Raw genomic sequence first — 113444 nt, 5'->3', positions numbered from 1 at the left:
GCGGCGTAGCGCGCGCGGAACGGGTCGAGCGCGGCGCGCGCGGCTTCCACCGCGGCTTCCTTCCCCGCTTCCTTGCCCTCGTCGCCGTCGCCATCGCCTTCGCGCCACAGCGGCATCAGCGCCTGGGCCAGGCAGTGCAGGTTCCAGAACGCCACCTGCGGCTGCTGGCTGTAGGCGTAGCGGCCCTGCGAGTCGGTGTGGTTGCAGATGTGGTTGGCGTCGAACGCATCGAGAAAGCCGAACGGGCCGTAGTCGATGGTCAGGCCAAGGATCGACATGTTGTCGGTGTTCATCACGCCGTGGCAGAAGCCCACCGCCTGCCATTGCGCCATCAGGTCGGCGGTGCGCAGCGAGACCTCGCGCAGCAGCGCCTGGTAGGGCTGGGCGTCGTCGCGGCAGGCCGGCATGAAGCGGTCGATGACGAAGTCCGCCAGCTGCCGCAGCGCGCCGGTGTCCTCGCGCGCGGCGAAATGCTCGAAATGGCCGAAGCGGATGAAGGTCGGCGCCAGGCGCGCGACCACGGCGGCGGTCTCGACGGTCTCGCGCCGGATCGGGGCGTCCGAGCCGACGATGCTCATGGCGCGCGTGGTCGGGATGCCCAGCGCCGCCATCGCCTCGGAGCACAGGTATTCGCGGATGGACGAGCGCAGCACCGCGCGGCCGTCGGCCATGCGCGAATAGGGCGTCATGCCGGCGCCCTTGAGCTGGATCTCCAGCGGGCCGCCGGCGGTCTGCGCCTCGGCCAGGCGGATCGCGCGGCCGTCGCCGAGCTGGCCGGCCCAGACCCCGAACTGATGGCCCGAGTAGACGCTGGCGAGCGGATCGGCCCACGCCGGCACCTGGTTGCCCGCGAAGGTCTCGATGAAGCTGCGCTGCGTTGCCGCCTGCGCGTCCCAGCCGAGCAGGGCGGCGGCGGACGCCGACACGCCGACCAGGTAGGGCGAAGGCAGCGGCGTGGGCGCCAGCCGCGTGAAGAAGCGCGGGTCCAGCGCGGCGAAGCCGGGCGCCGTGGCGAACGGCGCGGCTGCGGCGCCGCTCGCGGGTGGCGAGTCTGGCGGGGAGGGAACGGCGGTCGGCTCGGGAGAATTCACTGGGGGGCGTCGTTGTGAAGTGGCTGGGCGGCGCAGCGCCGGCTCGCCGGATTTCCCGCAAGTGCGCTTGCAGGCTAGGGAAAACGACATGTTGAGGTGCAACATGGCAGGCGTTATTGTACTTCCACGCCGCCATTTCCATCTGTGACCGCCGTGGCCGCCGCACGGTTTCCGCAAGTCCTTCTCCAGCCCCTGTAGCGCACGCACCAGCGCAGGGCGCGGACCGGGTTTTTCCCGTCCGTGGGGAGCGGGGCCGCGCGCGAGCCGAAACACCGGCCGATACGGCAGCGCACAACGGATTCCCATTGACGTTTCACCGAAGGATGGGAACAATCGGCCAAAAAATAGAACGGTTGTTCGCTTTTTTGGCGAATTCCTAAAACTACAGGAGACTATTTCATGGCATTGATGGGTCAAATGATGAGCGAACCCCTGCTCATTTCCTCCATCATCAAGCACGCCGCCCGTCACTACGGCAGCACGGAAATCGTCTCGCGACGGACCGAAGGCGACCTGCACCGCTACACCTACCGCGACTGCGAGCTGCGCGCCCGCAAGCTCGCCCAGGCCATCGCCGCGCTCGGCGTGCGCCGGGGCGAGCGGGTCGGCACGCTGGCCTGGAACGGCTATCGCCACCTGGAGATCTACTACGCCGTGTCCGGCTCGGGCGCGGTGTGCCACACCGTCAACCCGCGCCTGTTCCCGGAGCAGGTGGCCTACATCATCAACCACGCCGAGGACCAGTACGTGTTCTTCGACGCCACCTTCCTGCCGCTGGTGGAGGGCGTGGCGCCGCATTGCCCGGGCGTGAAGGGCTGGGTGATGATGAGCGACCGCGCGCACATGCCGGCCGACGCCAAGGTCGCGCTGCTGTGCTACGAGGACCTGGTCGACGCGCAGGACGGCGACTACACCTGGCCGCAGTTCGACGAGAACACCGCGTCCAGTCTCTGCTATACCTCCGGCACCACCGGCAACCCGAAGGGCGCGCTGTACTCGCACCGCTCCACGGTGCTGCATTCGTATGCGTCGGCGCTGCCGGACGCGCTGGGCTGCTCCGCGCAGGACGTGATCCTGCCGGTGGTGCCGATGTTCCACGTCAACGCCTGGGGCCTGCCGTACTCGGTGCCGCTGGTCGGCGCCAAGCTGGTGTTCCCGGGCGCCAAACTGGACGGCGCCTCGCTGTACGAGCTGTTCGAGCAGGAGAAAGTGACCTTCTCCGCCGGCGTGCCCACGGTCTGGCTGGGCCTGCTGCAGTACGTGCAGGGCAACCACCTCAAGTTCTCCACGTTCCGCCGCACCGTGATCGGCGGCTCGGCCGCGCCGCCGGCCATGATCCGCGCGCTCAAGGCGCTGGGCGTGGAGACCATCCACGCCTGGGGCATGACCGAGATGTCGCCGCTGGGCACCTCGTGCAAGCTGCTGGCGCGCCACAACGACCTGCCGGAAGAGGAACAGCAGAAGATCCAGGAAAAGCAGGGCCGCGTGATCTACGGCGTGGACATGAAGATCGTGGACGGCGACGGCAACGAGCTGCCGTGGGACGGCAAGGCCTTCGGCGACCTGCACGTGCGCGGGCCCTGGGTGATCGAGCACTACTACCGCAGCGAGAACTCGCCGCTGGTGGACGGCTGGTTCCCGACCGGCGACGTGGCCACCATCGACGCCGACGGCTACATGCAGATCACCGACCGCAGCAAGGACGTGATCAAGTCCGGCGGCGAATGGATTTCCTCCATCGACATCGAGAACGTGGCTTCCGCCCACCCGGCGGTCCACATGGCGGCCTGCATCTCCTGCTACCACCCCAAGTGGGACGAGCGCCCGCTGCTGGTGGTGGTCAGGCGCCCCGGCGCCGAGGTCTCGCGCGAGGACCTGCTGAAGTTCTTCGAAGGCAAGGTCGCCAAGTGGTGGATTCCCGACGACGTCGCCTTCGTCGCCGAGATCCCGCTCACCGCCACCGGCAAGATGCAGAAGCTCCGGCTGCGCGAGCAGTTCAAGGACTACCGGCTGCCGTCGTCTGCCTGACCCCGAGGCGGTCGCAGAGCCGCCATCCGCAGGACAGGCCCGAAACGCGCCGAGGTCAGGGGAGAGGGCGCCGCCGCGGGCCGGCATCAACCGAAGCCAACAAAAAAACCGAAGGAGACAAGCATGATCAGATTGCGTCCGCTCGTGGCCGCCACGGCCGCCGTGGCGATGTTCGGGGCGATGGGTTCCGGGGTCGCGGCTGCCGAGACGGTGAAGATCGCCTTTATCGATCCGCTGTCCGGGCTGATGGCGCCGGTCGGCCAGAACCAGCTCAAGAGCTGGCAGTTCGTCGCCGACCTCGCCAACCAGAAGGACTGGGGCGGCGGCAACAAGTTCGAGGTGATCGGCTTCGACAACAAGCTCTCGCCGCAGGAAAGCCTGACCATCCTCAAGCAGGCGGTGGACCAGGGCATCCGCTACATCGTGCAGGGCAACGGCTCCTCGGTGGGCCTGGCGCTGGAGGACGCGGTGGCCAAGCACAACGAGCGCAATCCGGGCAAGGAAATCGTCTACCTGAACTACGCCGCGGTGGACCCGGACATGACCAACAGCAAGTGCAACTACTGGCATTTCCGGCTCGACGCCAACTCCGACATGAAGATGGAGGCGCTGACCACCTTCCTGGCCAAGGACCCCAACGTCAAGAAGGTCTACCTGATCAACCAGAACTACTCGTTCGGCCACCAGGTGGCGCGCGCCGCCAAGGACTACCTCAAGCGCAAGCGCCCGGACGTGCAGATCGTCGGCGACGACCTGCACCCGCTGGCCCAGGTCAAGGACTTCGCGCCCTACGCGGCCAAGATCAAGGCGTCCGGCGCCGACACCGTGATCACCGGCAACTGGGGCAGCGACCTGGCGCTGCTGATCAAGGCGGGCAAGGACGCCGGCCTGAACGCCAACTACTACACCTACTACGGCGCCACCACCGGCGTGCCCACGGCGATGGGCGCGTCCGGCGCCGAGCGCGTCAAGTACGTGGGCTACTACAACGCCAACAACAACGGCTTCAAGGGCTCGGAAGTCATCGAAGGCTTCAAGAAGAAGTACAACGACGACTTCTACGTGATGGCCGCGTACACCGGCATCGCCATGCTGGGCAAGGCGTTCAAGGAGACCAAGTCGACCGATCCGGTCAAGGTGGCCAAAGCGCTCGAAGGCATCAAGGTCGAGAGCATGAACGGCACGACGGAGATGCGCGGCTCGGACCACCAGGTCCAGCAGTCGCTGGTGGTGGCCACCTGGACCAAGGTCGACGGCAAGGAAGTGAAGTACGACCAGGAGAACACGGGCTATGGCTGGAAGACCAATGCGCTGCTCGACCAGTACGTGGCCGCGCAGCCCACTTCCTGCCAGATGAAGCGCCCGTAGGCCCGCGTCCGGCGGACGGTGCGGCGGGTGGCGCGGCGGATGCCGGCGCGCCTTCCGATCCTGCATACTTCGGCCGGTCCGGCGCGGCTCCCGCCGTGCCGGGCGGGCGGCGCCCACCCGGGCGCGGCCCGTTGTGCCTTGTCACGGCCGGCAGGCGGCCGGCGGCCGCCTGGCTGGCCGGCGTCAGAATGAAGGACATGTTGTGGAATTCTTCGTCATCTCCCTCCTGAACGGCATCAGCTACGGGCTGCTGCTCTTCATGCTCTCTTCCGGGCTTACGCTGATCTTCAGCATGATGGGCGTGCTGAACTTCGCGCACGCCAGTTTCTACATGCTCGGCGCGTACTTCGCCTACACCATCGCCAGCAAGATCGGCTTCTGGCCGGCGCTGATCTTCGCGCCGCTGCTGGTGGCCGGCGCCGGCGCGCTGGTCGAACGCTTCGGGCTGCGCACCGTGCACAAGTACGGGCACGTGGCCGAGCTGCTGTTTACCTTCGGCCTGGCCTACCTGATCGAGGAAGGCGTCAAGCTGGTGTGGGGCCTGGCCGCCGTGCCGTACCGCATCCCGGCCGAGCTGGACGGGCCGCTGTTCACGGTGTTCACCTCGTCCTTCCCCAAGTACCGCGCGTTCATGATGCTGGTGTCGCTGGCCATGCTGGTGGCGATCTACCTGGTGCTCACGCGCACCCGCATCGGGCTGGTGATCCAGGCCGCGCTCACGCACCCCGAGATGGTCGAGGCGCTCGGCCACAACGTGCCGCGCGTGTTCATGATGGTGTTCGGCGGCGGCGCCGCGCTGGCCGGGCTGGCCGGCGTGATCGGCGGCAACGCCTTCGTCACCGAGCCGTCGATGGCCGCGGCGGTCGGGTCGATCGTGTTCGTGGTGGCGGTGGTGGGCGGCATGGGGTCGCTGGTCGGCGCGTTCATCGCCTCGCTGCTGATCGGCGTGCTGCAGACCTTCGCCGTCACGCTCGACGCGTCGCTGGCCGGGCTGCTCGGCATGGCCGGCATGCACGTCACCGACAGCACGCCGCTGTCGTCGCTGTGGAATCTCACGGTGGCCCAGGTCGCGCCTGTGCTGCCGTATCTGTTGCTGGTGGTGATGCTGATCTTCCGCCCGCGTGGTCTGATGGGTACCCGGGAGGGCTGACGGCATGGAGACGACAATGCAACAACGCCGCGAGACGGCCGTGACCGGCCGCACCCTGCGCTACCGCCCGCTCAACCTCGCGCGCTGGCTGATCTGGAGCAGCGCCGCGCTGCTGATGCTGGTGCTGCCGCTGGTGTTCACGGGCGGCTTCGCCATCACGCTGATGTCGCAGATGGGCATCATGATCATTTTCGCGCTGTCCTACAACATGCTGCTCGGCCAGACCGGCATGCTGTCGTTCGGGCACGCGGTCTACGCGGGGCTGGGCGCCTTCATCGCCATCCACGTGCTCAACATGGCGGGCGCGGGCAAGGTGTGGCTGCCGGTGTCGCTGCTGCCCGTGGTGGGCGGGCTGGCCGGCGCCTTCTTCGGCGTGCTGTTCGGCTACGTCACCACCAGGAAGTCCGGCACCACCTTCGCCATGATCACGATGGGCATCGGCGAGATGGTGTTCGCCAGCTCGCTGATGTTCCCCGACTTCTTCGGCGGCGAGGGCGGCATCTCCACCAACCGCGTGGTGGGCGAGCCGGTGCTCGGCATCACCTTCGGCCCGGGCCGGCAGGTGTACTACCTGATCGCCGCCTGGTGCCTGCTGTCGATGGCGGCCATGTACGCGTGGACGCAGACGCCGCTGGGCCGCATCGCCAACGCCGTGCGCGACAACCCCGAGCGCGTGGAATTCATCGGCTACAACACCCAGCGCGTGCGCTACCTGGTGCTGATCCTGTCGGCGTTCTTCGCCGGCATCTCCGGCGCGCTGTCGGCCATCAACTTCGAGATCGTGTCGGCCGAGAACGTCAGCGCGGTGCGCTCCGGCGGCGTGCTGCTGGCGGCCTTCATCGGCGGCGCCGGGGTGTTCTTCGGCCCGGTGATCGGCGCCGTGGTGTTCATCCTGTTCGCGGTGGCGCTGTCGGACCTGACCAAGGCGTGGCTGCTCTACCTGGGCCTGTTCTTCGTGCTGATGGTCATGTTCGTGCCGGGCGGCATCGCCAGCCTGCTGATGATGCAGGTGCCGCTGCTCGCGCGCGGCAAGCTGCGCCGCATGCTGCCCGACTACGGCCGCGCCGCGGCCGCCGGGCTGGTGCTGCTGGCCGCGGTGATCCTCACCGTGGAGCTGGTCTACAAGGTGCAGGTCGACAGCGCCAACGGCACCGCCATGTCGCTGTTCGGCATCGGCTTCGACGCCGCCGCCGTGGCGCCGTGGCTGGTGGCCGCGGCATTGTGGGCGGGCGGGCTGCTGGCCTGCCGCGCCGCGCGCGCGCGCGTGCGCGCCACCTGGGACAAGATACAAGCCGAAATGGCCGGAGGTGCGGTATGAGCGCGGCACTGGAACTGAACGACGTGCGCAAGAAATTCGGCCAGACCGAGATCATCCGGGGCGTCAACCTGACCATCCCCAAGGGCGAGCGCCACGCGCTGATCGGTCCCAACGGCGCCGGCAAGTCGACCACCTTCAACCTGATCTCCGGCCGCTTCGCGCCCAGCTCGGGCACGGTCAGGCTCAACGGGCAGGACATCGGCGGGCTGCAGCCGTTCGTCATCAACCGCATGGGGCTGTCGCGCAGCTTCCAGATCACCAACATCTTCCACCGCCTGTCGGTGTTCGAGAACCTGCGCTGCGCCGTGCTCTGGTCGCTCGGCTACAAATACTCGTTCTGGCACCGCCTGTCCGAGCTGCGCGACGCGCGCGAGCGCGCCGAGGAAGTGCTGGAACTGATCGGCCTGCACCACCGCCGCAACAACCAGGCCAGCCTGCTCACCTATGCCGAGCAGCGCGCGCTGGAGATCGGCATCACCATCGCCGGCGGCGCTGAAGTCATCCTGCTCGACGAACCCACCGCCGGCATGAGCCGCTCCGAGTCCGACCATGCCGTCGAACTGATCCGCCGCGTCACCGTGGGCAAGACCCTGGTGATGGTCGAGCACGACATGAGCGTGGTGTTCGGCCTCGCCGACCGCATCTCCGTGCTGGTCTACGGCGAGGTGATCGCCACCGACACGCCCGAAGCCATCCGCGCCAACCGCAAGGTCAAGGAAGCCTACCTCGGCACCACCCTCGACGAACCCGCCACCGAAGGAGCGCACTGATGGGCAAGCGCATGCTGGACGTGCAGGGGCTGCACGCCTACTACGGCAAGAGCCACATCCTCCACGGCGTGGACGCCCACATCGACGAAGGCGAGATCGTCGCGCTGCTCGGCCGCAACGGCGTGGGGCGCTCCACGATGGCCAAGGCCATCCTCGGCATGGTCAGGGCCGAAGGCTCGGTGCGCTTTCGCGACGAGGAAATCCTCGGCCGCCGCACCTTCGAGATCGCCCACCTCGGCGTGGGCTACGTGCCCGAGAACCGCGACATCTTCCCCACGCTCACGGTGCGCCAGAACCTGCTGCTGGGCGAAAAGCGCAACCCGCGCCAGCCCAGGCCGCGCTGGACCGTGCAGGACATGTACGACATGTTCCCCCGCCTCAAGGAACGCGAGCACACCGCCGCCGGCGTGCTCTCCGGCGGCGAACAGCAGATGCTCACGCTGTGCCGCACGCTGATGGGCGACCCCGACCTCGTGCTGATCGACGAGCCCACCGAAGGGCTGGCGCCGATGATCGTCACGCTGGTCGGCGACTACCTGAAGCGGCTCAAGGAGCGCGGCGTGTCGGTGCTGCTGATCGAGCAGAAACTCGCCATCGCGCTGGACATCTCGCAGCGCGTCTACGTGATGGGGCACGGCCACATCGTGTTCGAAGGCACGCCGCAGGACCTGAAGGCGAATGCGACGGTGCGCAAGGAGTGGCTGGAGGTGTAGGGCGGTTGGGGCGTCTTGCTTGCGGCCTGTGTGCGCGGCGCGCATGTCATACCGGGATCCCCCCAGCTTGTCGGGGGGATTTGCTTTTGGGCGCTTGGGAAATGGCAGGGTTCTGAAATGCCTGGACATGTACCACGGCCCGGAACTGGATGCCCAGGCCAGGCGACTGGTGATCGATCCCGGGCGCGTCGACAGGCAGGGCAGCACTGCGCCGCCAAGACCGTGACCAGCTGACGATTAATCGGCAAAGCCTATCGGGCGCTTCTCTTCAACACAGAGAAGCGCCTCGTCATTTCCGGCAAGCCCGCCTTATTTCGCCTTCAGGAACTCGCTTACTTCCAGCAGCACCATTTCATTGTCGTCCGCCTTGTTGGGCTCGCGGCTGCTGGAGAACGGCAGGTTGTTGTCGTTGCCGACCACGATGTGGGTGGGGTCCACCACGTCGACGTTCTCGATGGTGAAGAACGGGAACTTGAGCACGCCGTCGTTGAGCGGCTTGCGCGCGAGCTTGTCGGGGTCGGCGATGTTGAGCAGGTCGATGTAGCCGATCTTGCGCAGCGGGCCGCCGGCGTTGGCGTCGGTCAGTTCGACCTTGTAGATGCGCTTGAACCTGGCGATGTCGGAGAAGCAGTCGTCGCGCTTCTGGCCTTCGGGGCAGGCCTTGTCCGCGGTGCCTTCGCCGTTGTCGCGCTCGATGATGAGGCCGGTGGTGGCGTCGATCATGTTGAAGTCGCCGATGGCGTTGCCGTTGGCTTCGAGCGGGTATTTCCACGAGCGGCCGGTCCATTTGCCGGCTTGCGTGTCGAACTCGAGCACGCGCAGCGCTTCCTTGCCGTCGACGCGCTCGTAGTCCTTGGCCTGGGCGTTCCACACCGGGCCTTCGAGCAGGGCGTAGAGCTTGCTGCCGTCCGGCGACGAGGCCATGCCTTCGAAGCCCTTGGAGCGCTTGACCTGGAAGTCGACCGCGCCGCCGGGCACGCCGGGCGTGGTCACGGCGGGGTGGTCGGGCGAGCGCGCCGGCTTGCCGTCGACCAGGGTCTCGAACACGGCGAGCACCTTGCCTTGCAGGTCGGCCTTGATCAGGAAGGGACCGAATTCGTCGCCGATCCACAGCGCGCCGCCGGCGAACTGGAAGCTCTCGGTGTCGAAGTCGGAGCCGGTCAGGTAGCGCTGCTTCGTGCCTTCGTGGACGATGCGGAACGGCACTTTCTTGTCGGGGTCGTGCAGGAAGACGGTGCCCAGGCGCTGCAGCCTGCCGCCCTTGAAATCCACCTTGTAGTGGTTCAGGTAGAGCATGAAGTCGGGCGAGTTGGCCTTGCTGCCGGCGCCGTTGTCGGTCAGCACCCAGAAGCTGCCGTCGGCCATGTGCTTGATGCCGGAGTGGCCTTGCAGCGGCTGGCCCCTGAACGGCACGGATACGCCGGTGGGGCGGCCGTTCGACTTGCCTTCCACGCTGCCGAGCTTTTCCACGCGCTCGCCGGTGGTGAACTTGCCGCTGGCCTGCAGGTCCTGCGGCGCGTCCTTGGGCGCGGCGATGTAGCTCTGCGCGGGCAGGATGGCGTGGCCGGCGAGCGTGGCCGGATAGGCGGGCGCCGCGCTGGTCTGCGCTGCCGCGGGCAGCGCCCAGGCGGCGGCAGTGATGGCGATGACTGCGGTGACGTTCGCGGACGGAAGCATGCGCATACGGGCGGCGTGATCTGGTCGAAAGACCGCTACGATGCATGGCTCGCGTGACGGGCGCATGACAGTCACAGTTCTGTCGCCTGGCGCGGCCTTGCGTCTCCTCGGGTCTCCTTGCACCGCCGGCGGCCTCGGCGCGCGGGTCTTGCCGGGGTGGCCAGACGGCATGTTCCCGCACCTGCTAAGGGTAAATCCGAGGGGGACGGGCAAACGCGCCCGCCGTGCCCGAAAGGCTTCGTTGGCGCCGCCGGAAAGTGCAGCGCGGAGCATGGCGCATGCCGCGCAACGCCGTCCGCGGGCGGCTTCGCGGGCAGGGCATGCACGGCGGTGAGACCTGTCATGAAGGCGGCGCATGGCGGCCCGGCGAGGCCGCCAAATTAAAATTGAACGACCGTGCTTTTCTGTGTATGCTTGACCCGCTTGTGCCGGCGGGGGGCGGTTTTCCCGGTAGCCGGGGCCGGCGCCGGGGCGGACAATGGGGCCGCCGCGCGGGTCCGGGCGGTGCGGGCGCGACGCAGAAAAACATAATTCGAGAATTCGAATCCCGAGACAACTTCCAGTACAAAGGAACCAGCATGACAGCGCAGTATCAGGTTCAGGACGGCGTCGCCGTCATCACGCTCGACAATCCCCCCGTGAATGGCCTGGGCTACAGCACCCGGCTCGGCATCGTCGAAGGCTTGACCCGTGCGCTGGACGATGCGGGCGTCAAGGCCGTCGTCATCACCGGCGCCGGCAAGGCTTTCTCGGGCGGCGCCGACATCCGTGAATTCAACACCCCCAAGGCTACCCAGGAACCCACGCTGCACTCGGTGATCCGCGCGATCGAGGCCTCGTCCAAGCCGGTCGTCGCCGCCATCCATTCGGTGGCGATGGGCGGCGGCCTGGAGCTGGCGCTGGGCTGCAACTACCGCGTGGCGGCGAAGGGCGCGCAGATCGCGCTGCCGGAAGTCAAGCTGGGCCTGCTGCCCGGCGCCGGCGGCACGCAGCGCCTGCCGCGCCTGATCGGCCTGGAGGCCGCGCTGAACATGATCGTGTCGGGCAACCCCGTCCCGAGCGAGAAGTTCGCCGGCACCAGGCTGTTCGACGAGATCGTCGACGGCGACGTGCTGCCCGCCGCCGTGGCCTTCGCCCGGAACGTGGCCGCCGCGCCCGGCCCGTACCCCAAGGTGCGCGACCTGAAGGTCAAGCACGAGAACGCCGAGGGCTTCCTCGCCGTCGCCCGCAACACGGTGGCCGCCGTGGCCAAGAACTTCCCGGCGCCGCTCAAGTGCGTGGACGCCGTGGCGGCATCGCTCAAGCCGTTCGAGGCCGGCCTGAAGGCCGAGCGCGAAGGCTTCATGGCGCTGGTGACGACGCCGGAATCGCGCGCGCTGCGCCATGCCTTCTTCGGCGAGCGCGCCGCCAGCAAGATCCCCGACGTGCCCGGCGACACCCCGGTGCGCAAGATCGAGAAGGTCGCCGTGATCGGCGCCGGCACGATGGGCGGCGGCATCACCATGAACTTCCTCAACGCGGGCATTCCGGTCACGATGCTGGAGACCAAGCAGGAAGCGCTGGACCGCGGCGTGGCCACGATCCGCAAGAACTACGAGAACAGCGCCAAGAAGGGCAAGCTCACGCAGGAAAAGGTCGAGCAGCGCATGGGCCTGCTGACCACCACGCTGTCCTATGACGACATCAAGGACGCGGACCTGGTGATCGAAGCCGTGTTCGAGGAGATGGGCGTCAAGGAAATCGTCTTCAAGAAGCTGGACGAAGTCGTCAGGCCGGGCGCGATCCTGGCGTCCAACACCTCCACGCTCGACGTCAACAAGATCGCCTCGTTCACCAAACGCCCGCAGGACGTGGTCGGCATGCATTTCTTCAGCCCGGCCAACGTGATGAAGCTGCTCGAAGTGGTGCGCGGCGAGAAGACCGGCAAGGACGTGCTGGCCACGGTGATGCAGGTCGCCAAGAAGATCAAGAAGACCGCGGTGGTGTCGGGCGTGTGCGACGGCTTCATCGGCAACCGCATGATCGAGCAGTACAGCCGCCAGGCCGGCTACCTGCTGGACGAAGGCGCGCTGCCCGAGCAGGTCGACAAGGCCATCGAGAAGTTCGGCTTCGCGATGGGCCCGTTCCGCATGGGCGACTTGGCCGGCAACGACATCGGCTGGGCCATCCGCAAGCGCCGCGCGGTGGACAAGCCGGACATCCAGTATTCCAAGACCGCCGACCTGCTGTGCGAGCTGGGCCGCTTCGGCCAGAAGACCGGCGCGGGCTGGTACGACTACAAGGCGGGCGACCGCAAGCCGTACCCGAACCAGCAGGTCAACGAGATGATCGTGCAGCATTCGAAGGACCTCGGCATCGCGCGCCGCAAGATCTCCGACGAGGAGATCGTCGAGCGCCTGGTGTTCGCGCTGGTCAACGAAGGCGCCAAGATCCTGGAAGAGGGCATCGCTTCGAAGGCCTCGGACATCGACATGGTCTACCTGACCGGCTACGGCTTCCCGCTGTTCCGCGGCGGCCCGATGCTGTACGCGGACCAGGTCGGCCTGTACAACGTGGCGCAGGCGATGAAGCGCTACGCCAAGGGCTACCACGGCGAAGCCTGGAAGGCCGCGCCGCTGCTGGAGAAGCTGGCGGCCGAAGGCAAGGGCTTCAACGACTGAGCCGGACGCGAGGGCAATGGCAATGGCAATGGCAACGCAGGGGTGGAAGCAACCATGAGCTACGGGGCGCAGGATTGCCTGCTGGTGATCGACGTGCAGAACGATTTCATGCCGGGCGGGGCGCTGGCCGTGCCGCGCGGCGACGAGGTCGTGCCGGTCATCAACCGGCTGGCGCAGGCGTTCTCGCACGTGGTGGTGACGCAGGACTGGCATCCGGCCGGCCATGCGTCGTTCGCCGCCAGCCACGCCGGCGCGCAGCCGTTCCAGACCATCGCGCTGCCGTACGGCGAGCAGGTGCTGTGGCCCGTGCACTGCGTGCAGGACACGCCGGGCGCCGCGCTGCACGCGGGCCTGCGCGCGCCGCATGCCCGGCTGGTGATCCGCAAGGGCCACCACCGCGACGTGGACAGCTATTCCGCCTTCATGGAGGCGGACCGCGCCACGCGCACCGGGCTGGCCGGCTACCTGCGCGAGCACGGCGTGCGCCGCGTGTTCTGCGCGGGCCTGGCGACCGACTACTGCGTGGCCTGGAGCGCGCTCGACGCGCGCGCCGCCGGCTTCGAGGCGGCCGTGATCGAGGACGCCTGCCGCGCCATCGACCTGGACGGCTCGCTGGCCCGCGCGTGGCAGGAGCTTGCCGCCGCCGGCGTGCAGCGCGTGCAGTCGGCCGACGTGCTCGCCGCCGCGCCCGCGCGCTAGACAAACCGGCTGGACAAACCGAACAACGCGCAGGCGCGGCCTGCGCAGATACCAAGAATCCGAGGAGCAACAAATGAACGAGGCAGTCATCGTATCCACCGCACGGACCGGCCTGGCCAAGAGCTGGAAGGGTTCGTTCAACATGACCCACGGCGCCACCCTGGGCGGCCACGCGGTCCAGCACGCCATCGCGCGCGCCCGGATCGACGCCGGCGAGGTGGAAGACGTGCTGATGGGTTGTGCCAACCCGGAAGGCGCCACCGGCGCCAACATCGCGCGCCAGATCGCGCTGCGCGCGGGCTGCCCCGTCACCGTGCCCGGCGCCACCGTCAACCGTTTCTGCTCGTCCGGCCTGCAGACCATCGCGATGGCCGCGCAGCGCGTGATCGCCGACGAAGGCGACATCTTCGTGGCCGGCGGCGTGGAGTCGATCTCCTGCGTGCAGCAGGAAATGAACCGCCACATGATCCAGGAAAGCTGGCTGACCAAGAACAAGCCGGAAATCTACTGGAACATGCTGCAGACCGCCGAGAACGTGGCCAAGCGCTACAACATCTCGAAGGAGCGCCAGGACGAATACGGCGTGCGCAGCCAGCAGCGCGCGTTCGCCGCGCTGGAAGCCGGCAAGTTCAACGACGAGATCGTGCCGATCACGGTGCTCGCGGGCGTGGCCGACAAGGCCACCGGCCAGCTGATGACCAAGGAGGTCACGGTCTCCACCGACGAAGGCATCCGCGGCGACACCACGCTCGAAGGCGTGGCCAAGATCCGCACCGCCGTGCCCGGCGGCGTGATCTCGGCCGGCAACGCCTCGCAGTTCTCCGACGGCGCCTCGGCGGCCGTGGTGATGAACGGCAAGGTGGCGGCGGCCAAGGGCCTGCAGCCGCTGGGCGTGTTCCGCGGCTTTGCCGTGGCCGGCTGCGAGCCCGACGAAATGGGCATCGGCCCGGTGTTCGCGGTGCCCAAGCTGCTCAAGCGCGCGGGCCTGAAGGTCGACGACATCGGCCTGTGGGAACTGAACGAAGCGTTTGCCGTGCAGGTGCTGTACTGCGCCGACAAGCTGGGCATCCCGATGGACCGCCTCAACGTCAACGGCGGCGCCATCGCGGTGGGCCATCCCTACGGCGTGTCGGGCGCGCGCCTGGTCGGCCACGCGCTGATCGAAGGCAAGCGCCGCGGCGTGAAGTACGTGGTGGTGACGATGTGCATCGGCGGCGGCCAGGGCGCGGCGGGGCTGTTCGAGGTCCTGTAAGAAACCGCTTGGCATTGCTGGCGGTTGGCTTCCCTCTCCCATTGCATGGGGGAGGGAAGCCAACACGCGGAGTGCGGTCGTTTTCGCGCGGTCTGACGCGCGTCCTTGGCTGCGCTGCCGCAAGAACAAGAAAAGCGGCGCGCCACGCAGCGCGCCGCCGTGGAGACAGCGACGCCGCGGGCCGGCATGCCCGCGGCGCGCATCATCGATTTTCGCTTCCAGACCAGGAGCCCGTTCCTGCCATGTCGCTGATCCTTTCCCGCCGTGACCTGAACTTCATGCTGTACGAGTGGCTCAAGGTCGAGGAACTGGCGCGCATCCCGCGCTATGCCGATCACTCGCGCGAGACCTTCGACGCCGCGCTCGATACCTGCGAGAAGATCGCCGCCGACCTGTTCGCGCCGCACAACAAGAAGAACGACCAGCACGAACCGCATTTCGACGGCGAGACCGTCACCATCATCCCCGAGGTCAAGGCCGCGCTGAAGGCCTTCTGCGAGGCCGGGCTGATGGCCGCCGGGCAGGACTACGGGATCGGCGGCATGCAGTTGCCGGTGGTGGTCGAGAAGGCCGGCTTCGCCTACTTCAAGGGTGCCAACGTCGGCACCAGCTCCTATCCGTTCCTGACCATCGGCAACGCCAACCTGCTGCTCGCGCACGGCACGCCGGCGCAGGTGGAGACCTTCGTCAAGCCGGAGATGGAAGGGCGCTTCTTCGGCACCATGTGCCTGTCCGAGCCGCAGGCCGGCTCGTCGCTGTCGGACATCACCACGCGCGCCGACCACGAGGGCGAATCGCCTCTGGGCGCGCAGTACCGCCTGCGCGGCAACAAGATGTGGATCTCGGCCGGCGAGCACGAGCTCTCCGACAATATCGTGCACCTCGTGCTGGCCAAGATCCCCGGCCCGGACGGCAAGCTGATTCCCGGCGTGAAGGGCATCTCGCTGTTCATCGTGCCGAAGTACCTGGTCAACGCCGACGGCAGCCTCGGCGAGCACAACGACGTGGTGCTGGCCGGCCTGAACCACAAGATGGGCTATCGCGGCACCACCAACTGCCTGCTGAACTTCGGCGAGGGCATGAAGTACCGGCCCGGCGGCAAGGCCGGCGCGATCGGCTACCTGGTGGGCGAGCCGCACAAGGGCCTGGCCTGCATGTTCCACATGATGAACGAGGCGCGCATCGGCGTGGGCCTGGGCGCGGTGATGCTGGGCTACACCGGCTACCTGCACGCGCTGGACTACGCGCGCAACCGCCCGCAGGGCCGCCCGGTCGGCCCCGGCGGCAAGGACCCGGCCAGTCCGCAGGTGCGGCTGGTCGAGCATGCCGACATCCGCCGCATGCTGCTGGCGCAGAAGAGCTACGTGGAAGGCGGGCTGGCGCTCAACCTGTATTGCGCGCAACTGGTCGACCAGGAGCGCGCCGCCGCGGGTGCCGAGCACGAACGGCTGGCGCTGCTGCTCGACATCCTCACGCCGATCGCCAAGAGCTGGCCGTCGCAATGGTGCCTGGAGGCCAACAGCCTGGCCATCCAGGTGCACGGCGGCTACGGCTACACGCGCGAGTACAACGTCGAGCAGTTCTACCGCGACAACCGCCTCAACCCGATCCACGAAGGCACGCACGGCATCCAGGGCCTGGACCTGCTGGGCCGCAAGGTGGTGATGAAGGACGGCGCGGCGTTCAAGGCGCTGGGCGCGGAAATCCAGGCCACCATCGGCCGCGCGCTGGCCGGCGGCGACGCCGGACTGGCCAGCCACGCGCGCGCGCTGGGCGCCGCCGTCAGGCGCGTGGCCGAGGTCACGCAGGCGCTGTGGGCGGCGGGCGACGCCAGCGTGACGCTGGCCAACGCATCGGTCTACCTCGAGGCCTTCGGCCACGTGGTGGTGGCGTGGATCTGGCTGGAGCAGGCGCTGCTGGCGCAGGCCGCGCTGGCCACCGCCGGCGGCGACGACGTGGCGTTCTACCGCGGCAAGCTGGCCGCGGCGGCGTACTTTTTCTGCTGGGAGCTGCCCAAGGCCGGCCCGCAGCTGGACCTGCTGGCGTCGCTGGACCGCACCACGCTGGACATGCAGGACGCCTGGTTCTGACGCTCCGGCGCCATACCGGGCAGGCAAGACGGACAAGACCCGCGCGCGCCGGCTGCGGCGCGCGCCACGACAGATCGGGAGACAACATGCACACCATCCAGCAACTGTTCGACCTCACGGGCAAGACCGCGCTGATCACCGGCGGCTCGCGCGGGCTCGGCCTGCAGATCGCCGAGGCGCTCGGCGAGCAGGGCGCGCGCCTGGTGCTGTCGGCGCGCAAGGCCGACGAGCTGCAGTCGGCCCAGGCGCATCTCAAGGCGCGCGGCATCGACGCCGAATGGATCGCCGCCGACGGCGCGCGCGACACGGACATCGCGCGCCTGGCCGACGAAGCGCTGGCCAGGCTCGGCCACGTCGACATCCTCGTCAACAACGCCGGCGCCACCTGGGGCGCGCCCGCCGAGGACCATCCGGTGGAGGCCTGGGACAAGGTCATGAACCTCAACGTGCGCGGCCTGTTCCTGCTGTCGCAGCGTATCGGCAAGCTGTCGATGATCCCGCGCCGCTACGGCCGCATCATCAACGTGGCTTCCATCGCCGGGCTGGCGGGCAACCCGCCGGGGACGATGGAGACCATCGCCTACAACACCTCCAAGGGCGCCGTGGTCAATTTCACGCGCACGCTGGCGGCCGAGTGGGGCGAGCACAACATCACCGTCAATGCGCTGGCGCCGGGCTTCTTCCCCTCGAAGATGACGCAGGGCTCGCTCGACCGCCTGGGCGTGGACGCCATGTGCGCCGGCGTGCCGCTGCACCGCCTCGGCGACGACGAAGACCTGAAGGGCGCCGCGCTGCTGTTCGCCAGCGCGGCCGGCAAGCACATCACGGGCCAGGTGCTGGCGGTGGACGGGGGCGTCAGCGCGGTCTGAGCCATGCTTTAATGCAACCGGTGCGCGGCGGGCATGCCGCTTGCAGGTTTCCGCCGGCGCGCCGACCCCGTTTTCAGCCCTATTCACCATCCATGAACCAGACCAACGGCTTTCCCCTCAGGATTCCCTTCCTCGCCGCGCTCGGCGTGCAATGCAACCGCATGGACCGCGAAGGCAGCGAGATCGAACTGGCGCTCGAGGAGCGCCACCAGAACAGTTGGGACATGGCCCACGGCGGCGTGCTGATGACGCTGCTCGACGTGGCGATGGCGATTGCCGGGCGCGCGGCCGACGGCGACGGCCGCGGCGTGGTGACGATCGAGATGAAGACCGCCTTCATGGCGCCGGGCCGCGGCAGGCTGATCGCGCGCGGCCAGTGCGTGCACCGCACCAGCACGATGGCGTTCTGCGAAGCGGAGATCGTCGACGGCGACGGCAAGACCGTGTCGCGCGGCTCGGGCACGTTCAAGTACGTCAGGCGCGTGCCGCCGCAGCGCGCCAGCAGCGCCGCCGCCGACACCGGCGCCGACGGCTGAGGCCGGCGCGCCAGGAGGGGGAGCAGGCAAACGATACCCAGACCGGCGGCAAACGCCGGCACGCAGCACCGATAAAGACAACAGCGAACGGAGACAAGATGCAGCCTGCACGGACCGCCGCCGCCGCGCGGCGCCTGAGACCGACCGCGCCTGCTGCGCTCGCCGCGCGCGCCGGCCGCACCGCGCGCCCGCCCTGTTGAAACAAGCCGCGCCGCCGGCGCGTTCCACCGACAACGAAGGGCGGCGCGCATCCGCCATCGCCCGTTTCACTGCAAGGAAACCATCATGTCGAATACCTTCAAGCGCATCGTGCTGGCCTCGCGTCCCGCCGGCGCGGTCACGCCCGGCAATTTCCGCCTCGAGGAAGTGCCGGTGCCGGAACTGGCGGACGGCCAGGTGCTGGTCCGCAACCACTACCTGTCGCTCGACCCGTACATGCGCGGGCGCATGAACGACAGCAAGTCCTACGCCGCGCCGCAGCCGCTGGACCAGGTGATGATCGGCGGCACGGTGGGCGAGGTGATCGCCTCGAAGAACGCGAAATACGCCGTGGGCGACAAGGTGGTGGGCATGTTCGGCTGGCAGGAGCTCGGCGTGAGCGACGGCGCCGGCATCCAGAAGGTCGACACCACGCGCATCCCGCTGTCGGCCTATCTCGGCTCGGTCGGCATGCCCGGCGTGACGGCCTGGTACGGCCTGAACAAGATCATCGCGCCCAAGGCCGGCCAGACCGTGGCGGTCAGCGCGGCGTCGGGCGCGGTCGGCAGCGTGGTGGGCCAGCTCGCCAAGCTCAAGGGCTGCCGCGTGGTGGGCTTTGCCGGCGGCAAGGACAAGTGCGACTACGTGACCGGCGAGCTGGGCTTCGACGCCTGCATCGACTACAAGGCCGCGCGCGACGGCAAGGAACTCTACGCCATGCTCAAGGAAGCCACGCCCGACGGCGTGGACGGCTATTTCGAGAACGTCGGCGGCGAGATCCTCGACACCGTGCTGGCGCGCATGAACGCCTTCGGCCGCATCGCCGTGTGCGGCATGATCGCCGGCTACGACGGCCAGCCGATGCCGCTGAAGAACCCGCAACTGATCCTGGTGTCGCGCCTGACCGTGGAAGGCTTCATCGTGTCCGAGCACATGGAGCTGTGGCCGCAGGCGCTGCAGGAACTGGGCGCGGCGGTGGCGCAGGGCAAGCTCAAGTTCCGCGAGAGCATCGCGCAGGGCCTGGCCAGCGCGCCCGAAGCCTTCATGGGCCTGCTCAAGGGCAGGAATTTCGGCAAGCAGCTCGTCAAGCTGGTGTAGGCGCGCCAGGGCGCGGCCAGCCAACCACATAAGAAAGGAGACTCCCCATGAACGCACCGGCAGACCACACCAAGCCGCAGGACAACCCCGACGACATCGCCGCCGGCCTCTCCGAAGAGGTCAAGGCACGGTACCGCATGTTGCCGCGCCCGCCGCAGTTCGACACGCCGGCCGCGGAGCGCCTGCACCGCAAGCAGCGCCTCGCGGCGGCGTTTCGCCTGTTCTCGAAGTTCGGCTTCGACGAGGGCGTGGCGGGCCATATCACCGCGCGCGATCCCGAGTTTCCCGATACGTTCTGGGTCAATCCGTTCGGCGTGCATTTCAGCCAGGTCAAGGTCTCCAACCTGATCCGCTGCGACCACCACGGCGACGTGGTGGAGGGCGCCCACCCGGTCAACGCCGCGGCCTTCGCCATCCACTCGCGCGTGCACCAGACCCGCACGGACGCCGTGGCCGCCGCGCACTCGCACAGCACGCACGGGCGCGCGTGGTCCACGCTGGGCCGCCCGCTCGACCCGCTCACGCAGGACGTGTGCGCGTTCTACAACGACCACGCGGTCTACGACGACTTCGGCGGCGTGGTGGTGGAGCTCGACGAAGGCCAGCGCATCGCCAACGCGCTCGGCGGCAACAAGGCGGCCATCCTGCAGAACCACGGCCTGCTGACCGTGGGCAAGACGGTGGACGAGGCCGCGTGGTGGTTCATCACGATGGAGCGCTCGTGCCAGGTGCAGCTGCTGGCCGAGGCCGCCGCCGCGCGCACCAACGCGCCGCTGAAGATGATCTCGGATGCCGCGGCGCGCCAGGCGTACTCGATCGTCGGCACCGCGCAGGCGGGCTGGTTCCAGTTCCAGCCGCTGTACGCGCGCATCGTCAAGGAACAGCCCGACCTGCTGGACTGACGGCAGCCGGCCACGGCAGGGCCGCCGGAACGACATGGCTACGACATAACGACGACATTGCGGCGACATCGCGACGACACAGGACGAGAGGCAGACGACATGAAGCAATTCCAGGGCAAGGTGGCGGTGATCACGGGCGGCGCGTCCGGCTTCGGCAAGGAGTTCGCCAGGATCGGCGCCGGCCTCGGCATGAAGCTGGTGCTGGCCGACGTGCAGGAAGACGCGCTGGACGCCACCGTGGCCGAGTTCAAGGCGCAGGGCGTGCCGGCGATCGGCGTGCGCGTGGACGTGTCCCGGGCCGAGCAGGTGCAGGCGCTGGCCGATGCCGCCATCGCCACCTTCGGCCAGGTCAACCTGCTGTTCAACAATGCCGGCGTGGGCGCCGGCGGCCTGCTGTGGGAGAACACCGAGCGCGACTGGGACTGGGTGCTCGGCGTCAATCTCCACGGCGTCATCCACGGCGTGCGCATCTTCACGCCGCTGATGCTGGCCGCGGCGCGGAAGGACCCGTCGTTCGAAGGCCATATCGTCAACACGGCTTCGATGGCCGGCCTGCTGAGCCCGCCGGCGATGGGCGTGTACAACGTGTCCAAGCACGCGGTGGTGGCGCTGTCCGAGTCGCTGTACCAGGACCTGAGCCTGGTCAGCGAGCAGGTGCGCTGCTCGGTGCTGTGCCCGTATTTCGTGCCGACCGGCATCACCAGGTCGGGCCGCAACCGGCCCGCGGAGCTCGCCAACGAGGGGCCGCTCACGCGCTCGCAACTGGTGTCGCAGGCGATGTCGGACAAGGCGGTCAGCTCGGGCAAGGTCACGGCCGCCGAGGTCGCGCAGATCACCTTCGACGCGATCCGCGACAACGGCTTCTACATCTACTCGCATCCGCAGCAGCTCGATCCGGTGCGGCAGCGCTTCGGGGACATCATCGGCCAGCGCAACCCCGGCGACCCGTTCGCGGACAAGCCCGAGGTGCGCGCCGGGCTGGTGGCGGCGCTGCGCGGATAGGCGGCGCGCGGGCACGGTTCGTGCGTTACCCCACGCTGCCGCGTGCCCGACGCAGACAAACTCATCGCGGCAAGGGAGGAGAAACCATGTCCAAGGCTGCAGTCATCCGTCACCTGCAGTACGCCACCTTGCCCAACGGCACGCGCCTGCACTACGCCAGCGCGGGCGAGCGGGGCAGGCCGCTGGTGCTGTTCGTGCACGGCTTTCCGGAGTTCTGGTACGAGTGGGAAGCGCAGCTCGCCGAATTCGGCAAGACGCACTTCGCGGTGGCGCCGGACCTGCGCGGCTTCAACCTGTCGAGCAAGCCGGCCGAAGTCGAGGCCTACCGGCCGCGCCATATCGTCGAGGACCTGGTGCAGCTGGTCAGCGCGCTCGGGTATTCGCGCTGCGTGGTGGTGGCGCACGACTGGGGCGGGGCGATCTGCTGGAACCTCGCGATCCAGTTCCCGCAACTGGTCGAGCGCCTGGTCATCATCAATTCGCCGCATCCCTATGTGTTCGCCAAGGCGCTGCTCGGCAGCCCCGAGCAGCAGAAGGCCTCGGCCTACATGAACTGGCTGCGCCAGCCCGGCGCCGAGGAGGCGCTGGCGGCGGACGGCTTCGCCAGGCTGGAGCGCTTCCTCCACGGGCCGGACGGGCAGCCGGCGCCGTGGTTCGGCGGGGAGACGCGCGAGAAATACCACGCGGCGTGGTCGCAGCCCGGCGCCCGCGGCTCGCATCCGCTGACCGGCGGCGTGAACTACTACCGCGCCTCGCCCATGCACCCGCCCGGCCCCGGCGAGACGCCGCCCGACATCTCCAGGCTGGACCCGGCCGCCTTCACGGTGCGCGTGCCCACGCTGGTGATCTGGGGCGAGCGCGACACCGCGCTGCCCAGGAGCCTGCTGGACGGGCTCGACCGGTTCGTGCCCGAGATGCGCCTCGAGCGCATTCCCGACGGCACGCACTGGGTGGTGCACGAGCAGCCCGAGCGCATCAACCTGCTGATCCGCAGCGCCTTGCCCTGACCGTCGCGGTGGCGCGCACCGGCCGCATGCATGGCCGCACACCGGCCGCATGCCGGCCGGCGCGGCGGCGCTGGCCCGGTCGGCGCGCGCGCGACTGTGCATGGGCCGCGGCGGCGGCGCCTGCTACAGTGGCGCCGGTTCGCACAGCGCCGGCGCGCGCGGGGAAGGCACGGAATGAAGACCATCGGACTGATCGGCGGCATGAGCTGGGAATCCTCGGCCGAGTACTACCGGCTCATCAACCAGGACATGAAGCGGCGGCTCGGCGGCCACCACAACGCGCGCAGCGTGATGGTCACGGTCAGCTTCGAGCAGGTCAAGGCACTCCAGCATGCCGGGCGCTGGGACGAGCTTGCCGAAAGCATGCGCGAGGCCGCGCTGCAGGCGCAGGCCGCCGGTGCGGATTTTGTCGTGCTGTGCACCAACACCATGCACCGCGTGGCGCCCGCCATCGAGGCGGCGCTCGACATCCCGTTCCTCCACATCGTCGATCCCACCGCGCAGGCGCTGCGCGCGGCCGGCATCGCGCGCGTGGGCCTGCTCGGCACCGCCTTCACGATGGAGCAGGATTTCTACCGCGGCCGCATGCTGGACCGGCACGGCATCGAAGCGCTGGTGCCCGGGCCCGAGGCGCGCGCGCTGGTGCATCGCGTGATCTACGACGAGCTGTGCCACGGCATCGTGCGCGACGACTCGCGCGACGCATACCGGCGCGTGGTCGACGACCTGCGGGCACAGGGCGCGGGCGGCGTGATCCTGGGCTGCACCGAAATCGCGCTGCTGATCGGGCAGGACGACGTGCCGCTGCCGGTCTTCGACACCACCGCGCTGCACGCGCAGGCCGCGGTAAGCCGGGCGCTGGAAGGGGCGCTCGCGGCGAGTGCCGCGGCCGCCACGCCATAGCGCGGATCCCCCGGCGCGCGGCGCCGCCCGTGGTTCATTCCTCTGGCCGATGCCATCTCCTCCGGACGGCTTATAGCCGCCGTCGGCCTTCGCGGCGAATCCGGCTTGGCATGGCGCCGGCCTCGCGCCATGCTGAACGGCACGGAAAGCACACAGGCCGGGGGAAGGTATGCATACCATCATCAGTCCCGTCGGGACGGAGATCACGATTCCAGAAAGTGCCGAAGAGGGCGCCAGCTATTTCACGCTGGACCAGCTGGCCCAGGCCCGGCGCTACTACGACGAGAACGGCTACACGGTGATCCGCGGCGTGGTCGAGCCGGCCACCTGCGACGCCATACGCAATGCGTTCGCCCGGACCGTGAAGCCGTATCCGGGCTACATCTACCGTCAGGCCACGGCCAATCCCGAGAAGAACCGGATCAACGAGTTCGGCTTCGTGATGAACCCGATCCTCAACCTCCAGTCGCTCGGCCAGCTCGATTTCGCGCCGCTGAAGTCGCTGGCGGTCAGGGTCTTCGCCAGCGACCCGATCCGCAAGATCGGGCGGGCGCTGCTCGACGAGGAGGTCAAGCTGGTGCAGAGCATGTACTTCGAGGGCAACTCGGAGACCTGGCCGCACCAGGACAGCTACTACCTCGACAGCGAGCGCATCGGCAGCATGGCCGGCAGCTGGTACGCGCTGGAGGACATCGACGCGGGCGCCGGGCGCTTCTTCGTGGTGCCGGGCAGCCACCGGCTCGACATGGTGCGCAACGGCAAGGACTTCGACGTGGCCTTCAACCACGACAAGTACAAGGGGCTGATCCGCAAGGTGATCGCCGAGAACGGGCTGCGCTTCGAGGCGCCCGCGCTGCGCAAGGGCGACGTGCTGTTCTGGCACTCGATGACCATCCACGGCAGCCTGCGCACCACGCGCCCGCAGTTCTCGCGCAACTCGCTGACCGCGCACTACATCCCGCAGTCGCACCGCTTCCTGCAGTTCCAGTCGCGCATCAAGCCGCTGAACCTCAAGCAGTTCGACGGCATGCAGTTCCATTGCCCCAAGGACATGGACAGCCTCGGCAGCCGCGTCGTGCTGGGCGTGGAGACGCGCTTCCCGGTCATGTTCCAGATGACCAAGAAGCTGGCGATCAAGGCGCTGGTGAGATAGCGCAGGCGCGGCGCTGTCGCGGCCGGCTGCCGCGAAGGCGCCGTGGCCGCCCGCGTTCAGCTCAGGCGCTGCCGGTACAGCTGGTAGTTCTCCTCGTCGAAGCAGACGAAGCTGACCTGCTCGATGCTGGGCGCCGCGGCCAGGGCCTGGCGCACCGCGTCGATGGCGATGTCGACGGCGCGCTCGCGCGGAAAGCCGTAGATGCCGGTGCTGATGTTGGGAAAGGCGATGGTGCGCAGCTTGTGCTGCGCGGCCAGCGCCACGCTGGCCTGGTAGGCGCTGGCGAGCAGCGCGTCTTCGTTGCGGCTGCCGCCTTCCCAGACCGGGCCGACCGCGTGGATCACGTAGGGCGCGGGCAGCAGGCCGCCGGTGGTGATGACCGCCTGTCCGGTCGGGCAGCCGCCGCGGGTCTCGCGGATGCCGCGGCAGGCGGCCATGATGGCGGGCCCGCCGGCGCCGTGGATGGCGCCGTCGACGCCGCCGCCGCCGAGCAGGCCGCTGTTGGCCGCGTTGACGATGGCGTCAACTTCCATGCGGGTGATATCTCCGTGCAAGACCTGCAGGTGTTCCCCTGTCATGACGTCTCTCCGTGCTGGTGGGATGAAGCTGGATGAGCCTGGATGAAACCGGATCTTCTCGGCGGTCCCGCGCCACGCATTGCCTTGCTCTCGCCGGCCCGCCGCCGTACTTACATGGATTGCTCCAGCATGCGCCGGTAGTCCGCCGCGCTGGCCTCCTTCGGGTTGGTCTTGTGGCAGTGGTCCACCAGCGCGCCGGCGATCACCTTGTCGAACATGTCCTCGGTCACGCCCATCTGCCGCAGGCCGGTGGGCAGGCCCAGGCGCGCGGTCATGTCGTGCACCGCCTGCGCCACGTCGGCGCCTTCGGGCAGGCCCATCGCGCGGCGCAGGCGCGCGTAGCGGTCCTCGCGCACCACGCTCGGCGCGTCGGCGTTGAAGCGCAGCACCGCGGGCATCACCACCGCGTTGAGCGTGCCGTGGTGCAGGCCGGTCTTGCCGTCGATCTTGAGGCCGCCGAGCGGATGCGACAGCGAATGCACGCAGCCCAGGCCCTTCTGGAACGCCATCGCGCCCTGCATGGAGGCGCTCATCATGTTCAGGCGCGCGTCGCGGTCCTGGCCGTCGCGGGTGGCGCGCTCGATATGCTTCCAGCCGCGCTCCAGGCCGTCCAGCGCGATGCCGTCGGCGGGCGGGTTGAAGGCCGGCGCCAGGAACGTCTCCACGCAATGCGCGATGGCGTCCATGCCGGTGGCGGCGGTCAGCCCCGCGGGCAGGCCGAGCGTGAGGCCGGGGTCGCAGATGGCGGAGCGGGGCAGCAGGTGCCACGAATGGAAGCCGAGCTTGCGGCCGTCCTCGAGGATGATGATGGCGCCGCGCGCTACTTCGCTGCCGGTGCCGGCGGTGGTGGGCACGGCGATCAGCGGCGCGGCGCGCTCGGTGATCTTCGCGCTGCCGCCTTCGATGGTGGCGTAGGTGGTCAGCTCGCCCGGGTGCGTGGCGAGGATGGCGATGCCCTTGGCGAGGTCGATGGAGGAGCCGCCGCCGACCGCCACCAGCCCGTCGCAGCCGCTCTCGCGGTACAGCGCGGCGGCCTTCTTGACCATCGCCTCGGTGGGGTTGGACGGGGTCTCGTCGAAGACCGCGTGCGGCAGGCCGGCGAGCGCGTCGATGGCCTGCCGCGCCACGCCGGCGGCGACCACGCCCTTGTCGGTCACCAGCAGCGGGCGGCGGATGCCGATGCGCGCGCACTCCGCCGGCAGCTGGCCGATGGCGCCGAAGTCGAGATGGATATGCGTCAGGTAGTAGATGAAGGCCATCTGGGTTGTCTCCGTCCGTGCGGTGTTTTATTTATCCGGCGATGACCGATGATCGCGCAAAAGCGGCCACCCTGGCCAGTCCCGCGGTAAATTTCCATTGTGTTGCTGCCGAAACATCCGGAATCATACTAAAATCGAACGACCGTTCACAATTTGAATTCCGGCTGCGCGCCGCTTCCGCGCCACCGCTTCCGTGCCGCCGGAAATCCGGCCCCGCCGGAGATTCACCCAGCCCGCATCGACCGCCCATGACCGCCGTTCCCGCCTCGCCCCAGGGGTTCGCCCAGTCCGCTCCCGCCGCGTCCGGCATCCCCCACACGCGCGGCACGCCCGGCATGCCCGCGGCCGCGCTCGATCCGCAGGTGGCGGCGCTGCTGGACCTGATCCGGCGCGTCAAGCGGCCCGGCATCCACGAGCTCGACCCGATCGACGCCAAGACCGCCTACGAGAAGAGCGCGCCCATCATGGACATCGCGCCGACGCCGGTGCACAGCGTGGAAAACCTGACGGTGGCGGCGCGCGACGGCTACGAGATCCCGCTGCGCCTGTACGCGCCGCGCGCGGCAAGCTGGGTCGAGCCGCTGCCGCTGCTGCTGTACTTCCACGGCGGCGGCTTCACCGTGGGCAGCATCAATTCGCACGACCCGCTGTGCCGCTTGCTGTGCGCGCGGGGCGACTGCATGGTGCTGTCGGTGGACTACCGGCTCGGGCCGGTATGGCAGTTTCCCTACGCCGCCAACGATGCGTTCGACGTCATGCAGTGGATCTTCCACGAGGCCGCCCACCTCGGCGCGGACCCGGCCCGCATCGCGCTCGGCGGCGACAGCGCGGGCGGCACGCTCGCCGCCGCCTGCGCCGTGCACGCGCGCGACGCGGGGCTGGCGCCGGTGCTGCAGATGCTGATCTACCCCGGCACCTGCGCGCGCCAGGACACGCCTTCGCACCGCGCGCTGGCCGAGGGCTATCTGCTGACCGCGCCGATGATCCAGTGGTTTTTCTCGCAGTACCTCGACAGCGAGGCCAGCCGCGACGACTGGCGCTTCGCCCCGCTCGACGGCGGCGGCCACGGCGCCGACGTGCGCGGCTGCTGTCCGGCCTGGATCGCCGTGGCCGGCTACGACCCGCTGCACGACGAGGGCGTGGCCTACGCGGCCAAGCTGCGCGCCGCCGGCGTGCCCGCCGCGCTGGCCGACTACCCGGGCATGATCCACGATTTCTTCAAGCTGGGGCGTTTCGTCCCGGCCGTGGCGGACGCCCACGCGGACGCCGTCGCCGCCTTGCGCGCCGCCTTCGGCAGCGGTTGAGCGCGGCCGCCGGCCGACACCGGCAGCCGGATCGAAGCGGTCGCAGAACCACCGATTCATGGCTTTATCCCAATGCGCCGCGGGCGTTCCGCCCGCGGCGGTAGTCGTAGCAACAGTAGAAACAGGAGACACAGACTCATGCAACGCCGCCAATTCCTCGCCCAAGCGGGCGTGTTCGCCGCTACCGTGGCAACCCTCGGCCTGGCCAGCGCGCCGGTCCAGGCGCAGGCGGACAATTTCCCGCAGCGGCCGGTGCGCCTCATCATCGGCTATACCGCGGGCGGCTCGACCGACCTGCCGTTCCGCGTGCTGGCGGAAAACGCCTCCAAGATCCTCGGCCAGCCCGTCATCATCGAGAACAAGCCCGGCGCGGGCGGCGTGCTGCCGGCCCAGCTGATGCAGTCGACCCAGCCCGACGGCTACACGCTGGCGCAGGTGGCCATGCCGGTCTACCGCCTGCCGTACACCACCAAGATCAACTGGGACCCGGTCAAGGACCTGAGCTACGTGATCAACCTGGCCGGCTATTCGTTCGGCCTGGTGGTGCCGGTGGATTCGCCGATCAAGACCATGCAGGACTACATGGCCTACGCGCGCGCCAACCCGGGCAAGCTGACCTATGGCTCGCCGGGTTCGATGACCACGCTGCACCTGACGATGGAAGAGCTGGCCATGAAGCAGAACGTGCAGTTCTCGCATATCCCGTACAAGGGCAACTCGGAATCGATGCAGGCGCTGCTGGGCGGCCACGTGATGTCGGTGGCCGACACGCCGGCGTGGGCGCCCTACGTGGAGTCCGGCAAGCTGCGCCTGCTGTCGACCTGGGGCGAGAAGCGCTCGGCGCGCTTCCCCAACGTGCCCACGCTCAAGGAACTCGGCTACGGCATCGTGCAGACTTCGCCGTTCGGCATCGTGGCGCCCAAGGGCACCGACCCGAAGATCGTCAAGAAGCTGCATGACGCCTTCAAGAAAGCGATGGAAATGCCGAACTACCGCGAGTCGCTCGCCAAGTTCGACATGGAGCCGTACTACATGAGCAGCGAGCAATACGCCCACTTCGCCGCCGACACGGTGAAGAAGGAAAAGGCCATCATCGACAAGCTGGGCCTGAACAAGCCGCAGTGAGGCGCGGGCGGGCTTCGGCCCGCCGCATCCGCCGCACTCGCCGCGGACATGCGCGCGGCGCCGGTCCCGCCAGGGCCGGCGCCGTTTTTCCATTCAGCAGGAGCTTTTTTTTTCATGGCCAAGGAACAATTCCGCCACAGCATGCCGCTGCGCGTGCGCTGGGCCGAGGTCGATCCGCAGTCGATCGTCTTCAACGCGCACTACCTGACCTATTGCGACATCTGCGTGACCGAATACTGGCGCGCGGTGGGCATCCGCTATCCCGAGGACGTGCTGCACGCGCATGGCGTGGACATCTTCGTGGTCAAGTCCACGCTGGAGTACCACGCCTCGGCGCGCTTCGACGACGTGCTGGACATCCGCGGCCGGATCGCCCGCATGGGGCGCTCCAGCATGCTGTTCCGCGTGGAGATGTACCGCGGCGACGAGCACCTGATCACCGGCGAGATCGTCTACGTGTGCGCCGGTCCCGAGAGCCGCAAGTCGACGCCCGTGCCGGGCGCGGTGCGCGAGAAGATCTTGGCCTACGAGGTGGTGACGCCGGAGGGCTGATCCGGCGCGCCACGCCTTGTCTACGGCGCGATCCCGGCGTCCTCGATATAGCCGCGGATCACGGCCTCGAAGCCGTCGTCGCCGGCGAAGCCCAGCGCCAGCGCGCGCTGCGTGTTCCACACCGCCGGCCATGTGCCGACGATGTTCTCGATGCGCGCGTCGCGCTCCCAGGTCACGCGGTCGGCGACGAAATCGCCGGCCACCTCGCGCAGCGCCGCCACCATCTGCCGCGGCGTGACCGACAGCCCCGGCAGGTTGACCGCGCGGCGCTCGCCGAAGGCCTCGCCGTCGAGCTCCATGCCGCGCACCAGCGCCGCGATGGCGCCGCGCGGCGACAGCAGCCACAGCGGCGTGTCCGGCGCCACCGGGCAGTTGGCCGCCTCGCCGGCGAGCGGCTCGCGGATGATGCCGCTGGCGAACGACGAGGCCGCCGCGTTGGGCTTGCCCGGGCGCACGCTGATGGTGGGCAGGCGCAGCACGCGCCCGTCGACGAAGCCGCGCCGGCTGTAGTCGGACAGCAGCAGCTCGCCGATGGCCTTCTGCGCGCCGTAGGACGACTGCGGGTTGAGCGCGGTGTCGTCCTGCACCAGCGCGGGCAGGGTGCCGCCGTACACCGCCACCGAACTGGTGAACACCACGCGCGGCCGGTGGCCGAGCGCGCGGCAGGTTTCCAGCAGCGCGCGCGCCGCGTCGAGGTTGACGCGCATGCCGAGCGCGAAGTCCGCCTCGGCCTGGCCGCTCACCACGGCCGCGAGATGGAACACGGCGCCGGTGCGCGCGTCGATGGCCCGCGCCAGCACGGCGGGATCGGACAGGTCGCCGGTGACCACGCGCACGCGCGCGTCGCCGAGCGGCGGCGGGGCCGCCACGTCGAGCAGCGTCAGGCCTTCGATGGCGACCGGCCGGCCGCCGATGTCGAGGGTGCCGCGCGCGAGCAGCAGGCGGGCGAGCCGCAGGCCGAGAAAGCCGGCGCCGCCGGTAATCAGTACGTGCATCGTTGTCCTCCGTCAGCGCCGCCCGGCGGCGGCATGCGTTGTGCCGGGAATCAGCCCTCGAGATACGGCCTGACCCAGCCCAGCCCGGCCGTGGTGCCGGCGCGCGGGCGGTATTCGCAGCCGATCCAGCCGTCGTAGCCGAGGCCGTCGATCACGTCGAACAGGTAGGGATAGTTGAGCTCGCCCAGGTCCGGCTCGTGCCGCTCGGGCACGCCGGCGATCTGGATGTGGCCGATGCCGGCCATGTCGCGCTTGAGCTTGACGGCGAGGTCGCCCTCCACGATCTGGCAGTGGTAACAGTCGAACTGCACCTTGAGGTTGGCCGCGCCGACCTCCTTGCAGATGGCCTGGCCGTCGTCCTGGCGGTTGAGGAAATAGCCCGGCATGTCGCGGCCGTTGATCGGCTCGATCAGCACGGTCACGCCCTGCGCGGCGGCCGCGCGCGCGGCATGGGCCAGGTTTTCCAGGTAGCAGGCGCGGTGGCGCGCGCGGTCGGCGCCGGCCGGCACCATGCCGGCCATCACGTGGATGCGGTCGTTGCCGATCACCGCGGCGTATTCCAGCGCGCGCGCGATCGTGTCGCGGAACTCGGCCTCGCGCCCGGGCAGCGCGGCCATGCCGCGCTCGCCGGCGCGCCAGTCGCCGGGCGGCGCGTTGAACAGCGCCTGCGCGAGGCCGCTGGCGTCGAGGCGCGCGCGGATCTCGGCGGCGGGATGCTCGTAGGGGAACAGGAATTCCACCGCCTTGAAGCCGTCCGCCGCGGCGGCGGCGAAGCGGTCCAGGAAGGCGTGCTCGGTGTACATCATCGAGAGATTGGCGGCAAAGCGCGGCATGCGGTGCTCCAGGAAAGATGCGGTTGTGGCCGGGCCGCCGTGCCCGGCCGCGCGCGCGCGGGGGGGCGCCGGGCGGCGCAGCGCATACGGTGCCACAAAGCGCGCCGGCCTGCCCGCCGGAACGCGAGGCGGCCGGCGCGGGCTACCAGCGCGCCTTGAAGGTGTCGCGCAGTTCCGCCAGCGCGTGTTCGTCGAGCGGCTCGGGCTTGTCCCCGGGCATCAGCCAGAGCCGGGCGGTTTCTTCCAGTTCCTCCAGCGCGAACGCGGCGCGCGAGACGGTGGACTCCCACACCACTGGCCCCAGGCGCGCCAGCAGCACGCCGCGCACCTCGGCGGCCAGCCCGGCCACGCGCGCGGCCACGGCGGGATCGCCGGGGCGGTGGTAGGGAATCAGCGGGATGTGCCCGACCTTCATCACGTAGTAGGGCGTGATCGGCGGCAGCACGTCGTCGGGGCGCCACGCGCCCGCCAGGCTCAGCGCCACCAGGTGGGTGGAATGCGTGTGGACCACGCCGTGCGCCTGCGGGTTGTTGTCGTAGATGGCGCGGTGCAGGGTCAGCGTCTTGGACGGCTTGTCGCCCGCCACCCACGCGCCGGCGCCGTCCACCTTGGCGATGGCCGCCGGGTCCAGCATGCCGAGGCAGGCGTCGGTCGGCGTGATCAGCCAGCCGTCGTCGAGCCGCGCGCTGATGTTGCCGGCGCTGCCCACGGTATAGCCGCGCTGGTAGAGGCTGGCGCCGATGCGGCAGATCTCCTCGCGCAGGGTCGCTTCGCGGCTCATGCCTCGCCTCCCAGGCGGCGCAGCGCCTCGTCGAAGAAATCCGGGCCGCCGAAGTTGCCGGACTTGAGCGCCAGCGCCAGCGGCTGCGTCTCCAGCGTGACGGTGGCCGGCACGCCCGGCGCGATCTGCGCGCCGATGCGCAGCGCCTGCACGCCGAGCGCCTGCACCACCGCGCCGGAGGTCTCGCCGCCGGCCACCACGAAGCGGCGCGTGCCGTGCGCCTTCGCTGCCGCGGCGACGTCGGCCAGCGCCTGCTCGACCAGATGGCCGGCGCGCTCCACGCCCAGCGCCGCCTGCGCGGCCTTGACCTGCTCGGGCGAGGTGGTGGCGTAGACCAGCACCGGCTCGGCGTGCGCGGCGATCAGCGCCAGCGCCTGCTCGACCAGCGGCGCGCCTTCGGCCAGCGCCAGCGGATCGAGGCGCAGGGCGGGGCGCCGGTGCGCCAGCCACTGCGCGACCTGGGCGTTGGTCGCCTTCGACGCGCTGCCGGCCAGCACCAGCGCCGGGCCGGTCACGGGCGCCACGTTGTCCGCGTCGGCGCGCTCGGGCAGCAGGCCGGCGCGGCGGAAGTTGGCCGGCAGGCCCAGCGCCAGGCCGGAGCCGCCGGTCAGCAGCGGCAGCGCGGCGCAGGCCTCGCCCAGCGTGTGCAGGTCGGCATCGCTGACCGCATCGGCGATGGCCATGCGCACGCCGTCGCCGCGCAGGGCGCCGTCGCCGCGCAGGGCGCCGATGGCGTGCTGCACGGCGACGCTGCCGCGCGCCACCGTGTCGTGGCGCAGCAGGCCCACTTTGCCCTTGCTCTGGCGCTGCAATACGCGCACCAGGTTGGCATCGTGCATCGGCGTGAGCGGGTGGTTCTCCATGCCCGACTCGCTGAGCAGCGCGTCGCCCACGAACAGGTGGCCGCGGAAGATCGTGCGGCCGTTCTCGGGGAAGGCCGGGCAGGCGATGGTGAAATCGCTGCCGAGCGCCGCCAGCAGCGCCTCCGCCACCGGGCCGATATTGCCCGCGTCGGTGGAGTCGAAGGTGGAGCAGTACTTGAAGAAGAACTGGCGGCAGCCCTGCGCCTGCAGCCAGCGCAGCGCGTCGAGCGATTGCGCGATGGCGTCGGCGGCGGGAATGGTGCGCGACTTCAGCGCCACCACCAGCGCGTCGGCCTGTTCCACGCCGGGCAGCGCGGCGCCGGCGGGCACGCCGATGGTCTGCACGGTGCGCATGCCGTTGCGCACCAGCGTGTTGGCGAGATCGGTGGCGCCGGTAGAATCGTCTGCGATGCAGCCGAGCAGGGCGCGCGGGGATTGGACGGATACGGTCATCTTGCTGTTTTTACTCCGACTTGCGTTGCGGCAGGCCGATGCCGGGGAATATCTTGATCACGGCGGAGTCGTCCTCCCCGCCATGCCCGGCGCTCGACGCCATCATGAACATCTGGTGCGCCGCGGCCGACAGCGGCAGCGGGAACTTGCTGGCGCGCGCGGTATCGAGCACCAGCCCGAGATCCTTGACGAAGATGTCCACCGCCGACAGCGGCGTGTAGTCGCCGGCCAGGATATGCGGCACGCGGTTCTCGAACATCCACGAGTTGCCCGCGCTGTGGGTGATGACCTCGTACAGCGCTGCGGCGTCCACGCCTTCGCGCAGGCCCAGCGCCATCGCCTCGGCCGCCGCGGCGATATGCACGCCGGCCAGCAACTGGTTGATGATCTTGACCTTGGAGCCCGCGCCATGCGCGTCGCCCAGCCGGTAGACCTTGCCCGCCATCGCCGCCAGCACGTCCTCGGCCAGCGCGTAGGCCTCGGCCGGGCCGGAAGTCATCATGGTCATCTCGCCGCTGGCCGCGCGCGCCGCGCCGCCGGATACCGGCGCATCCAGCAGCAGGATGCCGTGCCCGGCGAGGCGCTGGCCCAGCGCCTCGGCAAAGCTGGGCGGCACCGTGGCGCTGGCGATCACCAGCGCGCCGGGCCGCATCGCGGCGGCCGCGCCATCCGCGCCGAACAGCACGGCCTCGGTCTGCGCGGCGTTGACCACCAGCGTCACCACCACGTCGCACAGCCGGCCCAGCTCGGCCGGGCTGGCGCAGGGCGTGCCGCCCGCGTCGGCAAAGCGTTGCAGCACCTCGGCCCGCAGGTCGCAGGCATGCACCTTGAAGCCGGCGCGCAGCAGGCTGTGCGCGACGCCGTTGCCCATCGCGCCAAGGCCGATGACGCCGATCGATTGACTCATGGAAACTCCTGCGAAAAAAGGCGGGATCAGTTGGACGGCCCGCGCGCGGTCTCGTCGGGACCGGGCTGACTGCCCTGCGACAGGCGCCGCGCCGCGTTGTACATATGCGTCTGCGCCGCGTTGCGCGCGGCCAGCGCGTCGCCGGCGCGGATCGCCGCGACGATGGACTGGTGCTCCTCGCGCACCTGCCGCGAGAAATCCGCGCGGCGCGCCTCGTTGGTCCGCGTCACGCGCGTGGCGGTTTCCAGGTACTGGCTCAGGAATGCCAGCGTCTTGAGGAAATACGGGTTGCCGGTGGCCCCGGCAATGGCCCGGTGAAAGGCCACGTCGGCCGCCACGCCATCGCCGCCCGCGGCTTCCTCCGCGTCGATGCGCGCCAGCGCCGCGTCGATCGCCGCCATGCTCGCGTCGGTGCGGCAACGCGCGGCCTGCGCCGCCACCTCGGCCTCGATCGCGCGGCGCAGCTCGACGATCTGCAGCACCGATTCCAGCGTGGCCGTATCGGTGTAGTCGATACGCAGCGGCCGGATGCCGGCCTGCTCGGTGACGAACACGCCGCTGCCCTGGCGCGATTCCACCACCCCCTCATGCCGCAGCCGCGCGATGGCCTCGCGGATCACGGTGCGGCTCACGCCGAATTCCTCCGACAGCACCGCCTCGGTCGGCAGCTTGTCGCCGCGGGCGAAGGCGCCGTCGTTGATCTTCTCCAGCAATTGTTCTGCGACGGTATCGGTCAGCGCGCGGGCGGGGACTTTCTGGAACACGGAGGGGCCAAGTGGTTTGGTGATATGGTCATCATACAAATTTTGTGGCGAGGATGGTGATCGGGGATTACCCGGAGCCGCCAGAGATTGACGGCCAGCGGATGGCTGGGGAAATTTCCCGGCGCGCCCGACCGACCCGCCGTCTCTTCCGTCCCGGTCACGGCCGCCCGCCATGCCGCCGCCCCCTCCCGGCGGTATCATGGCGACCGCCCCGCCGGGCTTTCTCCGGGGCACTTTTTCCCCCAGCACTGCTCACGACACATCATGACCATCTCCATCCGCCTCGTCCCCTGGTCCGAAGCGCGCGAAACCGCGCGCGCCATCCGTTACGCCGTCTTCGTCGAGGAGCAGGGCGTGCCGGTGGAGATGGAGTGGGACGAATGGGATGAGCCGAGCTGGCACGCGCTGGCCGTGGCCGAGGATGGCACCGCGCTGGCCACCGGCCGCCTGCTGCCCGACGGCCATATCGGGCGCATGGCGGTGCTCAAGCGGGCGCGCGGCACCGGCGTGGGCGCCAGGGTGCTGGCGGCGCTGATGGACAAGGCGGCCGAGCTTGGTTATGCCGAGCTGGTGCTGAGCGCGCAGAGCCACGCGGCGCCGTTCTACGCGCGCGTGGGCTTCGCGCCGGTCGGCGAGCCGTTCGAGGAAGTCGGCATTCCGCACGTGGAGATGCGCAAGTCGCTGCGCTGAGCGGCGCTGAGCAACACTGCGCGGCGGCGCTACGCGCGCGGGAACAGCGGCCTGGCCAGCAGCCGTGCCGCTCGGTCGTCGGCATGGAACCGGGCAGCTTCGCGCGCGCTGCCGCGGCGGTTGGCGGAAGCGGCCCGAGGAAGCGGTATCATCGCCGTCTTCTTTTTTCCGCCGCGTCATTCCCGACCTTGCGGCGGCCCCCGACCGCGCTTCATACCATGCCAGAGAACCGTTCCCGCCTGCTCCGGGCGCTTGCCGACGCCATCCCCGCCATCGACCCCGCCGCCGCGCCGGCCGGTGATCCGCCGGCCGGGGCCGCGCTGCTGCCGGCCTGGCTCGTGCCCTGGCTGGCCGGGCATTGCCTGGTGGCGGTGGACTGGCGCGAATTCAGCACGCACGGCGCCGGCGCCGTGGCGGGGCTGGCCGTGCTGCGCGCGGCGCGCGTGTCCAGCCTCGAGGTGGACGGCCTCTACGACGAGGACGGCATCCCGCTCGGCGGCGACGACGATGATTTCGACATGGAGCCCGCGGCGCTCTACCTGGCGCACCTCAACCGCGAACTGGCGCCGCACGGCATGCAGTTGCTGGAACTCGGGCGCGGCGATCCCGCCTGGCTGCTGGCCGTGCGCAACGACCCGGCCGCGATCCGCGCGCTCGGCGCGGCGCTGCAGCCCTGGGGGCTGCAGGCGCGGCAATACTGAACGGAAGGAAGCGGGCGCCGGCGCGGCGCCCCGGGCTCAGGGTCTCAGGGTCTCAGGGTCTCAGGGCGCGGGCACCTGCCCGGCGTCGCGCGACACGCGCAGGCGGCCGCGGTAGGAGACTTCGCCGGTGCGGCCGTTGGCATCGAAGCTGCGCTCGCTCAGCTCGAAGCGGCCGTCGTGGCGTACCCGCAGCACGGTGCTGGCGCGCGTGCCGTAGCTGGGCGAGCGGATGAAGGCGGACGAGAGCAGCCGTTCCCATTCGGGCGTGACGCCGGTGCGGGGCAGCTCGAAGTCCAGCGCCTGGCGCGTGTCGGCCAGCAGGTCGAAGTAGGGTTCGGCGCTGGCGCCGGTCTGGCCGGTGTCGGCCGCCAGCGTCTCGGCCAGCGCGCCGACGCGGCTGACCACCTTGGGCCAGGGCGTGTCGAGCAGGGCGTTGGACAAGCCGTACAGGCCGGCCTTGAGCCGCTGCGGCTGCGCCGCCGCGCCGCGGCTGCCGCGGTTGCTGTACCACCACAGCTCGCGCAGGTCGCAGGTCAGCAGGTTGAAGCCGTTGTAGACGCCGGCGCGCGGCGCCAGCCCGGCCAGGTAGGCGTGCGGGTCGCTGTCGCCGCGCAGGAAGCCGGCCACCAGTTCGCCGCGCGAGCGGGCATCGGTGCGCTTCTCGGACGGCGCGCGGTAATTGGTCAGGGCGGCGAAGCGGCCGTCGCCGGCCAGGCCCATCCAGGTGCCCGGCTCGCCGATCACTTCCGCCATGTCGCGGCCGGCCAGCACCTGCGGGGCGTCTTCCCACCAGTGCACCGGCGCCGCGGGGCGGGCGTAGAACTCGTCGCGGTTGCCGGCCACCACCAGGGCGTAGTCAGGGTGAGACTGCCAGGCGACCAGAATCAGGCACATAGTGCTTCCTTTACTGCATTTGCTGCATTCACTTCGTTCACTGCCTGTCCGTTCGCGGCCTGGTGCCGCGAGGCCGGTTCAGAGGGGGCTCAAAGCTGGTCCAGGTCGACGAAGCGCTCGCTCTGGCGCTCGCCGCCGAGGAAACGCTGCAGGCCGCTTTGCCGCCACAGCCCGTCGAGCAGGATGTCGAAGGCGGGCGGCACGTCGGCGTAGGCTTCCATCCAGGTCTGCATGCCGTTGCGCGTCTCCGGCCTGCGTAAGAGCGTACCACCAATTCCGCCCGCTTCGGCAACGGTCTCCATCCAGCGGTGCCAGTGCGGCAACGCCTCTTCGGCCAGGGTTTCCGGCACGCGGAAATAGACGTAAAGGTGATCGCTCATATGGTCCTGCCTGTGTCTTGCGGCGCGCCGGCGCTCAGGCGGCCTCGCCGACCGGCACCGCGTAGGGCAGCTCGCCCGGGCGCACCGGGCTGCCGGTGGCGCTGCCCAGGTGCAGCGCGCCGGCGGCGGCGTCGATCTTCAGTTCGGCCAGGCCGTCCCAGCCGCCCTGCGGCGCGGCGGCGGCGTTGACCACCATGCCGCACGGCTGCGCGGGGTCCTCGGGGCGGAAGATCTCGGTGGCGGCGGCCGGCGCTTCGCCCTCGCCGTGGATCAGCCACATGCGGCGCTTGAGCGTGCCGCGGTACTGGCTGCGCGCGACGATTTCCTGGCCCGGGTAGCAGCCCTTGCGGAAGCTCACGCCGCCGACCAGCTCCAGGTTGATCATCTGCGGCACGAACTGTTCCTGCGTGGCCGCGGCGATGCGCGGCACGCCGGAGCGCACTTCCAGCCAGTCCCACACGGCGCTGTCGGCCGGCGCCAGCGTGGCCGCCAGCGCGGCCTGCCGGTCCGCGGCCTGCTCGGCGGGCAGCGCGATCTGCCAGCGCGGCAGGCCGTCGCCGTCGGGCAGGCGGATCACGGTGGCGCCGGCCGCGGCGGCGGCCTGCCAGGGGGCGTCCGGCGCGGGCAGGCCGGCGGCCCGCAGCGCGGCGGCGGCGCCGGGGCCGGCCACGCCGAGCAGCGCGACGGCCGGCGTCAGGTCGGACAGGCGCGCCTTGGCGCGCAGCACGAACATGCTCAGGCGCTTCTGGATGGCGGCCTGGAGGTCGGCCGAGATCTGGAGCACGATGCCTTCGTCGTCGCGCCACACCAGGAAACTGGCGAGCAGGCGGCCCTTGGGCGAGCAATAGCCGGCCAGGCGCGCGCTGCCGGCGCCGAGATCGTCGATGGCGTTGGTCAGCTGCGTGTGCAGGAAGCTGGCCGCGTCTTCGCCGGCGACCCGGATCAGGCCCAGGTGCGCGGGACGGCAGACGACGCCGCCCTGGCGCGCGGCTTCGAACTGGGTGGCAAGGTCGGGAGCAGGGGAGTTCATGGCAGGAATCTGGCTCGTTGTGGCACGTATCTGGACGGACGGCACGCGCGGGCGCGCCGGATGGCGGGTGCGGCAGGCGGCGCGCGCTCGTGGCGGCGCAAGGCTCCCGGTATTATATGGGGCTGTCGCCATTTCAGCCGGCGCGCCCGCGGCCCCTGCCGCGCGCCGCCGTCTTTGCCGCGGTGCGCGCGGGCGCACGCGGCGCCGCTACCTTCTGCCTACATGAAACGTATTTTCCTGCGGCTGCTGCTGGCCGCGCTGGTGTTTGCGATCGCCGCGGCCGGCGCCTTCGCCTGGTGGGCCAACCGCCCCCTCGAACTGCCGGCCACGCCGGTCGAAGTGGTGATCAAGCCCAATTCCAGCGTGGCCAGCGTCGGCCGCCAGATCCAGCGCGGCGGCGTGCCGATGGACGCGCGCCTGTTCGCCCTGCTGGCGCGGCTGACCGGCCACGGCGCCGACCTCAAGGCCGGCGGCTACGAGTTCGCGCGCGGCGCCTCGCCGCTGTCGGTGCTCGGCAAGATCGCCCGCGGCGAAGTCACCCACTACGTCCTGACCGTGATCGAAGGCTGGGAATTCCGCAAGATGCGCGCCGCCGTCGACGCCCATCCGGCGCTCAAGCACGACAGCCGCGGCCTGTCCGACGCCGAGCTGATGAAGGCCATCGGCGCGCCCGAGCCGGCCCCGGAAGGCATGTTCTTCCCGGACACCTACCTGTTCGCGCGCGGCAGCAGCGACCTGGAACTGTATCGCCACGCCTACCGCGCGATGCAGCGCCGCCTGACCGACGCCTGGAACGCGCGCGCGTCCGGCCTGCCGTACAAGACGCCCTACGAGGCGCTGGTGATGGCCTCCATCGTCGAGAAGGAAACCGGCCAGCCGGGCGAGCGCGCGATGATCGCCGCGGTATTCGTCAACCGGCTCAGGAAGGGCATGATGCTGCAGACCGATCCCACCGTGATCTACGGCATGGGCGAAGCCTTCGACGGCAATATCCGCAAGCGCGATCTGCTCGCCGACACCCCGTACAATACCTACACGCGCGCGGGCCTGCCGCCCACGCCGATCTCGCTGCCCGGGCTGGCCTCGCTGGCCGCGGCGACCGCGCCGGCGCCGTCGGACGCGCTGTACTTCGTGGCGCGCGGCGACGGCAGCAGCTATTTCTCCAACTCGCTTCCCGAACACAACCGCGCGGTCGACAAGTACCAGCGCGGCAAATAAGTCTCTCCCATGCGCGGAAAATTCATCACATTCGAGGGCATCGACGGTGCCGGCAAAAGCACCCACGTGGAGTGGGTGGCCGAGCGCCTGCGCGCGCGCCTGGCCGGCAGCGCGGCGGTGGTCACCACCCGCGAGCCCGGCGGCACGCCGCTGGGCGAGGACCTGCGCCAGATCCTCCTGCATCGCAAGATGCACCTGGAAACCGAGGCGCTGCTGATGTTCGCCGCCCGCCGCGAGCACATCGCCGAAGTCATCGAGCCCGCGCTGGCGCGCGGCGACTGGGTGGTGTCCGACCGCTTCACCGACGCCACCTTCGCCTACCAGGGCGGCGGCAGGGGCCTGCCGCGCGCGCGCCTGGAGGTGCTGGAAGGCTGGGTGCAGGACGGCCTGCAGCCCGACCTGACGCTGCTGTTCGACGTGCCGCTGGAAACCGCCAGCGCCCGCCTGGCCGGCGCGCGCGAGCCCGACAAGTTCGAGGCCGAGTCGCGCGCCTTCTTCGCGCGCACGCGCCAGGAATACCTGCGGCGCGCGGCGGAGGCGCCGCAGCGCTTCCGCGTGATCGACGCCACGCGCACCATCGCCGAGATTCAGACCGAACTTGAGAAAATTCTCGCAACGCTTTGATTCGGCGGCACTATCATGGCAGGCTGATACCACCGGCAGCGCTCCATGCAGTGGATGAAGATCACTCCCTAACTCCTTGATTCGCATGCTTTATCCCTGGCAGACAGAAGACTGGCAACGGCTGAACGGACTGCGCGAGCGGCTGCCGCACGCCTTGCTCATCCACGGCCAGCAAGGCATCGGCAAGCGCGACCTGGCGCTGCACTTCGCCCAGGGGCTGCTGTGCGACACGCCGCGCGCCGACGGGCAGCCGTGCGGCACGTGCGCGGCCTGCCACTGGTTCAGCCAGGGCAACCATCCCGATTTCACCGTGGTCCGCCCCGAGGCGCTGGAAGCCGCCGGCGACGCCGAGACCGACGACAGCGGCAAGAAGAAGGCGCCCAGCAAGGTCATCCGCATGGAGCAGGTGCGGGCGCTGATCGAGACCGTCGGCATCGGCACCCATCGCGCCGGCCTGCGGCTGGTGGTGGTGTACCCGCTCGACGCGCTGCAGAACGAGGGCGCCAACGCGCTGCTCAAGACGCTGGAAGAGCCGCCGCCCTCGACCGTGTTCCTGCTCGTCACCGACCGGCTCGACCGCGTGCTGCCGACCATCCTGTCGCGCTGCCGCCAGTTTTCCGTGCAGCGGCCCACGCAGGCCGACGCGCTGGCGTGGCTGCGCGGGCAGGGCGTGGGCGATGCCGAGGCGCAACTGGCGCTGGCCGGCGGCTCGCCGCTGACCGCGCTGCACGCCGCCGAGGCCGAGGAACAGCCGCTGCAGCGCTGGCTGGTGAGCCAGCTTGGCGGTGGTGCCGGCTTCGACGCGCTGGGCGCCGCCGAGCATGTGCAGAAGATGCCGGTGCCCGCGGTGCTTGGCATCCTGCAGCGCTGGACGTACGATCTGCTGTCGGCGTGCCTGGCGGCGGCGCAGGCGCCGCGCTATTTCCCGCGCGAGCAGGCCGCCGTCGCGCGCTGCGCGCAGGCTACCGATGCGCACCGGCTGCAGGCCTTCCTGGCGCGGCTGGTGAACCACCGGCGCAGCGAGAACCATCCGCTGGCCGCGCGCCTGGTGATGGAAGCGGTGTTCCTGGAATACCGGCAGATGTTTCAGTAGTTGGCCTAGCAGTCATCTTGCTTGTGTTTGCCGGGTGGTGTCCGTTAGTCATACCGATAAGGCCTGAAGGCCACGGTCAGCAACAAGGGGTCAGTCATGAGTACAGCAGCAACAGGAAGCCGGGGCCCGGGCGTGCCCGGCGCCGCCGGCGTGGGCGCGCCCACGGCGGGCGGGATCGGCGCGGCGACGGTGCCGGGCGCGGCTTCGCGGCCGAACGTGCTTTCGCTTTCGATCAAGGACCAGGCGGGCCTGTACGCCGCCTACATGCCGTTCCTGCAGCGCGGCGGCATCTTCGTGCCGAGCAACCGGCCGTTCCGGCTGGGCGAGCAGGTATTCCTCGTGCTGTCCCTGCTGGACCGGCCGCAGAAATACCAGATCGCGGGGCAGGTGGCATGGATCACGCCGGTCGGCACGCCCAACAAGACGCCCGGCATCGGCATCCACCTGCCGGACGACGACAACGGCCGCAACCTGCGCCGCGCGGTGGAAGAGATCCTGGGCAAGGCCATCGAGTCCAGCCGGCCCACGCAGACGCTGTAGGCAAGACCGGCGGGCCTGCCGGGCGGAGCATCGGGTGAAACATCAGGTGAAACATCGGGTTTCGCGTCCAGGCCATTGATTTACAAGCAGTCAGAGAAGAAGCAACAACATGAGTGAAAACGCTTTCACGGTGCGCGACGCCCAGCCGCGCGACCTGGCCGGCATCGTCGCCATCTACAACAGCACGGTCGCCTCGCGCATGGTCACGGCCGACACCGAGCCCGTCAGCGTGGCGTCGCGCCAGGCCTGGTTCGATGCCCATCCGCCCGCGCGCCGCCCGCTGTGGGTGGCGGAAGACGGCGCGGGCCGCATGGCGGGCTGGCTCAGCTTCTCCGATTTCTATGGCCGCCCGGCTTACGGCGCCACCGCCGAGGTCTCGATCTACCTGGATGCCGGCAGCCGCGGCCAGGGCCTGGGCCGGCACCTGCTGCAGCAGGCCATCGCCCATGCGCCGCAGATCGGCGTGCACACCGTGCTGGGCTTCATCTTCGGCCACAACGCGCCGAGCCTGGGCCTGTTCGCCTCGCTGGGGTTCGAGCGCTGGGGCCACCTGCCGCGCGTGGCCGTGCTCGACGGCATCGAGCGCGATCTCGTGATTCTTGGCCGGCACCTGACCAAGCCGGCAGGCTAGCCCGGGCCGGCCGCGCCTCCCGCGGCTTTCTCCGCCTTCTCCATCCCGGCCACCCGCGCCGCCAGCCTGGCGGCCGGTGGTATCCGCGGTTCCTCCCGCCGCGGCGAAGTCGCGCGACCGCCCGCGCGCCATGCAGGGCCGGGGATTGATTGAATCCCCATCTCGATCGTGCCAAAAACGCGATTGGACGGCGCAACGCCCGCCGCCCAGAATGGCTTCCGGCCCAGCCGCCCCCGCCCCCGCATCGCCGTGCCTTGCACGCCCCTCCGCCACGATTCGCCACGATCGGCCATGATCGGCCACGATCCGGCGCGCGCCTGGCCGCCAATCCCCTATCGTTCCCCGCCGGAGACCCCGATGCCGTTCCAGGCCAGCGACGCCGAATCCACCAGCCCTCGCCCGGCCGATGCCGGAACCGGCGCCCGCCATCTGGCGCCCGACTGCGCCGGCCTCGATTTCTTCGCGCTCGACCGCAGCGTGCAGGACTTGCTGGCGATCTACCTGCCGGCCGCCGAGCATCGCCACCTGCTGCCGCATTTCCGGCGCCTGGGCCAACTGGCTGGCGGGCGGCTGAACGCGCTGGCGGCCGTGGCCGCCGGGCACGGCCCGGTGCTGCACGCGCGCACGCGCCTGGGCGAGGACCACGACTGGATCGAATACCACCCGGCCTGGCAGGAGATGGAGCACATCGCCCGCGGCGATTTCCAGCTCCACGCCATGAGCCACCGCGCCGGCGTGCTGGGCTGGGGCGCGCCGCTCTCGCCGGCGGCCAGGTACGCCTTCCAGTATCTGTTCGCGCAGTCCGGGGCCGCCCGGATGTGCGCGGTCGGCGCGACCGACGCCGCAATCCACCTGATCCGCGGATTCGGCAGCCCGGCCTTGCAGCAGTGGCTGCTGCCGCGCATGCTGGCGACCGATCCGGCCGTGCTGTGGAAAGGGACGATCGAGATGGCGGGCGGTCCGGACGCCGGCGCCATCGAGGCCGTGGCCCGCGAGGCGGGCGGGCAGTGGCGCCTGTACGGCGAGAAGGGATTCTGCCCGCCTGCCGATGCCGACGTGGCCCTGCTGCTGGCGCGGCCCGAAGGCGTGCCTGCCGGCACGCGCGGGCCGGCGCTGTTCGCGTTGCCGCGCCGGCTGGAGGATGGCAGCCGCAACGGCTGCCGCATCGTCCGCCTCGGGGGCTCGGTGGCCGGCGGCGAGGTCCGGCTCGAAGGCGCGCTGGCCTATCCGGTCGGCGCGCTCGACCAGGGCCTCGGGCCGGTGACGAAACAACTGGCCGGCCTGTCGCGCATGTCGCACGCGGTACGCGCCGCGGCCATGATGCGCCGCAGCCTGAACGAGGCTTTGCAGGCCGCGCGGCACCGCGGCGCGTTCGGGGGCGAGGTCATCGGCGATCCGCTGCTGCGCCGCCAGTTGCTCAAGCTGATGGTGCCCACGGAGGCCGCCTTGTCGATGGTGATGGCCACCGCCGACGCCATGCGGCGCGCCGGCGAGGGCGATGGCGGCGCGCGCCAGGCGGTGCATCTGCTGACGCCGCTGATCCGGGTGCGCGCCGGCCGCGACCACGTCGCCGTGGCCGGCGGCGCGATGGCGGTGCGCGGCGGCGGCGGCCATGTCGAGGATGCTGTCGGCGCGTGGCCGGAGGGCACCGGCAATATCGACGCGCTGGACGCCATCCGGCAGGCCGTCGGCAAGGCGCGCGCGCACCATGCGCTGCAAGCGCTGCTGGCCACCCGTCTGGAGCAGGCCGACATGCCCGCGCCGCTGCGCCAGGCCCTGTGGCAGGCCTGGCAGCGCGCCGCCGCGCTGGCCGGAACGGCGGCGGCCGACGGCGCGCGCGAAGCCGACACCCGCCGGGCCGCCAGCGCGCTCTACCATGCCAGCGCCGCCATCCTGATGGCCTGGGAAGCCAGCCAGCCCGGCGCCGACGCGCGCCGGCTGCTGCTGGCCCATGCGCTGCTGCGGCACCGCCTGCTGCCGGCCGATCCACCGGCGGCCACCGATATGGCCGGCTTGGCCGACTTGGCCGACTCGGCCTGCGGCGACCTGCTGCTCGGCGACGCGCCGGTCACGCTCGGCCATGCCAGCGCCGCCATCGCGCTGGCCGGCTGAAACGGAACGTCCGGCGGCGGGCAGCGGGGTGCGACCGGATACAATGGCAGGCGGCGCCGCCCCAGGCCGAACCCAGGCCCGATGGCGGCGCCGCTATCCGGATACCGTCCCCCATGTTTGTCGATTCCCACTGCCATCTAGATTTCCCCGACCTGGCCGCGCGCCTGCCCGAGCTGCTGGAGAACATGCGGGCCAACCAGGTCACGCACGCGCTGTGCATCTCGGTCACGCTGGAAGACTTCCCGCGCGTGCTGGCGCTGGCCGAGCAGCATCCGCACCTCTACGCCACGGTCGGCGTGCATCCCGACTACGAGGAAGGCGAGGACCCCACGCTCGAGCGCCTGCTCGCGCTCTCCGCGCACCCGCGCGTGGTCGGCACCGGCGAGACCGGGCTCGACTACTACCGCCTCAACGGCCGCAGCATCGCCGACATGGAATGGCAGCGCGAACGCTTCCGCACCCATATCCGCGCCGCGCGGCAGACCGGCAAGCCGCTGGTCATCCATACCCGCTCATCGGCCGACGACACGCTGCGCCTGATGCGCGAGGAAGACGCCGGCGCCGCGGGCGGCGTGATGCACTGCTTCACCGAGAGCTGGGAGATCGCCCGCCAGTCGCTCGACCAGGGTTTCCATATCTCGTTCTCCGGCATCGTCACCTTCAAGAACGCCGTGGAGCTGCAGGAAACCGCGCGCAAGGTGCCGCTGGACCGCATGCTGATCGAGACCGATTCGCCCTACCTGGCGCCGGTGCCGTATCGCGGCAAGACCAACCAGCCGGCCTGGGTGCGCCACGTGGGCGAGTTCATCGCCAACCTGCGCGGTATTCCCGTAGCACAGCTGGCGGAGCAAACGACCGATAATTTCTTCCGCCTTTTCAAGCATATAGACAGGAATTCTCATGCTTAACATGAAGTCACTGCGATGCCTGGCCGCGAGCGCGGCCCTGCTGGCCGGCTGCGCCGCCTGGGGCACGCCCGCCGACGACCTGCGCAAGGCGGTGGAATTCGACGATGCCAGCGCCACGCAGAAGCTGCTCGCGCGCGGGGTCGATCCCAACGGGCTCGACGCCAAGGGCAACCCGATGCTGGTGGTGGCGCTGCGCGAGAAGTCGCTGAAGGTGGCGGCGGTGCTGATCCGCGCGAAGAACATCGATTTCGACAAGACCAACGCCGCCGGCGAGACGCCGCTGATGATGGCCAGCCTGCAGAACGAGTTCGACATGGTCAAGCTGATGGTCGACCAGATGGACGTCGAGATCAACAAGACCGGCTGGACGCCGCTGCACTACGCGGCGACCAACGGCAACAACGAGATCGTCAAGTACCTGGTCGACCACGCCGCCTACATCGACGCCGAAAGCCCCAACGGCAGCACCCCGCTGATGATGGCCGCGCGCGGCGGCCACATCGAGACGGTCAAGCTGCTGCTGGACGAGGGCGCGGACATGCGGCTGCGCAACCAGCAGGGCATGACCGTGATCGATTTCGCCGAGCGCTACAACCAGCCGGAGATCGCCAGCGGACTGAAGTCGCGCTGGCAGAAGCTGTATCCGCAGACGCCGATGGAGGCGCCGGCGCCGCGGAAGGGCGCGAACTAGGGATGCAGCCGGCCGGGCACCCGGCCGCCGCGCCTACGCATCGTCGGCCAGCCTCACCCCCGTGAACTGCCAGCGCTGGTGCGGATAGAAGAAGTTGCGGTAGCTCGCCCGGATGTGCGATTCCGGCGTCACGCACGAGCCGCCGCGCAGCACCATCTGGCTGCACATGAACTTGCCGTTGTATTCGCCCACCGCGCCGGCGCCCGGCCGGAAGCCCGGATAGGGCTGGAACGGGCTGGCGGTCCATTCCCACACGTCGCCGAACATCTGCCGCAGCGCGCCGGCCGTATTCTGGCGGTCCGGCAGCGGGCGCAGCACGCGGCCTTCGGCGAAGTTGCCGGTGGCCGGCAGGTTGCGCGCGGCGTGTTCCCATTCGGCCTCGGTCGGCAGGCGGCGCTCGGCCCAGCGCGCGAAGGCGTCGGCCTCGTAGAAGCTGATATGCGTGACCGGGCTGTCCGGGTCCACCGGCTGCATGCCGCGCAGGCTCATCTGCCACCACGTGCCTTCGCGCTCTTCCCAGTACAGCGGCGCTTCGATGCCCTGCTCGTTGATCCAGCGCCAGCCGTCCGACAGCCACAGCCCGGCGGTGCGGTAGGCGCCGTCCTCGATGAATTCGAACCACTGGCGGTTGCTGACCGGGTGCGAGCACAACTGGTACGGTTGCAGCAGCACGTTGTGGCGCGGTCCTTCGCAGTCGAAGGCAAAGCCGTCGCCGTCGTGGCCGATGGCGACCACGCCACCGGCAAAGCGCAGCCACTCGGCGGCCGGGCGCGGGTCGGCGATCACCGGCGCCAGCAGCTCGGGCGCGAAGGCGGGCTTGAGCGGGTTCTGCGCGAACAGGTGCAGGATGTCGGTCAGCAGCAGTTCCTGGTGCTGCTGCTCATGGTTCAGGCCAAGCTCGATCAGCGCGGCCTCGGCATCGGTCTGCGCGTGCATCAGCAGGCCGAGCATGGTTTCGTCGACGGCCTCGCGGTAGGCCAGCACCTCGTCCAGCGACGGCCGCGTGAGCAGCCCGCGGCGCGGGCGCGGGTGGCGCGCGCCGACCGCTTCGTAATAGGAGTTGAACAGGTAGCGGTAGCGCTCGTCGACCGGCTCGTAGTCCGGCAGGCGCGCCGCCAGCACGAATTCCTCGAAGAACCACGTGGTATGCGCCAGGTGCCATTTGGCCGGGCTGGCGTCTTCCATCGACTGCACGGTGGCGTCGGCGTCGGTGAGGTCGGCCACCATCGCCTCGGTCGCCGCGCGCACGTGGCGGTACTGGGCGAGCAGGGCGGGTTCGTGCGGGGGATGCAGCGCGCTGGCAGGCAGCAGGGCAGAAGACATGCGGGCTCCCGGATCGGACGTGGCGTCTGCCGCGGGGCGGCCCGCGCATGCGGCCGGCCGTGGCTGGTGGAGGGCGGGCAGGCCGCTGCCCGGGCCCGTGCTGCCTGGCTGTGCGGGCTTGCCCCTGGGGATCCGCGCCCAAAGCGGGCGCGTCCGGAACCATCATAGACCTGAAATGCGCGGCAGGTACAGCCGGCGAGCGTCCTGCAGCAAGGCGGGCCGGGCCGGGAGACAGGCGCGCAGCGCGGGCCGGCCCGGCGCCGGTGTCCACAACGCAGGACGCCCGCCGGCGGCATCGCGGGCGGGCGTCCTGTCTTGCGCATCCCCTGGCGGCGCCACGCCGCGGGGGCCGGGTCAGGCGGCCAGCGGGGCGCCGTCGTTGAGCGCCGCCACCTGGCCGCGCGCGGCCACCAGGGCGGCTTCGCGGGCGTCCGGGCCGAAGGCCAGGCCGTGGGCGCGCACGTAGGTGATGTCGGTGATGCCGAGGAAGCGGAACACCACGTCGACGGTCTGCTCATGCAGGTCCAGCGCGGAAGCGTCCGCGCGCACGCCGCCGCGCGACGACACCACGATCACGCGCTTGCCGCCGGCCAGGCCTTCGGCGCCCTTCTCGGTGTAGCGGAAGGTGCGGCCGGCCTGGGCGATGCGGTCGATCCACGACTTGAGCTGGCTGGGGATGCCGAAGTTGTATTGCGGCACGCCGACCACCAGCACGTCGGCTTCCAGGAATTCCTTGAGGAAGGCTTCGGTGCGCTGCAGTTCGGCTTCCTGCACGGCGTCGAGGCCATCCTTGGGGCCGCCCAGCACCGGCAGCAGCGCGCCGGACAGGTGGGCGGGCGCGTCCTGGTCGAGGTCGCGCACGGTCAGCTTCGCGGTGGGGTTCTTGGCGAGCAGGTCGGCCACGACCTGCGCGGTCAGGCTGCGGGAAGCGGAATGGCCGCCCAGGACGCTCGAGTCGATTTGCAGGATGTTCATGTTCAGCTCCACAGGTGGATCGGTGTTTCGGGATTAGGTGAAGCGAACGATAGCGGTCCGCCATTGATGCCGGTAGTGGTGCAAAATAGAAATTATTGTTCCAGTGCCGGAACGCACGACCGGCCCGCGGACATCCCGGAAACCCCGGTCCGCCGCCCCCAGCCACTGCAAGAGGCCGTCACGACGATGCAAGACCTGAACGATCTTTCGCTGTTTGCCCAGGTAGTCCAGCACGGCAGCTTTTCCGCCGCCAGCCGCGCCAGCGGCGTGCCCAAGTCGCGCCTGAGCCGGCGCATCGCCCAGCTGGAGCGCGAACTGGGCGTGCAACTGCTGCGCCGGACCACGCGCCAGGTGCGCGTGACGCCGATCGGCGAGGCCTATTACGAACGCTGCCGCGCCATGCTGGCGGAGGCGGAAGGCGCGCGCGAGGTCATCGAGCAGGCGCGCGACCAGCCCGGCGGCACGCTGCGCGTGAGCTGCCCGGTGGCGATCGCGCAGAGCCTGCTGGCGCCGGAGATCGGCCGCTTCATGCAGGCCAACCCCGGCGTGCGGGTGGAGATCGAGGCCACCAACCGCCGCGTGGACGTGATCGGCGAAGGCTTCGACCTCGCGCTGCGGGTGCGCGAGGTGATGGACGATTCCTCGCTGGTGGTGCGCAACTTCGGCGAAAGCCCGCTCATGCTGGTGGCGAGCCCGGCGCTGCTCGACAGCATCGGCCGGCCGCGCACGCCGCAGGCGCTGGAAGGCATGCCCGGCGTCAACCAGAAGCCGCACGACGGCAAGCACGTCTGGACGCTGACCTGCGACAGCGGCCAGGCCATGCACATCGCCTACGATCCGCGCCTGATCACCGACGAATTCGCGCTGCTGCGTGAGGCGGCCATCGCCGGCATCGGCGTGGCCATGCTGCCGCGCATGTTCTGCCGCGATGCCATCGAGAGCGGCGAGCTGGAGCTGCTGCTGCCGCAGTGGATCACGCCGGTCGGCACGCTGCACGCGGTGTTTCCGTCGCGCAAGGGCATGCCGCCGGCGCTGCGGCGCTTCCTGGATTTCCTCGCCGAGATCCTGCCCGAGACCGCGCGCAAGGCCGGCATGCAGCTGCAGCAGCCGGGCATGCACCGGCGTCCCGTCGGCGCGGCCTGATCCGCCTGCTCCCGGCCTGGCGGGCGGCCTCGCCCGCGGCCCGATCCGGGCGGCCTTTCCCGCGCCGCGGCGCGCCCGCAACTTGTGGCTTTACCTTCACGGTGCCGCGCACTAAGGTACATAGGCGCCCGGCGTGGCGCGAAAGGCGCATGGGCTGGCTGGCCCCGCCGGCGGCAGCCGGCGTTTCGGATACCGTGCAAGAGCGCGAACAAGAGCGGACAAGGAGTGACGACCATGAGCGGAACCCAGACATCCCAGGACCTCGGCAAGGCGGTGCTGCGCATCGTGCTCGGCGCGCTGATCCTTTTCCACGGCGTGTCCAAGCTGATCCACGGCCCCGGCTTCGTCACCCAGGTGGTGACGCAGGCCGGCCTGCCGTCGGCCGTGGCCTATCTGGTCTATGTCGGCGAAGTGGTGGCTCCGGTCCTGCTGATCCTGGGCCTGTGGGCGCGCCTGGCGGCGCTGGTCGTGGCCGTCAACATGGTGGTGGCGATCGCGCTGGTGCATACCAGCCAGTTCGGGCTGGTCAACGATACCGGCGGCTGGGCGCTGGAGCTGCAGGCGATGTACCTGGCCAGCGCGCTGGCGGTGCTGCTGCTCGGCGCCGGGCGGCTGAGCGTGGGCGGCATCGCCGGGCGCTGGAACTGACGCCGCCGCGCGCGGCGGCTCAGGTGGTCCAGCGGCCCAGGGTCTCGGCCACGAACATGTCGGGCGGCAGCGCCGGCGACCACAGGTAGCCCTGGCCCAGGTCGCAGCCCAGCGCCTGCAGCGCGTCGCGCTGCGCGGGCGTCTCGATGCCCTCGGCCACGCATTCCAGCTTGAGGTCGCGCGCCAGGTTGATGATGTTGCGGCAGATCGCCGCGCGCTGGCTGTTGCCGGGCAGCGCCACCACGAACGAGCGGTCCAGCTTGACCTGCGTGAAGGGCAGGTCGGCCAGCAGCTTGAGGGTGGCGATGCCGATGCCGAAATCGTCGATCGCCACGCCGTAGCCGAGCAGCCGCAGCCGGTTCAGCGCGATCGACAGCGCCCGCGGGTCCGGCACCGGATAGCCTTCGGTCAGCTCGATGATCAGCAACTGGCGCGGCATGCCGCTGGCTTCCACCATCGCATCGAAGGCGTCCAGCACGCCCGGCCGGCACAGCGTCTGCGCCGAGGCGTTGATGCTCAGGGCGATGCGTACGCCGCGCGCCAGCAACTGCCGCTGCACCGACAGGCATTGCTGCCCCGCCAGCTGGAACACCGCATCGGCCTTGCCCAGCATTTCCAGCCGCGGCACGAACAGGTCGGGCCGCACCAGCCCCAGCGACGGATGGCGCCAGCGGCAGAGCGCCTCGGCGCCGGCCAGCTTGCCGCTGACGATATGGAACTGCGGCTGCAGCATGATGAAGATGGCGCCGGGCGTCTGCAGCGCGTCCAGCAGGTCGGCATCGTCGGGCTGGTCGAGCGCGGCCATCGGCGGCGCGGCGGTCAGGTCGCGCGCCAGCGCGTCCTGCAGGATTTCCTCCAGCACCACGGCGGAGATCGGCTTGTGGACCGCGCGCACGTGGGCCAGGCCGACCGAGTCCGCCAGGCTCACGTGGGAATCGATGATGTCGTCCTCCAGCGCCGACACCCATACCCACAGCGGCTGCGCGCCGACGAAGGCCTGGCCGGCGCGCCGGGTCAGCTCGTCCATCATGGCCGGGCCGTTGATCCCCGGCATCTCGATGTCGCACAGCACCAGGTCGAACTTGCGCGCGGCCAGCAGGTCGAGCGCGACACGCCCGTCGGACGCGCAGCGTATGTCGGCGACGCCGAGCTGGCTCAGCAACTGCTCGGCCGCCAGCAGCTGGAAGGGGTGGTCATCGACCACCAGTGCCGACAGTCCGGCGTAGCGTGTCTGCATGGTTGGCTCGGCGGCGGCGGGCGCCCGGGGTTCGGCTGCGTGTGGGTCAGGCCGCGGCCGGTCGGGCCGTGGCGGGCATCGCCCATAGTAGCGCACATGCCGCGCGGCGGGCAGGTCCGCATGCGCGCCGCGGCCCCCGCCGCGCCGGCGCGCGACTGCGGGGATTCCGCCACGGCCGCGCATCTTGCACGGCGCCGCGGCGCGCAGACCCGCTACAATCGCTGCCCGAGGTATTTGACGATGGCGTTTCGATAATGGGTTTTGGCTGGTTCGGTTATTCGACCTTGTGGCTGCTGCCGCTGCTGTGGCGCACGGTGGCGCGCCTGCTCGCCGGCGAGCGCCGGTTCTTCAGCGGGCGCGGCTCGCTGCGCGTCTGGGTGGGCACGCTGATCGTGCTGTGCGCGAGCGCTTCGCTGGAAGCCCTCACGGGCGCCGCGGGCGAGGGCGGCATGGCGGCGAGCACGTCGGGCGGCAGCGCCGGGCGCGCGCTCGGCGGGCTGCTGACCGGCATGCTTGGCTGGAGCGCCAGCCTGCTGGTCATGCTCGGGGTGCTCGCGCTGGCCGCGCCGATGGTGTTCGGCGAGACCTGGCGCAGCCTGTTCTCGCGCAAGCCGCAGGCGCTCGAACCGGACGAGGAAGATGTCGCGCCGCCACGCGCGCCCGCGCGCACCGTGCGCGAGCCGGACAGCCGCGAGGCCGCCCGCCTCGGCGCCACGCATGCGTCCATGCCGGGCGCGGTGGATTACGTGCCGCGCCACAAGGGCATCGAAGCGGTGTCGGCGCGGCGCCAGCCGGTCTGGCAGCCGCCAGCGCGCACGCGCAGCTCCCCGCCGCAGCCGGGCGAGATCTGGCTCCAGCAGGCCGCGCCGCCGGGCCCGGTCACGCCCGAACCCGCGGCGCCAGCCGTTGCCGCGCCCGCGCCCGCCGCGCGCGTGCCCGCCCGGCCGGCGCCGGAACGCCCGGCCGTGCGGCCGGAGGATGCCACGCGCGCCGCCGGCCGCGCCGCCGCGGTCGCGCAGGCGCGCGCCGCCGTGGGCCTGCCCGCCGCCGGCGCGCCGCGCGCGACCGTGGTCAGCAGCCCGTTCCGCCAGCCGAACCTGACGCCGCGCTCGGCCATCACCACGCTGCCCGAGGCCGCTGCGCCGGCGCAGCGGCCTGTCCCGGTCGCTCCGGCCGCTGCAAAGGAAGCGCCGCCGCCAGCGCCGCAGGAGACTGTCGAGCCAGCTGCCGTCGCGCAGGAAGCGCCGGCCGCGATGCTCGCGGAGACTTCCCCGGCGCAGCCAGAGAAGGAAGCCGCCGCCGCGCCTGAAAGCGAGGTGGCGGTGGCCGAAAGCGACGCGCCGGTGGTCGAAGCCGCGCCCGCGCTGCCCGAAACGCTGCAGCCGGTCGCCGTGCTGTCCGCGGGCGACGTGGCCATCCCGGCCGCCGATGCCGCAGCCGATGCCGCCAATGCCGACGATGCCGACGACGAAGCCCGGCGCGCCACGCTGGCGCAGATTCGCCTGGAAGCCGAGACGCTGATGGCCGAACTGAAGGCACTGGCCGCCGGCACGCCGGTGCCGCGCACGGCCGCCGCGCCGGATGCGCCGGCGGTTGCGCCAAGCGAGGCCGCTGACGTGGCCGAGGCCCCGGATGCGGTCGACGACGTGGTGATCCCCGCCGCCGCCGCGCCCGCGGACGGCCTCGCCGAATCGCTCCACGCCAGCCTGCTTGCCGACGACGAGGAAACACCGGAACCGGAAATGGCGGTCCGCCCCGAGGCGGGCACGGAGGAGGGCGCCGACAACGTGCTCGATGCCAACCTGCTGGTCGAGTCTTCCGGCGAGGCCGCCGGGGTCGGTGAAGCCCTGCCGGCTGCCGATGCCGCCGTGGCGGAGATCCAGCCGGCCGGGCAGGCCGATGCGGACGCCGGCGCGGAAAGCGAAACGGCAAACGAGGCAGCAAGCGGGACAGCAAGCGGGACAGCAACCGAAGCCGAAGCCAGCCCGGAAGCCAACGTCCAACCGGAAGCGGAAGCCGCAGCAGCACCGGAACCGCCCCCCGAAACCGAACGCGCACCCGAGCCGGCAGCGGCATCCTTGCCCGAGCCGCAGCCCGGCAGCGCCGCCGCCGACTCCCGGTCCGGCGCCGAGCCGGAAATCGCCCACGCCGCCCCCGCCGCGTCCGCGCCCAAGCCGCGCATCGTGCTGCCCGCCGTGGTCGGCAAGACCGTGCCGCTTGGCGCCGCCGCCGCGCCCGCGCTGCCGCCCTCGCAGGCCATCGCCGTCACGCCGGCGCCCGCGCGCATCGCCGACTACCGCCTGCCGCGGCTTGAATTGCTGGAGGCCGCCACCGCCGACATCGAGCAGGTCAGCGAAGAGCGCCTGCAGGAAACCGGCAACCTGATCGCGCAGCGCCTGGCCGAGTTCAAGGTGCCGGTGTCGGTGGTCGGCGCCTCGGCCGGCCCGGTCATCACGCGCTTCGAGGTGGACCCCGCGATGGGCGTGCGCGGCGCGCAGGTGGTTGGCCTGATGAAGGACCTCGCGCGCGCGCTCGGCGTGACCTCGATCCGCGTGGTCGAGACCATTCCCGGCAAGACCTGCATGGGGCTGGAACTGCCCAACGCGCGGCGCCAGATGATCCGCCTGTCGGAGATCGTGGCCGCCTCGTCCTTCCTCGCGCACAGCTCGAACCTGGTGCTGGCGATGGGCAAGGACATCACCGGCAACCCGGTCGTGACCGACCTCGCGCGCGCGCCGCACCTGCTGGTGGCCGGCACCACCGGCTCGGGCAAGTCGGTGGCGGTCAACGCCATGATCCTGTCGGTGCTCTACAAGGCCACGCCCGACGACGTGCGCCTGATCATGATCGACCCCAAGATGCTGGAGCTGTCGGTCTACGAAGGCATCCCGCACCTGCTCGCGCCGGTCGTCACGGACATGAAGCAGGCCGCGCACGCGCTCAACTGGTGCGTGGGCGAGATGGAAAAGCGCTATCGCCTGATGTCCGCGCTGGGCGTGCGCAACCTGGCCGGCTTCAACCAGAAGATCCGCACCGCCGAGGCCGCCGGCGAGCATGTGCCCAACCCGTTCTCGCTCACCCCGGACGCGCCCGAGCCGCTGCGCACGCTGCCGCTGATCGTGGTGGTGATCGACGAGCTGGCCGACCTGATGATGGTGGCCGGCAAGAAGATCGAAGAACTGATCGCCCGCCTGGCGCAGAAGGCGCGCGCCGCCGGCATCCACCTGATCCTGGCCACGCAGCGGCCCTCGGTGGACGTCATCACCGGCCTGATCAAGGCCAACATCCCCACGCGCGTGGCGTTCCAGGTCAGCAGCAAGATCGACTCGCGCACCATCCTCGACCAGATGGGCGCCGAGAGCCTGCTGGGGCAGGGCGACATGCTGTTCCTGCCGCCCGGCACCGGCTATCCGCAGCGCGTGCACGGCGCCTTCGTCGCCGACGAGGAAGTGCACCGCGTGGTCGAGCACTGGAAGCAGTTCGGCGAGCCCGACTACGACGAAGCCATCCTCGCCGGCGACCCCGGCGAAGCGGCCGCGGCCGACCTGTTCGGCGAAAGCGGCGACGCCGAGGCCGACCCGCTCTACGACGAAGCCGCCGCCTTCGTGCTCAACACGCGGCGCGCCTCGATCTCGGCCGTGCAGCGCCAGTTGCGCATCGGCTACAACCGCGCCGCGCGCCTGATCGAGCAGATGGAAGTGGCTGGCCTGGTCTCGCCGATGGGCCGCAACGGCGCGCGCGACGTGCTGGCGCCCGGGTCGGGGGACTAAGGGCGGACGAGGGGAGAAAGCCGCACAGCGGCAATCGGCGCCTCGCCGCCCACGCATGCCACAAGCCGCACATCCCGCGCGCAATGGCCGAATAACGCCGTCTTTCCCCCGCTAATGTCCGGCTGGATGCCGCGCCGCCTCCCCTATGCTGGAACGATCGAACTTCGGCAGGCCAGCATGGGCGAAGAACCAGTCCTCCCCGTTTCCCTTTCGCTCGACGAGCTCAAGGCGTTCGCCAGCGTGCTGACGCAGGGCTCGCTGCTGCAGGAGGCCACGCTGCGGGTGGTCGCCGAGTGCGAACAGAAGGCGGTCGCGGCAAGCCAGCAGCGCTGCGCGCTGCAGCGGCAGTGGGACTGACGCCCGCCTGGCCCATCCTCCATCGCGCGCAAGGAGCTCCAGTGAAGCAGATCGCCGAACCGTACATGGACGTGGACGCCGACGAGCCGTCCACGCTGAGGCAGATCCTCGGCGAAGCGCTCGCGGGCGCCGCCGCCGGGGCGGTCGAGAATATCGACACCCTGGACGCGGCCGATGCCATCGACGCCATCGACGCCATCATCGGACCGGCGCAGCCCGCTCCGGGCCAGGCCGACGCGCGCGAAGGCCAGCGCCAGTTCCCGCGCCTGATGCCGGTGGCGTCAGCCGCCCAGCCGGGCGCGCGCGCCGTCAAGGTGGCGGACATCGCCGGCTTCGAGCGGCTTGCCGAGCAGGACGCGCTGACGGAATTCCGCGTGTTCCGCAGCTTTGGTTATTCGGTGGTGCTGTTCTTCCACGCCGCCGAGATGGTGTTCTACACCGTGCTCTACCAGGACGGCTCGCCGTGGCGCGTGATGGCCTGTCCCGACCACGAGACCAGCGAATCGGTGTTCGCCCATTTCGAGGAGCGCGCGCGGCGCTGGGCCGAGGGCGAGGCGCGCTGCGCGCTGGTCAAGGCCCGCAACGCGCATCTCGCGCGCCTGTTCGAGCAGTCCGAGCAACGGGCGGAGCGGCTGCGCAGCGACCTGCAGCGCGTGGCGCTGCAGGAGCAGGCGCTGAACGCGCGCCAGCAGCAGGTGCGCCGGGAACTGACCCGGCTCGAAGGCCTGCGCGTCGCGGCGCAGGCCCAGCTCAACAAGTCGGCCCGCCAGGCCCACCAGCTCATGCTGGCGGAAAACGAAGGGCTGCCGCATCTGCCGGGCCGCTGAGCGCCGCGCCGTCACCGTCGTCGCCACCGTCACGCACGGCGCCGGCGCAAACCGGCAAAATGGCGGAGGCCGGCGCCGCCGGCCAGTGCGGAGATGATGATGGACACCACCAACGAGCCGGCCGGCGGCGTGCCGCACGGCAATCTTCTGGCCGACGTGCCGGCGGACCGCGCCGCCGAGCGCTTCGACGCCTTGCTGGCGCGCCCCGGCCTCAAGATCGAGCGCATCGTCTCGAACGGGCAGGCCAGTCCGCCCGGCTTCTGGTACGACAGCGCGCAGGACGAATGGGTGCTGCTGCTCAGCGGCAGCGCCGGCCTGCACATCGAGGGCGAGGCGCAGGCGCGCCGCCTGCTGCCCGGCGACTGGCTGCACCTGCCCGCGCACTGCCGCCATCGCGTGGCGTGGACCGACGCGGCGCAGCCTTCGGTCTGGCTCGCCGTGCATTTCGACCCGGCCGCGCAGGGCTGATCCGCGCCCGCCTGGGCGCCGCCACGCGCGCCGCATCCGTGTTCGCATACCCATATGCGGACCGTGCCTCTATGCATAGACGAAATGCGCGCTTCGGCGCGGCGTGCCGCTCGGCTATCGTGTGAGCCTGGCAAGCCGGCCGGTCCGTGGCGGCTTGCGCCACGATGTCCCACGGCCGGCCCCCATCCCGAATCATGTTCTTCCCGCCCCCGGCGCGGCTGTGCGCCGCGCTCGCCGTTTTCCCTCGCCGCAGGCGCGCGCGTCCGCTGTTGCCGGCGCAACAGCGATTCAACAAGCTGTGCCCGCAGCCGCCGCGCGATGGCGGCGACGTTGCCGCGCGAAACCACGGATGGCCGCGAGAAAGGCCGGAAAGGGTTGCGAACAGGGCCGCGAACAGGGTCGCGAACGGCGCCGATCGCGGCCGCGCGCGCCGGGCTTGCTTCTTGCCTTGTCCACCCACAGGCGCTCGCGCAGGCGAGCCCGGCGGCGTTGCCGCCGCGCCCATCCGGATGCATTCCACAGGAGATTTTCCCAATGGCTAAACCGCTGAACGTAGTTGCCGTCAACGGCAGCGCGCAGCAACCCTCGCGTACCCTGGCGCTGGTCCAGGCCCTGCTGGCCGAGCTCGACACGCGGCTCGTGATCGAGAGCCGCATCGTCAACCTCGGCGACATCGCCCGCCCGCTGGGCGGCGCGCTGACGCGCGCGGAGCTGCCGGCCGAGATCGAAGCCGAGCTGGCGGCGATCGAGGCGGCGGACCTGCTGCTGGTGGCCGCGCCGGTCTACCGCGGCTCCTATCCGGGCCATTTCAAGCATCTGTTCGACCTGATCGGGCAGGAAGCGCTGGTCGACAAGCCGGTGCTGCTGGCCGCCACCGGCGGCAGCGACCGCCACGCGCTGGTGCTCGAGCACCAGTTGCGCCCGCTGTTCGGCTTCATGCAGGCGCTGACGCTGCCGATCGGCGTGTACGGCAGCCCGGGCGAGTTCGAGCACTACCAGGTGAGCAGCCCGGCGCTGGCCGAGCGCATCCGCCTGGCCGCCGACCGCGCGGCGCCGCTGTTCGCCGAGCACCGGCGCACGGCGCTGCAGCGCGTCGCCTGAGGAACGCACCGGCGATGAACGTATTCTGGTTCCTTCCCACGCATGGCGACGGACACTACCTCGGCACCACCGAGGGCGCGCGGCCGGTCTCGCTGCGCTACCTGAAGCAGATCGCGCAGGCCGCGGACGACCTCGGCTACTACGGCGTGCTGATTCCCACCGGCCGCTCCTGCGAGGACTCGTGGGTGATCGCCTCGGCGGTGGCGCCGTGGACCGAGCGGCTGCGCTACCTGGTGGCGATCCGCCCGGGCATCATCTCGCCCACGGTGTCGGCGCGCATGGCGGCCACGCTGGACCGCATCACCAACGGCCGCCTGCTGATCAACGTGGTGACCGGCGGCGACCCCGACGAGAACCGCGGCGACGGCCTCTACCTCGACCACAGCCAGCGCTACGCGGCCTCGGCCGAGTTCCTGCGCGTGTGGCGCCGCGTGCTCGAAGGCGAGGCGGTGCACTTCGAGGGCGAGCACATCAAGGTGGAGAACGCCAAGGCGCTCTATCCGCCGGTGCAGCGCCCGTATCCGCCGCTGTACTTCGGCGGCTCGTCGGAAGCAGCGCACGAACTGGCGGCCGAGCAGGTCGATGTCTACCTGAGCTGGGGCGAGCCGCCGGCCGCGGTGGCGCAGAAGATCGCCGACGTGCGCGAGCGCGCCGCGCGGCTCGGGCGCACGGTGCGCTTTGGCGTGCGGCTGCACGTGATCGTGCGCCATACCAGCGAGGAAGCGTGGCGCGCCGCGGACGAACTGATCGCGCGGATCTCGGACGAAACCATCGCCGCCGCGCAGAAGTCGTTCGCGCGCTTCGACTCGGTCGGCCAGCGCCGCATGGCGCAACTGCACGGCGGGCGCCGCGACCAGCTCGAGATCTATCCCAACCTGTGGGCCGGCGTGGGCCTGGTGCGTGGCGGCGCCGGCACCGCGCTGGTCGGCAATCCGCAGGAAGTCGCGGCGCGCATCAAGGAGTATGCCGACCTCGGCATCGAGAGCTTCATCTTCTCGGGCTACCCGCACCTGGAGGAAGCCTACCGCTTCGCCGAACTGGTGTTCCCGCTGCTGCCCGAGCCGTACGCGAGCCTGGCGCGCGGCGGCGCCACCAACCTGACCGGGCCGTTCGGCGAGATGATCGCCAACGACGTGCTGCCCGGCGGCAAGGCCACGGCATGAGCGTGCGCCCCCGCGTGGTGCCGCTGGACCCGCGCCGCACGGCGCAGGCGCTGGCGCGCGACTTCGCCCAGACCGCGGCCGAGCGCGACGCGCGCGGCGGCACGCCCAAGGCCGAGCGCGACGCGCTGCGCGCCAGCGGCCTGCTGGCCCTGACCATTCCCGCGGAACTCGGCGGGCTGGGCGGCAACTGGGCCGACATGCTGGCCGTGGTGCGCACGCTGGCCCGCGCCGATGCCTCGCTGGCCCACGTCTACGGCTTCCACCACCTGACGCTGGCCACGCTGCGGCTGTTCGGCAACGCCGGCCAGTGGCGCCCGTGGTGGGAGCAGACCGCGCTGCGCGGCTGGTTCTGGGGCAACGCGCTGAATCCGCTCGACACGCGCACCGTGGCCAGCCGCGGCGAGGGCTGCCATGAGTTCTCCGGCAAGAAGAGTTTCTGCTCCGGCGCCATCGATTCCGAGATGCTGGTGGCCTCGGCGCTGGAAGAGGGCAGCGGCCGCCTGCTGATCGCGGCGCTGCCGACCAGCCGCAGCGGCATCACGCCGCACCACGACTGGGACAGCATCGGCCAGCGCCAGACCGACAGCGGCAGCGTGTCGTTCGAGCGCGTGCGCGTGGAGCCGCAGGAACTGCTGCTCGACCCCGGCCCGCTGAGCACGCCGTTCGCGTGCCTGCGGCCGCTGCTGGCGCAACTGGTGTTCTGCCACACCTTCCTCGGCATCGCCGAAGGCGCTTTCGAGGAGGCGCGCGGCTACACGCTGACCGAGGCGCGCCCGTGGTTCCGCTCGGAGGCCGCGCACGTCACCGAGGATCCTTACGTGCTGGCGCGCTACGGCGAGTTCTGGGTCGGCCTGGAAGGCGTGCGGCTGCTGGTGGAGCGCGCCGCCGCGCACTTCGACCGGGCCTGGCAAACCGGCGAGCGGCTCGACGCCGACGCGCGCGGCGCGCTCGCGGTCGACATCGCCGCGGCCAAGGTGGCCTCGACCCGCACCGGGCTCGACCTCGCCAGCCGCATCTTCGAAGTCACCGGCGCGCGCGCCACGCACGGCGCGCTGCGGCTCGACCGCCACTGGCGCAACCTGCGCACGCAGTCGCTGCACGACCCGCTCGACTACAAGCTCCACGAGCTTGGCGACTGGGCCCTGAACGGCACCGCGCCCAGCCCATCCTTCTACTCATGAGCCCATGCAGCTAGTGTCCTGGCCACCGGCGCCGCGTCCGGCGCAGCATCTCTCGCACGTCTTCGCCGACCCGAAGTCGCTGGCGCTGCTCAGCCACGTGGAAAAGGTCGCGCCCAGCGAGGCCGGCATTCTGATCGTGGGCGAGACCGGCACCGGCAAGGAGATGATGGCGCGCCACGTCCACAACCTGAGCGCGCGCCGCCACCGGCGCTTCGTCGCGGTCAACTGCGGGGCGTTCTCCGAATCGCTGGTCGACGCCGAGCTGTTCGGCCACGAGAAGGGCGCCTTCACCGGCGCGCTCGGCGCCAAGCCGGGCTGGTTCGAGGAGGCCGACGGCGGCACGCTGTTCCTCGACGAGATCGGCGACCTGCCGATGTCGCTGCAGGTCAAGCTGCTGCGCGTGCTGCAGGAGCGCGAGGTGGTGCGGCTGGGCTCGCGCAAGCCGGTGCCGATCGACGTGCGCGTGCTGGCCGCCACCAACCGGCCGCTCGACGCGGCCATCCGCGACGGCAGCTTCCGCAAGGACCTGTTCTACCGCCTCAACGTGGTGACGCTGGAGATCCGCCCGCTGCACGAGCGCCCCGGCGACATCCTGCCGCTGGCGCAGCATTTCCTGCGCAAGTACGGCGAGCGGCTCGGCTACGGCGAGGTCGCGCTGAGCCCGGAGGCGCAGCACAAGCTGCAGCGCTACGCCTGGCCCGGCAATATCCGCGAACTGGAGAACGTGCTGCACCACGCCTTGCTGACCTGCCAGGACGACCGCATCGACGCGGACGACCTGCACGTGCGCGAGCCGGGCGCGGATACCCATGCGGCGCGGCCCGATGCCGCCGCCGCGCTGGCGGTGCCCGCCGAGGCCGGCGCCATGCCCGCCGCCGGCGAGGCTGCCGGTGAACTCGCCGACGAGCCCGCCGCCGCCCTGCTCGAGCGCGCGCTGCTGCGCCTGTTCGACGACGCGCCGGAGGGCGTGCACGAGACCGTGGAGCGCGCGCTGCTGCGCGCCGCCTTCCGCTATTGCCGCTACAACCAGGTCCACACCGCGGCGCTGCTCGGGCTGAGCCGCAACATCACGCGTGCCCGGCTGATCCAGATCGGCGAGCTGCGCGTCAACCGGCGCAAGCCGGGCGAGGCCGAGGGGCCGGGAGGCGATGGCCCGGCCGCTACCGCCAATATCGCCGGCATGGCTGACATGGCTGGCATGGCTGACACCGCCGCCGCCGACACCGCGCAGCCCGGCGCGGCGAAGGTCTTCGCGATCGCCATCTGAGCCTCGCCGGCATTCCGCAACCATTCACTGGCGCAATACCACCATGCCTGAACCACTTGTCTACCCGGCCTCGGCCGAACTGGCCGCCCGCTTCCGCCCGCTGTTTGCCGAGATCGCCGAACGCGCGGCCGAGCGCGAGCACACGCGCGAACTGGCCTTCGATGCCGTGCAGCGGCTGCGCGCGGCCGGTTTCGGCGCGCTGCGGGTGCCGGTGGCGCTGGGCGGGCTCGGCGCCTCGCCCGAGCAACTGGCCGAACTGCTGATCGAGCTGGGCGAGGCGGATTCCAACCTGCCGCAGATCCTGCGCGCGCATTTCGGTTTCGTCGAACGCCTCTTTGCCGAGGTGGCGCCCGCGCAGCGCGAGCGCTGGCTGCGGCTGGTGGCGCAGGGCGCGATCTTCGGCAACGCCACCACCGAGACCGGCGACGGCGCGCTGGGCCGCCACCGCACCACGCTCGCGCGCGATGCGTCCAACGGACAGGGCTGGCGGCTCGACGGCGAGAAGTTCTACAGCACCGGCACGCTCTACGCGGACTGGATCGCGGTGGCGGCCAACCGCGTCGGCGACGCCAGCCAGCCCGACGTTGTCGATACGGTCAACGTGCTGGTGCCGGCCGATGCCGCCGGCATCGAGCGCGTCGACGACTGGCGCGGCTTCGGCCAGCGCCTGACCGGCTCGGGCACCACGCGCTTCGACGCCGTGGCGGTCGGCGACGACCAGGTGATCAGCTTCCCGCGCAATGTGCCCACGCCGATGACCGCCTTCTTCCAGCTCGTGCACCTCGCCACGCTGGCGGGCATCGCGCGCGCGGTGGAGCGCGACGCCGCCGCCTTCGTGCGCGCCCGCCGGCGCGTCTACAGCCACGGCAGCGGCGCCACGCCGGCCGAGGACCCGCTGGTGCAGCAGGTGGTGGGCCAGCTCGGCGGCACCGCCTTCGTCGCGGCCAGCACGGTGGCGGCGGTGGCGCAGGGCCTCGGCGAGGTGGAGCGCGCGCGCCTGCGCGGCGAGCCGGCGTCGACGGCCCTGCTCGACGAGGTGGAGCTGCGCGCCGCCAAGGCCCAGGCGGTGATACCGGACCTCGTGCTGGCGGCCGCCACGCGCCTGTTCGACATCGGCGGCGCCTCGGCCCTCGACGAAAGCCGCCGGCTGGACCGCCATTGGCGCAACGCGCGCACGCTGGCCTCGCACAACCCGGCCATCTACAAGGCGAGGGCGGTCGGGGACAACGCCATCAACGGCGCCGCGCCGACCTATTACTGGTCGGTGGGGGCCAAGGCGGCCTGAGCGGGGCAAGGGCGCGGTTCCCTGGCGGGCCGGCGGCCCGCGCGGTCAGGCCGCCAGCGGCACGACCTCGCGGGCGATCGCCTCGCCGGAGGCCGCCAGCGCCACGCGCAGGTCATAGGCCGCCTGCAGGCTGGCCCAGAATTCCGGCGTGGTGCCGAAGTACCGCGCCAGGCGCAGCGCCGTCTCGGGCGAGATGGCGCGACGGCAGCGCACGATGTCGTTGATGCGCGGCGCCGGTACGTGCAGGGCCATCGCCAGGGCATGCGCCGTCATGTTGTTGGGCACGAGGAAATCCTCGCGCAGGATCTCGCCGGGGTGGACCGGCTCGATGTTCTCGCCGGTGGCGATGTCCGAGAAATCGACCTTCTTCAGGTTCTCGCGCTTGATCGTCATGGTGGCCTCGATGGTCGGTGTAGTCGATATGGACGGCATGGCCGGCGTGGTCAGTGATAGTCGGTGATCTCTGCCTCGTAGACGTCGCCGTTGCCAAAGCGGAAACAGATCCGCCACTGGTCGTTGATCCGGATGCTCCACTGGCCCTGGCGGTCAGCCCTGAGCGCCTCCAGCCGGTTGGCCGGCGGCGCCCGCAGGTCGTCGAGCACGGCCGCCGCGTCGAGCATCTCGAGCTTGCGGAACGCGGCCCGCTGGATCTCGCGCGGGAGGCTGCTGACGAACTTGCCGGCGTACACCGCTGCGGTGGCCTTGCTGGCGAAGCTTCGAATCATGGTGACGATCCTATAATGCGTTGAGTTTAACGTCAAGTGTTATTCGTATGGCGTTATGTATGGCGGCGACGCTGCCGCGCCCGCATCCGCAATGCCGGAATGGCGCCCCGATGCGATGCCCGCCCAGGGCAGGCGTCGGAGACGCCGGCGGCGTGGCCGCTGGATGCGGAGGATGGAGGAGGTCCATGCCTGGCGGACCGTTCGCGGTCCTGCCGGAGAGCGTAGGCCGGCTCTCCCCAGGCATGCATGAGAGGATTCGCAAAAGCGCCCGGCCGAGGGATGGCGGGGCCGGCGGCGAGCCGGCTCGCCGGTCAGGCGGAGGCGCTCAGGGCGCCCGCAGCAGGCGCACGCAGCGGTCGCCCAGCCACTGGATGATGCTGACCAGGCCGATCAGCAGCACGATCACCACCACCATCACGGTGGTGTCGAAGCGCTGGTAGCCGTAGCGGATGGCGATGTCGCCGAGCCCGCCCGCGCCTACCGCGCCGGCCATCGCCGAGGCGCCGACCAGCGACACCACGGTAATGGTGAAGCCGCCCACGATGCCGGGCAGCGCCTCGGGCAGCAGCACGTGCCAGACGATGTGGCGGCGCTGGCAGCCCATCGCCTGCGCGGCTTCCACCAGGCCGCGGTCCACTTCGCGCAGGCTGATCTCGGCGATGCGCGCGAAGAACGGCGTGGCGCTGATCGACAGCGGCACCACCGCCGCCCACACGCCGATGGTGGCGCCCACCACCAGCCGCGTGAACGGCAGCAGCGCCACCAGCAGCACGATGAAGGGCGTGGCGCGAAAGCCGTTGACCACGCTGCCCAGCACGCGGTGCAGCCGCGGCGCGGCCAGCACGCCGCCGGGCGCGCTCAGCACCAGCACCAGCGCCAGCGGCGTGCCCAGCGCCACCGCCACCAGCGCCGAGGCGCCGACCATCGTGAGCGTGTCGAACAGGCCTTGCCAGATGCGTTCAATGGTCAGCGGGGACATAGCCGATTACCTTGGCGTGTTGGGATCGGGTGGCGCCGGCCAGCGCTTCGGCGGACAGGCCGCCGGCGGGCGCGGCCAGCAGCATGCGGCCCTGGCTGTGGCCCTGGATGCGGTCGACGCCGGCGTGCAGCAGGCGCGCCTGCCCGCCCAGCGCGGCGGCGATGCCGGCCAGCTCGGGCGCGGCGCCGGCGCCGCTGTAGCGCAGCTCGACCAGTTGCTCGCAGGCGCCGTGCGCGGGCGGCGCGGCCAGCAGCCGGCGCGCGAGGTCGTCGGGCAGGCCGGCCTGCAGCGGCTGCAGCAGCGCCCGCGTGGCGGCGTGGCGCGGGCTGCCGAACACCTCCCACACCAGGCCGTGCTCGGCGATGCGGCCGCCTTCGAGCACCAGCACGCGGTCGCAGATGTCGCGGATCACGCGCATCTCGTGCGTGATCAGCACGACGGTCAGGCCCAGGCGCCGGTTGATGTCGCGCAGCAGCGCCAGGATGGACTGCGTGGTCTCCGGGTCCAGCGCCGAGGTGGCCTCGTCGCACAGCAGGATCTCGGGCCGGTGCACCAGCGCGCGGGCGATGCCCACGCGCTGCTTCTGGCCGCCGGAGAGCTGGCCCGGATAGGCGCGCTGCTTGCCTTCCAGCCCGACCAGGCCGAGCAGTTCCTCCACGCGCGGCGCGATCTGGGCGCGCGGCACGCCGGCCACCTTGAGCGGCAGCGCCACGTTGTCCCACACGGTCTTGGCCGACAGCAGGTTGAAGTGCTGGAAGATCATGCCGATGCGGCGGCGCAGGGCCACCAGCGCGGCGGCGTCGAGCGTGGCGAGGTCGGTGCCGTCCACCAGCACGCGGCCGCTGCTGGGCGTTTCCAGCCGGTTGATGGTGCGCAGCAGGCTGGACTTGCCGGCGCCGCTGCGGCCGATGATGCCGAACACGCCGCTGGCGGGGATGTCGATGTCGATCTCGCGCAGCGCGTGCACGTCGCCGGCCGGCGTGCGGTAGACCTTGCCGACCTGCCGGAACGAGACCGAGCCGGCGGCCGCGCCGGGGCTGTCGTGCGGGCCATCGTGCTGGCCGCCGGCGCGGGCGGACGGCGGAGGTTCGAGCGGGCCGGGCGCGGCCTCGCGCCGGCGCAGGAAGGTCAGCGTGCCCATGACGTCACTGCTTGCGCCACGGCAGGCTGTAGAGCTTGTCGTTGTTGGCGTAGGACTCGCGCAGCTTCTGCAGCACCGCCGGCGACTCCTGGTAGAGCTTGACGAAGCGGGCGATGCGCGGGTCGCCGGCGTTGTCCTGTCGGCTGACGAAGCGGATCGCGAAATAGACGTCGTCCACACCCGAATAGAGCAGGCCGGAGCCGGCCACCTGCGGCTTGCCGGCGTTGACGAAGTGGGCCGGGTAGCCCTGCGCGAGGTCCACGTCGTCGAGCGCGCGCACCAGCTGCGGGCCTTCGATCTCCACGAACTTGAGCTTCTTCGGGTTGGCCACGATGTCGTCGAGCCCGCCGCGCGCGCCCACGCCGTCGCGCAGCTTGATCAGGCCGGCCTTCTGCAGCAGCAGCAGGCCGCGGCCCTGGTTGACCGGGTCGCTGGCCACGCCCACGCGCGCGCCGTCCTTGAGCTCGTCGAAGCGCTTGATGCGGCTGGAGTACAGGCCGATGTTGGGCAGCACGCCCACCGCCACGCTCTTGAAGGCATAGCCGCGCTCCTTGATGGCGTTGTCGAGGAAGGCCTGGTGCTGGAAGTAGTTGAGGTCGAGGTCGCCGGAGGCCAGCGCCACGTTGGGCGTGGTCCAGTCGGTCAGCTCGACCACCTTGACGTCGAGGCCCTGCTTGCGCGCCTCGGCGGCGGCCACTTCGACCGAATCGGCGAGCGCGCCCGGCGTCACGCCGATGCGCAGCGGCGCGGCGTGCGCGAGGTGGGCGGCAGTGGCCAGGGAGAGCGTGGCGAGGGCGGAGATCAGCAGTCGCTTGAGTGTCGGCTTGCGTGTCATGGGGCGGGTGGAATGGTGTCTGGATGAATGTCGGGTGGTTCAATCGGCCGCGTGGCGGAACCGCGCCGCCGCGTGGCGCGCGGGCAGGCGGTTGCCTTCGCCGAACAGCTTGCCGCGCAGGCTGCCCTCGGCGTAGCTGGTCTTGTAGAGGCCGCGGTTCTGCAGCTCGGGCACCACCAGCTCGACGAAATCCTCGTAGCTTTCCGGCACCACGGTGCGGCTCAGGTTGAAACCGTCGATGCCGGTCTCGTCGATCCACGACTGCAGCTCGTCGGCCACCTGCGCCGCGTCGCCGACGATGGCCGGATAACGCCCGCCCAGCTCGAACAGCTCCAGCAGGCGCCGGCGCGTCCAGCCGTGCTGCTGGGCCGCGCGCGAGGCGGATTCGATGGCGTTGCCGCCGTTGTAGTCCACCGGCGCGTCGAGGTCGTAGCGGCCGAAGTCCACGCCGGTGCTGGCGGCGAAGTGGGCCAGGCCCGCCTCGCGGCTGGCGTAGTCCTTGTAGTCGGCATGCTTCTGGCGCGCCTCGGCACTGGTGTGGCCCGCCACCACGGCGGCGCCGGCGAACACCTTGATGTCGTCGGGACGGCGCCCGGCCGCCACCAGTTGCTCGCGCAGCGCGCGCACGGTCTCGCGCGCGGCTTCCTTGCTGGGCGGCGAGATGAACACGCATTCGGCGTGGCGCGCCGCGAAGCGCTGGCCGCGCCCCGAGCTGCCGGCCTGGAACAGCACCGGCGTGCGCTGCGGCGACGGCTCGGCGAGGTGGTAGCCCTCGACCTTGTAGTACTTGCCCTGGTGGTTCACCTTGTGCACGCGGCCGGGGTCGGCGAACACGCGCGCGGCCTTGTCGCGCCGCACCGCGCCGTCTTCCCAGCTGCCTTCCCACAACTTGTAGAGCACCTCCAGGTATTCGTCGGCGCGGTCGTAGCGCTCGTCGTGGGCGATCTGGTTGTCCAGCCCCATCGCGCGCGCGGCGCTGTCGAGGTAGCCGGTGACGATGTTCCAGCCCACGCGCCCGCGCGTGAGGTGGTCCAGCGTGGAGAAGCGCCGCGCCAGCAGGTAGGGCTGCTCGTAGGTCAGGTTGACGGTCACGCCGAAGCCCAGGTGCCGCGTCACCGCAGCCATCGCCGAGACCAGCAGCAGCGGGTCGTTGACCGGCAGCTGGATCGATTCGCGCAGGGTCACGTCGACGTTGCCCTGGTAGATGTCGTAGACACCCACGATGTCGGCGATGAACAGGCCGTCGAACAGGCCGCGCTCGAGCGTGCGCGCCTGGCCGGTCCAGTATTCGATGGTGTTGTAGTCGATGGAGCGGTCGCGCGGGTGCGTCCACAGGCCGTGGTTGATGTGGCCCACGCAGTTCATGTTGAAGGCGTTGAGCAGGATTTGCTTGCGTGCCATCACAGGGCTCCGTGCCGGGTGGGAAGGCGGTCGTTGAGGTAGTAGTTGCCGACCGCGTGGTATTTCCAGCGCACCGGGTCGTGCAGCGTGTGGGTGCGCGCGTTGCGCCAGAAGCGGTCCAGGCCCAGGCCGTCGAGCGTGGCGCCGGTGCCGGCCAGTTCGAACAGCTTGCTGCCGGCCAGCAGCGAGGCGGTGGTGGTGAGCGCGCGCGCCTCGGCCACGGCGATCGAGGCCGCGGCCACGCTGCGCTCGTCGGGCGCGGCCTGGGCCGCGTCGACGATGCGCCCGGCGCGGCGCACCAGTGCCGCCGCGGCGCGCAGGCGCACCGCCACGTTGCCGACTTCGTGGATGGTCAGCGGGTCGTCGGCCGCGCGCTCGACGCCGGCGTCGAGCCACGGGCGCGACTGCTCGCGCACGAACGGCAGCGTGGCGTCGAACGCGCCGCGGCCGACGCCGAGGTCGATGGCCGCGTGCAGGATCTGCGCCACCGGGCCGATGGTGGTGGGCTGCTCGAACGAGGCCAGGAACGGCACCACCCAGTCGGCCTCCACGCGCACGTTGTCGAACGTGACCGAGCCGCTGCCGGTGATGCGCTGGCCGAAGCCGTCCCAGTCGTCGACGATGGCCACGCCGGGCGCGGTGCGCGGCACGATGGCCAGCAGCGTGACCTCGCGGCCGTCCTGCTCGGCCACCACCAGCGTGGGAATCCAGTGCGCGTAGAGCGCGCCGGTGCAGTAGAACTTCTTGCCGTCCACGCGCCAGCCGTCGCCGTCCGGGCTGAGCCGGGTGCGGCGCTTGAAGTCCTTGTGGCCGATCTCGGCCAGCGCGTTGCCGAAGCGCTCGCCGGCCAGCGCGCGCGCGTAGAAGAAGCGTTTCTGCGCCTCGCTGCCGCCCACGCGCAGCACTTCCAGCGCGTAGAAATGGTTCTGCGGGATCTGGCCCAGCGAGCCGTCGGCCGCGGCGATGGTGGAGATCACTTCGGCCAGCGTCACGGTGGACACGCCGGCGCCGCCGAACTCGCGCGGCACCGTGATGCCCCACAGGCCGCTCGCGCTGAAGGCGTCGAGCTCGGCCCAGGGCAGGCGGCGCTCGCGGTCGCGCAGCGCGGCCCCGGGCGCGAACTGCGCGGCCAGCCGGCGCGCGGTGGCGATGGCGTCGGCGTCGTCGCGGATCAGCGCGGGCGGCTGCGCCGGCGGCGCGGCGGGCGCGGGGCGGCTGGCGGGGCTGTTGTCGGCGGGAACCGGGGTAAGGAGCAGGGACATGTCAGTTCCAGGAGTGGCGCGCGGGCAGCACGTGATTGAGGTAGTAGTTGCCGATCAGGTGGGTCTTCCAGCGCACCGGGTCGTGCAGCGTGTGGGTGCGCGCGTTGCGCCAGTGGCGGTCGAGGTTGTGGCGCGCGCGCGTGGCGGCAGAGCCGGCCAGCTCGAACAGCTTTTCGCTGGCGGACAGCGCCGCCTCGGTGGTCAGCACCTTGGCCTCGGCCACGGCCACCGAGGCGCGCGCGCTGGCCTCGGCGTCGAGCCCGCGCGGCGCGGCCGCGGCGGCGATGGCGTCGAGCGCGCGGCCGGCTTCGAGCAGCACCTCGCGCGCGGCGTGCACGTCGATCTGCACGCGGCCCACGTCGGCGATCAGGTGCGGGTCGTCGGTGGCGTGCTCCAGGCCCGAGTCGATCCACGGACGCGCGTACTGGCGCACGAAGGCGATGGCGTCGGCTAGCGCGGCCTCGGCGATGCCCTGGTCGATGGCGGCCTGGATCAGTTGCGAGGTGGCGCCGTACAGGCCGGGGCGGTCCGCCAGCTGCCACACCGGCAGCACGTCGTCGGGCGAGACCGGCACGTTGTCGAACACCACGCTGCCGCTGGCGGTGGTGCGCTGGCCGAACGAGGACCAGTCGTCGACGATGGACAGGCCGCGCGCCTCGCGCGGCGACCATACCTGCACCGCGCGGCCCTGGTCGTCGAGCGCGCGCGCCGGCACGCGGTGCGCGAACAGCGCGCCGGTGGAATAGAAGCGGTGCCCGTTCAGGCGCAGGCCCTGCGCGGTCTCGGTCAGGCGGGTGGTGCCTTGCAGCACGTTCTGGCTGTGCTCGGAGCGGCGTTCCGGGCCGGCGTTGCCGAGCCGCGCGCCGGACAGCACCTCGCTGTAGAAGCGGCGCTTCTGCGCCTCGGAGCCGGCTTCGCGCAGCACGCCCAGCAGGCCGAAATGGTTCTGCGGGATCTGGCCCAGCGCCGGGTCGGCCGCGCACAGGATCACGAAGACCTCGGCCAGCGTGGCGTAGGACACCTCGGCGCCGCCGTAGGCGCGCGGCACCGTGATGCCGCCCAGGCCGCTCGCGGACCACTGGTCCAGCTCCGCCCACGGCAGGCGGCGCGTGCGGTCGCGCTCGGACGCGCCCTCGGCGAAGCGGGCGGCAAGGTCGCGCGCGGCCTGCAGGGCCTGCGCGTCGTCGGCGATGCGCCGCACGTCGGCCGGGTCGGGCAGGTGCGCCGGCGCGGCCGGCAGGGCGGTGGCGGGAAAATCGGACAGTGTGGTCATGGCAGTCGGGGAAGATGGCCGGGGTTAAGGTGTTGTTTCAAAATGAAGCGAAGCGGTCCTGGCTAGGCGCGCGGCCGCAGACAGTACAAGTGGTACGGCAAGGCCGCGCAACGACGCCAGGATCTTTTTGAAACGACATCTAGGCGGCGCGCACGCGGCGCAGGCGCGGATTGAGCGCCGCTTGCAGGCCGTCGCTGAGCAGGTTGAGCGCGAGCACCGTCAGCACCACCGCCAGCCCGGGGATGGCGGTCATGTACCAGCCGGTGCGCAGCGCGTCGCGGCCGAGGCCGATCATCGAGCCCCAGCTCACCACGTTGGGGTCGCCCAGGCCGAGGAAGGCCAGCCCGGCCTCGGACAGGATGGCGTTGGCCACCAGCAGGCCGGTGGAGACGATGATCGGGGTCCAGGCGTTGGGCAGGATCTCGCGGAAGATCAGGTGCGCGTCGCTGGCGCCCACCGCCACCGCGGCGCGCACGTATTCGCGCTCGCGCAGCGACAGGAACTCCGCGCGCACCAGCCGCGCCACGCTGGTCCACGAGGTCACGCCGAGCGCGAACACGATGGTGCCCAGCGTGGGCTTGAGCACCGCCACCAGGATGATGGCCAGCAGGAACGCCGGGATGGTCTGGAAGAACTCGGTGATGCGGCTCAGCACCGCGTCGGTGCGGCCGCGGTAGAAGCCGGCCGCGGCGCCCACCGCGACGCCGATGGCCAGCGCCACCAGCGCCGACGACACGCCCACCAGCAGCGACACGCGCGCGCCGTGGGCGAGGCCGGCCAGCAGGTCGCGGCCCATCAGGTCGGTGCCGAGCGGCGTGGCCGGATCGGCGCCGGGCCAGGTATAGGGCGCGCCGACCATGTCGAGCGGGTCGTCGGGGAACAGCACGCCGGCCAGCGCGGCGGCCGCGGCCACCACCAGCAGCACGGCGGCGCCGAGCCAGATCGAGGGTTGCAGGTACCAGCGTTTCATGCGGCGCTCCCGGTCGCGGCCGAAGGCTGGCGCGGCGGCTGCGCGGCGCGGCGCACGCGCGGATCGAGCGCGGCCTGCGCCAGGTCCACCAGCAGGTTGGCCAGCACCACCAGCACGCCGCTGCAGATCAGCACGGCCAGCAGCACCGGGATGTCGCGGCTCTTGATGGCCTCGAACGACAACTGCCCGAGGCCCGGCCAGGCGAACACGGTTTCCACCACGATCGAGCCGCCCAGCAGCGCGCTGCTCTGCACGCCCAGCATCGTGACCACCGGCAGCAGCGCGTTGCGCAGCGCATGGCGGAAGATCACCTGGTGCTCGCGCGCGCCCTTGGCGCGGGCGGTGCGGATGTAGTCCTCGGCCAGCGTCTCGATCATGGCCGCGCGCGCCAGCCGCGCGTACACCGCCACGTAGTAGATCGCCAGCGTCAGCACCGGCAGCGCCAGGTGCCGCAGGTAGTCCAGCCACAGGCGCGCGCCGTGGTAGCCGGCGTTGACCTCGCGCAGGCCGCCCACCGGCAGCCATTCGAGCTGCACGCCGAACAGCACGATCAGCATCAGCGAGGTCCAGAACATCGGCGCCGAGTAGCCCACCGTGGCCAGCGCCGACAGCACCGTGTCGGTCAGCCCGTGCGGGCGCCGCGCCGCGGCTACGCCGAGCAGCACGCCGGCCACGGTGGACAGCAGCAGCGCCGCGCCGACCAGCGCCAGCGTGGGGCCGAGCCGGTCCAGCAGCAGGTTGAGCACCGGCTCGCCGAAGCGGAACGAATAGCCCAGGTCGCCCTGCGCGATGCGGCCCAGGTAGCCCAGCAGCTGTTCCGGCAGGCTGCGGTCCAGCCCGTAGAGCTGGCGCAGCTGCGCCACGTACTGGGGCGGCACGCTGCCGCTCTCGCTGGCGATCACGTCGACCAGGTCGCCCGGCAGTGCCTTGAGCAGGGCGAAGTCGAGCACGGCGGTGGCGAACACCACGCCCAGCAGTTGCAGCAGCCGCCGCAGCAGCGACCTGAGCAGGGATCTGGCTATGCGCACGGCGTCCTCGCGGTTACTTGGCGGCCAGCCAGACCCGGGCGAAATTGCTCTGGCTGTGGTCGAAGGTGTCGGTGACGTTGCGCAGGCGCTTGTCCCACACGCCGAACCAGCGGAACTCGAACAGGTTGAGCAGCGCCAGGTCCTGCTGCGCCAGCTTCTGGAAGTCCTGGTAGAGCCGCACGCGGCGCGCCGGGTCCGGTTCCACCTGGGCCGCCTCGAGCAGGCGGTCCGCCTCCGGGCTGGCGTAGCCGGAGGCGTTCTGCCACGGCGTGCCCTTGGCCTCGGCCTTGGACCAGTAGTGCTGCTCCACGCCGATCTGCGGGTCCTGCCAGTTCAGGCCCCACGAGCTGACCAGCTGGAAGTTGTAGTCGGTGAACACGTTCTTGGTCCAGGTGGGCAGGTCCTGTCCGCGCAGGTTCACGTCGATGCCCACCGCGCGCAGCGACTGGCGTATGAACTCGCCGGTGCGGCGGTAGTCGTCGCCGAACGGGATGTAGTCGTGGTCGAGCTTGAAGCGCCAGCCGTCGGCCTTGCGCGGGAAGCCGGCTTCGTCGAGCAGGGCCTCGGCCTTCTTGCGGTCGTACGGGTATTGCTGGGTATCGCGCGTGTAGAAGGTCTTGAGCAGCGACGACACCGGCCCGGTGGCGGGCACCGCGTAGCCGCCCCACACGGTCTTGACCAGCGTCTGGACGTTGATCGCGTGGAGGATGGCCTGGCGCACCTTGAGCTTGCCGATGATCGGGTCGCGCAGGTTGGGGATCAGCCACAGCCAGCCGGCGAAGCCGTTGTAGCCCTCGGTGCTGACCACCAGGTCGGGCGACTTGGCCAGGCGGTCGGCGTCGGCGAACGTCACCGGGTTGCGCTCGCCGTACTGCACCGCGCCGGTCTCCAGCGCGGTGGCGCGGCCGGCCACGTCGGGGATGATCTTGAAGGTGAGCTTGTCGAGGTAGGGCAGGCCCGGCGCCCAGTATTTGTCGAAGCGCTCCAGCGCGATGTGCTGGCCGCGCACCCACTCCTTGAACACGAACGGGCCGGTGCCGACCGGCTTGTTGTTGTACGGGTTGTTGGGGATGTCGGTGTTCTCGTACAGGTGGCGCGGCAGCACCGGCGCGGCCACCACGTCGAGCGCGTTGAGGATCACCGGGGTGGGCTTGGCCAGCGTGAGCACCACCGTGTAGTTGTCGGGCGTATCCACCTTGCGCAGGTGCTGGAACACGCGCCGCGCGGTCGGCGCGTACTTGGGCCAGATCTGCTCGGCGGAGAACTTGACGTCGGCCGCGGTGAAGGGCTTGCCGTCGTGCCACAGCGCGTTGCGGCGCAGCTTGATGCGCACGGTCAGGCCGTCGGGCGAGACGTCCACGCTCTCGGCCAGCTGCGGGCGCGGCTTGAGGTCGGGGCCGTAGTCGAGCAGGCCGTCGAAGATCTTGCTGACCACGGTGCGGCCCGGGGTCGAGGTATTGATGAAGAACGCCAGCGTGGGCGGCTCGGGGTGCACCACGGCATCGAGCGCGCCGCCGCGCTGCGCGCCTTGCTCGGTATTCGGCAGGGCCTTGTTGAGCGCCCGCGCCTCGGGCAGCAGGCCGCCGAACAGGCCGCCCGCCAGCAGCGCGCCGCCGGCGCCCAGCCACTGGCGGCGCTGCGGGCTCGGGAGATCGGCGGAAGCTGCGTCGGCAGCGGAGGTCGGAGCGGCGAAGGGATGGTCGGGTGCGGTCATGGGGCGTCTGTGTGGCCGGATGGCGAAGGTTGAGAGAGGCGAAGGAACGAAGACAGCAGGACGGAAGAACGAAGGCGGCGATCTCGCGGCGCGGCGGGTGGAGACGGACGGAGCAGCGTCAGCCGGCCAGCGCCAGCGGCGGCGCCGTGGCCTCGTCGCGGGCCGGCGGCGCGGTGCCCGGCACGGCGGCCAGCAGCGAGCGCGTGTACGGGTGGCGCGGGTTGTGCCAGAGCGACTCGGGCGTGCCGGTCTCGACGATGCGCCCGGCCTGCATCACGCACATGCGGTCGGCGATATAGCGCACCACCGACAGGTCGTGCGAGATGAACAGGTAGGTCAGGCCGTGCTCGGCCTTGAGGTCGGCCAGCAGGTTCAGGATCTGGGCCTGGACCGACACGTCCAGCGCCGACACCGGCTCGTCGCAGATCACCAGTTCCGGGCGCAGCACCAGCGCGCGCGCGATGGCGATGCGCTGGCGCTGCCCGCCCGAGAATTCGTGCGGATAGCGCCCGGCCGCGGCGCGGCCCAGGCCCACGTCGTCGAGGATGGCGGCGATGCGGCGCGCGCGCTCGGCGCGCTCGCGCACGCCGTGGATGGCCAGCGCGTGGCCGAGAATGTCTTCCACGCGCTGGCGCGGATTGAGCGAGCCGTAGGGATCCTGGAACACCATCTGCACGCGGCGGCGCCACGGCAGCAGCGCGGACGGCGCCAGCGCCAGCAGGTCCTGGCCGGCGAACAGCACGCGCCCGGCATCGGCCTGCGCGAGGCGCACGATGGCGCGCGACAGGCTGGACTTGCCGCAGCCCGACTCGCCCACCAGCCCGAGCGTCTCGCCGGCGGCGATGTCGAGCGACAGGCCGTCCACCGCGCGCACGCGCTGGTGGTCCGCGCCGGGGTAGGTCAGGGTCAGGTCCCGCACCGACAGCAGCGGCGCGGCGCCGGCGGCGGGGATGTGCGCCGCGGCGCGCGGCGCGGCGGGCGGCGTCACCAGCCGGAAATCGCCGTTGGCGCCGTCGGCGCCGGCGGCACGGATCTCGGCCAGCCGGTCGCGGCTGTAGTGCAGGCCGTTGGCGACGTGCAGCGAGGCGCCGAGCAGGCCGCGCGTGTAGGCATGGGCCGGCGCGGCGAACACGTCCGCGGTGGCGCCTTCCTCCAGCTTGCGCCCGCCGTGCATGACCGCCACGCGGTCGGCATAATCCGCCACCACGCCGAGGTCGTGCGTGATCAGCAGCACCGCCATGCCGAGCTCGCGGCGCAGGCCGTCGATCAGCGCCAGGATCTGCGCCTGGATGGTCACGTCGAGCGCGGTGGTGGGCTCGTCGGCGATCAGCAGGCGCGGCCCGCACGCCACCGCCATCGCGATCATGATGCGCTGGCGCTGCCCGCCGGAGAACTCGTGCGGATAGGCGTCGAAGCGGCGCGCGGGCTCGGGCAGGCGCACCAGTTCGAGCAGCTCGATGGCGCGCGCGCGCGCGGCGCGGCGCGACAGCGGCTGGTGCAGCGTGATGGCCTCGGCGACCTGCCGGCCCACGCTGAGCACCGGGTTCAGCGAGGTCATCGGCTCCTGGAAGATCATCGACACGCTGCGCCCGCGCTCGGCGCTCAGCGCGCGCTTGCCCAGGCCGATCAGCTCGCGGCCGTCCAGGCGCACGCTGCCGGTGCTGCGCGCATAGGCGGGCAGCAGGCCCATCAGCGCCAGCGCGGCGCTCGACTTGCCGCAGCCGGACTCGCCCACCAGCGCCAGCATCTCGCCGGCGGCGATCTGCAGGTCGAGCGCCTGCACGGCATGCTTGCCGGGAAAATGCACGTCGAGCCCGCGCACGGCAAGCAGCGGCGCGGTCAGGCTGGCGGCCTGGAGGGCCTCGGATCGGGGAGTCTGGACAGGGAAAACCATCCGTGCATTGCAGCATGGCACCCCGCGGTCTTCCCACGAATATTTGCGAAGATGCTTACTCGGATATGCGTTGGTGCCCGGCGGCGCGCCGTGCCAGCGCGGCGTGGCGGGACTGGCGGCGGGACTGGAGGGAGGCAGAGGACCCGCGGGTGCGCCGCGGCGCATGCCGGCGCCTGCTGGCCCGCGCACAGTTTGCGCGGGCACTGTTGGCCAGCGGGCAGCACCGCGCGATACCGGCCCGCGCGCGGCGCGGGCCGGCCATCCTCATGCGGCCTGCTGCGCCGGGAACACCGGCTCGCCCAGGTTCAGCATCAGGCGGTTGGCCCACGCGAAGATGGCGATCGCGTGGATCAGGTCGAGCAGTTCGGCATCGTTCACGCCGGCCGCGCGCAGCGCGCGCAGGCTGCCCGGGCCGATCGCGTCGGGCCGCTCGGTGAGCGCGATCGAGAACTGCGCGATGGCCTGCTCGCGCGTGGTGGTGCCGGCGCCGCGCGGGTCGGCGAAGACCTGGACGATCACATCGTTGCGCCTGGCCAGTTGCTCGAAGCGCTGCGCGTGGACCGAGGCGCAGTACACGCAGCCGTTGACGCGCGACACCACCGTGCTGGCCAGCTCGCGCTCGGCGCGCGCCATGCCGCCGGGCGCGTACATGATGGCGTTGAACGCGGCGGAGCGCTGGCGCAGGATCTCGGGCTGGTGCACCAGGAACAGGTAGTAGTCGGACACCTTGGCCTTGGGATGGCTTTCCTCCAGCACCGCGATCTGCTCGGGCGTGGCGTGGTCCAGCTGAACCACGTCGAGCCACGCTTTCCAGTCGAGCACTTCGTTGGTGAAGCCGTGGGACCGGATCGGCGCTTTGGTCAGCACCGTGTCGGCTACCTTGGCGGGAGCGGGCAGGGCGGGTTCCTCGCCCCCAGCCGGCGCGGCGGGTGCGTTCAGCGCCTTGAGGCCGGCCACCAGCCGCACCTGATAGGACAGGAAGGCGATCAGTTGCGCCAGCGTCACCACGTCCGGCGTGGACAGGCCCGCGGCGGGCAGCGTCCTGAGCGCCGCTTCATCGCCGTCCACCGGCTTTTCGATCAGCGCGCGGGTGAAGTCCAGCATGGCGCGCAGGCGCGCGTCGGCCAGCGTGGCGGGGTCGCCGCGTTCGGCCACTGCGATCCGCGCGGCGTCGGCGCCCGCGGCCACCAGCCGCTGGCGGTAGTGCGCGGCCAGTTCGGGCGACGGCGCGAGGCGCGCGGCGTAGAGCGCCACCAGCAGGCGCTCGGCGAGCGGCAGGCCGGGCAGGGCGGGATCGAACAGGGCGTCGTAGCTGCCCTGGGTGGCCGCGGCCACCTTGTCGCGCTGGTGGCGCAGCGCATGCGTGGCGGAGCCGGGCACCAGGCCGGCTACCTGGTCGGCCACGTCGGCGTGGGGGTTGGCTTGGGTCATGGCTTGTCTTGCTCTCGGTACGGTTGACTCGGAAATCGGCGGGATCACGCGGATGGCGGCGGCGCGGGCACCCATTCGTCGCCGAACACCTCGGGCTCGGCATAGGCTTCGAGGTTGGCGAAGTGGGTCTCGATGTCTTCCTGGTAGAACAGCGCGGCGATGCCCTGGCCGAGCCGCCGGGCGCCGTCGCTGATGGCCGGGATGTCGCCCGACACGGTGCCGTGCGTGAGCGCCGCCGGGTAGTTGAAGCAGTGGATGCGCGACAGGCCCGGGCAGGCGCCCGGCGTGGCCTCCAGGAATTCGAAGGCGGGGCCAAGGTCCGGCGAGTCCGACAGTTCCTGGTCTTCCTGCCCCGCGCGCGGCGCGTAGCGGTCGCGCCAGTAGCGGATGTGCGGCGCGAACGCGGCGAACTCGGCGCGCGTGTCGAGCGCGATGCGAAAGCCCGTGGAGAACACCAGGAAGTCCAGCTCGAACGTGCCCCTGGTGGTGTGCACGCGCACGGCATCGCCGGCCGGCTCGACGCGCTCGATGGCGCAGCCGAGGTGGAAGCGCGCGTTCTCGTGGCGCGACACGCGCAGCGTGCTGCCGCGCGGCGGCGGCACCTGCTGCTCGTTGATGTAATGGCGGATGCGCCATTTCCAGGCGTCGGGCAGGCCGGCGTAGCCGTGCGTGAAGCCCGGGCTGCCGGCGCCCTTGCTCTTGTTGACGCGCGGGATGTCGGCGCGGCGGATCAGCAGGTCCACGCCGGCCGCGCCCGCTTCCAGCGCGGTGGCCGCGCTGTCCATCGCGGAGGCGCCGGCGCCGATCACGCCCACGCGCTTGCCGCGCAGCGTGCCGTAGTCGAAGGCGTCGCTCGAATGCGCCCACGCCGCGCGCGGCAGCGCCTGCGCGAACGGCGGCACGTAGGCGCCGCCGAGGCCGTCGCGGCCGGTGGCCAGCACCACGCGGCGCGCCAGCACGGTGCGCGCGCCGGCGGGCGTGCGCAGTTCCAGCGCCACCAGCCCGTCGGCGCGCGGCAGCACGCGCGTCACGTCGTGCTCGTTGCGGATGTCGAGGCCCAGCACGCGGCGGTACCAGCGCAGGTAGTCCATCCATTGCAGGCGCGGGATCTTGTCGAGCGCCTCCCACGCCGCCGCGCCGGACTGCGCCTCGAACCACGCGCGGAAGGTCAGCGCGGGCAGGCCGAGCGCGGGGCCGGTGAGCTGCTTGGGCGAGCGCAGCGTCTCCATGCGCGCGGTGGTGGCCCACGGGCCTTCGAAGCCCTCGGGAGAACGGTCGAAGATGCGCGCGCCGAGGCCGAGGTGCCCGAGCGTGGCGGCGGCGGCCATGCCGGCCATGCCGCCGCCGATCACGGCGACGTCCAGCACCGGCTGGCCCTCGTGCGTGCGCGGCGGGCTCCAGGGCCTGGCGGGCAGTTCCAGCCAGGCCAGGTCCTGGCGCAGGCGGGCTTCGAGCGCGGCCAGGCCTTCGGCGCCGGCGGCGGGGAGTGTGGTCAGGGTCATGATGGGTCGGTCTCTGTGTCGTCCGGCATGCCGGCGGCGCCGTAGAGCGCCTGCAGCAGCGCGCCGTGCTGCGCGGGGCCGCGCTGGGTGAAGTCGGGCAATAGCGCGCGCGCCGCGGCGGCCAGCGCGTCGATCAGCGCCAGCACCGCCGTGCTGGCCGGGCGGCCCTGCGGCGTGATCACGCCGAAATAGAACGGGATGTCGGCGTCGATGGGGCGCACCACGATGTCGGCCAGCGGCACGCCGCGCGCCGTCACCGGCTCCAGCACGGCGATGCCGAGGCCCGCGCGTACCGAGGTCAGCGCGTTGAACGACGAGTTGGTGTTGATCAGCGCGGCCGGCTTCACGCCCGCGCGGGCCAGGCCCTCGTCGAGGCGGCGGCGCAGCCGGTAGGGGTTGTGCATGGTGACGATGCGCCGGCCGCTGCACGCCGCCAGCGGGATGGTGGCGAGCGCGGCGAGCGGGTCGTCGGCGCGCACCGCGGCCACGCAGGCGGCCTGCCCGATCCAGTGCACGGTCACGCCGGGATGCTCCAGCGGCAGGCTGGTCACGCCGATCTCGGCGGCGCCGGTCAGCACCGCGTGCACCACCTTCTCGGGGAACAGGCTGTCGATATGGATCTGGCTGGACTGGCCGGCCACGCCGCGCTCGCTGCCCGCGCTGTCCTCGCGGTCGCGCGCATGGTCCGGCTGGCGCCCGGCCAGCGCCAGCGGCAGCAGCCCGGCCGCCAGCGCCGGGGTGGCGGCGATATGGAGCGGGCGGTGTTCGTCGCGCGCGATCTCGTCGGCGCGCGCGCGGATCTGCTTGAGGCCCACCAGCGCGTGCTCCACCTCCTCGTACAGCAGGAAGCCGCGCTCGGTCGGCGTCACGCGCGGGCCGCTGCGCACGAACAGCGCGAAGCCGATCTCCGCCTCCAGCTCCTGGATCAGCCGCGTGATGACGGGCTGCGAGCGGCCCAGCAGGCGGCCCGCGGCGGTGACGCTGCCGCTGGTGACGACTGCCGCGAAGGCTTCGAGTTGCCGGATTTCCATGCTGCGAGGCGGTGGGCGTGGCCTGCCGATGTATGCGATTATGGAATTCTCTACCATCCAGTATTCTGATTGCAAATACTATTTTTGCATTCCATCATGCCACGCCGCATGGAACGGGCAGGCGCCGGGGCCAGCACGTATCATGCAAGGCACAGGCGCCAACCCCCGCGCAGCGCCGCTCAGGACAGTCCCGTTGACACAGGCACCACGCAGCGCCCGCGCAGGCCCATTCCATCCGTCGCGCCCCTGGCTGGCGCTGGCCCTGTGCTGGGCGCTGGCGTGGCTGGCCGCGCCGGCGCAGGCCGACACCCTGCGCATCGGCTCCAAGCGCTTCACCGAGTCCTACATCCTCGGCGAGATCCTGACGCTGACCGCGGCCCCGCACGCCAGCGTGCAGAACACGCCGGGCCTGGGCAACACGGCCATCGTGTTCGAGGCGCTCAAGTCCGGCAGCATCGACCTCTACCCGGACTACACCGGCACCATCGCCGCCGAGATCCTCAAGCTGCCGCCCGGCGCCAGCCTGGAACAGATCAACCAGGCGCTGGCGCCGCTGGGGCTGGCCGCGGGCATCCGGCTCGGCTTCGACGACACCTACGCGCTGGCCATGAGCGCCGCCCGGGCGAGCCAGCTCCACATCGCCACGCTGGACGACCTGGCCGCGCACCCGGCGCTGCACCTGGGGCTGTCGCAGGAATTCCTCGGGCGCGCCGACGGCTGGCCAGGGCTGGCGCGCAGCTACCATCTGCCGCAGCGCCCGACCGGGCTGGACCACGGCGTGGCCTACGAAGCACTGGCCAGCGGGCAGGTCGACGTGATCGACATCTATTCCACCGACGCCAAGATCCGCAAATACGGCCTGCGCGTGCTGGCCGACGACCGCCATTACTTCCCCGGCTACGAAGCCGTGGTGCTCTACCGGCGCGACGTGCCGCGGCGCTTTCCCGCCGCATGGCAGGCGCTGGCCGGGCTGGCCGGCAGGATCAGCACGGCGGACATGGTGGCGATGAACGCGGCCGCCGAGCTGGATGGCGATTCGTTCGCCACGGTGGCGCGCAATTTCCTCGCGCGCGGCATCGGCGGGGTGGTGTCGGCGGAGCGGGGCGCGCGCGCCGGGCTGGCCGGCATCCTGTTCAGCCGCGACACGCTGCGCCTGACCTGGCGCCACCTGGGGCTGGTGCTGGGCGCGGTCGGCGCGGCCACCCTGCTGGGCGTGCCGGCGGGCATCCTGGCCGCGCGGCGGCGGCGCCTGGGACCGGTGCTGCTGGCCACGGTGAGCGTGCTGCAGACGGTGCCGTCGCTGGCGCTGCTGGCGATGCTGATCCCGCTGCTGGGGCGCATCGGCGTGTGGCCGGCGCTGGTGGCGCTGTTCCTCTACGCGCTGCTGCCCATCGTCGGCAACACGCTGACCGGCCTGCGGCAGGTGCCGGCCGGCATGCGCGACGCGGCGCGCGCGCTGGGTTTCCGGCCCGCGCAGGTGCTGCGCCTGGTCGAGTTGCCGCTGGCCATGCCGGTGCTGCTGGCCGGCATCAAGACCGCCACCATCATCAGCGTGGGCACCGCCACCATCGCCGCCTTCGTCGGCGCGGGCGGCTACGGCGAGCGCATCGTCATGGGGCTGGCCCTGAACGACGACCGCCTGCTGATGGGCGGCGCGATCCCGGCCGCCGCGCTGGCGCTGGTGGCGCAGGGCGGCTTCGCGCTGGCCGAGCACTACCTCGGGCGGCACGGCCGCGCCGGCTAGCGCGACAACTGTGCCCTGGCCAGCGCGCCGAGCGTCACCACCGCGTTTTCCACGGCCTCGCTCCACAGGTGGCCATAGTTCAGGCGGATGCAGTTGCGGTAGCCCTGCCGCGCGGAGAAGATCGGCCCGGGCGCGATGCCGATGCCGTGCTCCAGCGCCGCGCGGTGCAGCGCCAGCGCGTCGAAGCCCTCGGGAAACTCCACCCACAGGAAATAACCGCCGTCCGGCTGCGAGACCCGCACCGAGTCCGGGAAATGCCGGCCGATGGCCGCGATCAGCTGGCCCTGCTGCATCTCCAGCACATGGCGTAGGCGCCGCAGGTGCTTGTCGTAGCCGCCGTGTTGCAGGTATTCGGCCAGCGCCACCTGGGTCGGCACGCCGGCCGACAGCGTGGTCATCAGGCGCAGCCGCTGGATGGCGTCGCCGAAGCGGCCCGGCGCCACCCAGCCCACGCGGAAGCCCGGCGCCAGCGTCTTGGAAAACGAGCTGCAATGCATCACCAGCCCTTCCTGGTCGAAGGCCTTGGCGGGCAGGGGGCAGCGGTTGCCGAAATACAGCTCGCCATACACGTCGTCCTCGATCAGCGGCACGCGGTGGCGCGCCAGCAGCTCCACCAGCGCCTGCTTGCGCGCCTCCGGCATGCTGGCGCCGAGCGGATTCTGGAACTGCGTCATGAACCAGCAGGCCTTGATCGGGTGGCATTCGAGCGCGCTTTCCAGCGCGTCGAGGTCGATGCCTTCGCGCGAGTCCACCGGGATCTCCACCGCGCGCAGGCGCAGGCGCTCGAGCGCCTGCAGCGAGGCGTAGAAGCCCGGCGACTCGATCGCCACCACGTCGCCGGGCTCGGTCACGGCCATCAGGCACAGGTTGAGCGCCTCCAGCGCGCCGCTGGTGACGATGATCTCTTCGGTGGGCTGCGGCGCGCCCGCGCCGAGGTAGCGCAGCCCGATCTGCTGGCGCAGCGCGAGGTGCCCGGCCGCCATGTCGCTGACCGAGTACCACGGATCGAGCTCGCGGCCCGCGCGCGCCAGCGACTTGCCCAGCCGCTCCCACGGGAACAGCTCCGGCGAAGGGAAGGCCGAGCCGAGCTGGATCAGCCGCGGGTCGCGCGCGGCGTCCAGCACCGAGAAGACCAGCTTGGAGATGTCGACGTCGGTGGAGACCTGCTGGGTGCGCCGCACCGCCGGCTGGGGCAGCGGCAGCGTGCGCCCGACCGGCCCGGTCACGTAGTAGCCCGAGCGCTCGCGCGCGCGCACCAGCCCGCGCTCTTCCAGCCGGTAGTAGGCCTGGAACGCGGTGGCGGGACTCACGCTGTACTGCGCCACGGTCTTGCGGATGGACGGCATCTTGGTGCCGGGCGGCAGGCTGCCGTTGCGGATGTCCCTGGCCAGCGTTTCCGCCAGTTCTTCGTAGCGTTTCATGGGCGGGCGGGCCGGGCGCGCGGACCGGCAATCGAACTGATACGCAAAATTATCGCCGATCTGATGCTGTTATTGCTTGCCGGCTGCGGCGATAATCGCTACTGGCCCGCAGAGGCTTGGCTTCCGCTCCTCCCCGGCGGCACCGACAACAAGAAAACGACGACATGAGCGACGACCTGAGCCTATCCCCCGGGCGGCCTGCCGCTGCCGATGGTTTTGCCCGCCGCTGGTCCGGCTGCCTGCGCCGTGCTCTCGGCGCCATCCTGCTGCTGGCCGGCGGCGCCGGGCTGGCGCCGCCGGCTGCGGCCCAGCCCGCCGCCGCCGACAGCGCCCGCGTCGAGCGCGGCCGCTATCTCGCCAAGGTCGCCAACTGCGCGGCCTGCCACACCGCCCCCGGCGGCGCGCCGTTCGCGGGCGGCCTGCCGCTGCGCACTGGCGTGGGCACGGTCTATTCCACCAACATCACGCCCGACGCCGAGACCGGCATCGGCGGCTACAGCTTCGCGGAGTTCGACCGCGCGCTGCGCGAGGGCGTGGCGAAGCACGGCAAGCGGCTGTATCCGGCCATGCCTTACCCGTCCTACGCCAGGCTGGCCGAGCCGGACGTGCAGGCGCTCTACGCCTACCTGCGCGCCGAGGTGAAGCCGGTGCGCCGGGCCGCCGCCGCGCCCGAGATGCGCTGGCCGTTCGGCATGCGCTGGCTGCTGCGCGTGTGGAACTGGCTGTTCCTGGACAGCGGCCCGGCCGAGGCCGGCGCCGGCCAGAGCGCGGAATGGCGGCGCGGCGCTTACCTGGTGCAGGCCGTGGCCCACTGCGGCGCCTGCCACACGCCGCGCGGCACGCTGCTGGCCGAGCGCGGACTGGACGAGCGCAGCCGGCACTTCCTGGCCGGCGCCAGCGTGGACGGCTGGGCCTCCACCAGCCTGCGCGGCGACCCGCGCACCGGGCTGGGCGGCTGGTCGCGCGAGGACATCGCCGAATACCTGCACACCGGCCGCAACGCGCATGCCACCTCGTTCGGGCCGATGTCCGAGGTGATCGCCTCGTCCACGCAGTTCATGACCCGCCCGGACCTGGAGGCGGTCGCCACCTACCTCAAGTCGATTCCCGGCGCGCGCGGCGAGACGCCATACCGCTATGACGCCGCCACCGCCGAGCGGCTGGCCCAGGGCCGTTTCGACGCGACCGGCGCGCGCCAGTACGCGGAGTTCTGCATGCCGTGCCACGGCGCCAGCGGCAAGGGCTTCGCGCGGGTCTTCCCGCCGCTGGCGGGCAATCCGACCGTGATGGACCCGGACCCGTCCGCGCTGGCCAGCCTGCTGCTCGACGGCGCCGTCACGGCCCAGGTCGGCACCGCCGCCACCGACTATCACATGCCCGGCTACGGCTGGACCCTGGACAACCAGGAACTGGCCAACGTGCTGACCTTCATCCGCGCCGGCTGGGGCAACGACGCCAGCCCGGTCGGCGAGGCCACCGTGGCCGCGCGCCGCGCCGAGCTCGACCGCCGCCGTCAGGCGGCCGGGCGCTGAGCCGCGCGGGCAGGGACACGCAGGGACCGGGCAAAGACAAGCAGCGACAAGCGAAGGCCACACCGACATGACCATCACGCGCAGGGATTTCCTCAACGGCGCCGCGCTCACCATCGCCGCCGGCCTCGCGCCGGGCCAGCTGCTGCGGGCCGCCGAGCGCGGCGCGGCGGTGTATCCGCCGGCGCTCACCGGGCTGCGCGGCAACCACGCCGGCACCTACACGCTGGCGCACAGCCTGGCGCGCGAAGGCGCCAGATACCCCGGCGTGCTCGCGCGCGAAGCGTTCGACCTCGTGGTGGTCGGCGGCGGCATCAGCGGGCTGGCGGCGGCGTGGTTCTACCAGCGCCGCTTCGGCGCCGGCAAGCGCATCCTGATCCTCGACAACCACGACGATTTCGGCGGCCACGCCAAGCGCAACGAATTCACCGTACGCGGGCAGAAACTCGTCACCTACGGCGGCAGCGCCGACATGCCCGCGGCCGCGCTCGACAGCCGCGCGGTGGCCACGCTGCTGGCCGGGCTGGGCGTGGAGACGAAGCGCCCGCCGGCCGCGCCCGATCCCTACCGCGACCTCGGCATGGGCCGCGCGGTGTTCTTCGACGCCGAGCATTTCGGCCGCGACCAGCTGCTGGCCGGCGACCCGTTCGCCGATCTGACCGACGCGCGCAACGCCGGCAATACAGGCGCGGCGCCGCCGTCGGCCGACGCCTTCAAGGCCTTCCTCGACAAGACGCCGCTGCCGCCGCAGGACCGCGCCGCGCTGGCGCGCCTGGCCGACGGCGGCACCGACTACCTCGCGGGCCTGGGCGAGGCCGAGCGGCTGGCCTACCTCAAGCGCACGCCGTACGCCGCTTTCCTGCGCGACAAGGCAGGGCTGGGGCTGGCCGGCCAGCGCTTCTTCCGCAGCCGCGGCAACGATGCCTACGCGCTCGACGCGGACGGCATCTCCGTGTTCGACGCGCTCGCCATCGGCCTGCCGGGCGGCGCGAACATGCCGCGGCCGGGCCGCGACGCGCGCCTGGGCAAGTCGCCGGCTTCCACGCTGTGGTTTCCCGACGGCAACGCCACGCTGGCGCGCCTGCTGGTGCGCAGCCTGATTCCCGGCGTGGCCGGGGGCGCGGGCGCCGATGCCATCGGCGGCGCGGCCTTCGACTACAGCCGGCTCGACACCGACGACGCCAAGGTCAAGCTGCGCCTGAACAGCACCGCCATCGCCATCGAGCCCGACCAGCGCATCACGCGCGTGACCTACGGCTGGAGCGGCAACCTGCACCGCGTGGAAGCCGCGCACGTGGTGCTGGCCGGCTACAACATGATGATCCCGTTCATCATGCCCGGCCTGCCCGAGCCGCAGAAGCAGGCCCTGCGCGCCGACGTCAAGGCGCCGGTGGTCTACAGCAAGGTGGCGCTCGACAACTGGCGGGCCTTCGCCGCGCTCAAGGCCCGCCGCATCCACGCGCCGGCGATGGCCTACACCGACCTGTGGCTGGAAACCCCGGCCGGCGCGCGGCCGTCCGACCCGGTGGTGCTGCACATGCTCTACGTGCCGACCGTGCCCGACAGCGGCATGCCCGCGCGCGACCGCTTCCGCGCCGGCCGCGCCTTCCTGCTCGGCACGCCGTTCGCCACGCTCGAAGCCGGCATCCGCGGCCAGCTCGACCGCATGCTGGCCGGCGGCGGCTTTGCCTCCGGCGACGTGATCCGCGGCATCACCGTCAACCGCTGGGCGCACGGCTACAGCTACCTGCCCAACAGCCTCTACGACGACGCGGCCGCGGCGCAGGCCGCGCTGGAACGGGCGCGCGCGCCGGCGGGCAACGTGGTCATCGCCAATTGCGACAGCGCCGGCAGCCCGTCGCTGACGGCGGCGATCGAGCAGGCGTCGCGCGCGGTGGGCGAGCTGCCCGGCTAGGCGCGGCGGCCCGCGCGGTATCGCACCGGGCCGCGGGAAGTGGCAAGCCGCCGTCAGGCGCGCTGGCGCGCGCGCGCGGCCTGGACCAGCACGAGCAGGAGGCTGGCCGCGGCCAGCAGCGCGCCGACCACCGGCACGGCCTGGTAGCCGAAGCCGGACGAAATGGCGGCGCCGCCCGCGGCCGCGCCGAGCGCGTTGCCGAGGTTGAACGCGCCGACGTTGACCGAGGACGCCAGGCCCGGCGCCTCGGCCGCCGCACGCATCACGCGCATCTGCAGCGGCGGCACGATGGCGAAGGTGGCGGTGCCCCATACCAGCAGGCCGGCGGCCACGCCCAGGTGCGTGGTGGCCAGCCAAGGGAACACCAGCATGACCGCGCTCAGCAGGACCAGGAAGCCGATCAGGCTGCCTTCGAGCGAACGGTCGGCCAGGCGCCCGCCGGCCACGTTGCCGATCGAGAAGCCGATGCCGATCAGCATCAGCATCGCGGTGACGAAGCCGGGCGAGGCGCCGGTGATTTCCACCAGCGTCGGCGCGATATAGGTATAGAGCGTGAACATGGCGCCGGCGCCGAGCACGGTGGTGGCCATCGCGGCCAGCACCACGGGCCGCGTCAGCACGGCCAGCTCGCCGCGCAGGTCGGGCGCCCGGCCGGCCTGGCCGCGCGGCAGCGCCGACCACAGCCCGATCATGGCGACGACGCCGAGCCCGGCGGTGGCCGCGAACGACATGCGCCAGCCGAGCACCTGCCCGAGCCAGGTCGCGGCCGGCACGCCGCCCACGTTGGCGATGGTCAGGCCCATGAACATGGTGGCCACGGCGCTGGCCTGCCGGTGGCGCGGCACCAGGCTGGCCGCGACGACCGAGCCCACGCCGAAGAACGCGCCGTGGTTCAGGCTCGTGACCAGCCGCGCGAGCAGCAGCGCCGTGTAGTTCGGCGCCAGCGCGGACAGCAGGTTGCCCACCGTGAAGATGCTCATCAGCGCGATCAGCGCCGAGCGCCGGGGCCAGCGCGACAGGAGCAGCGTCATCACCGGCGCGCCGAGCATGACGCCGATGGCGTAGGCGCTGATCAGCATGCCGGCGGTCGGGATCGACACGTGGACGCCGTCCGCGATCACGGGCAGCAGGCCCATCGGCGCGAACTCGGTGGTGCCGATGCTGAAGGCGCCGGCCGCGAGCGCGAGCAGCGGCAGGGCGGAACGGGGCGCGGCCTCGACGGCGGGGGCGCTGGACGCGGTCATGAAATTCTCCTCGGTTGGGGGCGGATGCGGGGCCATGCCGCGCGGCAGGCGCTCGCCGCGCGTGCTTCGGCGAGCAAAGCGATGAGGCGAAGTCTGCCTGGCCCGCTTCGATTGAAAAACAGGAGTATCGGTGAAAATCTCTTGATTTTCAGTCAACAGTCGGGGTGTGGCGGGCCGCGGCGGCATGCGTGTCCGGCTGGCGGCAGAGGCGAGAAGCGGGGTTTCCTGGCGGGCGCCAAGCATGCACGAGGAGGGTGGACTGGGGCGAGGATAGCAGGCTGGCCGTGGCGTGTGCCCCGGCGGCACCGCCACGCCGGGCGGGAGATCAGTCGTCCTGCCGTGCGGGCGCGCCGTCGTCGCGGGCGGGCGCGAGCGGCGCGTCGGCCGCCTGGGGCCGGGCGGCATGGAGGTCGCGCGTATTCTTCTGCACGGCGATGGCGCCGAACAGGGCCAGCGCGAACGACATGCCGTAGAACCCCTTCTCGCTGAGGGCGAGGGTCGCGTTGAACAAGCCCACGCCGAGCAGCAGCACCGCCAGCAATACCGACACCCAGCACAATCCGTAGTAGATGCCGGTGACCGGGATGCCTTCGAGCCGGTCCCGCACGCTTTTCTGCACGGATACCGCGGCGAACAGGCCGTAGACGAGGACGGTGAAGTAATAGCCGCGCTCGTTCAGTTGCATGTCGGCATTGAACAGCCCCACCAGGAAAGCGATGAAGCCGGCGAGCAGGGCGGCCCACGAGGTGGCGACGAAAGCGAAAGACGGTTGCGGCGTGTGTTGATTCATATTGTCTGCGCGTTGAGTGGTCGGCTGAAAGAAGAACAGAGCCGGATAATCCGGCGCCAGCCGCAAGCGTAGTGAAAAAACCGCCGAGATTACTGTTTCTGACACAAAAGATGAATTTTCCGATGCCGCTCGCTCCGGCACCGGTCACCGGATGCTTGGGGTACGCAGTTTCGAAGATTGCGCGCACATGGGCAGTATTGAACCCGTCAACGCCGCGACAGCAAGGTATCGACTGGCGGCAACAGGCACCCGGGACGGTGTCGCCACAGGCTCAGCCCAAGTTATTGGTGAATGGTAGCGTGCGTGTCCAGCGCAATCAGCATGCAACCGCACGCGGTACGGTGTCCGTGCAGCGCAATCGGCTTGCCGTTGTCGGTCAGCATGTCCGAGCCTTCGATGATCGGATTGACGCCGTGGCCCGGCAGCGGGCACGACACCAGGTCACCTTTGCGGGCGGCTTTGCGGCCCATGACGATCATCGTGTCGGAACCGGTGAGAATGACGCCACCGTGGGTTGTGGGGTCGCCTGCGTAAGCAATGGAAGTCATGGTGTTTCGCCTTTCGATGTGCTGGTTGTTTCAACTGCGGCGGCAGATTCCTCATGCAGCGGCACTACCGTCCGGGCCGGCTTCCAGATCGACACACCGCCCGCCCGTTTCATACCCCCGCCCGTCGACGGCGTGCAGACGGGACAGCACGCGACCAATGGAGCAGGGGATACGGTGCCATCTTGTGCCGCATCACCGGAGACACGCCGGCGATAGTGAGCGGGTGAATGACCGGCAAGTGTTCTTCGAAATCTCGTCTTGCTGTATCGAAGTCTGGTGTGTTGGACACAGCAGCTAATCCGAGCGGATCAATCCACCGGATCGAATTCGGCGCGTACTGATAGGCGTTGATCCCGCCTTGCAGTCCGATGGGATCTTTCGAGAAGAAGCGCCCGGTGCCCGGATCATAATACCGATGCCGGTTGTAATGCAGCCCCGTCTCCGCATCATGGTACTGCCCCGGAGACAAGGAGCCCGAAACCGGGCCGGGTTCTTCTTGTAGTCGGATAGGCTGGCGCCGGGTTTTATCCGGCCACGGGCTCGCGTCAAGAACTCACAGACGAACGAAGGACCGCGCAAGCGGCCCTTCGTTTGTCTTGTCATCGCTAAATGCGACTTGCGAATTGTTGCAGCACGGTGGCGATCTCAAGAGCCTCTTCTTCTGATAGCTCGACCGGATCATTCTCTTTTGTTGCCGCCTTGATCTGGATTGATGACCCTTGTTCAATCCAAATCCTTACGGCTCCATCACTTGACTCAAAGTAGTCCTGGTTTGGAGGCGTTTGCATAACTATTCACCTGTAGTTGGAAAGTGTGGATTACCGTCGTCCGGCGATACAACTTTAATTTTTCCAGTTGGATCGTAAGCGTGCACATGGTCAACCGCAGCTTTAGGATCATCATATGGTAGCCCGGTCTTCGCATCAACGTGACCTCTATCCAATCTCAGACGCTCCTTCCCTGTACATGGGCACTTCCACTTAATCGGTGCTCCGGTAGCATCCGATTTGGCCGGAATCAATCCTTTCTGGCTTGCCAAGTCACGAATATCCGTTCGCGTCTTTTTTGTGATATCCGCAGCAGCAATGTCAGGTGGAACCGATCCACTCAGGCCCAACGGATCCACCCACTCAACCGGATTCGACGCGTACTGATAGACATTGATCCCACCAGTCAGCCCAATCGGATCTTTCGAGATGAATCTACCCGTGCCCGGATCATAATACCGATGCCGGTTGTAATGCAGCCTCGTTTCTACTTACGCATCAACATTTCCCTGAGCCGCCTAATCTCAGCAACCAACAGCGGTATATCTTGTCTAGCATGCGCAATAAAATCTTGATCCGCGATGGTGGCGCCGCTTAGCTCGATATCTTCACTGCGAGCATCTTCCGGACCAGTCATGATGAAATTTGAACCGCTTTCATGGTCTCTTCCCTCAACATAAGATACCCACGGCCCAGGCGTGGCCGCCTTACAGCGAGCCTCAATTTCATTCAGTTTTTCCTCGTTCATATTCCACCTACTTTCTTGCATTGGGATTGCGGACAGTCGGCGTCATGAGCGCCTCCGCTTGTTCCGCTGTTATTCCAGATAAGGTCGCATGATTTGGATTGTTCCTAGTTGGCGATGCAACCACATCGCCACCTGCCACCCTGACATTTCCGACCGTTGTAACATCGACCTTCCCATGCGGGATGCCATCAGTCAGTTCATCTAGTGACTTTCCCGTAGCACTGTTTACCGAAACTCCATCTAGTCTTCCGTCTGCACCAACCGTGACACCAGATCCCTGACGAAATTTCTCGGCAGTACAACTACCGCCTCTACATACAATTGCTTCGTCGGGTAGGCGGTCAGGACAAGGGCATTTTTTCTTCTTCAACCCAAGCGGATCAATCCACTCAACCGGATTCGACGCGTACTGATAGACATTGATCCCACCAGCCAGCCCAATCGGATCCTTCGAGATGAATCTACCCGTGCCCGGATCATAATACCGATGCCGGTTGTAATGCAGCTCCGTCTCCGCATCATGGTACTGCCCCGGGAAGCGGATGGCGTTGGTGGCTTCGGCCGGATCTGCCCCGTGGCGCGACGCCTTCAGCCCGCCCCACGCCTTGTACCGCCCCAGCCATACCACCTTGCCGGTCTCGTCCACCAGTTCCTGCGGCGTGCCGAGGTGGTCGGTCTGGTAAGACAGCGTCGCATGCCGGGTCTTCGCCGGCACCTGCATGAACTGCCCGTCCGTGCCCGTCATCAGAACCGCGGGCTCCACCAGCGTCTCGTCCAGCCGCGCCAGCGGCACGAAGCTGCCGGGTTCGTGCAGGTACAGGGACGCGTCTTGCCATTGCTGATCCGCTTCCAGCGTGTGGATGCGCTGCGCCACCGGCACGGAATACGCATCGTCGGGGTCTTCTCGTACCAGGGCCACCCCGCGGAACGGGCAGGGCCGGTAGTCCCCCGGCTGTCGCGGGGGCTGGATGAAGCGTTCCTCCATCAGCAGCACGTCGCCATCCCAACTGAACAGCGTGCGCTCGACGGTGCCATCCGGATGGGTGACGGTCTTTTGCGTGCGCCGCCCAAACGCGTCATAGGCAAAGCGCACCTGCAGCGCCGGGGGCGCCGAGTCGTCCGCCCATTGCCGCTCGTTGGCCGCTGCCTCCCCGGCACGGCGGCTCGCCTGCGTGAGCCGGTTGGCCGCGTCGTACTCGTATTGCCATGTCGTGCCGTCGGGCGCGATGCGGCGCACGAGATTGCCATACGTGTCGTGCTCATAGCGCGTATGCGTGAGTTCCGCGAGCACGTTGCCCACGCAGCGCGGCAACGCGCGCTGCCAGGCGTCCAGCTTTTGACGGTCTTCGGCCCCGCGCTGGTCAAAGCGCAGCGGCGGGTATGTCTCGCCCGGATGGGCACGCAGCCAGGCGGCGTCCTCGGCGGCCTCGCGGGCATGCCGCGCGGCCTTGTCTGCGTCGCGCTCCACCGCCGGGCGCGGCGCCATCTTGTCCGGGTCCACCGGGTTGCCCGCCGGATCGAACGCAAATGCCTCGGTCAGGTCCGGCGACACTGCCTTGAGCAGGCGTCCGACCGGATCGTAGGCATACTCGGTCGCGCCGCGCGCTCGGTCCTCGATGCGCGTCAGGTGCCCGGCCGGGCTGTACTGGAACTGCCGCTGGGCAATCCAGGCCCCGGGCGCCTCGGCCGCGCCCTGGCGCACCGCCTGTTGCGCGAGCCGCCCGCCGGCGTCGTAGGCGCGCGTCTGGCGCCAGCCGCGGTGCTGGCGCGACACCTCCCGGTGCAGCTTGTCGCGCTCCACATCCAGCAACGGCCGGCTGTCCAGCAATACGCCATGCACATGGCCCGAGCCATAGCGCTGCCATCCCACCGTGCGCGTGTTCGGCAGCGTGGTCTTGGTGCGATGGCCCAGCGCATCATATTCGTGGCGGCTGACCGTCACGTACTCGCCGTTGTCGGTGCCGATGCGCTGCAACTCGGCCACCATGTCACCGGCCTCGTCGTAGTGCAACTGCACCCTGCTGTACCCGGTGCTGGCCGTCGCCAGCCGTCCATGCGCGTCGTAGTAGAAACGCTCCTCGACCGGCAGGCGCGCCCCGGCAGATACCGTGCGGGATGTCAGCCGGCCTAGCGGATCACGCCCATACTCGGTGCGCGATCCGTCTTCGGCACGGCTTGTGAGGTGCCCCGCAGCGTCGTAGCCGTAGTGCACCGTGCGGTCATCGAAGCCGGTCTGCTCGACCAATTGCCCCACCACGTCGTAGGTGAAGCGCGTGTACTCGCCGTTCTCGTTGCGCAGCCGTGCCAGCCGCCATTGCGAGTCATAGAGGTACCAGAGTTCGCGCCCCGCCGCGTCGCGGCGCCAGGTCGGCTGGTAGCGGGCGTTGTAGCTGTACGTGGTCGCCTGGCCCGCGCCGTCGGTGTAGGTGACCAGGTTGCCCTCGCCGTCGTAGGCAAAGCGCGCCTCGGTCCCGTCCGGATCGCGGCGTGCCAGCAACTGGCCGCGCGCGTCGTGCCGGTAGGCGGTAACCTGGCCCTCGGCGTCGGTGCGCTGCATCAGATGGCCGTTGGCGTCATAGGCATACCGGGTCTCGAAGCCCGAACAGTCGCGCGCACAGATCAGCCGCCCGCCATGGTCGTAGCCGAACTCCCGCACTCCGCCCTTGGGGTCGGTCATGGCGAGCAGTTGTCCGGCGTTGCTCCAGGCATACTCGGTCGTGCGCCCGGTCGGGTCGGTGACCGACACCGGCCGGCCCAACTCGTCATAGGCCGTCTCGGTCGCCTCGCCGGTGGGCGCCGTGACCTTGACCGGCAATCCGGCCGCGTCGTACTCGGTGCGCGTGGTGTTGCCCAGCGCATCGGTGACGGCGGTCACGCGCCCCTGCGCGTCATAGGCGAAGCGCTCGGTCTGGCCCTCCGCATTGGTCATGCCCACCAGGTTGTTGCGATCGTCCCACTCGAAGCGCTCGCTGCTGCCGTCCGGATGCTCGACCAGCACGATCCGGTTGTGATAATCGTAGCGGTGATAGGTCTGCTGGCCCTCGGCATCGGTAACCCGGGTGTACCAGTGCTCGCGGTGGTATTCGAAGCGCGTGTCGTCGCGGATGTCGCTCTCGTCCTGGCCGACCCAGGTGCGCACGCATTTCGCATCGGCCGGCGCCGGCAGGCCCTGCGCGCTGCCCGGCCACGCCCACTCCAGATGGTGCCCGTTGCCGTTGAAGTCGGTGTAGCGCACCAGCAGGTGCTGCTCGTAGGCAAAGGTACGCGCATGACCCAGTACGTCCTCGTGGCACAGCAGATCGCCGGTCGGGCCATAGGCATAGCGCGCCAGCGTCTGTGTGGCATTGCCGGCGCCATCCAGGCGGTGGATCGCCGAAACGCGGCCGTCTGCGTAGTCCAGTCGGACCGCATTGTCGGCGCCATCGGTCATCCCGGTGAGCCGTCCGCGCTCGTCATAGGTCATCGCCAGCCCCAGGCCGTCGCGCCCGCGGCGCGACGCCAGGCGATAGCGCGTCCCGTGCAGCCGGTAGGCTTCCACCGACCCGTCGGGATAGGCGAGCCGCAACTGGCGGGCATCCGGCCGATGCAGGGTCAACCGCTCGGCGGGCACCTCGATGGTTTCCCCGACGGCGAGCGCCGGCAGCGGCACCGGACGGCTGTCGGGGTCGAAGAACAGGAACGACCCGTCGTCCCGTGGTGCCAGCGACAGGTGATAGGGACTGCTCCAGCGCGCGCCGAGCGGGCTGCCGTCATAGGCGGCGAAGCTGGAGCGGTAGCGCCGGGTCCAGGCAATCGGCACCACGCCATCGAGCACGAAGTCGGTCTGCTCCAGGTTCTCGTCGCCCATGGCGTAGTTGACCGGCTTGGCGGTGGCCGTCGCCGGGCAGCCGCAGCCGTTCCTGGCCGGGACAGGGCTCGGCGAGGCGCCCTTTTGCGTGGTGTGGCGGACCTGGCCGGCTTTGACGTGTGGCTTGTCCATCGTGCCGGGCACGGCCTGCGCCGTGTGGGACGGAAGCTTGCGGGCACGCCGCGTCTTGATTTCGGCGGCCACCTGCGCCGCCATGAACAGCAGCGTGCCTGCCTTGCCCGCATCGCCCAAGGCCGCATGGATCATTGGCCCGGTGTCGCGCTCGAATGCATCGAGCCATGCCAGGATGGCCGCACGCTGGCCGGACAGCTTGAGCAACTGATCAATGCCGTACAGCGCAATCTCCTCCGTGGACGGTACCCATGACAGGAAGCCCGTGTTTTTCTTGACCGCGCCCATCTGCTCGGCCGCCGACACCGGGTTCTGCACAAATCGGCGGATCGTGCGCGTCGCTTTGCGCACGCCGTCGATGATGTCCTGCTTCCAGCTATCGAGGTGCCGGTCGAACTCGGCCATGAAGGCGATCACGTCGCCGCCGGCGGTGGCCCAAAACAGATCGACCAGCACTGCCGCCGCCGCGCCCTTGGCGAACGCGAGCAGCACCTCCTGGGCCACGGCGCGGGCAGGGCGGCTGGCGTTGCCGGCGGCTGGCACCACCCCGACGGCGTCGATCACCAGGATGCCCCATTGGAACGGGTCCTTCGCCGCGCCCGGCTGGCTGCAAATCCGGTAGATATCGGCACCCACGTCCCACAACGACATGGCATTGCCGACCACGGGCACCATGTACAGGCACTGGATAAAGATTTCCTGGCTGTGGTTGGTGACGGATTCGACGGGCGCGTGCACCAGCTTGGGTGTTGTGGCCGGGGCCGGCACCGGACTCAGAATCACGCGCCGTGCGTGGGCGTTGGCCTGAATGGCTTGGGGCGTCTGGCGAACCGGGGGGTGCGGGGCTTCTGGGCCGGGCATGTCGGGCTTGTTGGGAGAAGGGAAGGCGTGGGAATTGGCGGCGACTCAGATCGCCACCGGCTACGTCAGGTTTCGCGCGAGCTCCGGGGTGGCATTTCCCGGAGCGGGCGCAACCGCCGGTGGTGCGGCGATCCCGGTCGGCTTGGGAAGCACCGCCGTGGCGGCGGCCACGCCGCCCTGGCCGGCAGCAGTGACCACCGCCATGGCCGCTCCGGCAACGGCACGGACCCCGTTTGGAGTCGCGGCCATCACTGGCCCGACCAGGCTTGGCAGAGGGTTCTCGCCGCCTGCCGTGGCGCCCGCCAGCACCTGGCCCTTGGGCTCGGCCCACTTCCTGGCCTTGTCCTGCAGATCGTGCGCTTCCTCGAAGTACTCGACCGAGCCGCCGCCGCGTGGCGCGTTGGCGAGCGTCCCGCGCCCGGTGGCATCGAGCGTGCCAAAGCGGGTACTGCCATCGGCAAAGGTCACCTTGTAGGGTGCATGGCGGACCGGTTCGCCATTGGGATACGCGTGCCAGAGCTGCATGCCGGTCTGCTGCTGCGTGGGCAGCAACGGCAAGGCTTGGTGCTGGGTGCCGGACGGTCCGATGCGGATCGGGCCGCGGCACAGGATGTCGCCAGCGCTGCCGATCTCGACCTGGCCGCCCACCAGCCTGATATAGGCGCCACCGCACATCAGCGTGAGCGCCTTGTCCGCGACAAGGGTAACCGCATCGCTGGTGCTTGCAATCGTGACATCCTTGAGCGCGGTGAGGCGCATGGCATCGCCCTGCGCCTGCAGCTCAAGTTGGCCGGCGCCCGCATAGAGCTTCATGCCCAGGGTGTTGGCATAAAGCGAGACGGCACCGCCGGCGGCGACGGTGTGATTGCCGCCAACCGCAGCATCGGCGTTGCCGCCTGCGGTGGTGAAGAGGTGGCCGCCGGCCGACAACTGCAGATGCTCGCCGCTGGTCAGCGCCACGCCGTGCGGTGCGCTGGCCAGCAGCACCGCTTGCCGCAAGTCCTTGAGTTGCGTCTCCAGCAGCGTCTTCTGCTCCTCGCACGCGGCGACAACCGCCTTGGCGTCGCGCACCGCGTCAGACAGGCTCTGCATGCGTGCCTGGGCCGCGCGTAGCTGTTCCAGGGCGGCCTCCATGCCGAGCACCGGGCCGCCGGCGCGGGCCTGCATATCCGCACTCAGGAACAGCCCCTTCCCGCCGCGCAGGGCTCCCCACCCGTCAGTGCGCAACTCGAACCCTTCGCCGCGCTTTTCGCGTTGACCATTGACGATGTGCCCGAGCGTCAGTTGGCTCTTGCCAGAATGCTCGGTGGACAGCTTGACGTGCTCCTGCCCTTCCCAGTCCTCAAAACGCAGCTTGTTGTTGCTCTGCGTGCGGATCACGTTGCGCGACAGCCAGCGATCCTGATTGGTAATCAGGTCCGCGTGCTGGCTGTTGTGCTGCACGCTGGCAATGTATGGCTTGTTCGGATTGCCGTCGCGAAAGGCCACGTCCACATAGGTGCCGTCGAGCAGCGGGAAGTGGAAGCCCGTTTGCTGGGCACCGGCGAACGGCTTGGCAAAACGCAGGGGCACGCTTTCACCGCCCTTGGGCCATACGTCGAAGTCGAAATCGAAGCGGACAACGTAGTGGCCGTCTCGGGTCAGGTAGGCGTACTTGTACTGACCCGGCGAGGTGATGCGCGCGCTCAGGGTGCCGGGGATGCGCGGCCAGTTGGCCTCGTCCAGTGGCAGGCGGAAGCGCCGGTCCGAGGGGATGGCCCGGTAGCTGTTGCGGTAGGCCGCATCGCGCGCGCCGCTGTGGATGACCTCGGTGATCACCTGGCCGTTGGGCGCATCGGGCAGCACGTAGTCCATGCGCAGGATGCGCGCCGGACATAGCGCCAGCACATTGCTCTCGCCCGCATAGACCAGTTGCGAGGCCAGCGCCGCCTCGTGGCGTAGTTGCGCCTCCCACTTGCCGTCTTCGAAGTCCAGGTGATGCGTGCCGTAGACATAGGACTGGCCGTAGGTGGTCTTCTCGTTGCGCGCGACATTGGCCTCGCCGGTCGGGCGCTCCCATGCCTTGTCCGGGTTGAAGTCCGCAACCCGGAATGATCCGGGGATACTCCTGGCGGAGGTCTTGAGCGAGAATACCGTTTCCCGCCCGGACTCCAGCCCGGCCGTCTCGCGATAGGGCACACGCAGTTCCGGCTGATAGAGATAGTGATCGATGTCGTCGCCGAACACGATCATCTCGCCGAACTTGCCGGCGGTGAAGTAGCAATACAGGCCTTCCTGTGCTATCAGCAGCCGGATATAGTCCCAATCCGACATCCGGTATTGCATGCGGAAAGCGTGCGTCGGGTATTTGCGGCGAGTCTTGAAGACGAACTGGTGACCCTTGAGGTCGTGCCGGCGCAGGATTGCCTCGATGATCTGCGGCGCGGTCTGCTGCTGGTAGATGCGACTGGCTTGAGTGAGCCGCAACCGCGCGACCAGTGGCTCGACCACGATCTCGTAGCCGCTGAAATCGCGGGTCTGGCGGGTCTGGCTGAAGCGGGTAATACAGCCGGCGAACTTGCGCGGCTCGCTGCCATCAGCAGGAGCGATCAGGAAGGCAGCTTCGCGATTCAGGTACTCGGCACGGTCGAGCACGAGCGGATGCGTGAGCTGAATGGTGACGGTGTAGGGCTCGCCCAGTCGTTCCACCGCTTCGAAGGACACCACGGACAGATCGGCGGCGCCGGCCGCGCCGGGTACTTCGAGGAAATAAGTCTGCCGCCCGGTGGTCAGCACGTCGAGCGCTCGCTCGCCGGCTGCCTTGAGTTCGCCAAAACCTTCCGCCATTCTTGCTCACTCCGTTCTCGCCATGCCGATACGCCTGATGCGTCGTGCCAGATTGGGCATTCGGGGTCGCAGACAGCCGACGACGGACTGTCTTGCGGGGTCATCACTGCGCCCGCATCAATGCGTATGGAATGGTATGAAAGGAGAGTCCGGCTGGGTATCAGACGCTTCTCAATAAGCGCTCGTATTTTCTGAAATCAAAATCATATGGATCTGATTTCAACAGGAGGATTCTTGTTGACTGGTGCGAGCTGCAAGCGAACGATTGCTGGCGCGCGGGGGATTTCGCAACGCCATGGCGCATTCCTGCAATGCGTGGGACTTAGCTACGTCGCGCAGTTCGCGAATCGCCTTGCCGCGTAGCCAAGCCGGCCAGCATCGGTCAAGTCGTGGAATCGACCTGGCCGACTATGAGAGACAATTCGGGGCCGGGAGGGAGGGCATTCGCGGTCAGCGTTACAAGTCGGGAGGTCGGCTAGATGCCAGCCACCGATCTGCACATGACCGGGTCGTTCGCAGAATGCGACGGCTGTTGGGCTCGCCTCGAGCAGGCAGCCGCTATGCCAGCGCTAGGCGCTAGTAGAGCGTGATGTATGAAGAAACCCGGAGTCCATAGCGTCGTCATGTTGCAGGTCCAATGAAACCGCCCATCCGATCCGGTGGGCTGCTTGTGTGGCCTGATGCCGCGCGTCGTCCTCGCTGTGCAGGTAGCCGCTGGTGGTGGCGATCGAGGCGTGGCCGAGGTTGTCGCGCACGAAGCGCAGGTCGACCTGGCTGTCGGTCATGTGCGAGCCGGCGGTGTGGCGCAGCCAGTGCGCCGAGGCGCTGGCCAGCAGCTCGGCGCGGTTTTCCCATTGCGGGCCGCGCGCGCGCAGGCGCTCCGCCGCGAGCGCGAACACTTCCTTGAGCACCAGGTGCAGCGCGCCGCGCGACAGCGGCCTGGGCGCGCGCGCCTGCCCGATCACGGGCAGCACCAGCGGCCGGTCTTCGCCCGGCAGCGGCGCCGGCGGCAGGCCGTGGGCGCGCCGGTAGCGCGCCAGTTCCGCCATCAGCTCGTCGCTGGCCGGCACCAGCCGCGTCTTGCTGCCCTTGCCGGTCACTTCCAGCCACCAGCGTTCCACGCCGCTGGCGTCGCGCCGGCTGAAGAACGCGCCCATGCTGGCGCCGGCCACTTCCGCCGCGCGCAGCCCGCCCAGGTACAGCACCGTCAGCAGCCAGCGGCAGCGCGCCGCGTGCAGCCGCTCGCGCTCGCTTTGCCGCGGCATGTCCTCGATGGTGTCCTTCACCGCCTGCCACAGTTCGTGGCTCAGGTAGCGCGTGATGCGGGGCTGCGCATGGCCGCGGCGCCGGCGCGCCAGCGAGAGCGGGTTGCCGGCCAGGTAGCCGGCCTCGACCAGCCAGGCGAACAGCGCATTGATGATGACCAGCGCGTGCCGCACGCTGGCCGGCGAGAGCGGCCCGGCGAAGGGCCGCCATGCGGGCGCGCCGCGCGCCAGCTTCTTGCGCGAGGCCATGACCCAGCGCGCGGCCGGCTGCGGATCGGCCAGGAAGCGCTCGTACAGCAGCAGGTCCTCGTGCGTCAGCGACGACAGCGGCTTGCCATGCTGCATCACCGCCCACAGCAGCAGGCGCTCGGCCTCGCGCCGGTAGCTCTGCAAGGTCGCCGGGGTGCCGGCATAACGCGCCAGCCACGCGGCGACGGCGGCCACGTCGTCGCGCGCGGCGATCTGCGGGGTGCCGCCGCGGGCGCGGTTGCTTCCTTCGGCGCCCGAGAGGTCGGCAGGCAGCTGGAGCTGTTCCAGCGGCATGGCCGGCAGCGCGGCGAGGGGCGGGGCAGGGACTGGCATGCGTGGGGAGCGATCCAAATGACGATCCAAAAGCGGCTTGGCCAGCAATTATAGACAGAATCGTAATTATGTCTAAAGTTATCTTATGGAATCATGAAATATTACGTATTACGTAGTAATATTTTGAGATTCAATGTCTACGCCACCGCCGCCATGCCAATCCAGCCCGCATCGACCGAATCGCCCGAAACCGCCGACGCCAGCCTGCAGGCCGACGTGGCCGCGCTGCGCGAGCGTTTCCCCGAAACCCGCGCGCTGTACCGCGAGGTCTGTGGCCTGCTGTTCTTCCGCTACGGCATCACGCCGACCGCCAACAAGCTCTATGGACTGGTGCGCAAAGGCAGCATGGGCACGCCGCTGGAGGTGCTGGGACAGTTCTGGCAGGACCTGCGCGAGCAGGCGCGCGTGCGGATCGAGCATCCCGGCCTGCCCGATGCCATCAAGCAGGTCGCGGCGGATGCCGTGCAGCAGATCTGGCAGGCAGCCAGCGAGTCCGCCGCCAGCGAGCTGGCGGCGCTGCGCGACGAGGCAGGACGCCAGGCCGGCGAAGCGCAGGCGCAGCGCGACCAGGCGCGCGCCGCGGTGGCGGCCGCCGAGCGCGAGACCGCCGCGGTCGCGGGCGAACTGGAGGCGGCCCGCCAGGCGCTGGCCGCGCTGCGGACGGAATTGGATGCCGAGCGACAGGCCCATGCTGCCACCCGGGCGCGGCTGGAGGAGGGCAGGAACCAGGCCCAGTCGCAGGAACGGCAACTGGGCGAGTTGCGCGCGCAGTTCTCGGCGGAACTCGAGCGCGCGCGCGAGCAGGCCGCCGTGGCCCAGGAGCGGGCCGGCGCCACCGAGCGGCGCGCGCTGCGCGAGATCGACCAGGAGCGCACGCTGCGCCAGAAGGGCGAACAGGCGGCGGCGGACCTGCGCGCCGAGCTGTCAGCCGCGCAGGCCAGGGCGCAGGAAGCGGCGGTGGCCGGCAGCGCGGAGCGCGCGCGGCTGCAGGCCGAAGGCGAGGCGCTGCGCCAGCGGCTGGCATCGGCGGAGCGGGAACTGGCCGGGAGGGCGCAAGCGCTGGACGCGCTGCGCGCCGAACTCGAAGCCGCCGCGCGCCGCGCCGGGCATGCCGAGGCGCAGGCCGCCGCCCTGCGGCGCAGCGAGACCGGCCGGCGCAAGGTGCCGGTGGCGCGGACCAGGTTCGCGCCCGGCAAGTTGTCGCCGAAGACCGGCGCATGAAGCATGGCCGGGCTTCGGCGCGCCGGCTGGCCGGAATGGCCGCCGCGCGCGGGCAGGGTCAGCGCGGCGCTTCCCCGGCTTCCCCGGCGTCGCCAGTCTCGTCCGCGCGCCGGCTGAAGCGCTGCTCCACCACCACGGTGCCCCACTGCGCGCCTTCCGCCTCGCCGGTCAGCCGGAAGCCGAACGACTCATACAGATGGCGCGCCGCGTCCAGGCCCTTGAAGGTCCAGAGATAGGTCTCGCCGAAGCGCGCGTCGACGAATGCCACGGCCTTGGCCAGCAAGCGCCGCCCGAGGCCCGTGCCGCGCAGCGAGGCGTCGACGATGAACCAGCGCAGATGGGCAACGCCGCCGGCTGGGTTCCCGTCGATGGCGAGCGAAGCCAGCGTCCTGCCATTCTCCACGTAGAGCCAGAGCGCCTTGCCGGGGGCGGGCAGGGACGCCGCGAAGGCAGCCAGCTCGGTCGCCACCTTCCGCTCGAAATACACGCCGAAGCCCGACGCCGCCGCGTAGTAGCGCGCGTGCAGGCTGGCCACGTCGCCGATGCATCCGGGCTGGTAGCCTTCGACGATCCGCCCGTCGCCATCGCTGCCCGCGTGCGCCGTCCTGGTGGCGTTGTCCTGCGCCAGCGCATCGGCGTACAGCGAGAGCGACCGCACCAGCGTCTGCTGGTCGGCCGGCATCAGCTTGCGCAGCGCGCCGGAGACCTGGTCGGTGGCGAAGCGGTCGATCTTGCGGCGCAGCTTCTGGCCGGCCTCGGTCAGGTAGAGCCGGGCCGAGCGCCCGTCGTCGCTCGCGGCCTCGCGCCGCAGCAGGCCGGCGGCCTCCAGCTTGGCGAGCTGCCGGCTGGTATTGGACTTGTCCAGGCGCAGCAGCAGGGCGAGATCGCGTGCCGGGAGGCCCGGCGCGAGGCCGATTTCGATGATGGCGTGCACGGCCGACGGCGAGAGCTCGCTGTCGGCCAGGGTGTTGCGCATGAAACCAAGCTCGCGCACCAGCTTGCGGGAGAACTCGCGCAGTTCCAGGATGGTGCGGTCGCGGGTCTGGGCGGGGAGGTCGACGAAGTCCATGGGAGCGGGATTGAGGTGGCGCGGTGGGCCGGGATACCGGGCTGACGGGCTGACGGGCTGGCGATCCGGCAATCGCAAGGTTGCGATCCGCAACTAATATACTTGCGATCCACAACTTGTTCAAGGCGGGCCGGCGCCCGTTTCGAGAACACTGACTTGCGCCGACGGAGCGGCCGCGCCGGGCTCAGGCGTGCCCGTGCTTGTCGCAGGCCGCGCGGATCTCCGCGATCAGGCCGAGCAGCAGCGGCGCGTAGCGCTCCACGTCGCGCCGCTTCTCGCTGGCCTTGTGCGGGAAGCTGATGTTGAGCCCGTACCACTGGTGGTCCGGGCCCTGGAACGCCGCGCCCACGGCGGTCAGGTGGCCGGGCTGGTAGTTGGCCGTGCAGTAGCCCAGGGCCTGCGCCTGCGCGATGCCGCGGGCCACTTCCTTTTGCAGCACCGGACATGGCTCGCCGGCCTTCTCCGTGATTTCCTCCACGAGGTCCGCGCGCACCGCGGCGGGCAGCGCGGCGAGGTAGGCCAGGCCGATCGCGGTGGCTTCCATCGGCACGCGCGTGCCGGGCACCACGCGCCGCGTGCGCGACACGCTGTCGCCGCTGTGGCGCACCGAGGCCAGGTAGACCATCGCGGTCTGGTCGGCCACCGCCAGGCCCACGTTGACCTTCTTGTCCTCGGCGATCCTGCGCATCAGCGGCAGCGCGACCTCCGGCACCACGCTGGCGTGGCGGAAGGCGTCGGCCAGGCTCAGCATCACCGCCGCCAGCCGGTAGGCGCGCTCGGTGGTGTCGTAGCGCAGGAAACCCGCATCGACCAGCGAGCGCGTGAGGCGGCTCACGGTGGGCCGCGGCAGGCCGGTGCGCGCGGCCAGCTCGGCATTGGTCAGGCTGGACGAGCCGACGCGGAACGCGCGCAGCAGCATCAGCCCGCGCTCGAGCGACTGGCTGCCGCCGGTCTGGCGCGTGAAGCGGCCGGTGCTGTGGGTGATCTGGCGCGTGGAGACTGGTGGCGAGGGCGTTGGCATGCGGCCGGCGGCGATGTTGATGGGCCACCCATGATTTCGGTATCCGAAATTGTAGCGTAGCGCCGCGCGGGGCATCGGCGAATACTCTTGGCCAGCGATGCGGCGCCGGCATGTGGCGGCGCCGCGCTTCCTTCCTCACCGTTTACCCGGAGCCCACGCCATGACCTTGGCATCCCCGCCGGAGATCCGCCTGTCGCGCGACCAGCATGTCGCGCAGATCGAGATCTCGCGCCCGCCCCACAATTTCGTCGATGCCGGCCTGATGGGCCAACTGGCCGAAACCCTGCTGCGGCTCGACGACGACGACACCTGCCGCGCGGTGGTGCTGTCGTCCGGCGTGGGCGCCTTCTGCGCCGGCGCGGATTTCAGCGGCGCGGAGCAGGGCGCCGTGTCGCGCGACCCGTCGGCGTTCTACGCCCAGGCCATGAAGCTGTACCGCAGCCGCAAGCCGATCGTGGCCGCGGTGGCGGGCGCGGCCATCGGCGCCGGCATGGGCCTGGCGCTGGTGGCGGACTTCCGCGTGACCTGCCGCGAGGCGCGCTTCAGCGCCAGCTTCAACCGGCTGGGCTTTCATCCGGGCTTCGGCATGAGCGTGACGCTGCCGCGCCTGGTCGGCGAGCAGCAGGCCGCGCTGCTGTTCTACACCGGCCGGCGCATCGGCGGCGAGGAAGCGGTGCGCATCGGGCTGGCCGACGAGCTGGTCGCGCAGGACGAAGTGCTGGCGCGCGCGCTGGTGTTGGCGCACGAGATCGCGGCATCGGCGCCGCTGGCGGTGGAAAGCACGCGCGAGACGCTGCGCCTGGGGCTGGCCGAGCGCGTGACCGAGGCCAACCAGCGCGAACTGGCCATCCAGCGCGGGCAGTTCGCCACCGCCGATTTCCGCGAAGGCGTGGCGGCGATGGCCGAGCGCCGCACGCCCGTGTTCCGGCGCTGCTGAGGGAGGCCGCATGGATAAACCGACCTCGGCAGCAAATTCGGCAGCGGCGCCGGCCGGCCCGCTGGACGGCATCCGCGTGCTCGACCTGACCTCGGTGGTGCTGGGCCCGATGGCCACGCAGGCGCTGGCGGACCTCGGCGCCGACGTCATCAAGATCGAAGGCCCCGAGGGCGACCTGATGCGCGCCAACGGCGTCTCGCGCCATGCCGGCATGAGCTCGATCTACCTCGCGCTCAACCGCAACAAGCGCTCGGTGGTGCTGGACCTCAAGCGCCCCGAGGGCGCTGCGGCGCTGCGGCGCCTGATCGCCGGCGCCGACGTGCTGGTCCACAACATGCGCGTGGCGGCCATCGAGCGGCTCGGCTTCGGCTACGCCGCGGTGGCGGCGCTCAACCCGCGCATCGTCTACTGCGTGGCCACCGGCTTCGGCCAGGACGGCCCGCACCGCGACAAGCCGGCCTTCGACGACATCATCCAGGCCGCCTGCGGGCTGGTGGCGCTGGGCTCGTCGGTGGGCGAGCGCCCCGAGTACGTGCCCAGCCTGATCGCCGACAAGACCACCGGGCTGGCGCTGGCCAACGCCGTGCTGGCCGCGCTGCTGCACCGCGAGCGCCACGGCGCCGGCCAGTCGGTGGAGGTGCCGATGCTGGAGACGATGGCCAGCTTCGTCATGGCCGAGCACCTGGCCGGGCTGACCTTCGAGCCGGCCACCGGCGCCGCCGGCTACGCGCGCCTGCTGCAGGGCGGGCGCCGCCCGGCGCAGACCGCCGACGGCTGGATCTGCGCGCTGCCCTATACCGACCGCCACTGGCAGGCCTTCTTCCATGCCGTGGGCCGCGACGACCTGGCCGACAAGTACGACATCGCCAGCCGCGCCCAGCGCAACGCCAATATCCGCGCGCTCTACCGGCACCTTGGCGAGATCACGCCGGCGCGCACCACGGCGCAGTGGATGGCGCTGTTCGAGCAGCTGGACATTCCCGCCACGCCGATCTACACGCCGGACGAGCTGCCCGGCCATCCGCACCTCGCGGCGGTCGGCCTGTTCCAGCAGACCGAGCATCCCACCGAAGGGCCGCTGCGCGAGATGCGGCCGGCGGCGCGCTTCTCCGCCACGCCGCTGTCGCTGCGCCGCCATGCGCCGGCGCTGGGCGAGCACACCGCGGAGGTGCTGCGCGAAGCGGGGCTGGTGCCGGAGGCGATCGCGCAACTGGCGGGCGGCGTGCCCGCCGGCGCGGCATGACGCACACCACGCACGTCACGCATATCACGCACACCATCAAAACGAGAGGAGACGAGGCATGAACTTCGCGCTGGATGAAGAGCACCAGATGCTCAAGGACCTGGTCGCGCGCTTCGTGCGCGAGCAGTTGATTCCGCTGGAGGCGGACGCGCTGGCGCGCGAGGCGCAGGGCGGCCAGCTCACGCTGCTGCCGCACGACCAGGCGCGGCTCGACGCGCTGTCGCGTGAGCTGGGCCTGTGGGGCCTGGACGCGCCGGCCGAGATGGGCGGCGCCGACCTGCCGGTGGTGGCGATGGTCGGCGTCAACGAGGAACTCGGCAAGACCATCACGCCCTACGACCTGCCGCCCGACTCGCCCAACCTGCGCATGCTGCTCAAGACCGCCGACGCGGACCAGCGCGCGCGCTACCTGGAGCCGTATGCGCGCGGCGAGACCATTTCCGCGATCGCCATCTCCGAGCCCGGCGCGGGCGGCGATCCGGCCATGATGTCCACGCGCGCCGAGCGCGACGGCGACGGCTGGGTGCTCAACGGCCGCAAGATCTGGATCAGCCGCGCCGCGCGCGCCGACTGGACCATCGTCATGGCCGTGACCGACAAGGCGCGCGGCGCGCGCGGCGGCATCTCGGCCTTCCTGGTCGACCGCGGCACGCCCGGCTTCAAGGTCGAGCGGCGCATCCCGATGATCGGCGGCGCCTCCACCTACGAGGTGGTGCTGGAGGACTGCCGCATTCCGCACAGCCAGCTGCTCGGCCAGGAAGGCAAGGGCTTCGCGCCGATGCAGGCGCGGCTGTCGAGCCGGCGCGTGCAGATGGCGGCATGGTGCATCGGCCGCGCGCAGCGCGCGCTCGACATGCTGTGCGAGTACGCGCCGCAGCGCCAGACCTTCGGCGCGCCGCTGGCGGACCGCCAGGCCATCCAGTGGTGGGTGGCCGATGCCGCCACGCGCATCCACGCCTGCCGCCTGATGACGTACGACGCCGCCGCGCGCATCGACGCCGGCGACGAGGCGCGCACCCAGGTCTCGATGATCAAGGTGTTCGCCACCGAGATGGCCTGGGACGTGATCGACCACGCCATGCAGGCCTTCGGCGCGATGGGCATGACCAAGGAAATGCCGCTGCAGCAGATGGCAAACGAGACGCGCCTGATGCGCATCTACGAAGGCCCCTCGGAAGTGCACCGCTGGGTCATCGCGCGCGACCTGCTCGGCCTCAGGCGCTAGCGCAGGCGGCCACGGCGCCGCGATTCAACGCCACATCCGCACCATCCGCACCGGGAGGACCCACTGCCGGGCGGAGCATCAAGGAGACAGCATGACCCGATTCGATACACAATCCACATCCCGGCCCGCATCCCGGTCCACAACCGGGCCGCGCACGCTCTCGCGCCGCCGCTTTGCCAGCCTCGCCGGCAAGGGCGCGCTGGCCGGCGCCGCGCTGGCGGCCTTTCCCGCCGCCGCGCTGGCGCAGCCGCAGGCCTTTCCCAACCGTCCGATCCGCTTCATCGTGCCGTTCCCGTCCGGCAGCGGCACCGACACCACCGCGCGCATGTTCGCCAAGAAGATCGGCGAGCTGACCGGGCAGGGCGTGGTGGTGGAGAACAAGCCCGGCGGCAACGGCTTCATCGGCGTGCAGACGCTGCTCAGCGCGCCGGCCGACGGTTACACGGTCTTCATCGGCAGCAACTCCACGCTGTCCACCAACGCCGCCATTTTCCGCAAGCTGCCCTACGACCCGCTGACCGACTTCACGCCGATCACGCTGCTGTCGCGCGGCCCGTGCCTGATCATCGTGCCCGCGAGTTCACCGTACCGCACGCTCAAGGACCTGATGGAAGACGCCCGCAAGCGGCCCGGCGCGCTCAACTACGGCACTGGCTCGATGTCCTACACGCTGTACAGCGAATGGCTCAACGAGCAGGGCCGCATGAAGACCACGGCGGTGCCGTACAAGGGCGCCGGCGACGCCATCAACGGCGTGATGGCCGCCAACGTGGACTTCGCCGTGGTCGACGCCAGCGGCGCGATCGAGCTGGTCAAGGGCGGCAAGGTGCGCGGCCTCGCCTACACCGCGCCGCAGCGCTCGCCGCTGCTGCCCGGCGTGCCGAACGCGGCGGAGGCCGGCGTGCCGGATTTCCTCGCCTACAACTGGGTGGCGGCCGCGGTCTCGGCCAGGACGCCGGCGCCCATCGCGCGCCGGCTCGGCGAGCTGTTCGCCGCCGCCGGCGCGGCCGACGACGTCAAGGAGTACTACCAGCACCAGTCCACCGCGCTGATCCTGTCGACGCCGGCGGAGCTGCACAACTACCAGAAGGAAGAAATCGCGCGCTGGAAGCGGCTGGCCGAGATCGCGAAGATCGAGTTGCAGTAGGGCGTGCTGCGCGGCGGCGAATGGCAGGGGGAGCCGCGCCGGCTCAGTCCCTTGCCTGGCCCCCGGCCGCCTTCGCCAGCCGCGCCTTGCGGCTTTTCACCAGTGCCGCCAGCAGCTCGCGCGTCTGGTCGAGGATGACCGCCGCCACGCGCTCGGTTTCCTGCTGGCCGATGTTTTCCCAGCCCAGCATGCTGAGCACCTGCCGGCGCATCATGCGGAACACCAGCACCTGGCCGTCGATGGTCAGCGTGCGGATGCGCGTTTCCTCGTCGTCGGCCGGCTTGCCGAGCAGGCGGCCGATGAGGCCGGAGGTGGCCGCGAACAGCCGGCGGTTCAGTCCCTTGTCGATCACGTCGAACGAGGCCGCGGGGCCGAGGCCGGCGCGTTCGCGCGCCATGAACATGCGCCAGTGCACGGCTTCGGGCACGTCGCAGGCGAACGAGGCGAAGCGCGCCTGGATGCCCAGGTAGGCGTCGGTCAGCGCGCGGTCGCTGGCCTGGGCGTCGGCCAGCACGGCCTCGGCGTGCGACACCACGTCTTCGAGGTGTTCCCATACGCGCTCGACGAAAAAGGCGATGCACGCCAGGTAGACGCCTTCCTTGCTGTCGAAGTAGTACTGCAGCGCGGGCGCGTTGACGCCGGCTTCGCGGGCGATGTCGCGGGTGGACGCGCCTTCGTAGCCGCGCTCGCCGAACAGGCGCAGCGCCGCGTCCACGATGCGCGCGCGCGTTTCTTCTCCGCGCTGGTATCCGCCTTCGGCTGCGGGGCGGTGTCTGGCCATGCTCGGGTCTCCTTTGTTGCGTGATGGCGGGGGCGGCGCCGCTATTGTGCGGCATGTGGCCGGTTTGCCGTGGACGGATCGCCGGCCGGCCGCGTATTCATGTTGGGGCGGTCCCGCCGGCGCGGCGGCGGGGACGGTGCGCAGGGACGAAAATATACCACTTGACACATTTTTTCCAAATGGAATAATTGCGCCGACGGAACCTGTGAGCACCTATGCCTGCCAACGCCCCCACCGCCGACTCGCTCGGCAACCCGCCGCCGCGCGGCGACGCCGCGACTTCTCCCCGGACCCGGCCCGCCAGCCGCCGCCGCGCGATCCTGCTCGGCCTGCTTGCCGTGCTGGTGCTCGGCGCGCTCGCCTGGGGCGTGCGCTGGTGGCTGGTCGGCCGCTTCATCGAATCGACCGACGACGCCTATCTCCAGGCCGACAGCGTCACCGTGGCGCCCAAGGTGGGCGGCTACGTGGCCGAGGTGCTGGTGCGCGACAACCAGGTGGTCGAGGCCGGCCAGCCGCTCGCGCGGCTCGATGCGCGCCAGTACCAGGCCGCCGCCGACGAGGCGCAGGCCACGGTCGCCGCGCGCGCGGCCGACGTGGCGCGCGCCGAGGCCGACCTGGTGCAGCAGAAGGCCAATATCGCGCAGGCTGCCGCCGAAGTGACCGGCGCGCAGGCCAACGTGCGCTACGCGGCCTCGCAGGTGGACCGCTACGCGCCGCTGGTCAGGACCGGCGCCGAGACCGAGGAGCGCACCGCCGAGCTGCGCAACTCGCAGACCCGCGCCGCCACCACGCTGGCCGCCAACGAGGCGGCGCTGCGCGCGGCGCAGGTCCGCACCGGCACTTTGCAGGCGCAGATCGAGCAGGCGCGCGCGCAGTTGTCGGTGGCGCAGGCCGCCGCGCGCCGCGCCGTGCTCGACCTGCAGGACACCGTGGTGCGCAGCACGCTGGCCGGCCGCGTGGCCGACCGCGCGGTGCGCGTGGGGCAGTTCGCCCAGCCGGGCACCCGCCTGCTGACGGTGGTGCCGGTGCAGGACCTGTACCTGACGGCCAACTTCAAGGAAACCCAGGTGGGCCGCATGCGTCCGGGCCAGCCGGTCGTCATCCACGTGGACGCGCTGCCGGACGGCGACCTGCACGGCAGCGTGGAAAGCCTGGCGCCCGGCACCGGCGCGCAGTTCGCGCTGCTGCCGCCGCAGAACGCCACCGGCAACTTCACCAAGATCGTGCAGCGCGTGCCGGTGCGCATCCACATGGACATCCCCGCCAGCGCGCGCCCGGCGCTGGTGCCGGGGCTGTCGGTGACGGTGGACGTGGATACCCGCGGGCACGAGGTGCGCAGCGCCCGCGCGCCCGCCGCCGGGGCCGCTCATGGCTGAGGCCGCGGCGCCGGCCGGCGCCGCCGCGGGCAGCGCACCTGCCGCGCGGGCCACGGTGGCCAACGCCTCGGTGGCGGACTGGATCGCCGTGGCGGCCGGCTCGCTGGGCGCGCTGCTGGCCACGCTCGACATCTCCATCACCAACTCGGCGCTGCCGCAGATCCAGGGGCAGATCGGCGCGGCCGGCACCGAGGGCACGTGGATTTCCACGGGCTACCTGATGTCCGAGATCGTCATCATCCCGCTCACCGCGTGGCTGACGCGCGTGTTCGGGCTGCGCCGCTTCCTGATGTGGAACGCGCTGCTGTTTACCGCGTTCTCGATGATGTGCGGGCTGTCGCATACGCTGGGCGTGATGGTGATCGGCCGCATCGGCCAGGGCCTGGCCGGCGGCGCCATGATTCCCACCGCGCAGACCATCGTGCGCACGCGGCTGCCGCGCCACCAGCTGCCGATCGGCATGTCGGCGTTCGGCCTGATCGTGCTGCTGGGGCCGCTGCTGGGGCCGGTGATCGGCGGCTGGCTGGCGGAGAACGTGGACTGGCGCTGGTGCTTCTTCGTCAACCTGCCGGTCGCCACGGTGCTGGTGGCGCTGCTGTACTTCGGCCTCAAGACGGACCGCGCCGACTTCAGGCAGTTCGTCGACGCCGACTGGCTCGGCATCGTCGGGCTGACCATCGGCCTGAGCTCGCTGACCGTGGTGCTGGAGGAAGGGCAGCGCGAGCGCTGGTTCGAGTCGTCGATGATCGTGTGGCTGTCGCTGATCTCGGCCAGCGGCATCCTGATGATGCTGGTGGCGCAGTTCACCGCGAAGACGCCGATCGTGCGGCTGCGGCTGCTGCTCAACAAGAACTACGCCAGCGTGATCCTGATCGTGTCCACGGTGGGCGCGGGGCTGTACGGCGTGTCCTACCTGCTGCCGCAGTTCCTGGCGAGCATCGCCGGCTACAACGCCGAGCAGGCCGGCGGCATCATGCTGCTGTCCGGCCTGCCGGCCTTCCTGATGATGCCGGTGCTGCCGCGCATGCTCGGCCGCTTCGACATCCGCGTGCTGGTCATCACCGGGCTGCTGTGCTTCGTGGCCAGTTGCTTCCTGGACATCTCGCTGACCGCGCAGAGCGTGGGCCACGATTTCGCCGGCTCGCAGATCCTGCGCGGCTTCGGCCAGATCCTGGCGATGATGCCGCTCAACCAGGCCTCGATGGCGGCCGTGGCCACGCACGAGGCGGGCGACGCGGCCGGGCTCTACAACATGGCGCGCAACCTGGGCGGCTCGATCGGGCTGGCCCTGCTGGGCACGCTGATCGACCGCCGCAGCGCCTATCACGACGCCGTGATCCGCGAATCGGTCAGCGCCAACAGCCCGGTCGGGCAGGAGCACCTGGCCTCGAGCGCGGCGAGCTTCTTCGCCCAGCACGGCGACATGGCGCACGCCAAGCTGCAGGCGGCCGGCCAGATGGCGGCCACCATCGCGCGCGAGGCCGCCGTGATGACCTATTCCGAAACGTTCTACGCGCTCGGGGTGGCGCTGCTGCTGTGCATCCCGCTGGCGCTGCTGCTCAAGACGCCCAGGCAGGGCGCCCCTGTCTCTTCCGGTCACTGATCCATGAAGTTTCGCTTTCAACCCACGATGGCGGCGCTGGCCGTCGCGCTCGGCCTGGCAGGCTGCACCGTCGGCCCCGACTACCGCGGCGCGCCCGAGGTGGCCGGCACCGCCACGCGCGGCGCGTTCCCGCACGCGCCCGCCGGCGTGGACACGCAGGCGGCGCTGGCCGCTGACTGGTGGCGCGCGCTCGGCGACGCCCAGCTGGACGCGCTGATCGAGCAGTCGCTCGCCAACAGTCCCGACATCCGCGCCGCGCGGGCGCGCGTGCGGCAGGCCCGGGCCGGGCTGCGCGGCAAGCAGGCCGGCGAGCTGCCCAAGGTGGGCGTCGACGCGGCCATGCTGCGCACGCGCTCGCCGGACCTGAGCGCGCTCACCGGCGACGGCAGCGGCGGCGGGCGCGGCCCGCTCTCGCTCTATCTGGCCAGCTTCGACGCGAGCTGGGAAATCGACGTGTTCGGCGGCACGCGCCGCGCCATCGAGGCGGCCTCGGCCGAAGCCGACGCCAGCCAGGCCGAGCTGGCCGACGCGCACGTCCAGCTTGCCGCCGAGGTGGCGCAGGCCTACGTCAACCTGCGCGAGCAGCAATCGCGGCTGGACCATCTGCGCGACTCGGAGAAGCTGGAGGCCGACATGCTCGACCTGACCGAGCAGCGGCGCGGCCGGGGCGTGGCCTCGCAACTGGAAGTGGAGCGCGTGAGCACGCAGCTCGACGGCACGCGTTCCGACATGGCGCCGGTGCAGGCCAGGATCACCGAGCTGCTCGACGAGCTCGCCATGCTGAGCGGGCGCGAGCCTGGCGCGCTCGACGCGCAGTTGCGGGACGCGCGCGCCATGCCGGCGATCCCCGCGACCGTGGCGGTGGGCGACCCCGCCGCGCTGCTCAAGGCGCGGCCCGACATCCGCGCCGCCGAGCGCCGGCTGGCCTCGCAGCACGCCCAGATCGGCGCGCACGAGGCGGACTGGTTTCCCAAGCTTTCGCTGCTCGGCTCGCTCGGCTTCAGCGCCGCCGACCCCGGCCACCTCGCGCGCAAGGACAACGCCACCTGGCTGACGCTGCCGCGCCTGCAGTGGAACATCCTCGACTTCGGCCGCGTGGCCGCCGCCGTGGCGGGCGCCGAGGCCGGGCGCGACGAGGCGCTGGCCAACTACGAAAGCACGGTGCTCAAGGCGCTGCGCGATGCCGACGTGGCGCTCGCGCGCTATGGCCACCAGCGCGAGAACGTGATCGTGCTGCGCCGCCGGGAAGCCTCGGCCGAGC

General features: G+C 70.5%; 96 protein-coding genes and 2 pseudogenes (2 of these 98 cut by a window edge). 53 read left to right on the top strand and 45 right to left on the bottom strand.

Features of this window, described 5'->3' with window-relative positions:
• Positions 1 to 1091, bottom strand: partial view of a protein adenylyltransferase SelO gene (locus ACWTPI_RS10535; protein ID WP_020201616.1) — the 5' portion only. The gene continues 490 nt to the left of window position 1, outside the view; 1091 of the gene's 1581 nt are visible here — the first part of the coding sequence; the start codon lies at positions 1089 to 1091; its stop codon lies off the left edge, out of view.
• 399 nt (positions 1092 to 1490) lie between these two features.
• On the opposite strand from ACWTPI_RS10535, the gene ACWTPI_RS10530 reads away from it, so the two are divergent.
• From ACWTPI_RS10530 to ACWTPI_RS10505, 6 genes are all read left to right on the top strand, one after another.
• The gene (locus ACWTPI_RS10530) at positions 1491 to 3119 is read left to right on the top strand and encodes a 3-(methylthio)propionyl-CoA ligase (RefSeq protein ID WP_454731640.1); all 1629 of its coding nucleotides are present in this window, start codon (positions 1491 to 1493) and stop codon (positions 3117 to 3119) included.
• 123 nt (positions 3120 to 3242) lie between these two features.
• Entirely contained in the window at positions 3243 to 4487 is a 1245-nt protein-coding gene (locus tag ACWTPI_RS10525; RefSeq protein WP_020201614.1) for a branched-chain amino acid ABC transporter substrate-binding protein, read from the top strand.
• A 202-nt stretch (positions 4488 to 4689) separates the two neighbouring features.
• A complete protein-coding gene (locus tag ACWTPI_RS10520) occupies positions 4690 to 5637 on the top strand; it encodes a branched-chain amino acid ABC transporter permease (protein WP_059412768.1) in 948 nt (315 codons plus the stop codon).
• 4 nt (positions 5638 to 5641) lie between these two features.
• Positions 5642 to 6955 carry a branched-chain amino acid ABC transporter permease gene (locus tag ACWTPI_RS10515; RefSeq protein ID WP_454731639.1) on the top strand — a complete coding sequence of 438 codons (1314 nt, stop codon included), beginning with the start codon at positions 5642 to 5644 and terminating at the stop codon, positions 6953 to 6955.
• A complete protein-coding gene (locus ACWTPI_RS10510) occupies positions 6952 to 7725 on the top strand; it encodes an ABC transporter ATP-binding protein (protein WP_020201611.1) in 774 nt (257 codons plus the stop codon). The genes ACWTPI_RS10515 and ACWTPI_RS10510 overlap by 4 nt, the downstream gene beginning before the upstream one ends.
• Positions 7725 to 8438, top strand: a complete 714-nt coding sequence (locus ACWTPI_RS10505; protein ID WP_020201610.1) for an ABC transporter ATP-binding protein — start codon at positions 7725 to 7727, stop codon at positions 8436 to 8438. Before ACWTPI_RS10510 ends, ACWTPI_RS10505 begins: the two co-directional genes overlap by 1 nt.
• A 309-nt stretch (positions 8439 to 8747) precedes the next feature.
• Here ACWTPI_RS10505 and ACWTPI_RS10500 read toward each other — a convergent pair whose 3' ends face one another.
• Positions 8748 to 10121 (bottom strand): esterase-like activity of phytase family protein, encoded by a 1374-nt coding sequence (locus ACWTPI_RS10500; protein ID WP_454731638.1) that lies wholly within the window; start codon positions 10119 to 10121, stop codon positions 8748 to 8750.
• Between the two features lie 572 nt (positions 10122 to 10693).
• Here ACWTPI_RS10500 and ACWTPI_RS10495 point away from each other — a divergent pair.
• From ACWTPI_RS10495 to ACWTPI_RS10440, 12 genes are all read left to right on the top strand, one after another.
• On the top strand, positions 10694 to 12775 hold the full coding sequence (locus tag ACWTPI_RS10495; RefSeq protein WP_454731637.1) for a 3-hydroxyacyl-CoA dehydrogenase NAD-binding domain-containing protein: 2082 nt from the start codon (positions 10694 to 10696) through the stop codon (positions 12773 to 12775).
• A 54-nt stretch (positions 12776 to 12829) separates the two neighbouring features.
• A complete protein-coding gene (gene pncA / locus ACWTPI_RS10490) occupies positions 12830 to 13474 on the top strand; it encodes a bifunctional nicotinamidase/pyrazinamidase (protein ID WP_454731636.1) in 645 nt (214 codons plus the stop codon).
• Between the two features lie 73 nt (positions 13475 to 13547).
• Positions 13548 to 14726, top strand: a complete 1179-nt coding sequence (locus ACWTPI_RS10485; RefSeq protein WP_059412764.1) for an acetyl-CoA C-acyltransferase — start codon at positions 13548 to 13550, stop codon at positions 14724 to 14726.
• Positions 14727 to 14968: 242 nt separating this feature from the next.
• Positions 14969 to 16816 (top strand): acyl-CoA dehydrogenase, encoded by a 1848-nt coding sequence (locus tag ACWTPI_RS10480; protein WP_454731635.1) that lies wholly within the window; start codon positions 14969 to 14971, stop codon positions 16814 to 16816.
• Between the two features lie 86 nt (positions 16817 to 16902).
• The gene (locus ACWTPI_RS10475; protein WP_454731634.1) at positions 16903 to 17685 is read left to right on the top strand and encodes an SDR family oxidoreductase; all 783 of its coding nucleotides are present in this window, start codon (positions 16903 to 16905) and stop codon (positions 17683 to 17685) included.
• A 92-nt stretch (positions 17686 to 17777) separates the two neighbouring features.
• Positions 17778 to 18221, top strand: coding sequence for a PaaI family thioesterase (locus ACWTPI_RS10470; protein WP_020201600.1), 444 nt, complete (start codon positions 17778 to 17780; stop codon positions 18219 to 18221).
• 285 nt (positions 18222 to 18506) lie between these two features.
• Complete coding sequence (locus ACWTPI_RS10465) at positions 18507 to 19517, top strand: NADP-dependent oxidoreductase (RefSeq protein WP_020201599.1); 1011 nt, start codon at positions 18507 to 18509, stop codon at positions 19515 to 19517.
• A gap of 47 nt (positions 19518 to 19564) precedes the next feature.
• The gene (locus ACWTPI_RS10460) at positions 19565 to 20419 is read left to right on the top strand and encodes a class II aldolase/adducin family protein (RefSeq protein ID WP_020201598.1); all 855 of its coding nucleotides are present in this window, start codon (positions 19565 to 19567) and stop codon (positions 20417 to 20419) included.
• Between the two features lie 99 nt (positions 20420 to 20518).
• Positions 20519 to 21421: an SDR family oxidoreductase gene (locus ACWTPI_RS10455; RefSeq protein ID WP_059412760.1), complete on the top strand. Its 903-nt coding sequence runs from the start codon at positions 20519 to 20521 to the stop codon at positions 21419 to 21421.
• Between the two features lie 86 nt (positions 21422 to 21507).
• Positions 21508 to 22428, top strand: coding sequence for an alpha/beta fold hydrolase (locus ACWTPI_RS10450; protein ID WP_059412759.1), 921 nt, complete (start codon positions 21508 to 21510; stop codon positions 22426 to 22428).
• A 174-nt stretch (positions 22429 to 22602) separates the two neighbouring features.
• Positions 22603 to 23331 (top strand): aspartate/glutamate racemase family protein, encoded by a 729-nt coding sequence (locus tag ACWTPI_RS10445; RefSeq protein ID WP_454731633.1) that lies wholly within the window; start codon positions 22603 to 22605, stop codon positions 23329 to 23331.
• Between the two features lie 169 nt (positions 23332 to 23500).
• A complete protein-coding gene (locus ACWTPI_RS10440; RefSeq protein WP_059412758.1) occupies positions 23501 to 24484 on the top strand; it encodes a phytanoyl-CoA dioxygenase family protein in 984 nt (327 codons plus the stop codon).
• 56 nt (positions 24485 to 24540) lie between these two features.
• Here the strand turns inward: ACWTPI_RS10440 and ACWTPI_RS10435 are convergent, their stop codons facing one another.
• Positions 24541 to 25062, bottom strand: a complete 522-nt coding sequence (locus tag ACWTPI_RS10435; protein WP_059412757.1) for an O-acetyl-ADP-ribose deacetylase — start codon at positions 25060 to 25062, stop codon at positions 24541 to 24543.
• A gap of 110 nt (positions 25063 to 25172) precedes the next feature.
• Complete coding sequence (locus ACWTPI_RS10430; RefSeq protein WP_020201591.1) at positions 25173 to 26321, bottom strand: iron-containing alcohol dehydrogenase; 1149 nt, start codon at positions 26319 to 26321, stop codon at positions 25173 to 25175.
• A 335-nt stretch (positions 26322 to 26656) separates the two neighbouring features.
• Between ACWTPI_RS10430 and ACWTPI_RS10425 the strand changes: the two genes are divergently transcribed.
• From ACWTPI_RS10425 to ACWTPI_RS10415, 3 genes are all read left to right on the top strand, one after another.
• Positions 26657 to 27625 (top strand): alpha/beta hydrolase, encoded by a 969-nt coding sequence (locus ACWTPI_RS10425; RefSeq protein WP_454732467.1) that lies wholly within the window; start codon positions 26657 to 26659, stop codon positions 27623 to 27625.
• 138 nt (positions 27626 to 27763) lie between these two features.
• A complete protein-coding gene (locus ACWTPI_RS10420; RefSeq protein ID WP_020201589.1) occupies positions 27764 to 28750 on the top strand; it encodes a tripartite tricarboxylate transporter substrate binding protein in 987 nt (328 codons plus the stop codon).
• A gap of 114 nt (positions 28751 to 28864) precedes the next feature.
• Positions 28865 to 29302: a YbgC/FadM family acyl-CoA thioesterase gene (locus tag ACWTPI_RS10415; protein ID WP_020201588.1), complete on the top strand. Its 438-nt coding sequence runs from the start codon at positions 28865 to 28867 to the stop codon at positions 29300 to 29302.
• A 20-nt stretch (positions 29303 to 29322) separates the two neighbouring features.
• On the opposite strand, the gene denD is transcribed toward ACWTPI_RS10415, so the two are convergent.
• The 6 genes from denD to ACWTPI_RS10385 form a co-directional block, all read right to left on the bottom strand.
• On the bottom strand, positions 29323 to 30297 hold the full coding sequence (gene denD / locus ACWTPI_RS10410; RefSeq protein ID WP_454731632.1) for a D-erythronate dehydrogenase: 975 nt from the start codon (positions 30295 to 30297) through the stop codon (positions 29323 to 29325).
• 50 nt (positions 30298 to 30347) lie between these two features.
• Positions 30348 to 31130 (bottom strand): 2-oxo-tetronate isomerase, encoded by a 783-nt coding sequence (gene otnI, locus ACWTPI_RS10405; RefSeq protein ID WP_020201586.1) that lies wholly within the window; start codon positions 31128 to 31130, stop codon positions 30348 to 30350.
• A 142-nt stretch (positions 31131 to 31272) separates the two neighbouring features.
• Positions 31273 to 31911, bottom strand: coding sequence for a 3-oxo-tetronate 4-phosphate decarboxylase (otnC, locus tag ACWTPI_RS10400; RefSeq protein ID WP_454731631.1), 639 nt, complete (start codon positions 31909 to 31911; stop codon positions 31273 to 31275).
• Positions 31908 to 33227, bottom strand: a complete 1320-nt coding sequence (otnK, locus tag ACWTPI_RS10395; RefSeq protein ID WP_454731630.1) for a 3-oxo-tetronate kinase — start codon at positions 33225 to 33227, stop codon at positions 31908 to 31910. The genes otnC and otnK overlap by 4 nt, the downstream gene beginning before the upstream one ends.
• Before the next feature lie 10 nt (positions 33228 to 33237).
• The gene (gene ltnD, locus ACWTPI_RS10390; protein WP_454731629.1) at positions 33238 to 34134 is read right to left on the bottom strand and encodes an L-threonate dehydrogenase; all 897 of its coding nucleotides are present in this window, start codon (positions 34132 to 34134) and stop codon (positions 33238 to 33240) included.
• A gap of 26 nt (positions 34135 to 34160) precedes the next feature.
• A complete protein-coding gene (locus ACWTPI_RS10385) occupies positions 34161 to 34898 on the bottom strand; it encodes a FadR/GntR family transcriptional regulator (RefSeq protein ID WP_029043299.1) in 738 nt (245 codons plus the stop codon).
• Between the two features lie 264 nt (positions 34899 to 35162).
• Between ACWTPI_RS10385 and ACWTPI_RS10380 the strand changes: the two genes are divergently transcribed.
• Together ACWTPI_RS10380 and ACWTPI_RS10375 are read left to right on the top strand one after the other, a co-directional pair.
• Positions 35163 to 35588, top strand: a complete 426-nt coding sequence (locus ACWTPI_RS10380; RefSeq protein WP_059412751.1) for a GNAT family N-acetyltransferase — start codon at positions 35163 to 35165, stop codon at positions 35586 to 35588.
• Positions 35589 to 35806: 218 nt separating this feature from the next.
• Positions 35807 to 36289: a hypothetical protein gene (locus ACWTPI_RS10375; protein WP_454731628.1), complete on the top strand. Its 483-nt coding sequence runs from the start codon at positions 35807 to 35809 to the stop codon at positions 36287 to 36289.
• Positions 36290 to 36349: 60 nt separating this feature from the next.
• Here ACWTPI_RS10375 and ACWTPI_RS10370 read toward each other — a convergent pair whose 3' ends face one another.
• The 3 genes from ACWTPI_RS10370 to ygfZ form a co-directional block, all read right to left on the bottom strand.
• A complete protein-coding gene (locus tag ACWTPI_RS10370) occupies positions 36350 to 37183 on the bottom strand; it encodes an NRDE family protein (protein WP_020201579.1) in 834 nt (277 codons plus the stop codon).
• Between the two features lie 89 nt (positions 37184 to 37272).
• On the bottom strand, positions 37273 to 37563 hold the full coding sequence (locus tag ACWTPI_RS10365) for a DUF4936 family protein (protein WP_020201578.1): 291 nt from the start codon (positions 37561 to 37563) through the stop codon (positions 37273 to 37275).
• 34 nt (positions 37564 to 37597) lie between these two features.
• Positions 37598 to 38593: a CAF17-like 4Fe-4S cluster assembly/insertion protein YgfZ gene (gene ygfZ / locus ACWTPI_RS10360; RefSeq protein ID WP_454731627.1), complete on the bottom strand. Its 996-nt coding sequence runs from the start codon at positions 38591 to 38593 to the stop codon at positions 37598 to 37600.
• Between the two features lie 222 nt (positions 38594 to 38815).
• Here ygfZ and mltG point away from each other — a divergent pair, with 222 nt between their 5' ends.
• From mltG to ACWTPI_RS10320, 8 genes are all read left to right on the top strand, one after another.
• The gene (gene mltG, locus ACWTPI_RS10355) at positions 38816 to 39811 is read left to right on the top strand and encodes an endolytic transglycosylase MltG (protein ID WP_020201575.1); all 996 of its coding nucleotides are present in this window, start codon (positions 38816 to 38818) and stop codon (positions 39809 to 39811) included.
• 9 nt (positions 39812 to 39820) lie between these two features.
• Positions 39821 to 40435 carry a dTMP kinase gene (tmk, locus tag ACWTPI_RS10350; RefSeq protein ID WP_020201574.1) on the top strand — a complete coding sequence of 205 codons (615 nt, stop codon included), beginning with the start codon at positions 39821 to 39823 and terminating at the stop codon, positions 40433 to 40435.
• An 85-nt stretch (positions 40436 to 40520) separates the two neighbouring features.
• The gene (locus ACWTPI_RS10345; protein ID WP_020201573.1) at positions 40521 to 41528 is read left to right on the top strand and encodes a DNA polymerase III subunit delta'; all 1008 of its coding nucleotides are present in this window, start codon (positions 40521 to 40523) and stop codon (positions 41526 to 41528) included.
• 96 nt (positions 41529 to 41624) lie between these two features.
• The gene (locus ACWTPI_RS10340; protein WP_052165794.1) at positions 41625 to 42068 is read left to right on the top strand and encodes a PilZ domain-containing protein; all 444 of its coding nucleotides are present in this window, start codon (positions 41625 to 41627) and stop codon (positions 42066 to 42068) included.
• Between the two features lie 109 nt (positions 42069 to 42177).
• Positions 42178 to 42699 (top strand): GNAT family N-acetyltransferase, encoded by a 522-nt coding sequence (locus ACWTPI_RS10335; RefSeq protein WP_020201571.1) that lies wholly within the window; start codon positions 42178 to 42180, stop codon positions 42697 to 42699.
• 357 nt (positions 42700 to 43056) lie between these two features.
• Entirely contained in the window at positions 43057 to 44811 is a 1755-nt protein-coding gene (locus ACWTPI_RS10330) for an acyl-CoA dehydrogenase family protein (protein ID WP_454731626.1), read from the top strand.
• Positions 44812 to 44924: 113 nt separating this feature from the next.
• Entirely contained in the window at positions 44925 to 45719 is a 795-nt protein-coding gene (locus tag ACWTPI_RS10325) for a TatD family hydrolase (protein ID WP_454731625.1), read from the top strand.
• The gene (locus ACWTPI_RS10320; protein WP_063826814.1) at positions 45712 to 46410 is read left to right on the top strand and encodes an ankyrin repeat domain-containing protein; all 699 of its coding nucleotides are present in this window, start codon (positions 45712 to 45714) and stop codon (positions 46408 to 46410) included. Before ACWTPI_RS10325 ends, ACWTPI_RS10320 begins: the two co-directional genes overlap by 8 nt.
• Before the next feature lie 33 nt (positions 46411 to 46443).
• Here the strand turns inward: ACWTPI_RS10320 and egtB are convergent, their stop codons facing one another.
• The gene (gene egtB / locus ACWTPI_RS10315; protein ID WP_454731624.1) at positions 46444 to 47733 is read right to left on the bottom strand and encodes an ergothioneine biosynthesis protein EgtB; all 1290 of its coding nucleotides are present in this window, start codon (positions 47731 to 47733) and stop codon (positions 46444 to 46446) included.
• A 354-nt stretch (positions 47734 to 48087) separates the two neighbouring features.
• Positions 48088 to 48708, bottom strand: a complete 621-nt coding sequence (locus ACWTPI_RS10310) for an FMN-dependent NADH-azoreductase (RefSeq protein ID WP_454731623.1) — start codon at positions 48706 to 48708, stop codon at positions 48088 to 48090.
• 186 nt (positions 48709 to 48894) lie between these two features.
• Between ACWTPI_RS10310 and ACWTPI_RS10305 the strand changes: the two genes are divergently transcribed.
• The gene (locus tag ACWTPI_RS10305; RefSeq protein ID WP_059412740.1) at positions 48895 to 49851 is read left to right on the top strand and encodes a LysR family transcriptional regulator; all 957 of its coding nucleotides are present in this window, start codon (positions 48895 to 48897) and stop codon (positions 49849 to 49851) included.
• Positions 49852 to 50085: 234 nt separating this feature from the next.
• Complete coding sequence (locus tag ACWTPI_RS10300) at positions 50086 to 50499, top strand: DoxX family protein (protein ID WP_454731622.1); 414 nt, start codon at positions 50086 to 50088, stop codon at positions 50497 to 50499.
• Positions 50500 to 50518: 19 nt separating this feature from the next.
• Here the strand turns inward: ACWTPI_RS10300 and ACWTPI_RS10295 are convergent, their stop codons facing one another.
• Positions 50519 to 51736, bottom strand: coding sequence for an EAL domain-containing response regulator (locus ACWTPI_RS10295; protein WP_020201563.1), 1218 nt, complete (start codon positions 51734 to 51736; stop codon positions 50519 to 50521).
• A 254-nt stretch (positions 51737 to 51990) separates the two neighbouring features.
• On the opposite strand from ACWTPI_RS10295, the gene ACWTPI_RS10290 reads away from it, so the two are divergent.
• The 9 genes from ACWTPI_RS10290 (at position 51991) to ACWTPI_RS10250 (ending at position 63155) form a co-directional block, all read left to right on the top strand.
• Positions 51991 to 55506, top strand: coding sequence for a DNA translocase FtsK 4TM domain-containing protein (locus ACWTPI_RS10290; RefSeq protein ID WP_454731621.1), 3516 nt, complete (start codon positions 51991 to 51993; stop codon positions 55504 to 55506).
• Between the two features lie 177 nt (positions 55507 to 55683).
• Positions 55684 to 55863, top strand: a complete 180-nt coding sequence (locus ACWTPI_RS10285) for a hypothetical protein (protein ID WP_059412737.1) — start codon at positions 55684 to 55686, stop codon at positions 55861 to 55863.
• A 41-nt stretch (positions 55864 to 55904) separates the two neighbouring features.
• Positions 55905 to 56690: a DUF2968 domain-containing protein gene (locus tag ACWTPI_RS10280; RefSeq protein ID WP_454731620.1), complete on the top strand. Its 786-nt coding sequence runs from the start codon at positions 55905 to 55907 to the stop codon at positions 56688 to 56690.
• Between the two features lie 99 nt (positions 56691 to 56789).
• Positions 56790 to 57158, top strand: coding sequence for a cupin domain-containing protein (locus tag ACWTPI_RS10275; protein ID WP_059412735.1), 369 nt, complete (start codon positions 56790 to 56792; stop codon positions 57156 to 57158).
• A gap of 534 nt (positions 57159 to 57692) precedes the next feature.
• Complete coding sequence (msuE, locus tag ACWTPI_RS10270) at positions 57693 to 58259, top strand: FMN reductase (RefSeq protein ID WP_020205519.1); 567 nt, start codon at positions 57693 to 57695, stop codon at positions 58257 to 58259.
• Between the two features lie 14 nt (positions 58260 to 58273).
• Positions 58274 to 59422, top strand: coding sequence for an FMNH2-dependent alkanesulfonate monooxygenase (ssuD, locus tag ACWTPI_RS10265; protein WP_020205520.1), 1149 nt, complete (start codon positions 58274 to 58276; stop codon positions 59420 to 59422).
• Positions 59419 to 60603: an acyl-CoA dehydrogenase family protein gene (locus ACWTPI_RS10260; RefSeq protein WP_454731619.1), complete on the top strand. Its 1185-nt coding sequence runs from the start codon at positions 59419 to 59421 to the stop codon at positions 60601 to 60603. The genes ssuD and ACWTPI_RS10260 overlap by 4 nt, the downstream gene beginning before the upstream one ends.
• Positions 60604 to 60607: 4 nt before the next feature.
• Positions 60608 to 61870, top strand: a complete 1263-nt coding sequence (locus ACWTPI_RS10255; protein ID WP_454731618.1) for a sigma-54 interaction domain-containing protein — start codon at positions 60608 to 60610, stop codon at positions 61868 to 61870.
• Between the two features lie 43 nt (positions 61871 to 61913).
• A complete protein-coding gene (locus ACWTPI_RS10250) occupies positions 61914 to 63155 on the top strand; it encodes an acyl-CoA dehydrogenase family protein (protein ID WP_454731617.1) in 1242 nt (413 codons plus the stop codon).
• A 45-nt stretch (positions 63156 to 63200) separates the two neighbouring features.
• On the opposite strand, the gene ACWTPI_RS10245 is transcribed toward ACWTPI_RS10250, so the two are convergent.
• The 15 genes from ACWTPI_RS10245 to ACWTPI_RS10175 form a co-directional block, all read right to left on the bottom strand.
• Complete coding sequence (locus ACWTPI_RS10245) at positions 63201 to 63587, bottom strand: HigA family addiction module antitoxin (protein WP_231401693.1); 387 nt, start codon at positions 63585 to 63587, stop codon at positions 63201 to 63203.
• 11 nt (positions 63588 to 63598) lie between these two features.
• Positions 63599 to 63880 (bottom strand): type II toxin-antitoxin system RelE/ParE family toxin, encoded by a 282-nt coding sequence (locus ACWTPI_RS10240; RefSeq protein WP_020205525.1) that lies wholly within the window; start codon positions 63878 to 63880, stop codon positions 63599 to 63601.
• A gap of 325 nt (positions 63881 to 64205) precedes the next feature.
• The gene (locus ACWTPI_RS10235) at positions 64206 to 64859 is read right to left on the bottom strand and encodes a methionine ABC transporter permease (protein WP_020205526.1); all 654 of its coding nucleotides are present in this window, start codon (positions 64857 to 64859) and stop codon (positions 64206 to 64208) included.
• Positions 64840 to 66000 (bottom strand): methionine ABC transporter ATP-binding protein, encoded by a 1161-nt coding sequence (locus tag ACWTPI_RS10230; protein WP_454731616.1) that lies wholly within the window; start codon positions 65998 to 66000, stop codon positions 64840 to 64842. Before ACWTPI_RS10230 ends, ACWTPI_RS10235 begins: the two co-directional genes overlap by 20 nt.
• A 4-nt stretch (positions 66001 to 66004) precedes the next feature.
• On the bottom strand, positions 66005 to 66835 hold the full coding sequence (locus ACWTPI_RS10225; RefSeq protein ID WP_454731615.1) for a MetQ/NlpA family ABC transporter substrate-binding protein: 831 nt from the start codon (positions 66833 to 66835) through the stop codon (positions 66005 to 66007).
• 39 nt (positions 66836 to 66874) lie between these two features.
• On the bottom strand, positions 66875 to 68236 hold the full coding sequence (locus ACWTPI_RS10220; RefSeq protein WP_454731614.1) for an LLM class flavin-dependent oxidoreductase: 1362 nt from the start codon (positions 68234 to 68236) through the stop codon (positions 66875 to 66877).
• A complete protein-coding gene (locus tag ACWTPI_RS10215) occupies positions 68236 to 69498 on the bottom strand; it encodes an SfnB family sulfur acquisition oxidoreductase (RefSeq protein ID WP_059412728.1) in 1263 nt (420 codons plus the stop codon). The genes ACWTPI_RS10220 and ACWTPI_RS10215 overlap by 1 nt, the downstream gene beginning before the upstream one ends.
• 1 nt (position 69499) lies before the next feature.
• Entirely contained in the window at positions 69500 to 70771 is a 1272-nt protein-coding gene (locus ACWTPI_RS10210; RefSeq protein ID WP_454731613.1) for an SfnB family sulfur acquisition oxidoreductase, read from the bottom strand.
• Between the two features lie 139 nt (positions 70772 to 70910).
• On the bottom strand, positions 70911 to 71741 hold the full coding sequence (locus ACWTPI_RS10205) for an ABC transporter permease (protein WP_020205532.1): 831 nt from the start codon (positions 71739 to 71741) through the stop codon (positions 70911 to 70913).
• Positions 71738 to 72769, bottom strand: a complete 1032-nt coding sequence (locus ACWTPI_RS10200) for an ABC transporter permease (protein ID WP_020205533.1) — start codon at positions 72767 to 72769, stop codon at positions 71738 to 71740. The genes ACWTPI_RS10205 and ACWTPI_RS10200 overlap by 4 nt, the downstream gene beginning before the upstream one ends.
• Before the next feature lie 13 nt (positions 72770 to 72782).
• Positions 72783 to 74483 (bottom strand): ABC transporter substrate-binding protein, encoded by a 1701-nt coding sequence (locus ACWTPI_RS10195; protein ID WP_454731612.1) that lies wholly within the window; start codon positions 74481 to 74483, stop codon positions 72783 to 72785.
• Positions 74484 to 74601: 118 nt separating this feature from the next.
• Positions 74602 to 76377, bottom strand: coding sequence for an ABC transporter ATP-binding protein (locus tag ACWTPI_RS10190; RefSeq protein WP_454731611.1), 1776 nt, complete (start codon positions 76375 to 76377; stop codon positions 74602 to 74604).
• 264 nt (positions 76378 to 76641) lie between these two features.
• On the bottom strand, positions 76642 to 77808 hold the full coding sequence (locus tag ACWTPI_RS10185; RefSeq protein ID WP_454731610.1) for a CMD domain protein: 1167 nt from the start codon (positions 77806 to 77808) through the stop codon (positions 76642 to 76644).
• A gap of 44 nt (positions 77809 to 77852) precedes the next feature.
• Positions 77853 to 79310, bottom strand: a complete 1458-nt coding sequence (locus tag ACWTPI_RS10180; protein WP_454731609.1) for an FAD-dependent oxidoreductase — start codon at positions 79308 to 79310, stop codon at positions 77853 to 77855.
• Positions 79307 to 80341: a LysR family transcriptional regulator gene (locus ACWTPI_RS10175; protein ID WP_059412722.1), complete on the bottom strand. Its 1035-nt coding sequence runs from the start codon at positions 80339 to 80341 to the stop codon at positions 79307 to 79309. Before ACWTPI_RS10175 ends, ACWTPI_RS10180 begins: the two co-directional genes overlap by 4 nt.
• Before the next feature lie 250 nt (positions 80342 to 80591).
• Here ACWTPI_RS10175 and ACWTPI_RS10170 point away from each other — a divergent pair, with 250 nt between their 5' ends.
• On the top strand, positions 80592 to 82085 hold the full coding sequence (locus ACWTPI_RS10170; protein ID WP_454732466.1) for a glycine betaine ABC transporter substrate-binding protein: 1494 nt from the start codon (positions 80592 to 80594) through the stop codon (positions 82083 to 82085).
• Here ACWTPI_RS10170 and ACWTPI_RS10165 read toward each other — a convergent pair.
• The gene (locus ACWTPI_RS10165) at positions 82082 to 83506 is read right to left on the bottom strand and encodes an aminotransferase-like domain-containing protein (protein ID WP_454731608.1); all 1425 of its coding nucleotides are present in this window, start codon (positions 83504 to 83506) and stop codon (positions 82082 to 82084) included. The genes ACWTPI_RS10170 and ACWTPI_RS10165 overlap by 4 nt on opposite strands.
• 164 nt (positions 83507 to 83670) lie before the next feature.
• On the opposite strand from ACWTPI_RS10165, the gene ACWTPI_RS10160 reads away from it, so the two are divergent.
• Together ACWTPI_RS10160 and ACWTPI_RS10155 are read left to right on the top strand one after the other, a co-directional pair.
• Positions 83671 to 85038, top strand: coding sequence for a c-type cytochrome (locus ACWTPI_RS10160; RefSeq protein ID WP_454731607.1), 1368 nt, complete (start codon positions 83671 to 83673; stop codon positions 85036 to 85038).
• Positions 85039 to 85105: 67 nt separating this feature from the next.
• Positions 85106 to 86950 carry an FAD-dependent oxidoreductase gene (locus ACWTPI_RS10155; RefSeq protein WP_454731606.1) on the top strand — a complete coding sequence of 615 codons (1845 nt, stop codon included), beginning with the start codon at positions 85106 to 85108 and terminating at the stop codon, positions 86948 to 86950.
• Between the two features lie 53 nt (positions 86951 to 87003).
• Here ACWTPI_RS10155 and ACWTPI_RS10150 read toward each other — a convergent pair whose 3' ends face one another.
• The 10 genes and pseudogenes from ACWTPI_RS10150 to ACWTPI_RS10105 all read right to left on the bottom strand — a co-directional run bounded on the left by ACWTPI_RS10150 (position 87004) and on the right by ACWTPI_RS10105 (position 100560).
• Positions 87004 to 88194: an MFS transporter gene (locus ACWTPI_RS10150; protein WP_020205977.1), complete on the bottom strand. Its 1191-nt coding sequence runs from the start codon at positions 88192 to 88194 to the stop codon at positions 87004 to 87006.
• Between the two features lie 325 nt (positions 88195 to 88519).
• Entirely contained in the window at positions 88520 to 88984 is a 465-nt protein-coding gene (yiaA, locus tag ACWTPI_RS10145) for an inner membrane protein YiaA (RefSeq protein WP_059412719.1), read from the bottom strand.
• 281 nt (positions 88985 to 89265) lie between these two features.
• On the bottom strand, positions 89266 to 89532 hold the full coding sequence (locus ACWTPI_RS10140) for a PAAR domain-containing protein (protein WP_454731605.1): 267 nt from the start codon (positions 89530 to 89532) through the stop codon (positions 89266 to 89268).
• 288 nt (positions 89533 to 89820) lie between these two features.
• Positions 89821 to 89995, bottom strand: a pseudogene (locus tag ACWTPI_RS10135) (RHS repeat-associated core domain-containing protein); the annotation flags it as partial.
• 142 nt (positions 89996 to 90137) lie between these two features.
• Positions 90138 to 90320, bottom strand: coding sequence for a hypothetical protein (locus tag ACWTPI_RS10130; RefSeq protein WP_454731604.1), 183 nt, complete (start codon positions 90318 to 90320; stop codon positions 90138 to 90140).
• A 314-nt stretch (positions 90321 to 90634) separates the two neighbouring features.
• A pseudogene (locus tag ACWTPI_RS10125) lies at positions 90635 to 90787 on the bottom strand (RHS repeat-associated core domain-containing protein); the annotation flags it as partial.
• A complete protein-coding gene (locus tag ACWTPI_RS10120; RefSeq protein ID WP_081075399.1) occupies positions 90787 to 91047 on the bottom strand; it encodes a hypothetical protein in 261 nt (86 codons plus the stop codon). The pseudogene ACWTPI_RS10125 and the gene ACWTPI_RS10120, both read right to left, overlap by 1 nt.
• Before the next feature lie 7 nt (positions 91048 to 91054).
• The gene (locus ACWTPI_RS10115; protein WP_454731603.1) at positions 91055 to 95887 is read right to left on the bottom strand and encodes an RHS repeat-associated core domain-containing protein; all 4833 of its coding nucleotides are present in this window, start codon (positions 95885 to 95887) and stop codon (positions 91055 to 91057) included.
• Between the two features lie 60 nt (positions 95888 to 95947).
• Entirely contained in the window at positions 95948 to 98713 is a 2766-nt protein-coding gene (locus ACWTPI_RS10110; RefSeq protein WP_454731602.1) for a type VI secretion system Vgr family protein, read from the bottom strand.
• A 569-nt stretch (positions 98714 to 99282) separates the two neighbouring features.
• Positions 99283 to 100560 carry a tyrosine-type recombinase/integrase gene (locus ACWTPI_RS10105; protein ID WP_454731601.1) on the bottom strand — a complete coding sequence of 426 codons (1278 nt, stop codon included), beginning with the start codon at positions 100558 to 100560 and terminating at the stop codon, positions 99283 to 99285.
• 153 nt (positions 100561 to 100713) lie between these two features.
• Here ACWTPI_RS10105 and ACWTPI_RS10100 point away from each other — a divergent pair, with 153 nt between their 5' ends.
• Positions 100714 to 101781: a DNA-binding protein gene (locus ACWTPI_RS10100; RefSeq protein ID WP_454731600.1), complete on the top strand. Its 1068-nt coding sequence runs from the start codon at positions 100714 to 100716 to the stop codon at positions 101779 to 101781.
• Positions 101782 to 101839: 58 nt separating this feature from the next.
• On the opposite strand, the gene ACWTPI_RS10095 is transcribed toward ACWTPI_RS10100, so the two are convergent.
• The gene (locus tag ACWTPI_RS10095; RefSeq protein ID WP_454731599.1) at positions 101840 to 102850 is read right to left on the bottom strand and encodes a bifunctional helix-turn-helix transcriptional regulator/GNAT family N-acetyltransferase; all 1011 of its coding nucleotides are present in this window, start codon (positions 102848 to 102850) and stop codon (positions 101840 to 101842) included.
• 184 nt (positions 102851 to 103034) lie between these two features.
• The gene (locus ACWTPI_RS10090) at positions 103035 to 103871 is read right to left on the bottom strand and encodes an IclR family transcriptional regulator (RefSeq protein WP_029044235.1); all 837 of its coding nucleotides are present in this window, start codon (positions 103869 to 103871) and stop codon (positions 103035 to 103037) included.
• A gap of 160 nt (positions 103872 to 104031) precedes the next feature.
• Here ACWTPI_RS10090 and ACWTPI_RS10085 point away from each other — a divergent pair, with 160 nt between their 5' ends.
• The 4 genes from ACWTPI_RS10085 to ACWTPI_RS10070 all read left to right on the top strand — a co-directional run bounded on the left by ACWTPI_RS10085 (position 104032) and on the right by ACWTPI_RS10070 (position 108423).
• Positions 104032 to 104808: an enoyl-CoA hydratase/isomerase family protein gene (locus ACWTPI_RS10085; RefSeq protein ID WP_454731598.1), complete on the top strand. Its 777-nt coding sequence runs from the start codon at positions 104032 to 104034 to the stop codon at positions 104806 to 104808.
• Positions 104809 to 104818: 10 nt separating this feature from the next.
• Positions 104819 to 106051, top strand: a complete 1233-nt coding sequence (locus ACWTPI_RS10080) for a CaiB/BaiF CoA transferase family protein (RefSeq protein ID WP_454731597.1) — start codon at positions 104819 to 104821, stop codon at positions 106049 to 106051.
• Between the two features lie 58 nt (positions 106052 to 106109).
• Entirely contained in the window at positions 106110 to 107276 is a 1167-nt protein-coding gene (locus ACWTPI_RS10075; protein WP_454731596.1) for an acyl-CoA dehydrogenase family protein, read from the top strand.
• A 91-nt stretch (positions 107277 to 107367) separates the two neighbouring features.
• Positions 107368 to 108423, top strand: a complete 1056-nt coding sequence (locus ACWTPI_RS10070) for a Bug family tripartite tricarboxylate transporter substrate binding protein (RefSeq protein ID WP_454731595.1) — start codon at positions 107368 to 107370, stop codon at positions 108421 to 108423.
• Between the two features lie 43 nt (positions 108424 to 108466).
• Here ACWTPI_RS10070 and ACWTPI_RS10065 read toward each other — a convergent pair whose 3' ends face one another.
• A complete protein-coding gene (locus ACWTPI_RS10065) occupies positions 108467 to 109204 on the bottom strand; it encodes a CerR family C-terminal domain-containing protein (RefSeq protein ID WP_454731594.1) in 738 nt (245 codons plus the stop codon).
• A 215-nt stretch (positions 109205 to 109419) separates the two neighbouring features.
• On the opposite strand from ACWTPI_RS10065, the gene ACWTPI_RS10060 reads away from it, so the two are divergent.
• The 3 genes in view from ACWTPI_RS10060 to ACWTPI_RS10050 are tightly spaced (at most 3 nt apart) and all read left to right on the top strand, a layout consistent with a single transcriptional unit that may run on beyond the window.
• Positions 109420 to 110580 (top strand): HlyD family secretion protein, encoded by a 1161-nt coding sequence (locus ACWTPI_RS10060; RefSeq protein WP_454731593.1) that lies wholly within the window; start codon positions 109420 to 109422, stop codon positions 110578 to 110580.
• Complete coding sequence (locus ACWTPI_RS10055) at positions 110573 to 112183, top strand: DHA2 family efflux MFS transporter permease subunit (RefSeq protein WP_020205966.1); 1611 nt, start codon at positions 110573 to 110575, stop codon at positions 112181 to 112183. The genes ACWTPI_RS10060 and ACWTPI_RS10055 overlap by 8 nt, the downstream gene beginning before the upstream one ends.
• Before the next feature lie 3 nt (positions 112184 to 112186).
• On the top strand, positions 112187 to 113444 hold the 5' portion of the coding sequence (locus tag ACWTPI_RS10050) for an efflux transporter outer membrane subunit (protein ID WP_454731592.1). The gene runs 182 nt beyond the window's last position; 1258 of the gene's 1440 nt are visible here — the first part of the coding sequence; its start codon is at positions 112187 to 112189; the stop codon falls past the right edge of the window.

The sequence above is a fragment of the Cupriavidus ulmosensis genome, from assembly GCF_977008105.1.
This window is presented reverse-complemented; position numbering and strand designations above follow the sequence as displayed.

Coding starts and splice junctions, on each gene's coding strand:
- ACWTPI_RS10415 (WP_020201588.1), top strand. CDS start 28,865: ATGGCCAAGGAACAATTCCGCCACAGCATGCCGCTGCGCGTGCGCTGG.
- ACWTPI_RS10055 (WP_020205966.1), top strand. CDS start 110,573: ATGGCTGAGGCCGCGGCGCCGGCCGGCGCCGCCGCGGGCAGCGCACCT.
- ACWTPI_RS10465 (WP_020201599.1), top strand. CDS start 18,507: ATGTCGAATACCTTCAAGCGCATCGTGCTGGCCTCGCGTCCCGCCGGC.
- ACWTPI_RS10300 (WP_454731622.1), top strand. CDS start 50,086: ATGAGCGGAACCCAGACATCCCAGGACCTCGGCAAGGCGGTGCTGCGC.
- ACWTPI_RS10220 (WP_454731614.1), bottom strand. CDS start 68,236: ATGGCACGCAAGCAAATCCTGCTCAACGCCTTCAACATGAACTGCGTG.
- ACWTPI_RS10460 (WP_020201598.1), top strand. CDS start 19,565: ATGAACGCACCGGCAGACCACACCAAGCCGCAGGACAACCCCGACGAC.
- denD (WP_454731632.1), bottom strand. CDS start 30,297: ATGCACGTACTGATTACCGGCGGCGCCGGCTTTCTCGGCCTGCGGCTC.
- ACWTPI_RS10375 (WP_454731628.1), top strand. CDS start 35,807: ATGCCAGAGAACCGTTCCCGCCTGCTCCGGGCGCTTGCCGACGCCATC.
- ACWTPI_RS10335 (WP_020201571.1), top strand. CDS start 42,178: ATGAGTGAAAACGCTTTCACGGTGCGCGACGCCCAGCCGCGCGACCTG.
- ACWTPI_RS10060 (WP_454731593.1), top strand. CDS start 109,420: ATGCCTGCCAACGCCCCCACCGCCGACTCGCTCGGCAACCCGCCGCCG.
- ACWTPI_RS10165 (WP_454731608.1), bottom strand. CDS start 83,506: ATGAAACGCTACGAAGAACTGGCGGAAACGCTGGCCAGGGACATCCGC.
- ACWTPI_RS10485 (WP_059412764.1), top strand. CDS start 13,548: ATGAACGAGGCAGTCATCGTATCCACCGCACGGACCGGCCTGGCCAAG.
- ACWTPI_RS10070 (WP_454731595.1), top strand. CDS start 107,368: ATGACCCGATTCGATACACAATCCACATCCCGGCCCGCATCCCGGTCC.
- ACWTPI_RS10275 (WP_059412735.1), top strand. CDS start 56,790: ATGGACACCACCAACGAGCCGGCCGGCGGCGTGCCGCACGGCAATCTT.
- ACWTPI_RS10430 (WP_020201591.1), bottom strand. CDS start 26,321: ATGGCCTTCATCTACTACCTGACGCATATCCATCTCGACTTCGGCGCC.
- ACWTPI_RS10180 (WP_454731609.1), bottom strand. CDS start 79,310: ATGACCCTGACCACACTCCCCGCCGCCGGCGCCGAAGGCCTGGCCGCG.
- ACWTPI_RS10210 (WP_454731613.1), bottom strand. CDS start 70,771: ATGACCACACTGTCCGATTTTCCCGCCACCGCCCTGCCGGCCGCGCCG.
- ACWTPI_RS10080 (WP_454731597.1), top strand. CDS start 104,819: ATGGATAAACCGACCTCGGCAGCAAATTCGGCAGCGGCGCCGGCCGGC.
- ACWTPI_RS10510 (WP_020201611.1), top strand. CDS start 6,952: ATGAGCGCGGCACTGGAACTGAACGACGTGCGCAAGAAATTCGGCCAG.
- ACWTPI_RS10155 (WP_454731606.1), top strand. CDS start 85,106: ATGACCATCACGCGCAGGGATTTCCTCAACGGCGCCGCGCTCACCATC.
- ACWTPI_RS10475 (WP_454731634.1), top strand. CDS start 16,903: ATGCACACCATCCAGCAACTGTTCGACCTCACGGGCAAGACCGCGCTG.
- ACWTPI_RS10500 (WP_454731638.1), bottom strand. CDS start 10,121: ATGCGCATGCTTCCGTCCGCGAACGTCACCGCAGTCATCGCCATCACT.
- ACWTPI_RS10120 (WP_081075399.1), bottom strand. CDS start 91,047: ATGAACGAGGAAAAACTGAATGAAATTGAGGCTCGCTGTAAGGCGGCC.
- ACWTPI_RS10140 (WP_454731605.1), bottom strand. CDS start 89,532: ATGACTTCCATTGCTTACGCAGGCGACCCCACAACCCACGGTGGCGTC.
- ACWTPI_RS10525 (WP_020201614.1), top strand. CDS start 3,243: ATGATCAGATTGCGTCCGCTCGTGGCCGCCACGGCCGCCGTGGCGATG.
- ACWTPI_RS10365 (WP_020201578.1), bottom strand. CDS start 37,563: ATGAGCGATCACCTTTACGTCTATTTCCGCGTGCCGGAAACCCTGGCC.
- ACWTPI_RS10285 (WP_059412737.1), top strand. CDS start 55,684: ATGGGCGAAGAACCAGTCCTCCCCGTTTCCCTTTCGCTCGACGAGCTC.
- ACWTPI_RS10505 (WP_020201610.1), top strand. CDS start 7,725: ATGGGCAAGCGCATGCTGGACGTGCAGGGGCTGCACGCCTACTACGGC.
- ACWTPI_RS10255 (WP_454731618.1), top strand. CDS start 60,608: ATGCAGCTAGTGTCCTGGCCACCGGCGCCGCGTCCGGCGCAGCATCTC.
- msuE (WP_020205519.1), top strand. CDS start 57,693: ATGGCTAAACCGCTGAACGTAGTTGCCGTCAACGGCAGCGCGCAGCAA.
- ACWTPI_RS10480 (WP_454731635.1), top strand. CDS start 14,969: ATGTCGCTGATCCTTTCCCGCCGTGACCTGAACTTCATGCTGTACGAG.
- ACWTPI_RS10515 (WP_454731639.1), top strand. CDS start 5,642: ATGGAGACGACAATGCAACAACGCCGCGAGACGGCCGTGACCGGCCGC.
- ACWTPI_RS10435 (WP_059412757.1), bottom strand. CDS start 25,062: ATGACAGGGGAACACCTGCAGGTCTTGCACGGAGATATCACCCGCATG.
- ACWTPI_RS10290 (WP_454731621.1), top strand. CDS start 51,991: ATGGGTTTTGGCTGGTTCGGTTATTCGACCTTGTGGCTGCTGCCGCTG.
- ACWTPI_RS10345 (WP_020201573.1), top strand. CDS start 40,521: ATGCTTTATCCCTGGCAGACAGAAGACTGGCAACGGCTGAACGGACTG.
- ACWTPI_RS10305 (WP_059412740.1), top strand. CDS start 48,895: ATGCAAGACCTGAACGATCTTTCGCTGTTTGCCCAGGTAGTCCAGCAC.
- ltnD (WP_454731629.1), bottom strand. CDS start 34,134: ATGAGTCAATCGATCGGCGTCATCGGCCTTGGCGCGATGGGCAACGGC.
- ACWTPI_RS10320 (WP_063826814.1), top strand. CDS start 45,712: ATGCTTAACATGAAGTCACTGCGATGCCTGGCCGCGAGCGCGGCCCTG.
- ACWTPI_RS10195 (WP_454731612.1), bottom strand. CDS start 74,483: ATGACCGCACCCGACCATCCCTTCGCCGCTCCGACCTCCGCTGCCGAC.
- ACWTPI_RS10245 (WP_231401693.1), bottom strand. CDS start 63,587: ATGCCGTCCATATCGACTACACCGACCATCGAGGCCACCATGACGATC.
- otnI (WP_020201586.1), bottom strand. CDS start 31,130: ATGCCGCGCTTTGCCGCCAATCTCTCGATGATGTACACCGAGCACGCC.
- ACWTPI_RS10445 (WP_454731633.1), top strand. CDS start 22,603: ATGAAGACCATCGGACTGATCGGCGGCATGAGCTGGGAATCCTCGGCC.
- ACWTPI_RS10130 (WP_454731604.1), bottom strand. CDS start 90,320: ATGCAAACGCCTCCAAACCAGGACTACTTTGAGTCAAGTGATGGAGCC.
- otnK (WP_454731630.1), bottom strand. CDS start 33,227: ATGACCGTATCCGTCCAATCCCCGCGCGCCCTGCTCGGCTGCATCGCA.
- ACWTPI_RS10455 (WP_059412760.1), top strand. CDS start 20,519: ATGAAGCAATTCCAGGGCAAGGTGGCGGTGATCACGGGCGGCGCGTCC.
- otnC (WP_454731631.1), bottom strand. CDS start 31,911: ATGAGCCGCGAAGCGACCCTGCGCGAGGAGATCTGCCGCATCGGCGCC.
- ACWTPI_RS10205 (WP_020205532.1), bottom strand. CDS start 71,741: ATGAAACGCTGGTACCTGCAACCCTCGATCTGGCTCGGCGCCGCCGTG.
- ACWTPI_RS10470 (WP_020201600.1), top strand. CDS start 17,778: ATGAACCAGACCAACGGCTTTCCCCTCAGGATTCCCTTCCTCGCCGCG.
- ACWTPI_RS10150 (WP_020205977.1), bottom strand. CDS start 88,194: ATGACCGCGTCCAGCGCCCCCGCCGTCGAGGCCGCGCCCCGTTCCGCC.
- ACWTPI_RS10250 (WP_454731617.1), top strand. CDS start 61,914: ATGCCTGAACCACTTGTCTACCCGGCCTCGGCCGAACTGGCCGCCCGC.
- ACWTPI_RS10115 (WP_454731603.1), bottom strand. CDS start 95,887: ATGCCCGGCCCAGAAGCCCCGCACCCCCCGGTTCGCCAGACGCCCCAA.
- ACWTPI_RS10160 (WP_454731607.1), top strand. CDS start 83,671: ATGAGCGACGACCTGAGCCTATCCCCCGGGCGGCCTGCCGCTGCCGAT.
- ACWTPI_RS10225 (WP_454731615.1), bottom strand. CDS start 66,835: ATGACACGCAAGCCGACACTCAAGCGACTGCTGATCTCCGCCCTCGCC.
- mltG (WP_020201575.1), top strand. CDS start 38,816: ATGAAACGTATTTTCCTGCGGCTGCTGCTGGCCGCGCTGGTGTTTGCG.
- ACWTPI_RS10310 (WP_454731623.1), bottom strand. CDS start 48,708: ATGAACATCCTGCAAATCGACTCGAGCGTCCTGGGCGGCCATTCCGCT.
- ACWTPI_RS10530 (WP_454731640.1), top strand. CDS start 1,491: ATGGCATTGATGGGTCAAATGATGAGCGAACCCCTGCTCATTTCCTCC.
- ACWTPI_RS10495 (WP_454731637.1), top strand. CDS start 10,694: ATGACAGCGCAGTATCAGGTTCAGGACGGCGTCGCCGTCATCACGCTC.
- ACWTPI_RS10090 (WP_029044235.1), bottom strand. CDS start 103,871: ATGCCAACGCCCTCGCCACCAGTCTCCACGCGCCAGATCACCCACAGC.
- ACWTPI_RS10175 (WP_059412722.1), bottom strand. CDS start 80,341: ATGGAAATCCGGCAACTCGAAGCCTTCGCGGCAGTCGTCACCAGCGGC.
- ygfZ (WP_454731627.1), bottom strand. CDS start 38,593: ATGAACTCCCCTGCTCCCGACCTTGCCACCCAGTTCGAAGCCGCGCGC.
- ACWTPI_RS10065 (WP_454731594.1), bottom strand. CDS start 109,204: ATGGCCAGACACCGCCCCGCAGCCGAAGGCGGATACCAGCGCGGAGAA.
- ACWTPI_RS10235 (WP_020205526.1), bottom strand. CDS start 64,859: ATGTCCCCGCTGACCATTGAACGCATCTGGCAAGGCCTGTTCGACACG.
- ssuD (WP_020205520.1), top strand. CDS start 58,274: ATGAACGTATTCTGGTTCCTTCCCACGCATGGCGACGGACACTACCTC.
- tmk (WP_020201574.1), top strand. CDS start 39,821: ATGCGCGGAAAATTCATCACATTCGAGGGCATCGACGGTGCCGGCAAA.
- ACWTPI_RS10085 (WP_454731598.1), top strand. CDS start 104,032: ATGACCTTGGCATCCCCGCCGGAGATCCGCCTGTCGCGCGACCAGCAT.
- ACWTPI_RS10240 (WP_020205525.1), bottom strand. CDS start 63,880: ATGATTCGAAGCTTCGCCAGCAAGGCCACCGCAGCGGTGTACGCCGGC.
- ACWTPI_RS10075 (WP_454731596.1), top strand. CDS start 106,110: ATGAACTTCGCGCTGGATGAAGAGCACCAGATGCTCAAGGACCTGGTC.
- ACWTPI_RS10425 (WP_454732467.1), top strand. CDS start 26,657: ATGCCCGCGGCCGCGCTCGATCCGCAGGTGGCGGCGCTGCTGGACCTG.
- ACWTPI_RS10330 (WP_454731626.1), top strand. CDS start 43,057: ATGCCGTTCCAGGCCAGCGACGCCGAATCCACCAGCCCTCGCCCGGCC.
- egtB (WP_454731624.1), bottom strand. CDS start 47,733: ATGTCTTCTGCCCTGCTGCCTGCCAGCGCGCTGCATCCCCCGCACGAA.
- ACWTPI_RS10230 (WP_454731616.1), bottom strand. CDS start 66,000: ATGGGCACGCTGACCTTCCTGCGCCGGCGCGAGGCCGCGCCCGGCCCG.
- ACWTPI_RS10450 (WP_059412759.1), top strand. CDS start 21,508: ATGTCCAAGGCTGCAGTCATCCGTCACCTGCAGTACGCCACCTTGCCC.
- ACWTPI_RS10190 (WP_454731611.1), bottom strand. CDS start 76,377: ATGGTTTTCCCTGTCCAGACTCCCCGATCCGAGGCCCTCCAGGCCGCC.
- ACWTPI_RS10340 (WP_052165794.1), top strand. CDS start 41,625: ATGAGTACAGCAGCAACAGGAAGCCGGGGCCCGGGCGTGCCCGGCGCC.
- yiaA (WP_059412719.1), bottom strand. CDS start 88,984: ATGAATCAACACACGCCGCAACCGTCTTTCGCTTTCGTCGCCACCTCG.
- ACWTPI_RS10095 (WP_454731599.1), bottom strand. CDS start 102,850: ATGGACTTCGTCGACCTCCCCGCCCAGACCCGCGACCGCACCATCCTG.
- ACWTPI_RS10370 (WP_020201579.1), bottom strand. CDS start 37,183: ATGTGCCTGATTCTGGTCGCCTGGCAGTCTCACCCTGACTACGCCCTG.
- ACWTPI_RS10440 (WP_059412758.1), top strand. CDS start 23,501: ATGCATACCATCATCAGTCCCGTCGGGACGGAGATCACGATTCCAGAA.
- ACWTPI_RS10260 (WP_454731619.1), top strand. CDS start 59,419: ATGAGCGTGCGCCCCCGCGTGGTGCCGCTGGACCCGCGCCGCACGGCG.
- ACWTPI_RS10215 (WP_059412728.1), bottom strand. CDS start 69,498: ATGTCCCTGCTCCTTACCCCGGTTCCCGCCGACAACAGCCCCGCCAGC.
- ACWTPI_RS10100 (WP_454731600.1), top strand. CDS start 100,714: ATGCCAATCCAGCCCGCATCGACCGAATCGCCCGAAACCGCCGACGCC.
- ACWTPI_RS10420 (WP_020201589.1), top strand. CDS start 27,764: ATGCAACGCCGCCAATTCCTCGCCCAAGCGGGCGTGTTCGCCGCTACC.
- ACWTPI_RS10295 (WP_020201563.1), bottom strand. CDS start 51,736: ATGCAGACACGCTACGCCGGACTGTCGGCACTGGTGGTCGATGACCAC.
- ACWTPI_RS10380 (WP_059412751.1), top strand. CDS start 35,163: ATGACCATCTCCATCCGCCTCGTCCCCTGGTCCGAAGCGCGCGAAACC.
- ACWTPI_RS10185 (WP_454731610.1), bottom strand. CDS start 77,808: ATGACCCAAGCCAACCCCCACGCCGACGTGGCCGACCAGGTAGCCGGC.
- pncA (WP_454731636.1), top strand. CDS start 12,830: ATGAGCTACGGGGCGCAGGATTGCCTGCTGGTGATCGACGTGCAGAAC.
- ACWTPI_RS10325 (WP_454731625.1), top strand. CDS start 44,925: ATGTTTGTCGATTCCCACTGCCATCTAGATTTCCCCGACCTGGCCGCG.
- ACWTPI_RS10105 (WP_454731601.1), bottom strand. CDS start 100,560: ATGCCAGTCCCTGCCCCGCCCCTCGCCGCGCTGCCGGCCATGCCGCTG.
- ACWTPI_RS10110 (WP_454731602.1), bottom strand. CDS start 98,713: ATGGCGGAAGGTTTTGGCGAACTCAAGGCAGCCGGCGAGCGAGCGCTC.